The sequence below is a fragment of the Streptomyces sp. NPDC088707 genome, assembly GCF_044752725.1.
Lineage (GTDB): Bacteria > Actinomycetota > Actinomycetes > Streptomycetales > Streptomycetaceae > Streptomyces.
The window spans coordinates 1-111,167 of record NZ_JBIVLV010000010.1 but is presented as its reverse complement, the minus strand read 5'-3'; the positions used below and the strand labels follow the sequence as shown (position 1 = coordinate 111,167).

The 111,167-nt window shown below is 71.7% G+C and carries 106 protein-coding genes (1 of these 106 running past the window's edge); 43 read left to right on the top strand and 63 right to left on the bottom strand.

All coding sequences use genetic code 11. The features are described 5' to 3' along the window. Both ACIP84_RS27980 and ACIP84_RS27975 read left to right on the top strand, forming a co-directional pair. On the top strand, positions 1 to 114 hold the end of the coding sequence (locus ACIP84_RS27980; RefSeq protein WP_401801330.1) for an SDR family oxidoreductase. The gene continues 669 nt to the left of window position 1, outside the view; 114 of the gene's 783 nt are visible here — the last part of the coding sequence; its start codon lies off the left edge, out of view; its stop codon occupies positions 112 to 114. Between the two features lie 185 nt (positions 115 to 299). Then, positions 300 to 1,844 (top strand): sodium:solute symporter family protein, encoded by a 1,545-nt coding sequence (locus ACIP84_RS27975; RefSeq protein WP_355964115.1) that lies wholly within the window; start codon positions 300 to 302, stop codon positions 1,842 to 1,844. A gap of 47 nt (positions 1,845 to 1,891) precedes the next feature. On the opposite strand, the gene ACIP84_RS27970 is transcribed toward ACIP84_RS27975, so the two are convergent. The 3 genes from ACIP84_RS27970 to ACIP84_RS27960 all read right to left on the bottom strand — a co-directional run bounded on the left by ACIP84_RS27970 (position 1,892) and on the right by ACIP84_RS27960 (position 7,005). After that, positions 1,892 to 3,010, bottom strand: a complete 1,119-nt coding sequence (locus ACIP84_RS27970) for an ADP-ribosylglycohydrolase family protein (RefSeq protein WP_355964116.1) — start codon at positions 3,008 to 3,010, stop codon at positions 1,892 to 1,894. A gap of 255 nt (positions 3,011 to 3,265) precedes the next feature. Then, positions 3,266 to 5,851: a bifunctional FO biosynthesis protein CofGH gene (locus tag ACIP84_RS27965; protein ID WP_401801327.1), complete on the bottom strand. Its 2,586-nt coding sequence runs from the start codon at positions 5,849 to 5,851 to the stop codon at positions 3,266 to 3,268. Between the two features lie 323 nt (positions 5,852 to 6,174). Then, entirely contained in the window at positions 6,175 to 7,005 is an 831-nt protein-coding gene (locus ACIP84_RS27960; protein ID WP_401801324.1) for an LLM class F420-dependent oxidoreductase, read from the bottom strand. Between the two features lie 156 nt (positions 7,006 to 7,161). On the opposite strand from ACIP84_RS27960, the gene ACIP84_RS27955 reads away from it, so the two are divergent. Both ACIP84_RS27955 and ACIP84_RS27950 read left to right on the top strand, forming a co-directional pair. Next, a complete protein-coding gene (locus ACIP84_RS27955; RefSeq protein WP_401801321.1) occupies positions 7,162 to 7,920 on the top strand; it encodes a GNAT family N-acetyltransferase in 759 nt (252 codons plus the stop codon). A 99-nt stretch (positions 7,921 to 8,019) separates the two neighbouring features. Then, a complete protein-coding gene (locus ACIP84_RS27950) occupies positions 8,020 to 8,487 on the top strand; it encodes a carboxymuconolactone decarboxylase family protein (protein ID WP_355969863.1) in 468 nt (155 codons plus the stop codon). Positions 8,488 to 8,506: 19 nt separating this feature from the next. Here ACIP84_RS27950 and ACIP84_RS27945 read toward each other — a convergent pair whose 3' ends face one another. Further along, positions 8,507 to 8,980: a GNAT family N-acetyltransferase gene (locus tag ACIP84_RS27945; RefSeq protein ID WP_401801318.1), complete on the bottom strand. Its 474-nt coding sequence runs from the start codon at positions 8,978 to 8,980 to the stop codon at positions 8,507 to 8,509. Positions 8,981 to 9,062: 82 nt separating this feature from the next. Between ACIP84_RS27945 and ACIP84_RS27940 the strand changes: the two genes are divergently transcribed. Then, entirely contained in the window at positions 9,063 to 9,278 is a 216-nt protein-coding gene (locus tag ACIP84_RS27940; RefSeq protein WP_355969858.1) for a hypothetical protein, read from the top strand. A gap of 92 nt (positions 9,279 to 9,370) precedes the next feature. On the opposite strand, the gene ACIP84_RS27935 is transcribed toward ACIP84_RS27940, so the two are convergent. From ACIP84_RS27935 to ACIP84_RS27900, 8 genes are all read right to left on the bottom strand, one after another. After that, on the bottom strand, positions 9,371 to 10,954 hold the full coding sequence (locus ACIP84_RS27935) for an APC family permease (RefSeq protein ID WP_355969856.1): 1,584 nt from the start codon (positions 10,952 to 10,954) through the stop codon (positions 9,371 to 9,373). A 238-nt stretch (positions 10,955 to 11,192) separates the two neighbouring features. After that, entirely contained in the window at positions 11,193 to 12,644 is a 1,452-nt protein-coding gene (locus tag ACIP84_RS27930; protein WP_355969854.1) for an aldehyde dehydrogenase family protein, read from the bottom strand. Continuing rightward, positions 12,641 to 14,380 (bottom strand): D-aminoacylase, encoded by a 1,740-nt coding sequence (locus tag ACIP84_RS27925; RefSeq protein WP_355969851.1) that lies wholly within the window; start codon positions 14,378 to 14,380, stop codon positions 12,641 to 12,643. The genes ACIP84_RS27930 and ACIP84_RS27925 overlap by 4 nt, the downstream gene beginning before the upstream one ends. 145 nt (positions 14,381 to 14,525) lie before the next feature. After that, positions 14,526 to 15,650, bottom strand: coding sequence for an LLM class flavin-dependent oxidoreductase (locus ACIP84_RS27920; RefSeq protein ID WP_355969849.1), 1,125 nt, complete (start codon positions 15,648 to 15,650; stop codon positions 14,526 to 14,528). Positions 15,651 to 15,759: 109 nt separating this feature from the next. Beyond that, positions 15,760 to 16,521: an SDR family NAD(P)-dependent oxidoreductase gene (locus ACIP84_RS27915; RefSeq protein ID WP_401801313.1), complete on the bottom strand. Its 762-nt coding sequence runs from the start codon at positions 16,519 to 16,521 to the stop codon at positions 15,760 to 15,762. A gap of 11 nt (positions 16,522 to 16,532) precedes the next feature. Further along, positions 16,533 to 17,450: an LLM class F420-dependent oxidoreductase gene (locus tag ACIP84_RS27910; protein WP_401801310.1), complete on the bottom strand. Its 918-nt coding sequence runs from the start codon at positions 17,448 to 17,450 to the stop codon at positions 16,533 to 16,535. Between the two features lie 238 nt (positions 17,451 to 17,688). Further along, complete coding sequence (locus ACIP84_RS27905) at positions 17,689 to 18,987, bottom strand: hypothetical protein (protein ID WP_401801308.1); 1,299 nt, start codon at positions 18,985 to 18,987, stop codon at positions 17,689 to 17,691. A gap of 193 nt (positions 18,988 to 19,180) precedes the next feature. Further along, complete coding sequence (locus ACIP84_RS27900; protein WP_401801305.1) at positions 19,181 to 20,398, bottom strand: amidohydrolase family protein; 1,218 nt, start codon at positions 20,396 to 20,398, stop codon at positions 19,181 to 19,183. A gap of 184 nt (positions 20,399 to 20,582) precedes the next feature. Between ACIP84_RS27900 and ACIP84_RS27895 the strand changes: the two genes are divergently transcribed. Together ACIP84_RS27895 and ACIP84_RS27890 are read left to right on the top strand one after the other, a co-directional pair. Further along, entirely contained in the window at positions 20,583 to 23,615 is a 3,033-nt protein-coding gene (locus ACIP84_RS27895) for a BTAD domain-containing putative transcriptional regulator (protein ID WP_401801302.1), read from the top strand. A 284-nt stretch (positions 23,616 to 23,899) separates the two neighbouring features. Further along, complete coding sequence (locus ACIP84_RS27890; protein WP_355970094.1) at positions 23,900 to 24,142, top strand: hypothetical protein; 243 nt, start codon at positions 23,900 to 23,902, stop codon at positions 24,140 to 24,142. Between the two features lie 217 nt (positions 24,143 to 24,359). Here the strand turns inward: ACIP84_RS27890 and ACIP84_RS27885 are convergent, their stop codons facing one another. After that, complete coding sequence (locus ACIP84_RS27885) at positions 24,360 to 25,028, bottom strand: hypothetical protein (RefSeq protein ID WP_401801299.1); 669 nt, start codon at positions 25,026 to 25,028, stop codon at positions 24,360 to 24,362. A gap of 127 nt (positions 25,029 to 25,155) precedes the next feature. Further along, complete coding sequence (locus tag ACIP84_RS27880) at positions 25,156 to 26,712, bottom strand: FadD3 family acyl-CoA ligase (protein ID WP_401801689.1); 1,557 nt, start codon at positions 26,710 to 26,712, stop codon at positions 25,156 to 25,158. An 89-nt stretch (positions 26,713 to 26,801) separates the two neighbouring features. On the opposite strand from ACIP84_RS27880, the gene ACIP84_RS27875 reads away from it, so the two are divergent. The 3 genes from ACIP84_RS27875 to ACIP84_RS27865 are packed head-to-tail and all read left to right on the top strand — an operon-like array spanning position 26,802 to position 29,165. Beyond that, positions 26,802 to 27,944, top strand: coding sequence for a lipid-transfer protein (locus ACIP84_RS27875; protein WP_209495320.1), 1,143 nt, complete (start codon positions 26,802 to 26,804; stop codon positions 27,942 to 27,944). 13 nt (positions 27,945 to 27,957) lie between these two features. Continuing rightward, entirely contained in the window at positions 27,958 to 28,383 is a 426-nt protein-coding gene (locus ACIP84_RS27870) for a Zn-ribbon domain-containing OB-fold protein (protein ID WP_401801296.1), read from the top strand. After that, positions 28,380 to 29,165, top strand: a complete 786-nt coding sequence (locus ACIP84_RS27865) for an enoyl-CoA hydratase/isomerase family protein (RefSeq protein WP_401801293.1) — start codon at positions 28,380 to 28,382, stop codon at positions 29,163 to 29,165. The genes ACIP84_RS27870 and ACIP84_RS27865 overlap by 4 nt, the downstream gene beginning before the upstream one ends. An 18-nt stretch (positions 29,166 to 29,183) precedes the next feature. Here the strand turns inward: ACIP84_RS27865 and ACIP84_RS27860 are convergent, their stop codons facing one another. Next, positions 29,184 to 29,741, bottom strand: coding sequence for a hypothetical protein (locus ACIP84_RS27860; RefSeq protein ID WP_401801291.1), 558 nt, complete (start codon positions 29,739 to 29,741; stop codon positions 29,184 to 29,186). A gap of 125 nt (positions 29,742 to 29,866) precedes the next feature. Here ACIP84_RS27860 and ACIP84_RS27855 point away from each other — a divergent pair, with 125 nt between their 5' ends. After that, entirely contained in the window at positions 29,867 to 30,520 is a 654-nt protein-coding gene (locus ACIP84_RS27855) for a hypothetical protein (RefSeq protein WP_401801289.1), read from the top strand. Positions 30,521 to 30,574: 54 nt separating this feature from the next. On the opposite strand, the gene ACIP84_RS27850 is transcribed toward ACIP84_RS27855, so the two are convergent. Both ACIP84_RS27850 and ACIP84_RS27845 read right to left on the bottom strand, forming a co-directional pair. Continuing rightward, positions 30,575 to 33,043: a PQQ-binding-like beta-propeller repeat protein gene (locus ACIP84_RS27850; RefSeq protein ID WP_401801287.1), complete on the bottom strand. Its 2,469-nt coding sequence runs from the start codon at positions 33,041 to 33,043 to the stop codon at positions 30,575 to 30,577. A gap of 137 nt (positions 33,044 to 33,180) precedes the next feature. After that, the gene (locus tag ACIP84_RS27845; RefSeq protein ID WP_355970112.1) at positions 33,181 to 33,966 is read right to left on the bottom strand and encodes a VOC family protein; all 786 of its coding nucleotides are present in this window, start codon (positions 33,964 to 33,966) and stop codon (positions 33,181 to 33,183) included. Positions 33,967 to 34,329: 363 nt separating this feature from the next. On the opposite strand from ACIP84_RS27845, the gene ACIP84_RS27840 reads away from it, so the two are divergent. Further along, positions 34,330 to 34,977 (top strand): TetR family transcriptional regulator, encoded by a 648-nt coding sequence (locus tag ACIP84_RS27840; RefSeq protein ID WP_319319436.1) that lies wholly within the window; start codon positions 34,330 to 34,332, stop codon positions 34,975 to 34,977. 169 nt (positions 34,978 to 35,146) lie between these two features. Here the strand turns inward: ACIP84_RS27840 and ACIP84_RS27835 are convergent, their stop codons facing one another. Together ACIP84_RS27835 and ACIP84_RS27830 are read right to left on the bottom strand one after the other, a co-directional pair. After that, on the bottom strand, positions 35,147 to 35,617 hold the full coding sequence (locus ACIP84_RS27835) for a nitroreductase family deazaflavin-dependent oxidoreductase (RefSeq protein ID WP_355967741.1): 471 nt from the start codon (positions 35,615 to 35,617) through the stop codon (positions 35,147 to 35,149). Beyond that, on the bottom strand, positions 35,618 to 36,820 hold the full coding sequence (locus tag ACIP84_RS27830; RefSeq protein ID WP_401801283.1) for an acyl-CoA dehydrogenase family protein: 1,203 nt from the start codon (positions 36,818 to 36,820) through the stop codon (positions 35,618 to 35,620). 105 nt (positions 36,821 to 36,925) lie between these two features. Here ACIP84_RS27830 and ACIP84_RS27825 point away from each other — a divergent pair, with 105 nt between their 5' ends. The 3 genes from ACIP84_RS27825 to ACIP84_RS27815 all read left to right on the top strand — a co-directional run bounded on the left by ACIP84_RS27825 (position 36,926) and on the right by ACIP84_RS27815 (position 40,255). Continuing rightward, positions 36,926 to 38,191 (top strand): thiolase C-terminal domain-containing protein, encoded by a 1,266-nt coding sequence (locus tag ACIP84_RS27825; RefSeq protein ID WP_401801280.1) that lies wholly within the window; start codon positions 36,926 to 36,928, stop codon positions 38,189 to 38,191. A gap of 109 nt (positions 38,192 to 38,300) precedes the next feature. Further along, complete coding sequence (locus tag ACIP84_RS27820) at positions 38,301 to 39,605, top strand: FAD-dependent monooxygenase (protein ID WP_401801277.1); 1,305 nt, start codon at positions 38,301 to 38,303, stop codon at positions 39,603 to 39,605. Then, on the top strand, positions 39,602 to 40,255 hold the full coding sequence (locus ACIP84_RS27815; RefSeq protein WP_355967750.1) for a pyridoxal 5'-phosphate synthase: 654 nt from the start codon (positions 39,602 to 39,604) through the stop codon (positions 40,253 to 40,255). The genes ACIP84_RS27820 and ACIP84_RS27815 overlap by 4 nt, the downstream gene beginning before the upstream one ends. A 3-nt stretch (positions 40,256 to 40,258) precedes the next feature. Here the strand turns inward: ACIP84_RS27815 and ACIP84_RS27810 are convergent, their stop codons facing one another. The 4 genes from ACIP84_RS27810 to ACIP84_RS27795 all read right to left on the bottom strand — a co-directional run bounded on the left by ACIP84_RS27810 (position 40,259) and on the right by ACIP84_RS27795 (position 44,968). Then, on the bottom strand, positions 40,259 to 42,142 hold the full coding sequence (locus ACIP84_RS27810; RefSeq protein ID WP_401801274.1) for an AMP-dependent synthetase/ligase: 1,884 nt from the start codon (positions 42,140 to 42,142) through the stop codon (positions 40,259 to 40,261). Positions 42,143 to 42,241: 99 nt separating this feature from the next. Beyond that, a complete protein-coding gene (locus ACIP84_RS27805) occupies positions 42,242 to 42,886 on the bottom strand; it encodes a TetR/AcrR family transcriptional regulator (RefSeq protein WP_401801272.1) in 645 nt (214 codons plus the stop codon). A 106-nt stretch (positions 42,887 to 42,992) separates the two neighbouring features. Then, entirely contained in the window at positions 42,993 to 44,333 is a 1,341-nt protein-coding gene (locus ACIP84_RS27800; RefSeq protein WP_401801269.1) for a dicarboxylate/amino acid:cation symporter, read from the bottom strand. A 374-nt stretch (positions 44,334 to 44,707) separates the two neighbouring features. Further along, positions 44,708 to 44,968, bottom strand: coding sequence for a DUF4229 domain-containing protein (locus tag ACIP84_RS27795; RefSeq protein ID WP_073916323.1), 261 nt, complete (start codon positions 44,966 to 44,968; stop codon positions 44,708 to 44,710). 166 nt (positions 44,969 to 45,134) lie between these two features. Between ACIP84_RS27795 and ACIP84_RS27790 the strand changes: the two genes are divergently transcribed. Together ACIP84_RS27790 and ACIP84_RS27785 are read left to right on the top strand one after the other, a co-directional pair. Then, entirely contained in the window at positions 45,135 to 45,668 is a 534-nt protein-coding gene (locus ACIP84_RS27790; RefSeq protein ID WP_401801266.1) for a GNAT family N-acetyltransferase, read from the top strand. A gap of 127 nt (positions 45,669 to 45,795) precedes the next feature. Further along, positions 45,796 to 46,680: a GyrI-like domain-containing protein gene (locus ACIP84_RS27785; RefSeq protein WP_401801263.1), complete on the top strand. Its 885-nt coding sequence runs from the start codon at positions 45,796 to 45,798 to the stop codon at positions 46,678 to 46,680. An 80-nt stretch (positions 46,681 to 46,760) separates the two neighbouring features. Here ACIP84_RS27785 and mqnE read toward each other — a convergent pair whose 3' ends face one another. Together mqnE and ACIP84_RS27775 are read right to left on the bottom strand one after the other, a co-directional pair. After that, a complete protein-coding gene (mqnE, locus tag ACIP84_RS27780; protein ID WP_030324380.1) occupies positions 46,761 to 47,924 on the bottom strand; it encodes an aminofutalosine synthase MqnE in 1,164 nt (387 codons plus the stop codon). Positions 47,925 to 47,972: 48 nt separating this feature from the next. Next, positions 47,973 to 48,428 carry an Lrp/AsnC family transcriptional regulator gene (locus tag ACIP84_RS27775; RefSeq protein WP_030324379.1) on the bottom strand — a complete coding sequence of 152 codons (456 nt, stop codon included), beginning with the start codon at positions 48,426 to 48,428 and terminating at the stop codon, positions 47,973 to 47,975. Between the two features lie 113 nt (positions 48,429 to 48,541). Here ACIP84_RS27775 and ACIP84_RS27770 point away from each other — a divergent pair, with 113 nt between their 5' ends. Beyond that, positions 48,542 to 48,679, top strand: coding sequence for a hypothetical protein (locus ACIP84_RS27770; RefSeq protein ID WP_167537137.1), 138 nt, complete (start codon positions 48,542 to 48,544; stop codon positions 48,677 to 48,679). On the opposite strand, the gene ACIP84_RS27765 is transcribed toward ACIP84_RS27770, so the two are convergent. The 3 genes from ACIP84_RS27765 to ACIP84_RS27755 all read right to left on the bottom strand — a co-directional run bounded on the left by ACIP84_RS27765 (position 48,676) and on the right by ACIP84_RS27755 (position 51,788). Continuing rightward, positions 48,676 to 49,347, bottom strand: a complete 672-nt coding sequence (locus ACIP84_RS27765; RefSeq protein ID WP_355967869.1) for a UbiX family flavin prenyltransferase — start codon at positions 49,345 to 49,347, stop codon at positions 48,676 to 48,678. The genes ACIP84_RS27770 and ACIP84_RS27765 overlap by 4 nt on opposite strands. A gap of 84 nt (positions 49,348 to 49,431) precedes the next feature. Next, on the bottom strand, positions 49,432 to 50,334 hold the full coding sequence (mqnP, locus tag ACIP84_RS27760) for a menaquinone biosynthesis prenyltransferase MqnP (protein ID WP_355967775.1): 903 nt from the start codon (positions 50,332 to 50,334) through the stop codon (positions 49,432 to 49,434). Beyond that, positions 50,331 to 51,788 (bottom strand): menaquinone biosynthesis decarboxylase, encoded by a 1,458-nt coding sequence (locus ACIP84_RS27755; RefSeq protein ID WP_355967778.1) that lies wholly within the window; start codon positions 51,786 to 51,788, stop codon positions 50,331 to 50,333. The genes mqnP and ACIP84_RS27755 overlap by 4 nt, the downstream gene beginning before the upstream one ends. Positions 51,789 to 51,877: 89 nt before the next feature. On the opposite strand from ACIP84_RS27755, the gene ACIP84_RS27750 reads away from it, so the two are divergent. Beyond that, complete coding sequence (locus ACIP84_RS27750; protein WP_401801258.1) at positions 51,878 to 52,270, top strand: PLD nuclease N-terminal domain-containing protein; 393 nt, start codon at positions 51,878 to 51,880, stop codon at positions 52,268 to 52,270. Further along, entirely contained in the window at positions 52,270 to 53,154 is an 885-nt protein-coding gene (locus ACIP84_RS27745; RefSeq protein WP_401801256.1) for a LysR family transcriptional regulator, read from the top strand. Before ACIP84_RS27750 ends, ACIP84_RS27745 begins: the two co-directional genes overlap by 1 nt. On the opposite strand, the gene ACIP84_RS27740 is transcribed toward ACIP84_RS27745, so the two are convergent. Together ACIP84_RS27740 and ACIP84_RS27735 are read right to left on the bottom strand one after the other, a co-directional pair. Beyond that, complete coding sequence (locus ACIP84_RS27740; RefSeq protein WP_401801253.1) at positions 53,057 to 53,986, bottom strand: DMT family transporter; 930 nt, start codon at positions 53,984 to 53,986, stop codon at positions 53,057 to 53,059. The two genes, ACIP84_RS27745 and ACIP84_RS27740, sit on opposite strands and share 98 nt — an antisense overlap. A gap of 135 nt (positions 53,987 to 54,121) precedes the next feature. After that, the gene (locus tag ACIP84_RS27735; RefSeq protein WP_355967786.1) at positions 54,122 to 54,313 is read right to left on the bottom strand and encodes a hypothetical protein; all 192 of its coding nucleotides are present in this window, start codon (positions 54,311 to 54,313) and stop codon (positions 54,122 to 54,124) included. 253 nt (positions 54,314 to 54,566) lie between these two features. Here ACIP84_RS27735 and ACIP84_RS27730 point away from each other — a divergent pair, with 253 nt between their 5' ends. Continuing rightward, the gene (locus tag ACIP84_RS27730; RefSeq protein WP_355967788.1) at positions 54,567 to 55,166 is read left to right on the top strand and encodes a hypothetical protein; all 600 of its coding nucleotides are present in this window, start codon (positions 54,567 to 54,569) and stop codon (positions 55,164 to 55,166) included. Between the two features lie 98 nt (positions 55,167 to 55,264). Here ACIP84_RS27730 and ACIP84_RS27725 read toward each other — a convergent pair whose 3' ends face one another. Then, the gene (locus tag ACIP84_RS27725) at positions 55,265 to 55,612 is read right to left on the bottom strand and encodes a hypothetical protein (protein ID WP_319319475.1); all 348 of its coding nucleotides are present in this window, start codon (positions 55,610 to 55,612) and stop codon (positions 55,265 to 55,267) included. 390 nt (positions 55,613 to 56,002) lie between these two features. On the opposite strand from ACIP84_RS27725, the gene ACIP84_RS27720 reads away from it, so the two are divergent. The 5 genes from ACIP84_RS27720 to ACIP84_RS27700 all read left to right on the top strand — a co-directional run bounded on the left by ACIP84_RS27720 (position 56,003) and on the right by ACIP84_RS27700 (position 61,449). Then, positions 56,003 to 56,263: a GntR family transcriptional regulator gene (locus tag ACIP84_RS27720; protein ID WP_401801249.1), complete on the top strand. Its 261-nt coding sequence runs from the start codon at positions 56,003 to 56,005 to the stop codon at positions 56,261 to 56,263. Positions 56,264 to 56,315: 52 nt separating this feature from the next. Then, a complete protein-coding gene (locus tag ACIP84_RS27715; RefSeq protein ID WP_401801246.1) occupies positions 56,316 to 56,768 on the top strand; it encodes a nucleoside deaminase in 453 nt (150 codons plus the stop codon). Next, positions 56,761 to 57,693: an isopenicillin N synthase family dioxygenase gene (locus tag ACIP84_RS27710; RefSeq protein WP_401801244.1), complete on the top strand. Its 933-nt coding sequence runs from the start codon at positions 56,761 to 56,763 to the stop codon at positions 57,691 to 57,693. The genes ACIP84_RS27715 and ACIP84_RS27710 overlap by 8 nt, the downstream gene beginning before the upstream one ends. A gap of 89 nt (positions 57,694 to 57,782) precedes the next feature. Then, on the top strand, positions 57,783 to 59,873 hold the full coding sequence (locus ACIP84_RS27705; RefSeq protein ID WP_401801241.1) for a hypothetical protein: 2,091 nt from the start codon (positions 57,783 to 57,785) through the stop codon (positions 59,871 to 59,873). A gap of 4 nt (positions 59,874 to 59,877) precedes the next feature. Further along, positions 59,878 to 61,449 (top strand): ABC transporter substrate-binding protein, encoded by a 1,572-nt coding sequence (locus ACIP84_RS27700; RefSeq protein WP_401801238.1) that lies wholly within the window; start codon positions 59,878 to 59,880, stop codon positions 61,447 to 61,449. A 6-nt stretch (positions 61,450 to 61,455) separates the two neighbouring features. Here ACIP84_RS27700 and ACIP84_RS27695 read toward each other — a convergent pair whose 3' ends face one another. From ACIP84_RS27695 to hemL, 8 genes are all read right to left on the bottom strand, one after another. After that, complete coding sequence (locus tag ACIP84_RS27695; RefSeq protein WP_401801235.1) at positions 61,456 to 61,989, bottom strand: SRPBCC domain-containing protein; 534 nt, start codon at positions 61,987 to 61,989, stop codon at positions 61,456 to 61,458. 46 nt (positions 61,990 to 62,035) lie between these two features. Beyond that, the gene (gene ccsB, locus ACIP84_RS27690) at positions 62,036 to 63,121 is read right to left on the bottom strand and encodes a c-type cytochrome biogenesis protein CcsB (RefSeq protein WP_401801232.1); all 1,086 of its coding nucleotides are present in this window, start codon (positions 63,119 to 63,121) and stop codon (positions 62,036 to 62,038) included. Continuing rightward, a complete protein-coding gene (locus ACIP84_RS27685; protein ID WP_401801229.1) occupies positions 63,118 to 64,896 on the bottom strand; it encodes a cytochrome c biogenesis protein ResB in 1,779 nt (592 codons plus the stop codon). The genes ccsB and ACIP84_RS27685 overlap by 4 nt, the downstream gene beginning before the upstream one ends. A 5-nt stretch (positions 64,897 to 64,901) precedes the next feature. Next, positions 64,902 to 65,639, bottom strand: coding sequence for a cytochrome c biogenesis protein CcdA (locus ACIP84_RS27680; RefSeq protein ID WP_317875780.1), 738 nt, complete (start codon positions 65,637 to 65,639; stop codon positions 64,902 to 64,904). Between the two features lie 4 nt (positions 65,640 to 65,643). Next, on the bottom strand, positions 65,644 to 66,249 hold the full coding sequence (locus ACIP84_RS27675) for a TlpA family protein disulfide reductase (protein WP_401801226.1): 606 nt from the start codon (positions 66,247 to 66,249) through the stop codon (positions 65,644 to 65,646). Between the two features lie 133 nt (positions 66,250 to 66,382). After that, positions 66,383 to 67,678, bottom strand: coding sequence for a hypothetical protein (locus ACIP84_RS27670; RefSeq protein WP_401801223.1), 1,296 nt, complete (start codon positions 67,676 to 67,678; stop codon positions 66,383 to 66,385). Positions 67,679 to 67,953: 275 nt separating this feature from the next. Further along, positions 67,954 to 68,661, bottom strand: a complete 708-nt coding sequence (locus ACIP84_RS27665; protein ID WP_355967821.1) for a histidine phosphatase family protein — start codon at positions 68,659 to 68,661, stop codon at positions 67,954 to 67,956. After that, on the bottom strand, positions 68,658 to 70,004 hold the full coding sequence (gene hemL, locus ACIP84_RS27660; RefSeq protein WP_355967823.1) for a glutamate-1-semialdehyde 2,1-aminomutase: 1,347 nt from the start codon (positions 70,002 to 70,004) through the stop codon (positions 68,658 to 68,660). The genes ACIP84_RS27665 and hemL overlap by 4 nt, the downstream gene beginning before the upstream one ends. Positions 70,005 to 70,234: 230 nt before the next feature. On the opposite strand from hemL, the gene ACIP84_RS27655 reads away from it, so the two are divergent. After that, on the top strand, positions 70,235 to 70,876 hold the full coding sequence (locus ACIP84_RS27655; RefSeq protein WP_355967826.1) for a hypothetical protein: 642 nt from the start codon (positions 70,235 to 70,237) through the stop codon (positions 70,874 to 70,876). Positions 70,877 to 70,959: 83 nt separating this feature from the next. Here the strand turns inward: ACIP84_RS27655 and ACIP84_RS27650 are convergent, their stop codons facing one another. Beyond that, the gene (locus ACIP84_RS27650) at positions 70,960 to 72,948 is read right to left on the bottom strand and encodes an APC family permease (RefSeq protein ID WP_401801219.1); all 1,989 of its coding nucleotides are present in this window, start codon (positions 72,946 to 72,948) and stop codon (positions 70,960 to 70,962) included. A gap of 125 nt (positions 72,949 to 73,073) precedes the next feature. Here ACIP84_RS27650 and ACIP84_RS27645 point away from each other — a divergent pair, with 125 nt between their 5' ends. Then, positions 73,074 to 73,493 carry a MerR family transcriptional regulator gene (locus ACIP84_RS27645; protein ID WP_355967872.1) on the top strand — a complete coding sequence of 140 codons (420 nt, stop codon included), beginning with the start codon at positions 73,074 to 73,076 and terminating at the stop codon, positions 73,491 to 73,493. Between the two features lie 233 nt (positions 73,494 to 73,726). Here ACIP84_RS27645 and ACIP84_RS27640 read toward each other — a convergent pair whose 3' ends face one another. Further along, complete coding sequence (locus tag ACIP84_RS27640) at positions 73,727 to 74,575, bottom strand: ABC transporter substrate-binding protein (RefSeq protein ID WP_355967830.1); 849 nt, start codon at positions 74,573 to 74,575, stop codon at positions 73,727 to 73,729. A 267-nt stretch (positions 74,576 to 74,842) separates the two neighbouring features. On the opposite strand from ACIP84_RS27640, the gene ACIP84_RS27635 reads away from it, so the two are divergent. After that, positions 74,843 to 75,091: a hypothetical protein gene (locus ACIP84_RS27635; RefSeq protein ID WP_401801216.1), complete on the top strand. Its 249-nt coding sequence runs from the start codon at positions 74,843 to 74,845 to the stop codon at positions 75,089 to 75,091. Between the two features lie 55 nt (positions 75,092 to 75,146). Here ACIP84_RS27635 and ACIP84_RS27630 read toward each other — a convergent pair whose 3' ends face one another. Then, a complete protein-coding gene (locus ACIP84_RS27630) occupies positions 75,147 to 75,749 on the bottom strand; it encodes a TIGR03086 family metal-binding protein (RefSeq protein WP_401801213.1) in 603 nt (200 codons plus the stop codon). An 84-nt stretch (positions 75,750 to 75,833) separates the two neighbouring features. Here ACIP84_RS27630 and ACIP84_RS27625 point away from each other — a divergent pair, with 84 nt between their 5' ends. Together ACIP84_RS27625 and ACIP84_RS27620 are read left to right on the top strand one after the other, a co-directional pair. Continuing rightward, on the top strand, positions 75,834 to 76,805 hold the full coding sequence (locus tag ACIP84_RS27625) for a DUF6597 domain-containing transcriptional factor (protein WP_401801210.1): 972 nt from the start codon (positions 75,834 to 75,836) through the stop codon (positions 76,803 to 76,805). A 14-nt stretch (positions 76,806 to 76,819) separates the two neighbouring features. Continuing rightward, the gene (locus tag ACIP84_RS27620) at positions 76,820 to 77,392 is read left to right on the top strand and encodes a GNAT family N-acetyltransferase (protein ID WP_401801207.1); all 573 of its coding nucleotides are present in this window, start codon (positions 76,820 to 76,822) and stop codon (positions 77,390 to 77,392) included. Here the strand turns inward: ACIP84_RS27620 and ACIP84_RS27615 are convergent. Further along, complete coding sequence (locus ACIP84_RS27615) at positions 77,389 to 77,838, bottom strand: GNAT family N-acetyltransferase (RefSeq protein WP_401801204.1); 450 nt, start codon at positions 77,836 to 77,838, stop codon at positions 77,389 to 77,391. The two genes, ACIP84_RS27620 and ACIP84_RS27615, sit on opposite strands and share 4 nt — an antisense overlap. A gap of 123 nt (positions 77,839 to 77,961) precedes the next feature. Between ACIP84_RS27615 and ACIP84_RS27610 the strand changes: the two genes are divergently transcribed. Beyond that, positions 77,962 to 78,813, top strand: a complete 852-nt coding sequence (locus ACIP84_RS27610) for an NAD(P)H-binding protein (protein WP_401801201.1) — start codon at positions 77,962 to 77,964, stop codon at positions 78,811 to 78,813. Positions 78,814 to 78,864: 51 nt separating this feature from the next. Then, the gene (locus ACIP84_RS27605) at positions 78,865 to 79,608 is read left to right on the top strand and encodes a Mut7-C RNAse domain-containing protein (RefSeq protein WP_401801198.1); all 744 of its coding nucleotides are present in this window, start codon (positions 78,865 to 78,867) and stop codon (positions 79,606 to 79,608) included. A 92-nt stretch (positions 79,609 to 79,700) separates the two neighbouring features. On the opposite strand, the gene ACIP84_RS27600 is transcribed toward ACIP84_RS27605, so the two are convergent. Together ACIP84_RS27600 and ACIP84_RS27595 are read right to left on the bottom strand one after the other, a co-directional pair. Further along, positions 79,701 to 80,189: a MarR family winged helix-turn-helix transcriptional regulator gene (locus ACIP84_RS27600; protein WP_401801195.1), complete on the bottom strand. Its 489-nt coding sequence runs from the start codon at positions 80,187 to 80,189 to the stop codon at positions 79,701 to 79,703. Between the two features lie 28 nt (positions 80,190 to 80,217). Then, a complete protein-coding gene (locus ACIP84_RS27595; RefSeq protein ID WP_355967854.1) occupies positions 80,218 to 80,778 on the bottom strand; it encodes a TetR family transcriptional regulator in 561 nt (186 codons plus the stop codon). Positions 80,779 to 80,893: 115 nt separating this feature from the next. Here ACIP84_RS27595 and ACIP84_RS27590 point away from each other — a divergent pair, with 115 nt between their 5' ends. Next, entirely contained in the window at positions 80,894 to 82,381 is a 1,488-nt protein-coding gene (locus ACIP84_RS27590) for an FAD-dependent monooxygenase (RefSeq protein ID WP_401801191.1), read from the top strand. On the opposite strand, the gene ACIP84_RS27585 is transcribed toward ACIP84_RS27590, so the two are convergent. Then, complete coding sequence (locus ACIP84_RS27585; protein WP_401801188.1) at positions 82,369 to 82,686, bottom strand: hypothetical protein; 318 nt, start codon at positions 82,684 to 82,686, stop codon at positions 82,369 to 82,371. The two genes, ACIP84_RS27590 and ACIP84_RS27585, sit on opposite strands and share 13 nt — an antisense overlap. A 331-nt stretch (positions 82,687 to 83,017) precedes the next feature. On the opposite strand from ACIP84_RS27585, the gene ACIP84_RS27580 reads away from it, so the two are divergent. Then, positions 83,018 to 83,782 carry an SDR family NAD(P)-dependent oxidoreductase gene (locus ACIP84_RS27580; protein WP_355967863.1) on the top strand — a complete coding sequence of 255 codons (765 nt, stop codon included), beginning with the start codon at positions 83,018 to 83,020 and terminating at the stop codon, positions 83,780 to 83,782. Positions 83,783 to 83,868: 86 nt separating this feature from the next. Here ACIP84_RS27580 and ACIP84_RS27575 read toward each other — a convergent pair whose 3' ends face one another. Continuing rightward, a complete protein-coding gene (locus ACIP84_RS27575) occupies positions 83,869 to 85,062 on the bottom strand; it encodes an RtcB family protein (RefSeq protein WP_401801185.1) in 1,194 nt (397 codons plus the stop codon). Positions 85,063 to 85,236: 174 nt separating this feature from the next. Here ACIP84_RS27575 and ACIP84_RS27570 point away from each other — a divergent pair, with 174 nt between their 5' ends. The 3 genes from ACIP84_RS27570 to ACIP84_RS27560 all read left to right on the top strand — a co-directional run bounded on the left by ACIP84_RS27570 (position 85,237) and on the right by ACIP84_RS27560 (position 88,417). Then, positions 85,237 to 86,202: a DUF3558 domain-containing protein gene (locus ACIP84_RS27570; RefSeq protein ID WP_355969294.1), complete on the top strand. Its 966-nt coding sequence runs from the start codon at positions 85,237 to 85,239 to the stop codon at positions 86,200 to 86,202. Between the two features lie 87 nt (positions 86,203 to 86,289). Then, positions 86,290 to 87,027, top strand: a complete 738-nt coding sequence (locus ACIP84_RS27565; protein ID WP_401801182.1) for a DUF3558 domain-containing protein — start codon at positions 86,290 to 86,292, stop codon at positions 87,025 to 87,027. A gap of 154 nt (positions 87,028 to 87,181) precedes the next feature. Beyond that, a complete protein-coding gene (locus ACIP84_RS27560; protein WP_401801180.1) occupies positions 87,182 to 88,417 on the top strand; it encodes a DUF2637 domain-containing protein in 1,236 nt (411 codons plus the stop codon). Between the two features lie 167 nt (positions 88,418 to 88,584). Here the strand turns inward: ACIP84_RS27560 and lysS are convergent, their stop codons facing one another. Further along, positions 88,585 to 90,366 carry a lysine--tRNA ligase gene (gene lysS / locus ACIP84_RS27555; protein WP_401801177.1) on the bottom strand — a complete coding sequence of 594 codons (1,782 nt, stop codon included), beginning with the start codon at positions 90,364 to 90,366 and terminating at the stop codon, positions 88,585 to 88,587. Positions 90,367 to 90,527: 161 nt separating this feature from the next. Here lysS and argS point away from each other — a divergent pair, with 161 nt between their 5' ends. Further along, positions 90,528 to 92,324 carry an arginine--tRNA ligase gene (argS, locus tag ACIP84_RS27550; protein WP_401801174.1) on the top strand — a complete coding sequence of 599 codons (1,797 nt, stop codon included), beginning with the start codon at positions 90,528 to 90,530 and terminating at the stop codon, positions 92,322 to 92,324. Positions 92,325 to 92,389: 65 nt separating this feature from the next. Here the strand turns inward: argS and ACIP84_RS27545 are convergent, their stop codons facing one another. Beyond that, on the bottom strand, positions 92,390 to 92,659 hold the full coding sequence (locus tag ACIP84_RS27545) for a DUF1876 domain-containing protein (RefSeq protein ID WP_355969342.1): 270 nt from the start codon (positions 92,657 to 92,659) through the stop codon (positions 92,390 to 92,392). 110 nt (positions 92,660 to 92,769) lie between these two features. Between ACIP84_RS27545 and ACIP84_RS27540 the strand changes: the two genes are divergently transcribed. Further along, positions 92,770 to 93,546, top strand: coding sequence for a DUF4253 domain-containing protein (locus ACIP84_RS27540; protein ID WP_401801171.1), 777 nt, complete (start codon positions 92,770 to 92,772; stop codon positions 93,544 to 93,546). A gap of 11 nt (positions 93,547 to 93,557) precedes the next feature. On the opposite strand, the gene hemB is transcribed toward ACIP84_RS27540, so the two are convergent. From hemB to ACIP84_RS27510, 6 genes are all read right to left on the bottom strand, one after another. Continuing rightward, positions 93,558 to 94,562, bottom strand: a complete 1,005-nt coding sequence (gene hemB, locus ACIP84_RS27535) for a porphobilinogen synthase (protein WP_401801169.1) — start codon at positions 94,560 to 94,562, stop codon at positions 93,558 to 93,560. Positions 94,563 to 94,797: 235 nt separating this feature from the next. Further along, entirely contained in the window at positions 94,798 to 96,468 is a 1,671-nt protein-coding gene (locus ACIP84_RS27530; RefSeq protein WP_030324274.1) for a uroporphyrinogen-III synthase, read from the bottom strand. Next, positions 96,465 to 97,451, bottom strand: a complete 987-nt coding sequence (gene hemC / locus ACIP84_RS27525; protein WP_355969313.1) for a hydroxymethylbilane synthase — start codon at positions 97,449 to 97,451, stop codon at positions 96,465 to 96,467. The genes ACIP84_RS27530 and hemC overlap by 4 nt, the downstream gene beginning before the upstream one ends. Further along, positions 97,448 to 98,812: a glutamyl-tRNA reductase gene (locus ACIP84_RS27520; RefSeq protein ID WP_355969315.1), complete on the bottom strand. Its 1,365-nt coding sequence runs from the start codon at positions 98,810 to 98,812 to the stop codon at positions 97,448 to 97,450. Before ACIP84_RS27520 ends, hemC begins: the two co-directional genes overlap by 4 nt. Continuing rightward, the gene (locus ACIP84_RS27515) at positions 98,809 to 99,603 is read right to left on the bottom strand and encodes a redox-sensing transcriptional repressor Rex (RefSeq protein ID WP_355969318.1); all 795 of its coding nucleotides are present in this window, start codon (positions 99,601 to 99,603) and stop codon (positions 98,809 to 98,811) included. Before ACIP84_RS27515 ends, ACIP84_RS27520 begins: the two co-directional genes overlap by 4 nt. 272 nt (positions 99,604 to 99,875) lie before the next feature. Then, on the bottom strand, positions 99,876 to 100,157 hold the full coding sequence (locus ACIP84_RS27510; RefSeq protein ID WP_401801164.1) for a glutaredoxin family protein: 282 nt from the start codon (positions 100,155 to 100,157) through the stop codon (positions 99,876 to 99,878). Between the two features lie 93 nt (positions 100,158 to 100,250). Between ACIP84_RS27510 and ACIP84_RS27505 the strand changes: the two genes are divergently transcribed. The 3 genes from ACIP84_RS27505 (at position 100,251) to ACIP84_RS27495 (ending at position 104,075) form a co-directional block, all read left to right on the top strand. Beyond that, positions 100,251 to 101,210 carry an HAD-IB family hydrolase gene (locus tag ACIP84_RS27505; RefSeq protein WP_355969321.1) on the top strand — a complete coding sequence of 320 codons (960 nt, stop codon included), beginning with the start codon at positions 100,251 to 100,253 and terminating at the stop codon, positions 101,208 to 101,210. A 536-nt stretch (positions 101,211 to 101,746) separates the two neighbouring features. Beyond that, the gene (locus tag ACIP84_RS27500; protein WP_073916477.1) at positions 101,747 to 102,532 is read left to right on the top strand and encodes an ECF subfamily RNA polymerase sigma factor, BldN family; all 786 of its coding nucleotides are present in this window, start codon (positions 101,747 to 101,749) and stop codon (positions 102,530 to 102,532) included. A 298-nt stretch (positions 102,533 to 102,830) separates the two neighbouring features. Further along, positions 102,831 to 104,075 carry a DUF5667 domain-containing protein gene (locus ACIP84_RS27495; RefSeq protein WP_355969324.1) on the top strand — a complete coding sequence of 415 codons (1,245 nt, stop codon included), beginning with the start codon at positions 102,831 to 102,833 and terminating at the stop codon, positions 104,073 to 104,075. Positions 104,076 to 104,130: 55 nt separating this feature from the next. Here ACIP84_RS27495 and ACIP84_RS27490 read toward each other — a convergent pair whose 3' ends face one another. The 8 genes from ACIP84_RS27490 to ACIP84_RS27455 all read right to left on the bottom strand — a co-directional run bounded on the left by ACIP84_RS27490 (position 104,131) and on the right by ACIP84_RS27455 (position 111,029). Continuing rightward, positions 104,131 to 105,210 (bottom strand): lysophospholipid acyltransferase family protein, encoded by a 1,080-nt coding sequence (locus ACIP84_RS27490; protein ID WP_355969327.1) that lies wholly within the window; start codon positions 105,208 to 105,210, stop codon positions 104,131 to 104,133. A gap of 15 nt (positions 105,211 to 105,225) precedes the next feature. Beyond that, positions 105,226 to 106,338, bottom strand: a complete 1,113-nt coding sequence (locus ACIP84_RS27485) for an NAD-dependent epimerase/dehydratase family protein (RefSeq protein WP_401801159.1) — start codon at positions 106,336 to 106,338, stop codon at positions 105,226 to 105,228. Positions 106,339 to 106,476: 138 nt separating this feature from the next. Continuing rightward, complete coding sequence (locus tag ACIP84_RS27480; RefSeq protein ID WP_003948845.1) at positions 106,477 to 106,575, bottom strand: 30S ribosomal protein bS22; 99 nt, start codon at positions 106,573 to 106,575, stop codon at positions 106,477 to 106,479. A 164-nt stretch (positions 106,576 to 106,739) separates the two neighbouring features. After that, positions 106,740 to 106,949: a helix-turn-helix domain-containing protein gene (locus ACIP84_RS27475; RefSeq protein ID WP_015034391.1), complete on the bottom strand. Its 210-nt coding sequence runs from the start codon at positions 106,947 to 106,949 to the stop codon at positions 106,740 to 106,742. A 127-nt stretch (positions 106,950 to 107,076) separates the two neighbouring features. Next, a complete protein-coding gene (locus ACIP84_RS27470) occupies positions 107,077 to 107,892 on the bottom strand; it encodes a phosphatase (RefSeq protein ID WP_401801156.1) in 816 nt (271 codons plus the stop codon). 96 nt (positions 107,893 to 107,988) lie between these two features. Then, positions 107,989 to 109,164 (bottom strand): acetoin utilization protein AcuC, encoded by a 1,176-nt coding sequence (locus ACIP84_RS27465; RefSeq protein ID WP_401801154.1) that lies wholly within the window; start codon positions 109,162 to 109,164, stop codon positions 107,989 to 107,991. Next, positions 109,133 to 110,338, bottom strand: a complete 1,206-nt coding sequence (locus tag ACIP84_RS27460; RefSeq protein ID WP_401801151.1) for an MFS transporter — start codon at positions 110,336 to 110,338, stop codon at positions 109,133 to 109,135. The genes ACIP84_RS27465 and ACIP84_RS27460 overlap by 32 nt, the downstream gene beginning before the upstream one ends. A 43-nt stretch (positions 110,339 to 110,381) precedes the next feature. Next, positions 110,382 to 111,029: an HAD family hydrolase gene (locus tag ACIP84_RS27455; RefSeq protein WP_401801148.1), complete on the bottom strand. Its 648-nt coding sequence runs from the start codon at positions 111,027 to 111,029 to the stop codon at positions 110,382 to 110,384. Positions 111,030 to 111,167: the final 138 nt, after the last annotated feature.

The window sequence follows — 111,167 nt, the reverse complement described above, 5'->3', positions numbered from 1 at the left end:
GAGCTCGCGACGGACGGGGACGTGGCGGAGGCGGCAGCCTTCCTCGCCTCGGACCGGGCGCGGGCTATCACGGGTCAGTCCCTCCTGGTCAACGCCGGGGAGCTGATGCGCTGATACCCGCAGGAACCTTCTGATTCCGCGCCGATTTCACGCGGGACTGGTTCATGGACATGAACAAGGGTCAGTAAACAGAACGATTTTACTGTCCCTTGACCCTCCATTGCATTGTCCCTGCCTTGCAACTCGCCACACCATGAACGGCGTTCACAAGGCGGACCAGAACCCCTGGAGGGGGCTCCATGAACAGTCTCGACTGGGCCGTGCTCATCGGCTACTTCGGCGTGATGGTCGCGATCGGTGTCTGGTCCCACAAGCGGGTGGACACCGTCTCCGACTTCTTCACGGCCGGCGGCCGGATGCCCTGGTGGCTCTCCGGTATCTCCCACCACATGTCGGGCTACAGCGCGGTGATGTTCACCGGGTACGCGGGCATCGCCTTCACCTACGGCGTCACGTCCTACGTCACCTGGTCCTTCCCCATCGCGATCGGTATCGCCATCGGCGCGAGCCTCTTCGCGCCCCGGCTCAACCGGCTGCGCTCCCGCCTGAAGGTGGCCTCCCCGCTCGAATACCTCAAGGACCGCTACAACCTTCCCACCCAGCAGGCCCTCGCCTGGTCCGGCGTCCTGCTGAAGATCGTCGACGTCGGCGCCAAGTGGGCCGCCATCGCCACCCTGCTCTCCGTCTTCACCGGCATCTCCCTCAACCAGGGCATCCTCATCACCGGCGTGGTCACCGGCATCTACTGCACCGTCGGCGGACTCTGGGCCGACGCCCTCACCGAACTCGGCCAGTTCGTCATCCAGCTCCTCGCCGGCGTCGCCATGCTCGTCGCCGTCCTCGGCAAGCTCGGCGGCTTCAGCGCGCTGTGGACCGTGTGGGACCGGCCCGAGCTCCAGGGCCACACCGCGCCGACGGCCGGCCCGTACACGCTGACCTTCCTCCTCGCGTACCTCTTCATCAAGACCTTCGAGTACAGCGGCGGCATGTGGAACCAGGCCCAGCGCTACATGGCCACCCCCAACGCCCGCGAGGCCACCCGCTCCGGCCGGCTCTCCGCGGTGCTCTGGTTCATCTGGCCGCTGGTCCTCTTCTTCCCCATGTGGGTCGCGCCGCTACTCGTCGACCCGAAGAAGCCCGACGCCTCCGACTCGTACGCCCTGATGACCGAGCAGCTGCTGCCGCACGGCCTCCTCGGCCTCGTCGTCGTCGGCTTCTTCTCGCACACCATGGCCATGTGCTCCTCCGACGCCAACGCCATCGCCGCCGTCTTCACCCGTGACATCGCCCCCGCCGTCAGCAAGGCCGCCCGCGGCTGGAGCCAGAAGGCCGGGCTGCTCGCCGCGCGGTGGTCGACGATCGCCTTCCTCGCGCTGTCGATGGCCATCGCCACCCAGGTCAACTCCCCCACGTTCAAGGACATCATCACCGTCGTCATCAAGTGGGTCGCCGGACTCATGGGGCCGATCGCGATCCCCTTCATGCTCGGCCTGCTCCGCACCTTCCGGAAGTCCGGACCGACCGCGGCCCTCGTCTCCTGGGCCGCCGGACTCTTCGTCTTCTGGCTCACCAACTACGGCCTCGACGGCATCGAGCTCCAGATCCAGATCGTCTCGCCGCTCGCCACGTCCCTCGTCCTGTACGTGCTCATCGGCTTCCTCAAGCCCGAGGACACCCCGGAACGGGACGCGCTGCTCGCCCGGATCGGCACCGACCCGGAAGACGAGGGCGGCGCCGCGATCCCCGCACAGGGCGGCGAGCGCGCGGACCAGCCCCTCGGGTGACCCCCTGACGGTCGACTCCTCGGGTGACCCCCGGTGAGGCCTTCTGATCAGGCCCTCGGGTAGCGCGCCAGCCAGCCCGGCGACGACTCCGTCGGGCTGTGCAGGGCCGCCCCCTGCGTCATCTCCATCGAGAAGTCGTCCGCGAGCTCCAGGACCGTCGCACGGCCCTCCAGTTCGGCCAGCCAGGCCGGCGGGAGGGCCGTCTCGCCGTGCAGGGCGCCCAGCAGCGCGCCCGTGAGCGCCCCGGTCACCGCCGACGGCCCGTCGTGGTTCACCGCGAGCCGCAGCCCGTGCCGTACGTCCTCGCCGACCAGGGCGCAGTACACGGCCGCCGCCAGCTGCCCCTCCGCCCGGTCCTCGGTCGCCCCCAGGGCGGCCACCCGCTCCGGATCCGGAACCCCTTCCCGTACGGCTCCGACGGCGCGGCCCAGCGCCTCGGTGACCGGCTCGTGGCCGGGGCGCGCCGCCAGCTGCCCGAGGGCCCGGTCGACGGCCGCCTCCACGGAGCCGCCGCGCGCGAGGCCGTGGACGACGACCGCGAACGCGCCGGCGGCGAGGCCGGCGGCCGGGGCGCCGTGGGTCTGGGCGGCGCACTCCACGGCGAGCTGGCAGACGAGCTGCGGCTCCCAGCCGACGAGCAGCCCGAAGGGGGCGGAGCGGACGAGGGCGCCGGAGTCGGCGGCCTCCGGGTTCTTGGGCCTGTCGAGGGTGCCGAGGATCTCGTCGCCGAGACCGGTGAGGCAGGCGCGGGACGGGTTGCGGCGGGCGTAGAGCCATTCCTCGCGGGCGAGCCAGCCGTTGTCCTTGCGGCGCTCGTCGGGGCCCCAGTCGCGCTGGGTGGCGGCCCACCGCAGATGCGCCCGGTGGACGTCGGTGGGCGGGTGCCAGGCGCCCGTGTCGCGGCGGACCTGGGCGCGGATCAGGCCGTCGACGGTGAAGAGCCCCATCTGGGTGGCGGCGGTGACGGCGCCGCGGCGGCCGAACGCGGGCGCGGGCTCGCCGAGTCCGTCAGGTCCGTGGGCGTCCTTGATCTCGGCGAGGGTCAGCCCTTCGACGCCGGCGCCCAGGGCGTCACCGAGGGCTCCGCCGAGCAGACAGCCCCGTACGCGGGCGCGGAAGTCCTGCTGTTCGGCGCGGCCCCACACGGCCGCGGCTGTCGTGGCCACGACGTGCCCTCCCCCCGTAGACCGGTCTGCGCAGCACTGTAATGGACCGGGTACGTCCGTTCGGGGGCCGGAACGTTATGTGATCTGAAGCCCTTCAGTTCACTTTTGACCGCAGTTCGCCCGAGGCTTGGGCATGACGTGAACGATCCGCGTCATGAACCCCCTGACACGAGTCACGCACGCCCCTCTCCACCGCGGCCACGGAACGGCGCCCGCTGCTCCTGGCCCGTCCTGGCTACTCCTGGCTACTCCTGGCTACTCCTGCGGAAGGACCGGCAGCAGCTCCGGGAGGTGTCCGTCCGACGCCCTCGCCGTGCGCTGTCGTTCCTCCGGCACGTGGCCGTAGAGGGTGGTCCGGGGTTTGGCCGGGCGGCCTGCTGTGGCCGCGATGGCTTCGAGGTCGCGGATGGACCGGTAGGAGCCGTAGCTCGATCCGGCCATGCGGGAGATGGTCTCCTCCATGAGGGTGCCGCCGAGGTCGTTGGCGCCGGAGCGGAGCATCTCGGCGGCGCCTTCGGTGCCGAGTTTGACCCAGCTGGTCTGGATGTTGGGGATGTGGGGGTGCAGGAGGAGGCGGGCCATGGCGATGACGGCGCGGTTGTCGCGGTGGGTGGGGCCGGGGCGGGCGATGCCGGCGAGGTAGACGGGTGCGTTGGTGTGGATGAAGGGGAGGGTGACGAACTCGGTGAATCCTCCGGTCTCCTGCTGGATGCGCGAGAGGGTGCGGAGGTGGCCGAGCCAGTGGCGGGGCTGGTCGACATGCCCGTACATCATCGTGGAGGAGGAGCGGATGCCGAGTTCGTGGGCGGTGGTGACGACCTCGATCCAGGTGGCGGTGGGGAGTTTGCCCTTGGTCAGGACCCAGCGGACTTCGTCGTCGAGGATCTCGGCGGCGGTGCCGGGGATGGAGTCGAGTCCGGCTTCCTTGGCGGCGGTGAGCCATTCGCGGATGGACAGGCCCGTCCTCGTGGCGCCGTTGACGACTTCCATGGGGGAGAAGGCGTGGACGTGCATGCCGGGGACACGCTGTTTGACGGCGCGGGCGATGTCGAAGTAGGCGGTGCCGGGCAGGTCGGGGTGGATGCCGCCCTGCATGCAGACCTCGACGGCGCCGACGTTCCAGGCCTGTTCGGCTCGGTCGGCGACCTGGTCGAGGGAGAGGGTGTAGGCGTCGGCGTCGGTGCGGCGCTGGGCGAAGGCGCAGAAGCGGCAGCCGGTGTAGCAGACGTTGGTGAAGTTGATGTTCCTGGTGACGATGTACGTCACATCGTCACCGGAGACGGACTTCCGCACGTCGTCGGCGATACGGGTCAGCGCGTCGAGCGCCGGCCCGTCGGCGTGGAGCAGCGCCAGCGCCTGGGCGTCGGTGAGCTTGGTGGGGTCGTCGGCGGCGACGGCGAGGGCCTCGCGGACGTCGGAGTCGACACGCTCGGGCACCATCCCGGGGGCGGCTGCCTCCCGGAGGGCGTCCCAGTCGCCGTAGACGTCGTCGAAGTCGTCACGGCGGTCACGGGTGCGGCCGGTGGTGTCGATGGTGGCGTGCAGATCGGTCCGGCCGGACGCGGTGAACGCCTCGTCCGGCTCCTGCCAGGGCAGACCGCGCACCGGGGCGTCGGGGTTCGCCAGCCCCGTTTCGGGGTCGGCGAGCGCGCGGACGTGCGGGAGGAGACGCGGATCGAGCCACGGCTCACCCCGGGTGATGAACTCCGGATACACGCAGAGCCGTTCCCGCAGTTCGAACCCTGCCGTCCTCGACCTTTCGGCGAGTTCCTCGATCCGCGGCCAGGGGCGTTCGGGGTTGACGTGGTCGATGGTGAGGGGGGAGACGCCGCCCCAGTCGTCGATGCCGGCGGCGATGAGGCGCTCGTAGGCGGAGTCGACGAGGTTGGGCGGGGCCTGCAGGCAGGCGGAGGGGCCCATGATGTGCCGGGCGACGGCGACGGTCGCGACCAGGTCGTCGAGCTCGGCGTCCGGCATCCCGCGCATGGCCGTGTCCGGCTTGGCACGGAAGTTCTGGATGATCAGCTCCTGGACGGAGTGATACGCCCGCGAGACCCGCCGCAGCGCGAACAGCGACTCCGCCCGCTCCTCCAGCGTCTCCCCGATCCCAAGGAGCAGTCCGGAGGTGAAGGGGACCGAGGACCGCCCCGCGTCTTCAAGGACACGGAGGCGGACGGCGGGCTCCTTGTCCGGGGAGCCGTGGTGGGGGCCGCCGGGCTCCGACCACAGGCGGGTCGCGGTCGTCTCCAGCATCATCCCCATCGACGGCGCGACGGGCTTGAGCCGCTGGAAGTCCGTCCACGACATCACCCCGGGGTTCAGGTGCGGCAGCAGCCCCGTCTCCTCCAGGATGCGGATGGCCATCGCCCGGACATAGGCGATGGTGTCGTCGTATCCGTGCGCGTCGAGCCATTCACGGGCCTCGGGCCAGCGGTCCTCGGGCTTGTCCCCGAGGGTGATCAGCGCCTCCTTGCAGCCCAGCTCCGCGCCGCGCCGGGCGACGTCGAGGACCTCGTCCGGCGACATGAACATCCCGTGCCCGTCCCGGCGGAGCCTGCCAGGGACGGTGACGAAGGTGCAGTAGTGGCACTTGTCCCGGCACAGCCGGGTCAGCGGTATGAACACACTCTTCGAGTACGTGATGACACCCGGCCGCCCGGCCGCCGCGAGCCCGGCATCCCGCACCCGCCCCGCGGACGCGACCAGATCCGCCAGATCCTCCCCCCGCGCCCGCAACAGCACGGCCGCCTCACCGACATCGAGCGCGACCCCGTCCCTGGCCCGCTTCAGAGCACGGCGCATGGCATTCGCGGTGGGGCGAGCTTCCTGGTCATCCGTCATGAACCGAGCATACGAGCGGGCACCACGAGCAGGCTTCGGGTCCCCGCAGGAAGCGGCGAATCCGGCCAAGCGGTCAGTCGGTGTCCTTCGGGCGCCGAGGCGCCGCGTAGCCCTCGGCCGCCTCGTTCGTCGCGAAGCGGGTGCCACTCCTCGCCGACCGAGGGCGGAGCCATGTCGTCGCCGCGCTTCGGCCTCACGGGGGGACACCCGCCCCGTCGTCCGCGGCGGCGACCCGCTTCGAGTTCTTGGAGAGCTCGGAGAAGGGGACACTCTGGGTCAGCATGGGTCGACGCCACTTCGGAACGTATCCCGAAGTCAAGGGATCAGAGGTACTCGGCGTACGCGTCCAGGACGCGCAGGACCTCCGGTTCGGCGGCCGGGGGGAGCTGGAGGACGACCTCCTCGCAGCCCAGTTCCGCGTAGTGCGCGAGCTTGCCGCGGGTCGGGAGGACGGCGTACGGGACGATCTCCAGGGTCTTCGGGTCCCGACCCGCCTTCTCCCAGGCCTCCTTCAGGACCGGGAGCGACTCCGTCAGGCCGCGGCCGCCGATCGGCATCCAGCCGTCCGCCTGCGCGGCGATCTGGGCGAAGAGCTTCGGGCCCGCCGCGCCGCCCAGGAGGATGCGGGGCGCGCCGCCGATGGGCTTCGGCCAGGCCTCCGAGGCGCGGACCGAGTGGCCGAACTCACCTTCGTAGGAGGTGGGTTCGGGAGACCAGAGCGCTCGCATCAGGTTCAGTCGGTCGCGGCCGAGCTCCCGGCGGGTGCGCCACTCCACGCCGTGGTCGGCTGCCTCCTCGCGGTTCCAGCCGAAGCCGAGGCCGAGGGTGAAGCGGCCGCCGGAGACATGGTCGAGGGTCGCGATCTGCTTGGCGAGGGCGATCGGGTCGTGTTCGGTGATCAGGGTGACGCCGGTGCCGAGCGCGAGGCGTTCGGTGACGGCGGCGGCCTGGCCGAGGGCGACGAAGGGGTCGAGGGTGCGGCCGTACTCGCGGGGCAGCTCCCCGCCCGCCGGGTAGTCCGTGTCCCGGGCGACGGGGATGTGGGTGTGCTCGGGGAGGTAGAGCCCGCCGAACCCACGCTGTTCGAGTTCACGCGCGAGCCGCACGGGGCTGATGGTCTCGTCGGTCAGGAAGATCGTGGTCGAGATCCGCATAGCGGCACGGTAGGGCGTGCGGCCCGGATTGCCGAGGGGTGCGACACGAGTGCGTTCCGCGTCGGCCGGGCGTTCACGGGTACGCGCCAGGGTCACGAACGCCGGGGGCGGGGAAATACGCGGGCGGCCTGCCGCTTCGGCGCCTAGCGTGGGCGCGTGCTGAAGAGAATCGAGTCGTACTACGACGCCGTGCCCCGTTCCGCCGCCCGCGCCGAGGCGTTCGGGCCGTTGACCCTGTTCGTGCGGGAGGGCGCGGGCTGGCCGTACTACGCGCGGCCCGCGCTCGGATACGACGGGGAGGTGACGGTCGCCGACGTGGACCGGGTGCGGGCGCGGCAGCGGGAGCTGGGGGTGCCCGAGGCGTTCGAGTGGGTGGCGGAGACGACGCCGGGGCTGCGGGCCGCAGTGGAGGCGAGCGGGCTCACCGTCCACGAGCATCCGCTGATGGTCCTCGAGGGCGACGGGCTCCCGGTGGCCGGGCCCGAGGGCGTCACCGTACGGATGGTCGGCGCGCGCGATCCGTTCCTGGCGAGCGCGGTCGCCGCTCCGTACGCGGCCTTCGGCGCCGAGCCGACGCCGGATGCCGTCGCCCAGGTCGCCGGTCGGATCGCGGCGGGTCTCACCCATCTCTCGGCCGCCCTCGACGACGCCGGCACGGCGCTCTCTGCGGGGCAGCACCAGCCCGTCGGGGCGGTGACCGAGGTCGTCGGCGTCGGTACGGTCCCGGCGGCCCGGCGCCGGGGCCTCGGTCTCGCGGTGACGGCCGCGCTGGTGGCCGACGCCCGGTCGCGCGGTGTGGAGCTGGTGTTCCTGTCGGCGTCGGACGCGGACGTGGCCCGGCTGTACGGGCGCCTCGGTTTCCGCACCGTCGCCACCGCCCTCATCGCCGAGGCATCGGAGGCTTCGGAGGCGTAGAGAACGGGAGCCCGGGGGGTGTCACATCTTTCGCGTCCGCTTCGTCAGTGCGGTGAAGGCAACCGAAACCGCACACCGAGACGCTGAGGAGCGATCACCATGGCGCACGCGACCACCCCCCGGATGACCAACCCCGCCTACGTCCTCCCCGGAGCCGGCCCGGCGATCCAGGAGCTGGTGAAGGCGACCCGCGCGGGCGGTGTCCCGGAGTCGACCCTGGAGCTGGTGCACCTGCGGGCCAGCCAGATCAACAGCTGCGGGTTCTGCGTCGACTACGGCGCGAAGAGCGCCCGGAAGAACGGCGTGAGCGACGAGAAGCTGTTCGCCGTCGCCGCCTGGCGCGAGGCCCCGTACTTCTCCGACGAGGAGCGCGCGGCCCTCGCCCTGGCCGAGGCGGCGACCCGGCTCGCCGACGCCTCGGACGCCGTGCCGGACGAGGTCTGGGACGCCGCGGCCGACCACTACGACGAGAAGCAGCTGGCGGCGATCGTCCTGATGGTGGCGGTCACCAACCTGTTCAACCGGATCAACGTGACCGTCCGCCAGCCGGCCGGAGTCGCCCTCTGACGAGGGCGCGGCCGGCCGGTCAGGCGGGGGCGGCGGCGACCCGTGGCTCGCGTACGAGCAGCACGTCCACCGGGTCCTCGGACTCGTACGTGAAGCCCTCCCGCTCGTAGAGGCGGCGGGCGGCGCTGCCCTGGAGCACGACCAGGCGGACCGGGGCGGCGGCCTGGTCCGCCCGGGCGAGGAGCTCTCGCAGCACCGCCGTCCCGAGGCCCCGCCCCTGGGCCCCGGGGGCCAGGTAGAAGTGCTCCAGGTGGAAGCCGGCACCGCCTTCGTACGGGCGCAGGGTCACGCAGCCCGCGAAGCCGCCGTCCACCTCGACGACCGAGGTGTGCTGCGGCGAGAAGCCGTCGCGCAGCCGCTGTCGCACCCGGTGCTCGTCGTAGCGTCCGAGGCGCTCCAGGTCGTCCCGCATGACGACGGCCCGCAGCTCCGCGATCGCCTCGATGTCGTCCGCCCGAGCGGGGCGGAGCGACCAGTTCGTCTCCCCGTGCATGGACGCATCCTAGGGACGCGCCCGAGGGAGGCTCCGGGAGCGCCCTCGTAACCGGATCCATGCCGTCCGCGTTGGTGCGGGCATGAAGAAGATGCTCACCGCAGTCGCCCTGACCTGTTTCGCCGCGACCGGCGGCCTCGCCGCCGCCGGAAGCGCCGCCGCCGACGCGGGCGGGGTGAACCTGCCGTCGGTCGTGCCGCTCAGCGGCGTCCTGACCCCGAAGGCCAAGCCGGCCGGTACGCCGGAGCTGCCGCCCGCGAACACGGCGGTGGAGCGCCTGCTCCCCGGACACCACTGACCGTCCGCGGGCGACGAAGGACGAAGGTGGCGGGACCCCCCACGGGCCCGCCACCTTCGTGTTCTCGAAGACTCAGGAACGCTCCGCCGGACTCAGTCGGCGACCACCAGTGACGGCGTCTCCTTCGTCAGGACCTCGCCGCGGAAGAACGCGGGGCTCCGGCGCTGCATGACCAGCATGATGACCACGCCGACGAGCAGCAGTCCGACGCCGATCACGAAGACCGAGCCGACGCCGAAGACCGCGGAGCCGGAGCCGTACGCCGGGTCCCACATGTCGTACAGCGTCTTGCCGAAGACGGCCGTCAGCATCAGTCCGCCGAGCAGCGGCATCAGGCCCTTGTAGGCGAAGTCCCGGCCGGTGCGGAAGAGCTCTCCGCGGAAGTACCAGACGCAGGCGAAGGCCGTGAGCGCGTAGTAGAAGCAGATCATCAGGCCGAGCGCGTAGATGGTGTCGACCAGGACGTTCTCGCTGAGCAGGGTCATCACGGTGTAGAAGACGCCGGTGGCGACACCGGCCACGATCGTGGCCTTGCCGGGGGTCTTGAAGACCGGGTGGACCTTGGTGAAGGACTTCGGCAGGGCCTCGTACGTGGACATCGCGAGCACCGTGCGGGCGACCGGGATGAACGTGGTCTGGAGGCTGGCGGCAGCCGAGGCGAGGACCGCGACGAAGAGCAGGATGCCGAGCGTGGGGCCCATGACCGGGCCGGCGAGGGCGGCGAAGACGTTGTCGGAGGTCTCCGGGTTGGCGAGGCCGAGGCCCTTCTCGCCGGAGCCGACGACCATCTGGGCGGCGATGCCGGTGGCCAGGTAGGAGCCGACCAGGACGACCATCGCGATGAGCGCGGCGCGGCCGGGGGTCTTGGCGCTGCCGGTGGTCTCCTCGTTGGTCGCCATGCAGGCGTCCCAGCCCCAGTACATGAAGATCGAGAGCGAGAGGCCGGCGGTGAAGGCGGCGAAGGACTGGACCGCGAAGGGGTTCATCCAGGACCAGGAGAAGTCGACCGAGGTCTCGAAGGAGCCGGCCTTCGTCAGGGCCATGCCCACGAAGACGGCGAGGACGACGAGCTGGAGGCCGACGAGGGTGTACTGGACGCCCTTGGTGGCGGTCATGCCGCGGTAGCTGATCGCGGTGGCCGCGGCGATGAGGGTCAGGCAGGTGACGATGTGGACGGCTTTGTTGTCGTCCAGGGCGGCGATGGCCTCGCTGCCGCTGATCTCACCGGCGAGGAGCCAGAAGTAGGAGGTCGCGACGCCCGCCAGGTTGGAGAGGACGATGATCGTCGCGATGACGAGGCCCCAGCCGCACATCCAGCCGATGCGGGGCCCGAAGGCCTTCACGGTCCAGGTGAACGAGGTGCCGCAGTCGGGCATGACCTTGTTGAGCTCCCGGTACGCGAAGGCGACGAGGAGCATCGGGAGGAAGCCGGCGAGGAAGATCGCGGGCATCTGCAGTCCGACCTCGCCGGCAGTGGAGCCGAGTGTCGAAGTCAGACAGTAGACGGGGGCGACGGTCGAGATGCCGATGACGGCACTGCCGAGGAGGCCGACGGAGTTCCCGCCGAGGCCTTTGGTGCGCACGCCGTGCGTACCGGCCGCGCCGTCGGTGTCACCCGGGGCGTTGACGCCCCTTACCGTGTCTCCGGCCTGGGGCCGCGCTTCCACCTGAGTCATGAACAGGACGTTAAATGCTGCGGTTTCCATATCCGGAGGATCAAAATCCGCTCATCTGATCGATCGCCGCCTTGCATTGCACGGGTCGAAGCGGACACGCACCAATGATTGAAAGATCGACCAACGGCACGGGCCGACCAACTGGTAGGTCGGTCGACCCCTGTCCGGTATGCGGGAACCGCAGCGTGGCCCGAAATGTCCGTTTCGAAATTTTCCCGAGGAATTTTCGGGGACGTCGTCAGCCCGGCCACACCACCGCTTGCAGCTCGCTGTAGGCGTGCAGCGCGTACGAGCCCACGTCCCGTCCGACCCCGCTCCGCTTGAATCCGCCGAACGGCGCCTCCATGTTCCGTCCGATCGTGTTCACGCCCACCCCGCCGGCCCGCAGCCGGGCCGCGATCCGGAAGGCGCGGGCCACGTCGCCCGACCACACGTAGTCGAGGAGCCCGTAGTCGCTGTCGTTGGCGAGCGCGATCCCCTCCTCCTCGTCGTCGAAGGGGACCACCACGACGACCGGCCCGAAGATCTCCTCCCGCACCACCCGCATCTCGTTGGTGCAGTCGGCGAGCAGCGTCGGCGCCACGTAGAAGCCCTTCGGGAGGTCCGGCCGCTCACCGCCGGCGACCACCCGCGCCCCCTCCTTCCGGCCGAGCTCGACGTACGACTCCACCCGGTCGCGGTGGGCCGCCGAGATCACCGGGCCGACGATCGTGCCCTGCTCCGCCGGGTCCCCCACCTTCATGAAGGCCAGATAGCCGGTGAGCTTCTCGATCAGCCGCTCATAGATCCCGCGCTGGGCGAGCACCCGGGTCGGGGCCGTGCAGATCTGTCCGCTGTAGAAGGAGAACGTCGTCCCGATCCCCATCACCGCCGAATCCAGGTCGGCGTCGTCGAGGACGAGCGCCGCCCCCTTGCCGCCCAGCTCCATCAGCTGCCGCTTGAGCGTGCGGCCGCAGACCTCGCCGATCGCCTGCCCGACCGCCGTGGAGCCGGTGAACGACACCATGTCGACGTCCGGGGAGTCCACGGCCGCCTGCCCCGACTCCACCGAGGAGCCGGTGACCACGTTGACGACGCCCGGCGGAACGCCGGCCTCCTCCAGGGCGCGGGTCATCGCGTACACGGAGAGCGGGTCCTGCGGGGCGGGCTTCACGAGGACCGTGTTGCCCATCGCGAGCGCGGGGGCGATCTTGCCGGCCGGGTTGGCCCAGGGGTTGTTGTACGAGGTGATGCAGGTGACCACGCCGACCGGGCGGCGGACCGCCACCGCGCCGAACACCCCGGCCCTCCCCATCGGGCCCGCCTCGTTGATCTGCGGGGGCAGCGCCTGCTCGACCGGTTCCATGGCCCCGCGCGCGTACCGCCGGAAGCGGGCCGAGCCGACGGCGACCTGCATGCCGCGCGCCGTGCCGGTGGTGGCGCCGGTCTCGGCGCGGGCGAGGAGGGTGTTCGCCTCGGCGTCCCTGGCCATCAGGTCGGCGGCCCGGTCCAGGATCGCGGCCCGCTCCTCCGGTCGCGTCCGGGACCAGGAGCCGAAGGCCTCGCGGGCCGCGGCCGCCGCGTCGTACACCTGGGCGCGGGAGGCCTCCGGGGCGAGGCCGACGACCTCCTCGGTGGCCGGGTCGATCACCTCGTAGTGACCGCCGTCGGGCTCGACCCACTCGCCGCCGATGAAGAGCTTCTGGTTCACCTGGTCGCCACCGTCCTCGTGTCACGGCCGGAGCGCAGTACCTTCCCCGGGACCGCCCCGGTCACCTCGTCGTCCCGTACCGTCTCCACGCCGTTGACCCGCACCGACACGATCCCGACCGCCCGCGAGTCCAGTCGCGGGCTGTCCCCCGGCAGGTCGTGCACGAGGGTCGCCGGGCCGGCGTCGATCCGCTCCGGGTCGAAGAGGACGAGGTCGGCGTGGAAGCCCTCGGTGATCCGGCCGCGCTCCCGGAGTCCGAAGAGCCGGGCCGGGTCGTCGGTCAGCATCCGCACCGCCCGCTCCAGGGGTACGAGTCTCCGGCCGCGCAGGCAGTCGCCGAGGAACCGGGTCGTGTACGGCGCCCCGCACATCCGGTCCAGGTGGGCGCCCGCGTCGGAGCCGCCGAGCAGCACGTCCTCGTGGTCCCAGGTCTCGCGGCGCAGCGCCCAGGACGCCGGGTCGTTGTCGCTGGGCATCGGCCACAGGATCGTCCGGAGGTCGTCGTTGGCGCAGATCTCGACGAGGCACTGGAAGGCGTCCTGGCCGCGCTCGGCCGCGATGTCGTCGACGACGCGGCCGGTGAGGCCCTTGTTCTCGGGGCTGTACGTGTCCCCGATGACGTACCGCCCGAAGTGGGCGAGGCGCCGGAAGACCCCTGCCTCCCTGGAGTCGGCGCGCCGCAGCATCTCGGCCCGCACGTCCGGGTCGCGGAGCCTCGCGATCCGCTCGGGGACGGGAAGTCCGAGGATGTCGCCCCACCCCGGGATGAGGTTGAGGGCGCAGAAGGTCCCGAGCGACATGTTCATCGGGGTCAGGATCGGCATGGTGAGGGCGACGATCCGGCCGCCGGACTTCCGGGCCCGCTCGGAGGCGGTGAGCTGGCGCGGGACGCGTTCGGGGACGGCGGCGTCGATGGTGAGGACGTTCCAGTTGAGCGGGCGTCCGGCGGCGGCGGTCATCTCGACGAACAGCTCGATCTCGTCGTCGGAGAACTGGTCGAGGCAGCCCGCCAGGATCGCTTCGAGCTGGGTGCCCTCGTGCTCGCCGACGGCGCGGGAGAGCGCGATGAGCTCCTCAGGGCCGGCGTGCCGGGAGGCGACGGGGGCGCCGTCGCCGTCGGAGTGGGTGGACGACTGGGTGGTGGAGAGCCCCCACGCACCGGCCTCCATGGCCTCCTTGAGCAGGGCGACCATGTGCGCCAGCTGCTCGGGGGTGGGCTGTCCGCCGACGGCGTCGGTGCCCATCACGTACCTGCGCAGGGCGCAGTGGCCCACCATGAAGCCGGCGTTGACGGCGATGCGGCCGTCGAGGGCGTCGAGGTACTCGGCGAACGACGACCAGGACCAGTCGACGCCCTCCTCCAGGGCCTTCAGGGCCATCCCCTCGACCTTGGACATCATGCGACGGGTGTAGTCGGCGTCCTCGGGCCGGTCCGGGTGGAGCGGGGCGAGGGTGAAACCGCAGTTGCCGCCGGCGACGGTGGTGACGCCGTGGTTCATGGACGGGGTGGCGTAGGGGTCCCAGAACAGCTGGGCGTCGTAGTGGGTGTGCGGGTCGACGAAGCCGGGCGCGAGGACGAGACCGGTGGCGTCCTCGGTGCTCCGGGCCTCCTCGCGTACGGTGCCGGGCTCGGCGACGACGGCGATCCGGCCGTCGCGGATGCCGACGTCGGCGGTGAAGGCGGGGGCGCCGGTGCCGTCCACGACGGTGGCGCCCGTGATGAGGTGGTCGAGCATGACGGTCCCTTTCTGGACGTGGACACGGGTGTGCCCCGGACCGGGGGCCGCCGCGGAACGGCCTCCGGCCGGGGCCGGTACGGGGCGGCGGTCCGGGAAGACACCACCCCGCGCTCGTCGTGCACCGCCCGCCGGCGTGGGGCCCTCAGGCGCCGGCGGACTGCCGGAAGCGGGTCGTGCGGTGGACCGGGTCCGTGTCGATCTTCGGGATCACGTGCTCACCGATCAGCTTGATCGAGTTCATCGTGTCCTCGTACGAGATCCCGATCGGCAGCCCGAAGGACAGCTGGTCGGCCCCCGCCTGCTCCCACCGCTTGCACTGCGCCAGGACCTCCGACGGATCGCCGCAGATCATCAGCTCCTCCTGGATGAGGAGTTCGATGATCTCGGCCGAGTACTCGGGCAGGAGCTCCGGCCACTCGGGGATGCCCTCGGGCCGCGGGAAGGTGTCGTGGTAGCGGAAGAGGAGGGACTGGAGGTAGTTCAGCCCGCCGCCGACCGCGATCTCGACCGCCTTGTCGTGCGTCTCGGCGCAGATCGCCGTCGAGGTCACCATGACGTTGTCGTTGACGAAGTCGCCGATCGCCTTGGCCTCCTTGATCGCGGTCTTGTACGACTCGACGACCCACTCCATGTCGGAGACCTTCTGCACGCTGAAGCCGAGGACCCCGAGGCCCTTCCTGCCGGCCATCGCGTACGAGGAGGGGGACCCGGCGGCGTACCACATGGCGGGGTGGGACTTCCCGTACGGCTTCGGGAGGACCTTGCGCGGCGGCAGCGACCAGTGCTTGCCCTGGAAGCCGACGTACTCGTCCTGGAGCCACATCTTGGGGAACTCGGCGATCGTCTCCTCCCACAGCTCCTTGGTGTGGTTCATGTCGGTGATGCCCGGCATGAACCCGAGGATCTCGTGGGAGCCCGCGCCGCGGCCGGAGCCGAACTCGAAGCGTCCGCCGGAGAGGTGGTCGAGCATGGCGACCTTCTCGGCGACCTTCACCGGGTGGTTGACGGGGGCGAGGGGGTTGAAGATGCCGGAGCCGAGGTGGATCCGGTCGGTGGCGTGGGCGAGGTAGCCCAGGTAGACGTCGTTGGCGGAGAGGTGCGAGTACTCCTCCAGGAAGTGGTGCTCCGAGGCCCAGGCGTACTTGAAGCCGGACCTGTCCGCCTGGATGACGTACTCGGTCTCCTCCATGAGCGCCTTGTGCTCGGCTTCGGGATCGGTCTCGGCGCGCTTGCCGACGTATCCCTGTACGAAGATCCCGAATTCCAAGGGGGTTCACCGTCCTCGTGAGTTTCTGACGTGCCGTCAGATTCGTGATGTGCCCGACTGTCGCACCGCGGGGTGGACCCGTCAATACCTGACGAGTCGTCAGGTAGGTCTAGAAGAGGCTGACTCCCGCCAGCCAGCCGCCGTCGATCACGAACGGCTGCCCCGTGATGTACGCCGAGTCCTCCCCGGTCAGGAACAGCGCGAGGGCCGCCACCTCGTCCGGGCGCCCGATCCGCCCGAGCGGCACGAGCTTGCGGTACAGCTCGGCCGTGGCGGCCGGGTCCACGCCCTCCGGGTTGCTCATCGGGGTGTCGATGGCGCCCGGGCAGACGGCGTTCACCCGTATCCCCTTCGCCGCCAGCTCCAGGGCGGCCACCCGGGTCAGCCCGAGGACCGCGTGCTTCGAGGCGGCGTACGCGCCGACCCCGGCCATCCCGGTCAGGCCCGTGTAGGAGGCCGTGTTGACGATCGTCCCGCCGCCGGCCGCCGCGATCTCGGGCGCGACGGTACGGATGCCGAGGAAGCAGCCGGTCTGGTTGACGGAGACGATCGCCTGGAACTCCTCCAAGGGCGTGGAGAGCAGCTCGTTGAAGCGGAGGATGCCGGCGTTGTTGACCAGTCCGTCGATCTTCCCGAACCGCTCCTTGGCGAGGGCCACGGCGGCGGTCCAGTCGTCCTCCCTGGTCACGTCCAGACGGACGTAGACGGCCCGCCCCTCCCCCAGCTCCTTGGCCAGCGCGGCGCCGGCGTCGTCGAGGACGTCCGCGAGGACGACCCTCGCGCCCTCCGCGGCGAACAGCCGGGCCTCCTGCTCGCCCTGCCCGCGCGCCGCGCCGGTGACGAGGACGACCCGCCCGTCGAGTGTGCCCATGTCCGTGCTCCCTAGAGGTGAGGGGCGACCTCCGTGCCGAAGGCCGCCATCTGGTCGATGAGTTCGGCACGGCTCCGAGAGCGGAACCGGACCTGGATCTGGTGCACGCCCATCTCCCCGTACGCGCGCAGGGAGGCGGCGATCTCCTCCGGGCGGCCGCTGAGGGTGCGCCGGCCGACGGGCCAGTCGGGCGTGCCGACGTACAGCGGCCCGGCGATCGCGCCGACGGTGATCGGATCCGCGATCCCGGCCTCGGCGCGCAGCCGCAGCAGCTTCTGGATCTGCGCGGCGAGCCGCTCGCGCGGGTCGCCCTGCGGGAGCCAGCCGTCGCCCTTGAGCGCGGCGCGGCGCACGGCGGCCGGGGAGGAGCCGCCGACCCAGAGCGGGACGCGCTCCTGGGCGGGCCTGGGCAGCTGCCCGAGATCCTTGAAGGCGAACCGCTCCCCGAGGTGCTCCGGGTACTCCTCGGGCCCGAGCGCGGCCCGCAGCGCGTCCATGGTCTCGTCGAGCACGGCGCCCCGGCGCGCGAAGTCCACGCCGAGCGCCTCGAACTCCTCCTGGACGTGCCCGGCGCCGACCCCGAGGACGAGCCGGCCGCCGGAGAGGTGGTCGAGCGTCGCGTACGCCTTGGCGGTGACGAGAGGATGGCGCAGCCCGACGACGGCGACGTGCGAGAGCAGCCGGACGCGCTCGGTGGCGGCGGCGAGGAAGGAGAGCGTGGCGACCGGGTCGTACCAGACGGTGCTCATGGCCTCGGCGAGCCGGCGCGGGATGGCGACGTGGTCGCAGCTCGCGAGGTAGTCGAATCCGTGGTCCTCGGCGGCGCGGGCTACGGCGAGCAGATCGGCCGCCCCTGCGGCCGCCTCCCAGGGCTCGGCGTAGATCGCGCTCTGCGACTGGACCGGCAGCTGCATCCCGTAGACCACCATGAGGAACCCCCTTGAGCCCGGGCCGCCCGGCGGCCGCGCATCTGACGAACCGTCACTTTCACGAGCGGGGCCATGTTCGTACCTGACGATCCATCAGGCAAGGGGTAGGCGCACCCGGGAACGTGACGCCCGGCGCACCCGGGACGTGGCGCCGCCCCCGCCCGGCAGCGGGGAGAGCTGCCGGGCGGGGGCGGACCTTCCTCTTCGTTCTCCCGATGCGCCGGGCGGGTCAGGAGCGTCAGGCGCCGTCCGTCGCGCCGGACGCCTTCGCGTGGCGCACCAGGGCCGAGGCGGCCAGGCAGACGATGCCCACGGCACTGAGGAGCCCCAGCGCCTTCGCCCAGGCGAACGTGGTGCCGAGGCTGCCGCTCAGCAGCTCGACGGTGCGCGCGCCCGCGACTCCGTGGACCGCGATGACGAAGACGGCGGCACCCGCGGCGGCCGCCCAGGCGATCAGGGTGTCCCTGGCCGCCAGCCACGCCGCGCACGCCAGGCAGAGCACCGTGACGACCATGGAGAGCGCCTGCGCGTCGCCGCCCGAGCGCAGGCCCGGGAGGTCGGTCGGCAGATGGACCACGCCGCAGACGAACAGCGCGAGCGCGGCGGGCCAGCGCAGTACCGACCTCAGCGCGGGAGAGGCGACGTGGCTGCCGGGGCCCGCCGCCAGCGCGCCGTCCAGGGTGGACCTCCGCGCCTTGGCGGCGCCCCGGTCACGCCTCTTCGGAGCGGTGGCGGCCGTCGCGGCGGCCCCGTCGACGCGCGCGTGGCCCTGCCCGCCGGGTTCGGCGTTCCGCTCCGCCGCGGTGTTCCCGCCGGCGGTGGTGCGCCAGTCGCTGCTGTCGGCGCCGAGGATGCCCACGAGCCGGACCACGTCCTCGACCGGCCGGCCCACCGCCGCGGCGCGCAGGGTGGTCTCGGCCTGGTGGAGGTCGTATCCGGACGCGTTCAGCAGCGCGAGCAGTTGGCGTACCTCGTCCAGGGGACGGGTGACGGCCGCCGCGCGGAGGGCCACGTCGGCGGGGCTGGAGAGTTCGCCGGTCTCCTGGAGGCGGGCCACCAGGGCGGCGACCTCCTCCACCGGACGCTCGGTCGCCGCGGTGCGCAGGAGGGTGTGGACCGCTTCGTCGCCGGACTCCTCGGAAGCCTGCGCCTCGGCGCCGGGCCGGGGCCGCGAGACGGCGTCCGGGGTCTTCGGGGCGGAGGCCGCGGAGGACGTGGAGGACGTGGAGGACGCAGAGGCCGCGGGCCCGCGGCCGATGGTCTGCGCCCTCCGGTCGGCGGACGCCGCCGTCACGGGCTGAACCGCCGCCGCGCCGGGGGACGCGGATGCGGCGGGGGACGCCGACACGACCGGGGACTCCGGCTCCACCGGGGGCGCCGCGGGCCGGTGGGGGAGGGGGGACACGTCGGGCGTCGGGGGCGAGGAGACAACCGGCTCGCGGGAGGGGCCCGGGCGGGGCTCTGCAGTCGGTTCTATGGTGTCGGGTTCCATGTCGTCGTCCGCGGGATGCAGGTGCGGGAGGGGGTGGGGGGTCATGTCACAGGCTCCGTTCGTGGGCATCCCGGAGGACACCCACTGGCTGTCTCGTGATGTGCAGAAAGCGCACACTTGATTACGATTTGCGCGCACTCGGCGACACTCCGCCATCAGAGGGCCCTCCCGCTGGGCCATCCGGGCGACGGAACGGCCGGGCTCCCCCCGCCGCGGAGGGGCCCGGCCGTTCGCGGGACTACGCCCGCCAGAGTCCTTCCGGTGTCAGGCCCAGCAGGTCGATCGCGTTGCCGCGGACGATGCGGTCGACGACGTCCAGGGCCAGGTGCCCCATCTGCGCCTCGCCGACCTCCCTGGACTTGGGCCAGGTGGAGTCCGAGTGCGGGTAGTCCGTCTCGTACAGGACGTTCCCGACCCCGATCGCGTCGAGGTTCCTCAGGCCGAACGCGTCGTCGAAGAAGCAGCCGAAGACGTGCTCGGCGAAGAGCTCCGACGGCGGGCGCAGCACCTTGTCCGCCACGCCGCCCCAGCCGCGGTTCTCCTCCCACACGACGTCGGCGCGCTCCAGGATGTACGGGATCCAGCCGATCTGCCCCTCCGCGTACATGATCCTGAGGTGGGGGAAGCGCTCGAACTTGCCGCTCATCAGCCAGTCGACCATCGAGAAGCAGCAGTTGGCGAAGGTGATGGTCGAGCCGACGGCCGGCGGGGCGTCGGCGGAGGTCGACGGCATCCGGCTGGACGAGCCGATGTGCATCGCGATGACCGTGCCGGTCTCGTCGCACGCACGGAAGAGGGGGTCCCAGTGGTCCGTGTGCACCGAGGGAAGCCCGAGGTGCGGCGGGATCTCCGAGAACGCGACCGCCCGCACTCCGCGCGCGGCGTTCCGGCGGACCTCGGCGGCGGCCAGCTCCGGGTCCCAGAGCGGGATGAGGGTGAGCGGGATGAGCCGCCCGTGCGCCTCGGGCCCGCACCACTCCTCCACCATCCAGTCGTTGTACGCCCGGACGCAGAGCAGCCCGAGCTCGCGGTCGCTCGCCTCGGTGAACGTCTGGCCGCAGAAGCGGGGGAAGGTCGGGAAGCAGAGCGCGGACTGGACGTGGTTGACGTCCATGTCGGCGAGCCGCTCGGGCACCGAGTGGGAGCCGGGCCGCATCTGCTCGTAGGTGATGACTTCGAGCCGTATCTCGTCGCGGTCGTAGCCGACGGCGGTGTCGAGGCGGGTGAGGGGCCGGTGCAGGTCCTCGTAGACCCACCAGTCGCCGATCGGTCCCTCGTCCCCCTTGGCCCCCATCACGGGGGCGAACTTCCCGCCGAGGAAGGTCATTTCCCTGAGCGGGGCGCGGACGATCCGGGGTCCGGTGTCGTGGTACCGGGACGGGAGCCGGTCCCGCCAGACGTGCGGGGGCTCCACGGTGTGGTCGTCCACCGAGATGATCTTCGGGAAGGTCTCCATGTCCTTCACGGTAGCGTCGATCTGACGACCCGTCAGCTATCGTGCGGGGAATCGACGGTGTGACGGGGTCACTACGGCCGTATCACGGCCCGGACTACGGCCGACCCGATGCTGACGGACTCCCTCCGGACAAGGCAGACTGTCCAGGGCGAAACAAGCGTGGGCGGTACGGGCAGGGGGAGCTATGGACCGTGAGAACGGGCCGCGAGTCCCGGTGCAACGGGCTCCGAAGACGGGCGCGGACGCCGGCACGGGCCTGAACCCCGACGAGGGCGGTCGCGGACGGGCGGACACGGAGGCGCAGGCCGTCACGCCCCCCTCCGGACTGCTCCGGTTCGCCGTGCTCGGGCCCGTCCGGGCCTGGCGGGACGGGGAGCCCGTGCCCACCGGGTCGCCGCAGCAGCGGGCCCTGCTCGCCGCACTGCTCCTCCGCGGCGGCCGCACCGCCACCGCCTCCGAGCTGATCGACGCCCTCTGGGGCGAGGAGTCCCCCTCGCAGGCCCTCGCGGCCGTACGGACGTACGCCTCCCGGCTCCGCAAGGCACTCGGCCCACAGGTCCTCGTCAGCGAGTCCGGCGGCTACGCCCTGCGCACCTCCGCCGCCGCGCTCGACGTCGCCACCGCGCAGGAACTCGGCGCGGAGGCCGAGAAGCTGCGGGCCGCCGGGGACCGGGCGGGTGCCCGCGACCGGCTCGCGGAGGCGCTGGACCTGTGGGACGGCGAGGTGCTGGCCTCCGTACCGGGGCCGTACGCCGAGACGCAGCGGACCCGTCTGGAGGAGTGGCGGCTCACGCTCCTGGAGAACCGCCTCGACATCGACCTGGAGGTCGGCGCGCACGCGGAGGCCGTGTCCGAGCTGACCGCGCTCACCGCCGCGCATCCGCTCCGGGAACGGCTGCGCGAGCTGCTGATGCTCGCCCTCTACCGCAGCGGACGGCAGGCCGAGGCGCTCGCCGTGTACGCGGACACGCGCCGGCTGCTCGCCGACGAGCTGGGCGTCGACCCCACCCCCGAACTCTCCCGGCTCCAGCAGCGCATCCTGCAGGCCGACGCCGAACTCGCCCGCCCGGTGGAGGAGGACGCCCCGGCGGCCGCGCCGGTCGCCCGTCCCGCGCAGCTCCCGGCGACGGTCCCGGACTTCACGGGCCGGGCGCCGTTCGTACGGGAGCTGAGCGCCCGGCTCGCCACGGCCGAGGGCCACGTCATGGCGGTGTCGGCACTGGCCGGCATCGGCGGGGTCGGCAAGACGACGCTGGCCGTGCACGTCGCGCACGAGGCGCGGCCGCACTTCCCGGACGGGCAGCTGTACGTGGACCTCCAGGGGGCGGGCTCCCGCGCGGCCGCGCCGGAGACGGTCCTCGGCTCCTTCCTCCGGGCCCTCGGCACCCCGGACTCGGCCATTCCGGACTCGCTCGACGACCGGGCGGCGCTGTACCGCTCGACGCTGGACGGACGCCGGGTCCTGGTCCTCCTGGACAACGCGCGGGACGCGGCGCAGATCCGCCCGCTGCTGCCGGGGACGGCGGGCTGCGCGGCGCTGGTGACGAGCCGGATCCGGATGGTCGACCTGGCCGGAGCGCACCTGGTGGACCTGGACGTGATGTCCCCCGAGGAGGCGCTCCAGCTGTTCACCCGGATCGTGGGCGCGGAGCGGGTCCGGTCGGAGCGCGAGGCGGCCCTCGACGTGGTGGCGGCCTGCGGTTTCCTGCCCCTGGCGATCCGGATCGCCGCCTCGCGCCTGGCGGCCCGCCGGACGTGGACGGTGTCGGTCCTGGCGGCGAAGCTGGCGGACGAGCGGCGCCGCCTGGACGAACTGCAGGCGGGCGACCTGGCGGTGAAGGCCACCTTCGAACTCGGCTACGGGCAGCTGGAGCCGGCGCAGGCGCGCGCCTTCCGGCTGCTGGGCCTGGCGGACGGCCCGGACATCTCGCTCGCGGCGGCCGCGGCGGTCCTGGACCTGCCGCTCTGGGACACGGAGGACCTCCTGGAGGCGCTGGTCGACACGTCCCTCCTGGAATCGGCGGCACCGGGCCGCTACCGCTACCACGACCTGGTGCGGCTCTACGCGCGTGCGTGCGCGGACCGCGACGAACAGCCCCCGACGGAGAAGGAGGCGGCCCTGTCCCGCCTCCTGGACTTCTACCTGTCGACGGCGGCGCGGGTGTACGCGATCGAGCGCCCCGGCGACCGCCTGGTGGACCACCTGGAGCCGACCTCGTACGAGGGACTGACCTTCACCGACCGCCACGGGGCCCAGGACTGGCTCTACGCGGAGGCGAACTGCCTCCTGGCGTGCGTCCGCCAGTCGGCCTCGTCCCCGGCCACCCTGCGCCGCGCGGTGGACCTGCTGTGGGCGTCGCTGGACCTCGGAGAGTCGGGAGCGAACTCCCGGGAGTTCGAGGCGACCGGCGTCGTCGTCCGTGATGCCGCGCGCAGCCACGCCGACGCCAGGGCCGAGGGCCGCGCACTCATGGTCCTCGCGGGTGTCCATCACACGGCGGGCCGCTTCAAGGAGGCGGACCGGGACGCCGAACTCGCCCTGCCGCACGCGGATCGGGCCGGGGATCCGTTGCCCGCCTGCTGGTCCGCCAACGCCCGGGGCATCATCGCGCTGTACCAGAACCGCTTCGTGGAGGGGGAGCAGTACCTCACCGAGGCGATCGAACGGTTCCGTCACATCGGGGACGAGCCGGGAGAGGCGAGCGCCCTCTGCAATCTGTCGCGCATCCACCTGGCCATGGGCCGTACGCCGAGCGCCATAGCTCTCGCCCGCCAGGGAACCGAGATCTACGACTCGATGGGACACGCGCTCCGGGGGGCCAACGGACGGTACGCCCTCGGACTCGCCCTCACCCAGGACGACCAGCTCGCCGCAGCGGCCGAACAGCTCCGCGAGGCGCTGGCGGTCTTCGCCGACAGCAGGCAGCGACTGTGGGAGGGCATGACGCTCTTCCGGCTGTCCGAAGTGGACATCGCCGCCCGCCGGCATGCCCAGGCGGCAGCGAACGCCGAGATGGCCCTCACGGTGCTGCGCGGTATCGGGGGCGAGTGGCGGCGGGGCAACGTCCTCACCGTCCTGGGCCGTGCCCTCTTCGGCATCGGCCAGAGCGGCCGGGCGCTGGTCTGCTGGCAGGAGGCACTCGGCATCTTCGACGCCCTCGGGGCCCCGGAGGCGGCCGAGGTGCGTGCGCTGCTGACGCCCGCAACCGCTGCCTAGGCCGTGTCGTCCACCTCCCGTCTGCCCCGCCCTTCGGGCGACGACGGGAGTTTGACGACAGGGCCTAGACCCCTCCGGCCAGTACGTTCATCGTTCGTTTATCGCCACCCGGCATGCTCTTCCCCATGACGATCCGCCGCGTCGGGGGGCAGACGGGTCGCCGATGAGGGCCACTGCCTCTGAGCACTAGGGTGATCGGCCCCGGAGATTCGCCCAGCTGTCCACGGGGGAACGGCTGGGCGAATCTCCCCCATCTCGGACATCACACGCAGGAGTTGACGAGCATGACCGACCCGATCAAGCAGGAACCGATCATCACCACCAAGGACATGCACGCCACCTCCGAGCCGGCGGTCGACGCGATCACCGGCAAGATCACGGGTGGCCGCGACGAGTCCATCGCCACCAAGGACATGCACGCCACGTCCGAGCCGGCCATCGACGCGATCACCGAGAAGATCACCGGTGGTCACGACGCGTCCATCGCCACCAAGGACATGCACGCCACCTCGGAGCCGGCCAAGTAGACCACTCCCGACGGGGATAGGCCGCGGCGGCGACTTCGGGGGAGCCGCCGGGGCCGACGAGGGAGGTCCGGTCGACGGGGGAGCACACGGGCTTGGGGGACACCTGGCGGAACCAGGGGGGATCCGTCCGGACAGGACCCGTGCGCAACGCGATCGGACCACCGCAAGGAAGAGGGGCCGGGCAGCTGCCCGGCCCCTCCGGCGTGTCCGGCCGGTGTCAGCGGGCGTACGAGCCGAGGCCGATCAGGCAGTAGACGTACTGGCTGACGACCGCGCCGTTCATCGTGTAGCGGTGCGAGAAGGCGTACTGGGTCCTGGGGTTGGCGTTGCAGCGGTTCATGTCGGAGGTGAACGGGAACGTCTGGATCACCTTGTAGTGCGCGTCGGACGCCGAGCACGGGACCTCGTCGACGCCGCTCACGGACTGCGCGGTCGTCGAGTCCGGGAGCGAGCCGTTGAGGCAGGTGCCCTTCTCGTACGGGTCGGGCTCCTCCTCCGTCGGGGTGGCGCCGGCGGTGGGGGTGCCGTCCACGTCGAAGGTGGGCGGGGGCGGGTAGGAGAACGTCGGGATCGGGCCGGGGCCCGTCGAGCCCGCGCTGTCGTCCTTGTCGTCGTTCAGGGCGTACGAGCCCGCGATGATCACGCCGAGCACGGCGAGCGGGATCAGGCAGCCGAGGACGCCGCCCTTCTTCTGTCCGCCCGCGACGGTGATACGCAGGTACACCGTGCTCTCGCCCAGCCGCGCGGCGACGAGTTCGCCGTGGCGGCAGGGGCGGACGCTGAGGTGGGCGGGGCCGGTGGGCAGCGTGACGGTGATGATCACGCCCTGGGCCGCCTGCTGCGGGGTCAGGGTGAGGGGGATCTCGGAAGGCGCTGGCGAGGACACGGGCTGCTCCAGGGGAGGGGGACTGCGGTTCGCCGAGGACTGCCCCTATGACGTGTACACGGCGGCGGACGGTTGCACTCCCTTCAGCGGCGCGCCCACTCAGGCCGCGCCCCGGCGCCCCGCCCACTCAGGCCGCGCCCGCGCGCCTCGCCCTCAGCTCCCCCTTCACCACCTTCCCGCTCGCGTTCCTCGGCAGTTCCGTCACGAACTCGACCTCCCTCGGCACCTTGAAGTTCGCCATCTCCCGCCGCGACCAGGCGATCAGGTCGTCCGCCGTGACCCGCGCACCCGGCCTCCGGACCGCGAACGCCTTGCCCACCTCCCCCAGCCTCGGATCCGGGACGCCGATGACCGCCACGTCCGCGATGTCCGGGTGGAGGCCGAGGAGTTGCTCGATCTCGGCCGGGTAGGCGTTGAAGCCGCCCACGATGAACATGTCCTTGAGCCGGTCGGTGATGCGCAGGTTCCCCTGCTCGTCGAGGACGCCGATGTCTCCCGTGTGGAGCCAGCCGTCCTCGTCGATCGCCGCCGCCGTCTCGGCCTCGTCCTCGAAGTAGCCGGTCATCACGTGGTGGCCGCGGACCAGGACCTCGCCCGTCGGCGAGACGCGGACCTCCGTGCCGGGGATCGCGCGGCCCGACGTGGTGGCCACGGTCTCGGCCGGGTCCTCGCGGTGGCACATGGTGACGATGCCGCTCGCCTCGGAGAGGCCGTACGCGGTGAGGACCGTGCCGACGCCGAGTTCGGAGCGGAGGCGTTCGACCAGGCGGAGGGGGACGACCGCCGCGCCCGTGACGACGAGGCGGAGGGTGGAGAGGTCGTGTCCCCCGCGGGCCGGGTGGTCCAGGAGGGACTGGTGGAGGGTGGGCGGGCCGGGGAGGACCGTGATGCGTTCGGCGGCGATGTTGGCGAGGACCGTGTCGACCGTGAAGACCGGCTGCGGGACGATCACCGCGCCCCGCATCAGGCAGGCGAGGATCCCGGCCTTGTAGCCGAAGGTGTGGAAGAACGGGTTGACCACGAGATAGCGGTCGCCCTCGCGCAGGCCCGCCAGCTCGGACCAGATCGCGTAGCAGCGCAGGCTCTGGGCGTGGCTGATGACGGCGCCCTTCGGACGGCCGGTGGTGCCGGAGGTGTAGATGATGTCCGAGGGGGCCGCGGGGTCGATGGCGGCGGCCCGCGCGTGGACCTGGGCCGCCGGGACGGTGTCGCCCGCCGCCAGGAACTCCTTCCAGGTCGTCCACTCCTCGGGCGCGCTGTCGCCGAGGACCACGACCCTCTCCAGGTCCGGGAGGGCGACCCCGGAGCGGCGCAGCGAGGCCACGTACGAGGTGCCGAGGAAGGTGCCGGTGACGAAGAGCAGCCGGGCACGGGAGCGCTGGAGGACGTACGCCGCCTCGGTGCCCTTGAAGCGGGTGTTCAGCGGGACGAGGACGGCGCCGGCGGTGACGGCGCCGAGCGCGGAGACGATCCAGTCGAGGGTGTTGGGGGCCCAGATCGCGACCCGGTCCCCCACCCGCATGCCGGTGGCGAGGCAGGCCGCCGCGGCCCGTTCGACGCGTTCGCCGAGTTCGGCGTAGCTGACGCGGTTGCGGCCGTCGACGACGGCCTCCCGCGCGCCGTACCGCTCGGCGGCCGCTCGTACGAGACCGGGGATCGTGCCCCACTCCAGGTCGCCGCGCATGTCCATACCCAACCTCCTGTAGCTGACTATCCGTCAGATTAGTTGTAGCCTGACGCGCTGTCAGCAGTGCTGCCCCATGAGGAGGTTCGGTGCTCAAGGACGCCACGGCGATCGTCGGCATAGGTCAGACCGCCTTCGCGAAACAGCTCCCCGAGACCGAGAGGACACTCGCCTGCCGAGCGATCCTCGCCGCCCTCGACGACGCCGGGATAGAACCCTCCGAGGTCGACGGCTTCGCCTCGTACACGATGGAGGAGACCGACGAGGTCGAGGTCGCCAAGGCCATCGGCGCGGGCGACGTCACCTTCTTCTCCAAGGTCGGCTACGGCGGCGGCGGTTCCTGCGCCACCGTCGGCCATCTCGCCGCCGCCGTCGCCACCGGACAGGCGAGCGTCGGCGTCGCCTGGCGGTCCCGGAAGCGGGGCAGCGGCCCCCGCCCCTGGAAGAACACCGCCGTGCAGCTGCCCACCCCCGGCCAGTGGACCCGCCCCTTCGGCCTGCTCCGCCCCGCCGACGAGATCGGCATGCTCGCCCGCCGCTACATGCACGAGTACGGCGCGACCCGCGACCACCTCTTCAACGTGGCCCTGGCCTGCCGCAACCGCGCCAACCAGAACCCCGCCGCGATCATGTACGAACGCCCGCTGACCCGCGAGATGTACATGACCTCCCGCTGGATCAGCGAACCGCTCTGCCTCTTCGACAACTGCCTGGAGACCGACGGGGCGCTGGCCTGCGTCATCGTCTCCGCCGAGCGGGCCCGCGACTGCCGCCGCAAGCCCGTGTACGTCCACTCCGCCGCCCAGGGCCTGCCCGCCCAGCACCACGGCATGGTCAACTACTGGAACGACGACCCGCTCTCGGGACCCGCCTGGACCGCCGCCCGCCATCTGTGGAAGCAGGCCGACTTCGGCCCCCAGGACGTCGACGTCGCCCAGATCTACGACGCCTTCACCCCGCTCGTCCCGCTCTCCCTGGAGGGCTACGGCTTCTGCGGCCGCGGCGAGGGCGGCGCCTTCACCGAGGGCGGCGCGCTGGAGATCGGCGGCCGGCTGCCCCTCAACACCGGCGGCGGAGGACTCAGCGAGGCCTACGTCCACGGCTTCAACCTCATCAACGAGGGCGTGAAGCAACTCCGCGGCACCTCCACCGCCCAAGTGCCCGACGCCGCCACCTGCCTCGTCACGGCGGGCGAGGGCGTCCCCACCTCCGCCATCCTGCTGCGCGCCTGAGGAGCTGATCCGCATGCTGACCCCCGTCACCGACGAGGACGGCGCCCCCTTCTGGGAGTACGCCGCCCAGGGCGAACTGCGCGTCCAGAGCTGCGCCGACTGCGGCGAGCTGCGCTTCCCGCCCCGCCCCTGCTGCCCGCACTGCCAGTCGTTCGCGAGCGAGTGGCGCCTGATGTCCGGCCGCGGCCGGATCTGGTCGTACGTGCTCCCCCACCCGCCCCTGCTGCCCGAGTACGCCGCCCAGGCCCCGTACAACGCGGTGATCGTCGAACTCGCCGACGCCCCCCGCATCCGCCTCGTCGGCAACGTCGTCGCCGCCCCGGACGCGCCCCTGAACTCGGTCGACCCGAGCCGGCTCCGCATCGGCGCCCCGGTACGGGTGGCCTTCGCCGAGATCGACGGCGTCGTCGTCCCGCGCTGGCTCCTGGAACGCGGATGAGCGGCCCGGGCGTCACGGTCGAGCGGGACAAGGAGACCGGGGTCGCCGTCGTCACCCTCGACCGGCCGGAGAAGCACAACTCGATCACCCTGGAGATGGCCCGCGAGCTCTGCGCCGTCTGGCGGGGTTTCCGGTACGAGGACGAGATCCGCGCGATCGTGGTCACCGGCGCCGGCGGGCGGGCGTTCTGCACCGGCATCGACCGGGCCGCCGTCGGGAACGTGCCGCAGCCCTCGTCCCCGTACGCGATCGACGACCCGCTCCTCACGATCGGCCCCAAGGCGAACGACCTGTGGAAACCGGTCGTCTGCGCCGTCGAGGGGATGGCCTGCGGCGGGGCGTTCTACCTGCTCGGCGAGTCGGAGTTCCTGGTCGCCGGCGAGGACGCCGCCTTCTTCGACCCGCACACCACCTACGGGATGGTCAGCGCGTTCGAGACCGTCCTCATGGCTCAGCGCATGCCGTACGGGGAGATCGCCCGGATGGCCCTGATGGGCGGCGCCGAACGCATCTCGGCCCGGCGCGCGTACGAGACGGGCCTCGTCTCCGAGCTGACCCCGCCCGGCGGCGCACTGGCCGCCGCGCGCGAGGCCGCCGCGGTCATCGCCGGCCATCCGACGGAGGCGGTGCAGGGCACGGTCCGGGCGCTGTGGTCGGTGAAGGAGGCCGCCAGGGCCCAGGCGCTGGCGCACGCGCCGCACCTGGTCGCCCTGGGCAACCTCACGGCCGACCGTCAGGCGGAGCTGTTCGGGAGGCGGAGGGGCGGTCACCGCCTCAGGTGACCCGCGGAGGGGGTGCGCCTACTCGACCCGTACGTCGTACACCCAGCAGTTCTTCACCTGGCCGACGGCCTTCGGGTGCTTCATCGCGACCTCGAACTTCTTCGTCTTCCCGCCCTCGACGGTGACGAGGCCCTCGGCCGAGTCCACCGCCGAGCCCGTGGAGCCCTTGAACTCCAGGGTCACCCGGAACGTCTCGGTGTCCCAGCTCTTCGAGGTGATCTCCAGGGTCGCCGTCGTGTCCGCCCCACGGGCCGGCCTGCCCTTGCGCTTCTTCTGCGCGGGCTTCACGCAGTCCACGACCACGACCTCGGCCGTCGCGCGGGAGGCGGTCGGGGTGGGCGCCGTCGTCTGCGTGCCCGAGCCGCCCGAGCCGCTGTAGTCGTCGTTGCTCTTCTCGTCGCTGGAGCAGCCGCCGCCCGAGTCGTCGTCGTCCGAGTCGCTGCGGCTCTTGCTCTTGCCGCTCTTGCTCTTGCCGCTGCCCCCACCGCTGCTGCTGCCGTGGCCGGTGTGGAATCCGGTCAGCGCCAGCACCACCACCGTCAGTGTCGCCGCGAGCTTCAGGCGTGTGCGTACCATCGCCGCCCCCCGTCCTCCCTGTCGTGTCCGCGCCACTTTAGCGGCGCCGTCCGGCCGCGTGGCGGGCCCCCCGCAGCGGGCGTAGCGTCGGGAGCGAGAGCCGGACCCTCAAGGAGGCCGCATCGATGATCCGCAACGTCGCCGGCTCGGTCCTGGCTCTCGTCGGAGCGACGGCCGCCGTCTGGAGTCCCTTCCGTGCCTGGTACGACGGCCGTCACGGACGCGACTACGCGATCGACGAGCTGTTCACCGGCATCACCGACGCCAAGGGCGAACTGCTCGGCTCGATGCTCGCGCCGTTCCTCTTCGCCGCCCTCCTGACCCTCCTCGGAGTGGTGCTCCGCTCCCGGCTGCTCGTCGCGTTCGCCGGGCTCGTCGTCCTCGGCTTCACCGTCCTGTGGATGGTGCGGGTGGGACAGGCGGAGGGCGGCCTCACGGTCGGCGGCGACGGTACGGGGCTCGGCGACGGGGTCGCGAACGCCTTCGGCGGCGGGATCCTGCTGCTGCTCGGCGCGCTCGTCATGTCGGGCAGGTCCCGCCCGCCGCACCACGTGGACCGGCCGCCGCGGCCCACCCACCCCACGCTCGACGGGCCGCCACCGGACGACGCGTCCACCACCCGGGAGGCGCCGGGCGCGCACCCGCGGGCCTCGGCGCCGTACGCGGCGACCCAGACGTACGGCGTACCGGTCCGGGACGACGTACCGGTGGGGGACGACGTCCCGGACCGGGACCCGGAGCAGGGGCGGGAACGGGGAAACCCGCCGCCTCAGCGCTGAACGAAGCGCTGCGGAGCGGGTTCCCGTCCGTGCGTCGTACGACCTGCCGGCCTGCTACCGCCCGGCGGCCCCCCGGCCCGTGGCCGTGCCCTTGACCGCGTCGAGCGCGTACACGCAGCGGTCCTTGCTGCAGGCGTACACGACCCCGTTCCTGACCACCGGCGAACCGGTGATCTCGCCGCCGGTCGCGAGCTTCCAGCGGAGCTGCCCGCCGGTCGCGTCCAGGGTGTACAGGACGTGGTCGGCGGAGCCGAAGTGGACCCGGCCGTCGGCGACGACGGGCGAGCCGACCAGTTCGCCGCCCGCCGCGAACCGCCACCGGGGCGTGCCGGTGACCGCGTCGAGCGTGTAGAGCGCGCTGCCGCTGCCGACGTGGATGTTGCCGTCGGCGACGAGGACCGGCTCGGTCGACTGGCGCGGCTCGGTCGCGATCCGCCAGCGGTCCTGACCGGTGGTGGCGTCGAGGGCGTACACCGTGCCGAGGTGGTCCGAGAGGTACACCCCGCCGCCGGTGACCGCCGGGCCCGGCGCGAACGCCGGCGGGGACGTGAAGACGGCCGGCGCCTCGAAGTGCCAGCGGACGTGGCCCGCGGCGATGTCGATCGACAGGACCCGGGTCCCGGCGGAGACGTACACACAGCCGTCCTCGGCCGGGGCCACCCGGACGGGCACGTTGGCACAGGAGGCGGCGTCCCCGATGGGGTACGACCAGCGCTCCACGCCGGTGCGGGCGTCGAGGGCCTGGAGCCGGGCTTCCCGCCACACGTACACCGTGTCGCCGTGCACGGCGGGCCCCGCCTCCGGGGTCTCGAAGTCCGTCTGGGCGCCGGTGATCTCCCACAGCTTGGCGCCGTTGGAGGCCTCCCAGCCCTGCACGCCGCCGCCGCGCGTACCGGTGACGACGGTGCCCCGGTCGACCTGGAGCGAGTACACCCAGGCGTCCGTCCGCAGCCGCCAGCGCTCGGCGCCGTCGGTCGCGTCGAGGGCGTAGAGCGTGGGCCCGTCGGAGGCGTGGATACGGCCCGCGGCGACGGCCATGGACCAGGCCACGTCCCGGGTCTTGAACTGGCGCCGGCCGCTCCCGGTGTCCAGGGCGTGTACCTCGAAAGAGGTCACGTACAGCAGGTCGCCGTCCACGACCGGGGTACCCCAGACGTCGTTCGACATCCGGAAGCGCCACGGCCGCCAGGGGCCGGGTTCGGCCGGCGCGGCCTGGTCGGAGCCCTGCGGCGGCACGTTGACCGGGCGGGAGCCGGGCGGCGGGCCGGGCTCCCCGGCGTGGGAACCGGCGTACGAGCCGTGGTCCACGCCGTGCGGGCCGCCGCCGGGCGGACGGATCCAGCCGGTCGCCGGGCCCGCGTCGGCGCCCCGGCCGACGGCGAGCGCCGCCCGCGTGTCGGCGACCCGGGGGCCGGGGCCGATCGGGACGGTCGTGCCCCCGAGGCGTACGGGGCCGCCCGAGCTCTCGGCGGGCCCCGCGTGCCGGCCACCGCCGACGGGCGCGGGCTCGGCGTGCCGGCCACCGCCTCCGACGGGTGCGGGCTCCGGGAAGCGCGGGTCGCCACCCCGCTCGGCGGGACCCCGGGGCGGGCGCGGCGGCATCGGCGGCGCGGTCGACGCCGGAGCCGGGCGGCCACCGCGGCGGGTCTCGATCATGTCGGTGGCGCTGCGCGGCAGCCAGGCCGAGGCCGTGCCGCTGTCGTCGCTGCCGGGACCGAAGAGGTGCGGGGCCAGCTGGGCCTGGAGGTCGGCCGGGGTGGGCCGGCGGGTGACGTCCATCTGCATGCAGGCGTCGATGAGGGGGCGCAGCTCGTCGGGCAGGCCCTCCAGGTCGGGGCCCTCGCGCAGCAGCATGAAGACGGTCTCGACCGGGTTGGCGCCGTGGAACGGCGCGTGACCGGTGGCGGCGAAGACCAGCATCGAGCCCAGCGAGAAGACATCGCTCGCGCCGGTGACGCTGCGCGAGTCGCGGGCCTGCTCGGGCGACATGTAGGCCGGGGTGCCGACGGCGACGTTGGTCATGGTCAGGCGCGTGTTGGAGACGCCCGACGCGATGCCGAAGTCGATCACCCGGGGGCCGTCCTCGACGACGAGGACGTTGGAGGGCTTGAGGTCGCGGTGGACCAGGCCCGCGCCGTGGATGGACTGCAGGGCCTCGGCGACGCCGGCGGCCAGCCAGCGCACGGCCTGGGCCGGGAGCGGTCCGCACTCGTTCACTATTTCCTCGAGCGAGGGCGCGGGGACGTACGCGGTCGCCAGCCAGGGCACGGCGGCCCGCGGGTCGGCGTCCACGACGGCGGCCGTGTAGAAGCCGGAGACCGCCCGCGCGGCCTCCACCTCACGGGTGAAGCGGACCCGGAACAGCTGGTCCTCAGCGAGCTCCGTGCGCACGGTCTTGATCGCCACGCGCCGGCCCGAGGCCGAGCGCGCGAGATAGACCAGGCCCATTCCGCCCGCGCCGAGCCGGCCCAGCACCTCGAAGGGCCCGATACGTCTCGGGTCGTGCTGCGTCAGCTGTTCCACTTGCCTGCCACCTCCCCGTACGGGCCATGAGGGTACGGCCCCGTGGCCCTGATTCTTCCTGTCCGAGGGCCCGGTTGCGAACCCGGGGGCGGATCGGGGTGTCTCAGGTCATATGGAAGCCATCCGGAAGGGAAGCCTCACATCGTGCCGGACGGCTCCGAGAGGACCGCGAAGCGCGCGCCCTGGTTGTCGTGGAGGACGGCGATGCGGCCGTGCGGGGTGTCGAAGGCGGGGGTGGCGACCCGGCCGCCGAGCCGGACGGTGGTCTCGCAGGCCTCGTCGCAGTCGGGGACGGCGAAGTAGACGAGGACGTGTCCCGGCATCTCGGCGGGGAAGTCGTCGCTGATGACGGCCCGTCCGCCGAAGGCGCTGTCGTCGCCGGTCCGGGAGCCGGGGGGCGACCAGACGCGGTAGTCGAAGCCGGCGTCCCTGCCCTCCTCGTCGGCGTCGGCCTGGCGGCCGAGGTAGCCGAAGACGGTGGCGTAGAAGGTGTCGACGGCGCCGGGGCGGCGCGTGTACACCTCCATCCAGCAGAAGGAGCCCGGTTCGCCGGTCACCTCGAAGCCGTCGTCGTCGCCGGACTGGCGGAGACCGAAGACGGCGCCGCCGGGGTCGGCGGCGAGCGCGAGGACGCCGAAGGGGCCGACGGGGTAGGGCTCCATGACCATCTGGCCGCCGGCGGCCTTGATCCGGGCGGCGAGGGTGCCGGCGTTCTCGGTCGCGAGGTAGACGGTCCAGGTGGTGGGCATGCGGCCGTCGCGCTTGGGGAGGAGGCCGGCGACGCGGCGTCCGCGGAGGAGGGCCTCGTCGCGGTCGGGGTCGAAGGTCCAGCCGAAGAGCTCGCCGTAGAAGCGCTTGCCCGCCTCGAGGTCGGGGAGCTGCGCGTCCACCCAGCAGGGGGTGCCCTCAGTGCGTACGGCCATGTCCACACGCTAGGTCGGCGGAAACCGTCCCGCAGCGCCGCGCAGCGCCCAGACATACGAACAAAGTGGCGATTTGTCGCCCCAGAACCCTTGGGGCACCTGAGTTGTCCACCGAAGTTGTCCACAGGCTGTTCATAAGCCTATTCGGGTACGGGAACCCCCCGGTCCTGGCGCGAGGATCCCGCCCGCCGCCCGCCCGACGCCTGCCCGGCCGTCACGAGTGGCGCGATCACGCCCCTCCCCCGCGCTGCCCCGCCCACGGAGACACGCGTGCCGACCTCGGAGAACACGGGTGGCAGAGGGGTGCACCCCATTTGCAGTCGGCCGAATCGCGCGCCGACACCCCCTCGGTAAGCTGACGGCATGACAGGACAAGTACGCACCGTCGACGGCCGCGTGGCCGGACGACGCGGTCAGGCGACGCGGCAGAAGCTGCTCGACTGCCTCGGTGAGATGCTCAGCTCCTCGCCCTACCGGGACGTCAAGGTCATCGATGTGGCCCGGAAGGCGGGTACTTCACCCGCGACGTTCTATCAGTACTTCCCGGACGTCGAGGGAGCGGTTCTCGAGATCGCGGAGGAAATGGCCAAGGAGGGCGCCGGGTTGACCGAGCTGGTCTCCGGCCGTTCCTGGGTCGGCAAGGCCGGCTGGCAGACCTCGGAGGAACTCGTCGAAGGCTTCCTGGACTTCTGGCGGAAGCACGACGCCATCCTCCGGGTCGTGGACCTCGGCGCCGCGGAGGGCGACAAGCGGTTCTACAAGATCCGCATGAAGATCCTGAACTCGGTCACCAACTCCCTCACGGACGCGGTGAAGGAGCTCCAGGCCAAGGGCAAGGTCGACAAGGAGGTCAGCCCCGCCGCGATGGCGGGCTCGCTCGTGGCGATGCTGGCCGCGGTCGCCGGACACCAGAAGGGCTTCACGACCTGGGGTGTGAAGCAGTCCGAACTCAAGCCCAACCTCGCCCTGTTGGTGCATCTGGGCATCACCGGCAAGAAGCCGACCCGATAGCCCACCCCACCCTCCTCCACCCGTCCTGTCGTCGACGCCGACGGCGGCCCGCCCCCACGGACCGCCGTCGGCGTCGCCGTGTCGGGGCGCGGGCGGCGAGCGGCGGGCGGCGGGCGGCGGGCGGCGGGCGGCGGGCGGCGGGCGGCGGGCGGCGGGCGAGCATGTCGTCTCAGCGCCTGCTCAGCCGGAAGAGTCTGATCTCGCGCTCGATCCGCGCCTGGTACGTGGCGTACGGCGGCCAGAACACCAGCGCCGCCCGCCATGCCTCCGCGCGCTCCTCCCCCGCGAGCAGCCGCGCCCGTACGGGGATGTCCTCACCCTTCCAGTTCACCTGGACGTCCGGATGGGCGAGCAGGTTCGCGGTCCAGGCCGGGTGTCCGGGGCGCCCGAAGTTGGAGCCGACGAGCAGCCAGCCGCCGTCCGGCTCCGGCATGCAGGCGAGCGGGGTGACCCGGGGCAGCCCGCTCTTCGCGCCCCGGGCGGTGAGCACCACACCGGGCAGCATCTGGGCGCTGAGCAGTACCTTTCCCCTGGTCAGCCGGTGCACGGCCTTGTCCATGGCGGGCACGACGTGCGGGCCGATCCGGGCGAAGGTCCTGGTCGAGGACATCTTCTGCATCAGTGTGCGTCCGACGGGCATCTACGCCGCCACCTCTCCGAAGAGTCCGGTCCGTTCCGCCGCGCGGGCGCGCAGCCGCCGCACGGGCCCGAAGAGCAGTTCGTCGGAGGCGGCCCGCTTGAAGAAGAGGTGCGCCTCGTGTTCCCAGGTGAAGCCGATGCCGCCGTGGAGCTGGATGGACTCGCCCGCGGTGGCGCGGAGCGCCTCCAGGGCGTGGGCGAGGGCGAGCGGCCCGCTGTCGGGTCCGGGTCCGGCTTCCCTGGCCGCGCAGGAGGTGAGGGAGCCGGCGGCCTCGACCTGGACGTAGAGGTCGGCGAGCCGGTGCTTGACCGCCTGGAAGGAGCCGACGGGCCGGCCGAACTGTTCGCGCGTGCCGACGTGGGCGACGGTCCGGTCGAGGGCCTCCCGGGCCGCGCCGACGGCCTCGGCGGCCAGCATGACGGCGGCGGCCCGGCCGGTGACGGCGAGCGCGCCGAGGACGTCGGCCGGTTCCTCGCCGAGGAGTTCGGCCTCGGTGTCCCTGAACTGCACGGTGGCCTGGGTCCGGGTGGAGTCCAGGGTGGTCTGCCGGGTGCGGACCAGGCCGGTGGCCTCCGGTGCCCCCGCCCGCACGAGGAAGAGCAGGGTGCGGCTGCGGGCGAACCCTCCGGCGTGGGCGGCGACGAGCAGCAGTCCGGCGCTGTGCCCGTCGAGGACCTGAGCGGCCTCGCCGTACAGCCGCCAGCCTCCGTCGGCGGCACGGGCCTGGACGCCGCCCGCGCGGCCGCCGCCGGACCAGCCCTCGGCGGTGTTGTCGCCGGTGAGGCCGAGGGCGAGCGCGAGTGAGCCGCCGGGGACGGCGAGGGCGCAGGTCAGGCTGCCGTCGGCGAGCCTGGGGAGGAATGCGGCGCGCTGCCCGGGGGTGCCGAGGGCGGCGAGGAGCGGGGCGGCGAGGACGCTGGTCGCGAGGAGCGGGGAGGGGGTGAGGGCGCGGCCTGCCTCCTCGCAGGCGAGGGCGAGTTCGGCGGGCCCGCAGCCGACTCCGCCGTACTCCTCGGGGAGGGCGAGCCCGGCGACGCCGAGGGTGCCGGACATCCGGGCCCAGAGGTCGGGGTCGTAGCCCTGGGGGGTGGCGGTGGCCGCGCGGTTCTCCTGCGGTCCGGCCCGTTCGGCGAGCAGGTCGCGCAGGGTGCGGCGGATCTCCTGCTGCTCCTCGGTGAGCGGGACGGCGAGCGAGGCGTCCATGAGGCTCCCTCCGTTTCTGACGGTGCGTCATGCTAGGCCCGAGCCGGGCCGGTTGCCAGAGCCGCGCCGGTTCCGTTCAGATGAATCTGATGTACCGTCAGATTCATGCCGACCACTGTGCCGCCCACCGGGCCGACCATCGGGCCGACCATCGCGCGGCCCGACGCGCCCGCCACCGCGCCGACCACCGCCGACGCCACCGCACACACCACCGTCCGCGACCCCCGCCCCCGCCGCGTCGCCGTCGCGGGCGTCGCCCTCGCCGACTGCGGCCGGGTCGACGAGGCCACCCCCTACGCCCTGCACGCCCAGGCCGCCCGGCGCGCGCTGGCGGACAGCGGCCTGGACCGCTCGCTGATCGACGGCCTCGCCTCGGCGGGCCTCGGCACCCTCGCCCCGGTCGAGGTCGCCGAGTACCTCGGACTCCGGCCCCGCTGGGTGGACTCGACCGCCGTCGGCGGCGCCACCTGGGAGGTCATGGCCGCGCACGCCGCCGACGCGATCGCCGCGGGCCACGCGAACGCGGTCCTCCTCGTGTACGGCTCCACCGCGCGCGCCGACATCCGCGCCCGGCGCCGCACCGCGAACCTGTCGTTCGGCTCGCGCGGCCCGCTCCAGTTCGAGGTGCCGTACGGACACACCCTGATCGCCAAGTACGCGATGGCCGCCCGCCGCCACATGCACGAGTACGGGACGACCCTGGAGCAGCTCGCCGAGGTGGCCGTCCGGGCGCGGGCGCACGCGGCGCTCAACCCGGAGGCGATGTTCCGCGACCCGATCACCGTGGACGACGTCCTGGCCGGGCCGATGATCGCGGACCCGTTCACCAGACTGCACTGCTGCCTGCGGTCCGACGGCGGCTGCGCGGTGCTGCTGGTCGCCGAGGAGTACGTCCAGGACTGCCGCAAGGCTCCGGTCTGGGTGCTCGGCACGGGCGAGCACGTCTCGCACACCACGATGTCGGAGTGGGAGGACTTCACGGTCTCCCCGGCGGCGGTCAGCGGCCGGCTCGCCTTCGAGCGGGCGGGCGTGACCCCGGCGGACGTGGACCTCGCCGAGGTCTACGACGCCTTCACCTACATGACCCTGGTGACCCTGGAGGACCTGGGCTTCTGCGCGAAGGGCGAGGGAGGGGCGTTCGTCCAGGAGAAGGACCGGCTGCCGGTGAACACGGACGGCGGCGGGCTCTCGGCCTGCCACCCGGGGATGCGCGGGCTCTTCCTGCTGGTCGAGGCGGTACGGCAGTTGCGCGGGGAGGCGCCGGGACTCCAGGTGCGGCGGCCGGACGGAAGCCTGCCGGAGGTGGCGGTGGCGTCGGGTACGGGGGGCTGGTTCTGCTCGTCGGGAACGGTGGTCCTGGGCCGCTCGTGACTCACGGCCAGGAATCTATACAAGCGTCATAGGCAACCGTGTAGGACGTCCGTATAGTCATGTCCGCGGGCAGGGGAACGGCCCGCAGCCACCGACAAGGAGTCCTGCCGTGCACAGCACCGCGAACAGCACCCCGAACACCGCCGCCCACACCTCCGCGAAGACCGTCCTCATCTCGGGCGCCTCGGTCGCCGGCCCCGCCCTCGCCCTCTGGCTGCACCGCTACGGCTTCACCCCCACCGTCGTCGAGCGCGCCCCCGAACTCCGCACCGGCGGCTACAAGGTGGACATCCGCGGCACCGCGATCGAGGTCTGCCGACGGATGGGGATCCTCGACGAGATCCGCGCCAACTCCACGGACATGCGCGGTGGTTCCTACGTCGACGAGCGCGGCCGCACCATCGGCGAACTGTCCGCCGACATCTTCGGCGGACGCGTCGAAGGGGACGACGAGATCATGCGCGGCGAGCTGGCCCGCATCCTCCACGAGCGGACCCGCGACGACGTCGAGTACCTCTTCGACGACTCGATCGCCACCCTCGACGAGGACGCCGACGGCGTCACCGTCACCTTCGAGAGCGGCACCGTCCGCCGCTTCGACCTGGTCGTCGGCGCCGACGGACTGCACTCCCGCACCCGGCGCCTGGTCTTCGGCGAGGAGAAGCGCTTCAAGCGCCACCTCGGCGCGTACGTCTCCATCTTCACCGCCCCCAACCACCTGGGACTCGACCGCTGGGAGACGTACCACGCGCTCCCCGGAAAGCTGGTCTGCGTCTACAGCTCGGCCGGCGAGACCGACGCGAAGAACCTCTTCATCTTCTCCTCGCCCGAGGAACTCCCCTACCACCACCGGGACATCACCGCCCAGCGGCGGCACCTCACCGAGGCCTTCACCGGCGACGGCTGGGAGATCCCCCGGCTCCTCGGCCACGCCGCCGACGCCGACGACCTCTACTTCGACTCGATCTCCCTCGTCGAGATGGACCGCTGGTCGAAGGGGCGCGTCGTCCTCCTCGGCGACGCCGCCCACTGCTCCTCCCCCGCCTCCGGCCAGGGCACCGGACTCGCGCTCACCGGCGCGTACGTCCTGGCGGGAGAACTGGCCCGGGCCGGCGGCGACCACCGCGTCGCCTTCGAGCGCTACGAGACGCACATGCGGCCCGGCGTGGAGCGGAACCACCGCATGGCCGAAGGCTTCGTCAAGGAGATGACCGTCGACTCCCGGTGGAAGATCGCACTGCGGATGTTCATGGTGCGCACCCTGCCGAAGACCCCGTGGAGGAACCTCATCGCGAAGAAGATCCGCGACGAGATCCAGGCGGCGGCGAACGCGGTCCCACTGGTGGACTACCGGATGCCGAGCACCGCGGGCACCCCCGCCGCCACCGCCGCGCGCTCTACCGTGGCCTCATGACCGACTTCCACCACGCCCTGCGCTCCCTGAAGGTCTGGGACACCGAGCTGCCCGCCTTCGACCCGGCGGGCGCCCCGCCCGAGCCGCTCCCCCTCTTCCACGACTGGTTCACGGCGGCGGTCGCGGCCGGTCAGACCGAGCCGCACACCCTCTCCCTGGCCACCGTGGACGAGGACGGCAGGCCCGACGTCCGTACGGTGATGCTGCACGACGCCGACGCGCGCGGCTGGCACTTCGCCTCCCACGCCACCAGCGCCAAGGGCCGCCAGCTCGCCGCCCGCCCCGAGGCCGCCCTCGGCTTCTACTGGCCGGTCCAGGGCCGCCAGGTCCGGATCCGGGGCCACGTCACCACCGGAACGCCGGAAGAGGCGTACGAGGACCTCCACGCCCGCTCCACCGGTGCCCTCGCCTCGGCCCTGGTCGGACGGCAGAGCGAGCACCTCGACTCCCCCGAGGCCCTCGCCGCGGCGAGCGCCGAGGCCTGGCGCCGGGCCGAGGCGGAACCGGACGCCCCTGCCCCCACCTGGACGCTCTACCTCGTCGAGCCGGCCGAGGTCGAGTTCTTCCAGGGCGACGCACGACGTCGCCACCTCCGGCTCCGCTACCGGCGCACGGACGAGGGCTGGACCCGCGAACTCCTCTGGCCGTGACCGCTATTCGACCGCCCCGGAGTCGTACATCTCCTCGATCTCCCGGGCGAAGTCCCGCAGCACCGCCCGCCGCCTGAGCTTGAGGGACGGGGTCAGATGGCCCGAGGTCTCCGAGAACTCGGCGTTCAGGACCCGGAAGTCACGGATCGACTCCGCCCGCGAGACGAGCCGGTTGGCATCGTCCACGGCACGGCCGAGGGCGGCGAGCAGCTCCTCGTCCCGGGCCAGCTCCCAGAGCGCCAGGTGGTCCTTGTGCCGCATCCGCCGCCAGTGCGTCAGGCCCTCGTGGTCGAGGGTGATCAGGGCCGTGACGTACGGACGGTTGTCGCCGAGGACCACGCACTGGGCGACCAGCGGATGGGCGCGCAGCCAGTCCTCCAGCGGGGCCGGGGCCACGTTCTTCCCCGCCGAGGTGATGAGGATGTCCTTCTTCCGGCCGGTGATCCGCAGGTAGCCGTCGGCGTCGAGGGAGCCCAGGTCCCCGGTGGGGAACCAGCCGTCGTCGGTGTACGGCACGGCCGCCCCGCGCTGGGCGTCCCAGTACCCGGCGAAGACATGACCGCCCTTGAGCCAGACCTCGCCGTCGCCGGCGATCCGGACCGAGGTACCGGGCAGCGGCCAGCCGACCGTGCCGGTGCGGGGCCGCCGGGGCGGGGTCACCGTCGACGCGGCCGTGGTCTCCGTCAGGCCGTACCCCTCGAAGACCTCCACGCCCGCCCCGGCGAAGAACTCGGCCAGCCGCGCGCCGAGCGGGGAGCCGCCGGAGATCACGTACTTCACCCGGCCGCCGAGCGCCGCCCGGATGCGCCGGTAGACGAGCGGGTCGTAGAGCGCCCGCGCGGCCCGCAGCGGGAGCGAGGGGGCGGCCTCCTGGCCGTACCGGCGGGCGATCCGGGCGGCGCGGTCGAAGGAGGCGGCCTTGCCGCCGCGCTCGGCGGTGGCCCGGGCGGAGTTGAAGACCTTCTCCAGGACGTACGGGATGGCGAGGAGGAAGGTGGGGCGGAACCCGGCGAGATCGTCGAGGAGTTCCCGGCCCTCCACCGAGGGGGCGTGGCCGACGCGGACCCGGGCCCGCATGCAGCCGATGGCCACCATCCGCCCGAAGACATGGGAGAGCGGCAGGAAGAGCAGGGTCGCGGCCGGGTCCTTGTGCTCGGAGACGAAGACCGGGTGGAGGAGCCGGACGGCGTTGTCGACCTCGGCGAAGAAGTTGGCGTGGGTGAGGGCGCAGCCCTTGGGGCGGCCGGTGGTGCCCGAGGTGTAGATGAGGGTGGCGAGGGTCTCCGGGGTGAGGAGTCCGCGCCGGGCGGTGACGGCCTCGTCGGCGACCCGGGCGCCCGCCGCACGGAGCTGGTCGACGGCCCCGGCGTCCAGGACCCAGAGGTGGGCGAGGCCGGGCAGCTGCCGCCGCTCGGCGGAGACGAGCCGGGCCTGGGCCGGGTCCTCGACGACACAGGCGGCGGCGCCGGAGTCCTGGAGGATCCAGCGGGTCTGGAACGCGGAGGAGGTCGGGTAGACGGGGACGGTGACGAGCCCGGCGGCCCAGGCGGCGAAGTCGAGCAGCGTCCACTCGTAGGTGGTCCGCGCCATGAGGGCGAGCCGGTCACCGGGCCGCAGGCCGTGGGCGATGAGGCCCTTGGCGACGGAGTGGACCTGGGCGGCGAACGCGGAGGCGGTGACGTCGGCCCACCCGCCGTCCGGCCCCTTGCGGGAGAAGAGCACCGCCTCGGGGTCCTGACGGGCGTTGTCGTACGGCAGGTCGGCGAGCGAGCCCCGGCGGATCGCGGGGACGAGTGCGGGTACGGAGACCTCGCGGACGACCCCGTCCACCAGGGTCTTCTGCGGCTCGACCGGTTCGCTCCCGGACAGGGCGGTGACGACGGACACGTGCGGCTCCTCGGTCTGCGCGATGAACTGAGGTCGTGCGGGGGCGTGTTGGCCACTCACATGCCGTAACTAGCCGGTAACCTTACTGCGAGGTAAGCGTCAACGGGGAGACCAGCGCTCGCTTTTCATGAGGTTCCCCAGACCCGACCACGCGAAGTTCATCAGCGTCGCCGCCGCCTCCTTCGCCGTCACCCCCGGAGTCTCGTTGGCCCAGCTCGCCAGCGACTCGGCGGACCCGACCAGCGCCTGCGCGAGCGCGTCGACGTCCCGCCCGGTGATCCCGGCGCCGCCCGGCGCCTCCCGCGCCGCCTCACCGATCAGCCCCGCGACGAACGCCGTGATCTCGTCCCGCATCCGCGCCGCCTCCCCGGCGAACGGCTCCCCGTGCGTCCGCGCCTGCCGGCTGAGCACCGTCCAGGAGTCCGGATGGTCGGCGGCGAAGGTGAAGAAGGCCATCAGCCCGGCCCACAACCGCTCGTCGGGCGGCGCGGTCCGGTCGACGAGCGCCTCGGCCACGACCCCGAGCAGGGCCTGCGCCTCCCGCCGGATCACCGCGGTGAAGAGCTCCTCCTTGGAGTGCAGATAGAGGTACACGAGCGGCTTCGACACCCCGGCCGACTCGGCGATCTCGTCCATGGAAGCCGCCTGGTACCCGTTCCGCGCGAAGCACCGCACGGCCGCGTCCACCATCTGCCGCTCCCGCACGGCCCGCGGCAACCGCCGCGCCCTAGCACCACCGGCCATGGCGGCCCACCCCTGCTCCCAAGATCCACCGGCTGCCCCGCGGAAAGCCTACGTGCCCCCTGCCCGACGGGGGCAGGGGGCACGGAAGGGGTGTGTGCGACGAGGGTCAGGCCGCGACCGCGACCTTCTCCTGGGTCTCGCGGGTCTCGACCAGGTCGTCGATCGGGGACGCCGAGGCGTTCCCGTACGCCGTGTGGTCGAGGATCTTCTCGCGGGCCGAGACGATCACCGGGACGAGCGCCTGACCGGCCACGTTCGTGGCCGTGCGCATCATGTCCAGGATCGGGTCGATCGCCATCAGGAGGCCGACGCCCTCCAGGGGGAGGCCCAGGGTGGAGAGGGTCAGGGTCAGCATGACCGTCGCGCCCGTCAGGCCGGCGGTGGCCGCCGAGCCGATGACCGAGACGAAGGCGATCAGCAGGTAGTCACCGATGCCGAGCTGCACGTCGAAGATCTGCGCGATGAAGATCGCGGCGAGCGCCGGGTAGATCGCGGCGCAGCCGTCCATCTTGGTCGTCGCGCCGAACGGGACGGCGAAGGAGGCGTACTCCTTCGGGACGCCGAGGCGCTCGGTGACCTTCTGGGTGACCGGCATCGTGCCGACCGAGGAGCGGGAGACGAAGGCCAGCTGGATGGCCGGCCAGGCGCCCTTGTAGAACTGGATCGGGTTGACCTTGGCGACCGTGGCGAGCAGCAGCGGGTAGACGCCGAACATGACCAGGGCGCAGCCGATGTAGACGTCGGCGGTGAAGGTCGCGTACTTGCCGATCAGGTCCCAGCCGTAGTCGGCGATGGCGAAGCCGATGAGGCCGACGGTGCCGAGCGGGGCGAGGCGGATGACCCACCACAGGGCCTTCTGGAGGAGTTCCAGGACCGACTCGGAGAGCGTGAGGATCGGCTTGGCCCTGTCGCCGAGCTTGAGGGCGGCGATGCCGGCGACTGCGGCCATGAAGACGATCTGAAGGACGTTCAGCTCGGTGAACGGCGTGATGACGTCCGTCGGGATGATGCCGGTCAGGAAGTCGATCCAGGAGCCCTCGCGCTTCGGCAGCTTGCCGTCCTGGGGGGTGAGGCCGGTGCCGGCGCCCGGGTTGGTGATCAGGCCGATGGCGAGGCCGATGGCCACCGCGATCAGCGAGGTGATCATGAACCAGAGCAGGGTGCGGGTGGCGAGCCTGGCGGCGTTGTTCACCTTCCGCAGGTTGGTGATCGAGACCAGGATCGCGAAGAAGACGAGCGGGGCGACGGCCAGCTTCAGGAGCTGGACGAAGATGTCGCCGACCTGGCCGAGGGTCTCCTTCAGCCAGGAGACGTCCTGGCTGCGGGCGATCCAGCCGAGCAGGGCACCGAGGACCAGACCGGCGATGATCTGGGCCCAGAAGGGGATCTTCGGTATGCGCGAGGAAGCGGGGGACTGCTTCTCGGGTGCGGTCGCGGACGCGGACACAGACACACTCCACAGGTGCGTATCGGGCAATACGGGACGGGGGTGCGGCACACACGCGCTTTCACGCGGGCCGCTGCATGATGCCGGGTCAGACCCCGCGGCAACAGACCGCGGACATACAGCGGCACAGATCGACGTGCAGGCGCGCCACGAGCGGGGTGCTCGCGGCATGGGAGGGGCGCACAACGGTCGTCATGTCGAACACGTTAACACTTGAACTTTGAGAACCTCAAAGCCCTTCTTTGAGGTAGTGGAGCCCGCCTTTCGCCTCCGAAACGCAGAACGCCCCAGGCGGGAGCCTTGGAAGCTCCCGCCCGGGGCGGATGATCTGTGAGGAAGCTTACGCAGCCCTTACGGGCGGCGGGCGGAGTGGACTAGTCCTCCTGGGACCGGTTCGCCGCCAGTCGGCCCTTCGCGCGGTCGACCTTCGCCACGACCTCGGCGCTCGCCTCGTCGCGCACCTTCCGCAGCAGGACGAAGCTCAGCGGGGCGGAGATGACGATGGCGAGGACGAGGACCCAGAGCAGGTTCGAGTCGCCGAGGCCGCGCGGCAGCACCTCGATGTAGACGAGACCCCACAGGGCGAGGAAGCATCCGGCGAAGATGCCGAGACGCATCAGCGTGTAGCGGAGCATGTCAGCCCACTCTTCCGTTCCGACGTTCCGAAAAGTTCCCAAGATCCCATACGGGACAAGAGCCCCTCCAGTGAAGCACGACCCCGGGGGCACCCCGGGGCCGGGCCTCGCGAGCACCCCGGAGGTCTCTCTTGAGCACCTCGCAAGTAATGGCTAAGCTCACTTCATGACCCTTACGTTTGAGGTGGATCCGGCGATCGACCCCGCCCTGCGCGACGGCGTGCTCTCCCTCTGGGCCGACGTCTCCAACGCCGGCGGCGCGGTCGGCTTCGTCCCGCCCGTCACCCCCGTCGAGATCCGCCCCTCGCTGCTCAAGCACCTCGTCGCGATGAGCGAGGGCGGTACGCGGCTGCTCGTCGGCCGCGACGAGACCGGCGCGGTCGCCGCCACCGCGTTCTTCACCTTCAACACCCACCCCCTGATGAAGCACTGGGTGTGGCTCTACACGGTGATGGTCGACCCCCGGCACCAGGGCAGGGGATACGGCCGCGACCTCATGGCGGCGGTCGAGCACACCGCCCGTACCGCCGAAGGCTTCGAGGACATCGAGGCGATCCGGCTGACCTGCCGGGGCGGCACCGGCGTCGACGGCTTCTACGCCAAGTGCGGCTACAAGGAGGTCGGCCGCGTCCCCGACGCGATCCGGGTCGCCCCCGGGGACGACCGCGACGACATCATCATGCTGCTGCCGCTCACCTGAGAGCACCGGAGACCCGACCGGACCGAACACGACCCGACCGGACCCGACCGGACCGGGCACAGGATGTCGGGTCCGGGCTCCTGACCTCTTCCTACGGTGAGGACAAGGAAAGGGAAGGACGGACCACGTGCTGGAGCGGCTCAACCAGGCACTCGACCACATCGAGGAGCACCTCGTCACCGAGTCCCGCGGCGACCTCGACGCGGCCGGACTCGCACGGATCGCGACGACCTCGGAGCACCACTTCCGGCGCATGTTCTCGGCGCTCGCCGGCATGCCCCTGTCGGAGTACGTACGGCGCCGGCGGCTCACCGTCGCGGGTGCCGAGGTGCTCGCCGGGGACCGGACGCTCCTGGAGATCGCGGTGCGCCACGGCTACGGCTCCGGGGAGGCCTTCGCCCGCGCGTTCCGCGCGGTGCACGGGGTCGGCCCCGGCGAGGCCCGCCGCACGGGGGCCGCGCTGAACGCCCAGCCGCGGATGTCCTTCCGGCTCGTCGTCGAAGGGAACAGCAGCATGCGGTACAGGGTCGTGGAGAAGAAGGACCTCCGGGTCGTCGGGCGGAAGGCCCGGGTCCCCCTGGTCCACGAGGGGGAGAACCCGGCGATCGCCGCGCACATCAGGTCCCTCGGCCAGGGGGCGATCGAGCGGCTCGCGCGGCTCTCGGACCAGGAGCCCCGGGGGGTCGTCTCGGCGGTCGTGCACCTCACCGACAGCCGGGAGGAGGGCGCCCAGCTCGACTACTGGCACGGGGTGGTGAGCGACGCCGGGGTCCCGGCGGAGTTCGAGGTGCTCGACGTGCCGGCCGGCACCTGGGCGGTCTTCGCGAACGAGGGCCCGCTGCCGGAGGCCGTGCAGTACCTGTGGCGGGACGTCTTCACCCAGTGGTTCCCGTCCAACCCGTACGCGATCAGGCCGGGCCCCGAGATCATGAGCCTCCGCCCGTCGGAGGACTGGAAGACGGCAGCGGCGGAGCTGTGGATCCCGGTGGAGCACACGGCGGAACAGAAGTAGGGCAAGAGAAGGGCCGGTGGGAGTACCCACCGGCCCTTCGTCCTCGTCCGTCCGTCCTCAGAACCGCTTCGCCCGCGGACTCAGAACCGCATCGCCTGCGGCGTCTCGCGCCGCTCCGCGTCCGGCCCCGGGTACTCGCGGATGATCTCGTACCGGGTGTTCCGCTCGACCGGGCGGAAGCCGGCGTCCCGGATCAGCTCCAGGAGGTCCTCGCGGCCCAGCTTGTTCGGCGTGCCGTAGTTGTCGGCGTCGTGCGTGATCTTGTACTCGACGACCGAGCCGTCCATGTCGTCGGCGCCGTGCTGCAGCGCGAGCTGCGCCGTCTGGACGCCGTGCATGACCCAGAAGACCTTGACGTGCGGCACGTTGTCGAAGAGGAGCCGGGAGACCGCGAAGGTCTTCAGGGCCTCGGCGCCGGTCGCCATGGTGGTGCGCGCCTGGAGCTTGTTGCGGACCTTGCCGTCCTGCATGTCGACGAAGTCGTGCTGGTAGCGCAGCGGGATGAAGACCTGGAAGCCGCCGGTCTCGTCCTGGAGCTCACGCAGCCGCAGCACGTGGTCCACGCGGTGACGGGGCTCCTCGATGTGCCCGTACAGCATGGTGCTGGGGGTCTTGAGCCCCTTCTCGTGCGCGAGGCGGTGGATCCGGGACCAGTCCTCCCAGTGGGTGCGGTGGTCCACGATGTGCTGCCGGACCTCCCAGTCGAAGATCTCGGCGCCGCCGCCGGTCAGGGACTCCAGACCGGCCTCGATGAGCTCGTCGAGGATGTCGGACGCGGACATGCCCGAGATGGTCTCGAAGTGGTGGATCTCGGTGGCGGTGAAGGCCTTGAGCGAGACGTTCGGCAGGGCCTTCTTGAGCTCGGAGAGGGAGCGCGGGTAGTACCGCCAGGGCAGGTTGGGGTGCAGCCCGTTGACGATGTGCAGCTCGGTGAGGTTCTCGTTCTCCATCGCCTTCGCGAGGCGCACGGCCTCCTCGATGCGCATGGTGTACGCGTCCTTCTCGCCCGGCTTGCGCTGGAACGAGCAGTAGGCGCAGGAGGCGGTGCAGACGTTGGTCATGTTCAGATGCCGGTTGACATTGAAATGGACCACGTCGCCGTTCTTGCGGGTCCGGACCTCGTGGGCCAGACCGCCGAGCCAGGCGAGGTCGTCGGACTCGTACAGGGCGATGCCGTCCTCGCGGCTCAGCCGCTCACCGTCCCGGACCTTCTGCTCAAGTTCGCGCTTGAGGCCCACATCCATGTACGGCCGCCTCCCTTTTCTCCGAATTACGCCGTGCCAACCGTACTCTCAGCCCTCTTCGGGCAGCTCCCCGACCCGGTTCTCCCACTTCGTGGAGAGCACGATCGTCGTACGGGTGCGGGAGACGCCCTTGGTGCCGCTGAGGCGGCGGATGGTCTTCTCCAGGCCGTCGACGTCGCTGACGCGCACCTTGAGCATGAACGAGTCGTCGCCGGCGATGAACCAGCAGTCCTCGATCTCGGCGAGGTCCTTCAGCCGGCGGGCCACGTCCTCGTGGTCGGCGGCGTCGGAGAGGGAGATGCCGATGAGGGCCGTGACGCCGAGGCCGAGCGAGGCGGCGTCGACGGTGGCGCGGTAGCCGGTGATGACTCCGGCCGCCTCAAGGCGGTTGATGCGGTCGGTGACAGAGGGGCCGGAGAGCCCGACGAGCCGGCCGAGCTCGGCGTACGAGGCACGACCGTTCTCGCGCAGAGCCTGGATGAGCTGCCTGTCCACGGCGTCCATAGGTATGAAGCCTTCCATTGTCCAGCGATACCGCGAGTTTAGGTATAGAATCTAAGGTACACAGGGGAGACGCCCTGTGAATCTTTCAACTGATCAAAGACGATCTTTCAGGAGTGGTGTTCACCGTGTACACGATCGAGATGGCCTACGCACGCATGCGCGAGCTGCAGGACCTGGCCAACCGCTCGCGTGCCCACCAGCCGACCGCCGCGTCGAAGCGTGCCGAGAAGAAGCACGCCAAGAAGCGCTAATCAGACCGGGGGGTCGCTCCACCGAGCTCTCCCTCCCACCGGCGGTACAGCCGGTGCGGCACCCCTGCCGCGTCGAGCACCCGCCCGGCGACGAAGTCCACCAGATCCTGGATGTGCGTCGCCCCCGCGTAGAACGCCGGAGAGGCGGGCAGCACCACGGCTCCCGCCTCGTCCAGCGCCACCATGTGCTTGAGCGTCTGTCCGTTCAGCGGGGTCTCCCGCACGGCGACGACCAGCGGCCGCCGCTCCTTCAGCGTCACGCTCGCGGTCCGCTGCAGCAGGTCCTTCGAAAGCCCCAGTGCCACTCCCGCCACCGCCGCGGTCGAGGCCGGCACGACCAGCATCCCCTTCGCCGGATACGACCCCGAGGACGGCCCCGCGGCCAGATCCCCGGCCGCCCAGTACCGCACGTCGTCGAGGGCGCCCGACACGTCGAAGGCGTCCGGCTTCCCGTCCGCGCCCCGCGCCAGCCAGGCCGCCAGGTCCTCGCGCCAGTGCGCGTCGCGGAAGGAGATGCCCGTCTCGTCGAGCAGCGTGAGCCGCGAGGCCCGCGACACGACCAGGTCGACGCTCTCCCCGGCGGCGAGGAGACCCCTCAGTACGGCGGCGGCGTACGGCGTACCCGACGCCCCGGAAACCCCCACCACCCAGGGCCGACGACTCTTCATCTCCTGCGACTCCACGACAGAGAGCCTATCCGGCCGGGAAAAGCCAGGCCCGGGCGCGGCTCACCGCTGCGCCCCGGGCCAGGGTCACGGGGTGAGCCCGCGGACCAGCAGGTCGAGGAGGGCGCACACGAACAGCGCCATGCCGATGAAGCCGTTCACCGTGAAGAACGCCCGGTTCAGACGTGACAGGTCGTGCGGCTTCACGATCGAGTGCTCGTAGCAGAAGGCGGCCGCCACGATCACGAGGCCGGCCCAGAAGAAGACACCGGCGTCGGTCGCGAGGGCGTACCAGACGAGCAGGCCCGTGGTGACGACCGCAGAGGCGCGGGCGCCCCACAGCGCGGCCGGGATCCCGAAACGCGCCGGTACGGACATGACGCCGTGGGCCCGGTCCGCCTGCACGTCCTGGCAGGCGAAGATCAGGTCGAAGCCGCCGATCCACACGCCCACCGCGAGGCCGAGGACGACCGCGTCCCAGGACCACTCGCCGGTCACCGCGAGCCAGGCGCCGATGGGTCCGATGGCCTGGGCGAGGCCCAGGATGGCGTGCGGGAAGTTGGTGAACCGCTTGCCGTACGGATAGACGACCATCGGGATCACGGCGAGCGGTGCGAGGGCCAGGCAGAGCGGGTTGAGCAGGGCGGCGGCGCCGAGGAAGACGACGACCGCGATCCCGGCCCCGGTCCACGCCGAGCGCACGGACACGGCACCGGTCACCAGCTCGCGGTTGGCGGTGCGCGGATTACGGGCGTCGATCTCGCGGTCGATGATCCGGTTGCAGGCCATGGCGAAGGTCCGCAGCCCGACCATGCAGACGGTGACGAGGAACAGCGTCCACCAGTGGATCTCCTTGTCCACCTGGTACATCGCGGTGAGCGCGGCGGTGTACGCGAAGGGCAGCGCGAACACCGAGTGCTCGATCATCACGAGGCGCAGGAACGCCTTCGTACGCCCCGGCTGGGCGCCGGGCACGGCGGCCGTGGTCACAGCCCGTACTCCTTCCAGCGGCGGTCCACGAGAGCGGCCGTCGCCGGGTCCGACTCGACCATGTCCGGCCAGCCGCCGTCGCGGGTGTAGCCCTCCTCGGGCAGCTTCTTCGTGGCGTCGATGCCCGCCTTGCCGCCCCAGAACTGCTGGTAGGAGGCGTGGTCGAGGTGGTCGACCGGCCCCTCGACGACCGTGAGGTCACGGGAGTAGTCGGTGTTGCCGAGGGCCCGCCAGGACACCTCGTGCAGGTCGTGGACGTCGCAGTCCTTGTCGACCACGATGATCAGCTTGGTCAGCGACATCATGTGCGCGCCCCAGATGGCGTGCATGACCTTCTGCGCGTGCTTCGGGTACTTCTTGTCGATCGAGACGATCGCGCAGTTGTGGAAGCCGCCCGACTCCGGCAGGTGGTAGTCGACGATGTCCGGCACGATGATCTTGAGGAGCGGCAGGAAGAAACGCTCCGTCGCGCGGCCGAGCGGTCCGTCCTCGGTCGGCGGCCGGCCGACGACGATCGACTGGAGCAGCGGACGCTTCCGCATCGTGATGCAGTCGATCTTCAGCGCGGGGAAGGGCTCCTGCGGCGTGTAGAAACCGGTGTGGTCGCCGAAGGGCCCCTCCGGCAGCATCTCGCCCGGCTCCAGCCAGCCCTCGACGACGACCTCGGCCTGCGCCGGGACCTGGAGCGGGACGGTCTTGCAGTCGACCATCTCGATCCGCTTGCCCTGCACGAAGCCGGCGAAGAGGTACTCGTCGATGTCGCCGGGCAGCGGGGCGGTGGAGGCGTACGTGACGGCGGGCGGGCAGCCGAAGGCGATCGCGACCGGCAGCCGCTCACCCTTCGCCGCCGCGACCGCGTAGTGGTTGCGGCTGTCCTTGTGGATCTGCCAGTGCATGCCGATGGTGCGCTTGTCGTGCCGCTGGAGCCGGTAGAGCCCGAGGTTCCGGACCCCGGTCTCCGGGTGCTTCGTGTGCGTGAGGCCCAGGTTGAAGAAGGAGCCGCCGTCCTTGGGCCAGGTGAAGAGCGCGGGAAGGAGGTCGAGGTCGACGTCGTCCCCGGTGAGCACGACCTCCTGCACGGGCGCGGCGTCCGACTTCACCTTCTTCGGCGGCACGTGGACCATCGAGCCGAGCTTGCCGAAGGCCTCGCGGACGCCGACGAAACCCTGCGGGAGCTCGGGCTTGAGCAGCCCGCCGATCTTCTCGCTGATCTCGCCGTACGACTTCAGGCCGAGGGCCTTGAGGAGTCGGCGGTCGGTCCCGAAGACGTTCATCGCGAGCGGCATCGAGGAGCCCTTGACGTTCTCGAAGAGAAGCGCCGGTCCCCCCGCCTTGTTCACCCGGTCGACGATCTCCCCGACCTCCAGGTACGGGTCGACTTCGGCCTTGATGCGCTTGAGGTCGCCTTCGCGCTCGAGGGCCCTGAGCAGCGAGCGGAGATCGTCGTAAGCCATAGGGGCCAGTATCCGCCACGGGCTACGCTGGATCTGTCACCGGGGCGGTCGAAACGAGCCCCTTCTCTGCTTCCAGGGGGCTGTCCCACATGCTCAGGGCGCTGCTGTTCATCATCCCGCTGGCGCTGATGATCTACGCCTTCATCGACTGCCTGAACACCCCGGAAGAAGAGGTCAAGCACCTTCCGAAGCCGGTCTGGGCCATCGTCGTCCTGCTGTTCTCCGTGGTCGGCGCGATCGGCTGGATCGTCGCGGGCAAGGACCGGCGGCCGCGGACCCGGGGCGGCGCGGGCGGCTGGGTCGCCCCCGACGACAACCCCGAATTCCTGAAGTCCCTCAAGGACGAGGGGAAGACCGGACGGCCGGACGAGGGGCACACCGGGCGCGCGGACGACGAGGACCTCAGGGCCCGGGAGGCGGACCTCCGCCGCCGCGAGGAGGAACTGAGGCGGCGCGAGCGCGGCGAGGACACCGAGAGCTGATGGAGCTCCGGCTCCTGGCCACCTTCGAGAAGGTCGCCACCGTCCTCTCCTTCACCCGGGCCGCCGCCGAACTCGGTTACGCGCAGTCCAGCGTCACCGGTCAGATCCGGTCCCTGGAGTCCTCGCTCGGCGTGGAGCTCTTCGAGCGGCTCGGCAGCCGCATCCGGCTGACCGAGGCCGGGGAGCGGCTCCTGCCGTACGCCCGCCGCATGGGCGAGCTGGCCGAGGAGGCCCGTACCGCCGTCGCCGTCGCGGCCGAACCGGCCGGGACGATCGCCATCGGCACCATGGAGTCCCTCACCTCCTACCGGCTGCCGCCGCTCCTGGAGTACTTCCACCACCGCTACCCGGGTGTACGCCTCACCCTGCGGCCCACCCTCGGCGACGAGACCCGGCAGGCGCTGCGGCAGGGCACGTACGACGTGGGCTTCCTGATGGAGCCCGACACCGAGCACGAGGGCCTGGAGTCGGAGGTCCTCGCGCCCGAGCCCCTGGTCCTGGTGGCGGGTCCCGGCCATCCCCTGGTGGGGCGTACGGGGCTGACCGCAGCGGATCTGGCCGGGGCGCAGCTGGTGGGCACCGAGCCGGGCTGCCCGTACCGCGACCTCTTCGAGGCGGAGCTGCGGGAGTGGGCACCGCCGTTCATGGAGTTCGGCACGATCGAGGCGACCAAGCGCGGGGTGGCCGCGGGCCTCGGAGTGGCGCTGCTGCCCCGGGTGGCCGTCGCGGCGGAACTGTCGAACGGAACCCTGGTCCCGCTGGCCTGGGAGGCGCCGTTCACCCTCTTCACCCAGCTCGCGTGGCGACGGGGGAAGCGGCTTCCGGCGCACGTCCGTCTGTTCGTGGAGCAGGCGCGGCGACTGGTGTCCGAGCAGCGAGGGTGACCTTGAGGCCCGCGAGGACGATCAGCGGCACGCCGAGGGCCTGCACCAGCCCGATGTGATGCCCGTACGCCACCCAGTCGGCGCCCATGGCGACGGCGGGGTAGGTGAAGGCCAGCACGGCGATCTTGGCGGTGGGCAGCTTGGTGTACGCGGCGTACATGAGGACGTACATCAGCCCGGTGTGGATGATCCCGAGCCCGACGAGCCAGCCCCAGCCGACGCCGAGCTCCGACGCGGCGCCGAAGTCGGCGAAGGGGAGCAGCAGCGGGATGCCGACCAGGACCTGGACGAGGGCGATCAGGTGCGGCCGTACGCCGGTGATCCGCTTGGTGACGATCGTCGACAGGGCGTAGAGGACGGCGGCGCCGAGCGCGAGCCCGAGGCCCTTGAGGGAGGCGGTGTCGCCGGGCCGTATCCCGGAGACGAGCACGAGCCCGGCGAACGCGACGGCGAGCCAGCCGAACTTCGCGGCGGTGATCCGCTCCCGGAACAGCACGGCGCCGAACACCACCAGGAAGAACGGCTGCGTGTGGTAGACGACGGTGGCGAACGAGATCGAGGTGGCCTCGTACGCCTCGAAGAGCAGCACCCAGTTGAAGACGATGAACACCCCGCCGAGCGCGGCGAGTCCGAACTTCCCCGGGGTGAGGCCGTGGCCGGTGAAGTAACCGCGGACCAGGCTGTACGCGCCGAGGGCGGCGGCCCCGAAGAGGCACCGGAAGAACACCACGTTGAAGGGGGACGCCCCCGACTCCACGACGAAGATGCCGAGGGTGCCGGAGAGCACCATGGCGAGGGTGAGTTCGATGGTTCCCCTGGTCTCGTTTCTCATGACGATGACGCTACGAGCGGCCGGGATCCGGGTCCACGAGCCAGTGGGGGGAGCTGCCGATGGGGGCGATCGGCGGAGCCGATGGGGGTCCCGGACCGCCGCCGCGCGCGCGGCGGGCGACGGCCCGGCGGAGGCTCAGTTGTCGGAGCCGACGGTGTTGTCGTGACCGGCGTTGAAGACGTCGTCGTGCGCGAACTGGAGCCAGTCGCCGAAGACGACGGTGTGCGAGGTCTCCGGCTCGTATTCGACGTACACGTCGGCGCTGGCGGCGCCGGCGGCGCCGAGGACGAGGGCACCGGTGGCGAGGGCGGCAAGCAGGGAACGCATGGAGGACCTCTCGGTAGAGCGGCGGAACACCCCGCCGATCGGCGGAGCACCCCGCAGGCTAAGGCCACGGACCGTCCCGCCTCCGGGCGCCGGGCCGGTGGGGCCCCGGCCCTCAGCCGATCGGCGGAGGGTCCGGCACGCCACCGCGAGGCGGCCGACCGGCCCCGGCGGAGACGGTGATCGCCCCGACGAAACCTCGCACACGCGTTCTCGCGTGTACACAGGAAGAAGATCCGGACTCAGGGGGCGGACAGTGGGCAGAAGACGCGAGCGGAAGATGCTGCGGCGGCTGGCGGACGGGGGGCCCGTCGAGTTCTACGCGAGCATGATCTCCTTCAGAGGGCTCACCCGACTCGCCTTCCTCGCCGAGCAGTTCGGCTACGCGTACACGGACCTGCGACAGGGGGAGCAGGGCTTCACCCTGTACCTCGTGCCGGACTCCCGGCCGCGGGCGCGGGAGCTGGCCGCGGAGAACCGGGACAGATACCCGCGGGCGGCCGAGAAAGGACCGCTGCCGGTGCCCGACCCCGCGGCGCTCGCGCTCCTCAAGGCCAGGATGCTGTCCGACCTGAACCGGAGGTACTCCCTGAAGCAGCTCCTCTGGATGATCGGCGTGTCCCTCGTCCTCGCCGCCCTGGACGTCGGGATGGAGTTCGGTGACGGACGGGACTCCGTCCTCACGATCGCCAGTGCCGTCTGGGCGGGGGTCGTCGTCCTCCTGGTGCCCATGCACCTGTGGAGCCGACGGGTGGCCCGCACGAACGCGGCCTTCCTGCAGGCGGCCGGATTCACCCTGGTGCCGGACGAGCGCGGACGGCTCCGCCACGTACCTCCGGACGAAGCGACCACCTGATGCGGGACGCCCCGGAGGGGCAGGGTTCACGGAGGTGACGGCCGGAGTGATCCCGCCCCCGGCCGGCAGGCGCACCGGAACCCTGCCCGTCTGGGGCGTCAGGGCGCCGTAGGCGGCGCCGGATGGCAGGGGCACGCGCACACGAGATGGCGGACCCCCTGCACGCCGCTGTCGCGGGGCACGTGGTCCCGGCAGCGGTCGTGGCGGCCGACGACGCAGCGCGGTGAGGTGAACTCCGGCGGCTCGGGCACGGCCCCGAGCGCGTGGGTCAGCAGCGACAGACTCACGGCGTCGGCGATCTCCGGCGTCACCCACCAGCCGTCACCGGCCCGGTCGCGGTGGTGGCCGTCGTGCCCCACCGTGAGCACACAGACCGAACCACCCCACACCGCCCGCACCACGTCCGCGACTGCGAACACCGAGCGCCGCGCCCCGCAGCGGCTCATCGGGCGCTCCCGGCGTGGATGTTACGGCGATCGACGTCGACCCCGACCGTCGCGAGCCACAGCGCCCGCCGTCGGCCGCGCTGCGCCGCTCGACGGGTCGGGATGCGGTGGCGGGGGCCCGGTGGGCGGGTGCGGTGCCTGCCGGTGGGCGGCAGGGTCAGCATGAGAAGCCAGAGGAGGAGCGGGATCCAGACCCGTCCCAGTACGCGCGCGATAGGGTTCCGCACGTCATCAACTCCGTTGGTAGTTGGTGGCCATGCCCCGGGGCCGGTAGGACGGTCGCCGGGGTCCTTGTTTCACGCTCACCGTAGTGCGTGATGCACCGTGATGCATCACGATGTAGCTAGAGCCACCCAAACGTGCCTTTGTATGACTATCTAGCGTTGGACCATGACCCTTGATCCGCAGTCGGGACGCCCGCTGTACATGCAGCTGGCCGATGTGATCGCCGCGAAGATCGCCACCGGGGAGTACGCGCCTGACCGCGTGATCCCCACGCCCGGCCGCCTCGCCGAGGAGTACGGCATCGCCGTGCTGACGGGCCGCCGGGCCATGCGTGAGCTCCGCGAGCGCGGGCTGATCTACACGGTTCCGGGCAAGGGCTCCTACGTCACACCCGCGGCCGGGGAGAGTGACTCCCCGGCGGAGTGACCCGCCAGTCCCCGGAGTGAGTTCGACGCCTCGCCGGGGAAGAGTCCCGTCCATGGACGAGGAACAGGCAACCCGCTGGCTCGCAACCGCCCTCGCCGAGGCCCGCGCCGGACGGGAAGAGGGCGGGATCCCCATCGGCGCCGCACTGTACGGGGCGGACGGCGCGCTGCTCGGGCGCGGCCGCAACCGCCGCGTGCAGGACGGCGACCCGTCCACGCACGCGGAGACCGCCGCCTTCCGCGCGGCAGGCCGGCAGCGCTCGTACCGGGGCACGACGATGGTGACGACCCTCTCGCCCTGCTGGTACTGCTCCGGTCTGGTGCGGCAGTTCGGGATCTCGCGGGTGGTCGTCGGGGAGGCGGAGACCTTCCACGGCGGGCACGACTGGCTGGCGGAGCACGGGGTCGAGGTCCTCGTGCTCGACGACCCCGAATGCACCGCGCTGATGCGGGAGTTCATCGCCGCGCAGCCGGCGCTCTGGAACGAGGACATCGGCGATGAGTGACGCGACCCGTGCAGCGGGTGGCACGGCGGGCCTCCCCACGATCGATCTGACCCGCGCCGCGGCCCCGCAGCTGCCCGCCGTCGACCGCGCCCTGCGCGAGGCCGGCTTCCTGCTGGTGACCGGGCACGGGGTGGACCCCGGGCTGCGGGCCGCCATCCGCGCGGCCGCCCGCCGCTTCTTCCACCTCCCGCCCGCCGCGAAGGAGCCGTACGCCGTGCGGGTCGGCGGCCGGGGCTGGCTGGGGCCCGGCGCGGAGGCCAACGGGTACGCGGAGGGCACGGCGACGCCGCCCGACCTGAAGGAGTCGCTGTCCTTCGCGGCGGACGAACCGACCGGCGACCCGGCCGTGGACGCCGAATGGTTCCTGCCGAACACCTGGCCCGCCGAGATCCCCGAGCTGAGACCGCTGGTGGAGACGTATCTGGCGCAGATGAAGACGCTCTCGGACCGGGTCCTGGACCTGCTCGGCACGGCCCTCGGCGAGGAGCGGGACTTCTTCACCCGGCACACCGGGCACCCCACCTTCGGCTTCAACATCAACTGGTACCCGGGACGGGAGCGGACGGGCGAGCCGGAGCCGGGCCAGTTCCGGATCGGCCCGCACACGGACTTCGGCACGGTCACCGTCCTGGACCGGGAGGCCGGCAAGGGCGGCCTGCAGGTCTTCACCGACGCGGGCGGCTGGCAGGACGCCCCGTACGACCCGGCCGCCTTCACCGTCAACATCGGTGATCTGATGGCCGGTTGGACCGGTGGCCGCTGGCGTTCGGGACGCCACCGGGTGCTGCCGCCGCCGGCCGACGTCCCCACGGAGGAGCTGATGTCGCTCGTGTACTTCTACGAGTGCACGCCCGGGACGACGATCCACGGCATCGAGTCGCACGGATACCTGCGGGCCCAGCTCGACGCGATCGCCACGGACTGACAACAGGTGCGGAACAGACTCGAAAAGCCGACCGCTTTCCCAACACACCGTCGATATCCTTGAGTTGACTGTGACGGGGGTGGCAGGTCGTGGACAGGGAGCTGTACGGCCGCGAGGCGGCCTTGCACGATGCCGGACTGGTCGCGCGCCTCAGCGGCCTCACGAAGCACGGCGCCTCACGGGTGCCGTTCGAGCACGGTGACGATCCGCCGGTCACCGTCTTCACCGGCGGACGCGGTACGGGCAAGACGGCCCTGCTCAAGGAGGTCCGCAACCGCTACAAGGGGTACACGCCGCTGGCGCTCCTCGACTGCGCCCACATCGAGCCGCCCGCCGACCACGGGCCCGGCTGGACCCCGCTCACCGGGGCCCTCGCCGAGCTCGCCGTACAGCTGTCGCCGAAGGTGCTCGGCGCACGGCCGGTGAAGTTCCCCCGGGTGTCGCTCGGGCTCGTCGCGGTCGCCTCGCTCGGCTGGTCGCAGGAGGACGACGAGCGCGCCCGCCGCGACCTCCAGCGGCTCGGGCCGCTGCTCGCGACCGTCGACCCGACCAGGGGCGCGGCCACCCACTGGGTCGGCAAGGTGCTGGCCAAGCTGGCCGCCACGTTCGCCGAGGCCACCGTCCCGCTCGCCGGGCTGCTCGCCGAGGCGACCGTGGAGACCGTCCTGGAGGAGGTGTTCGGCCGCCTCCAGCGCACCTCGGAGAGCTGGTACGGCACCTATCGCAACGCCGGCGGACGCGGCAAGGCGGGGCTCCAGCAGCTCGCGATCGACTTCGAGCAGGGCGGCCGGCGCCGCGCCGAGGCCGAGGGATTTCTCGTCGGCGCGCTGACCGAGGACCTCCTCCACCCGTACGTGGGGATCCGGCGCGGCGGCCGGATCGGCCGCCCGCTGGTCCTCCTCGACAACGCCCACGAACCGCTCGGCCGCCAGCTCGTCGAACCGATCCTCCGCGCCCGCGCCGAGGGCCGCCGCGACCGGGTCGTCGTCCTCGCCACCTCCCGGGTCCGGGACCACGAGGGACTGCGCAACGCCACCAGGACCCGGCTGCCGGAGACCGCGCACCGGGCGCCCAGCCCGCGCGACGCCCGCGTCGGCTCCGGCATCCTCGCCGTGGAGCTCACACCGCTCTCCCCCGCACAGACCCGCTCCGCCTTCGACCGCCACGACCCAGTCGGCCGGACGCCCACCGAACTCGCCCGCGCCGTGCACCGGTTGACCGGCGGCCGCCCGCTCGGCGTCGCCCTCCTCGGCCGGGCCGCCGGAGAGGCCCCGGCGCATCTGCGGGCCGGACTCACCCCGGGCGGGCTGCTCGACCTGACCGTGGAACTCCGCGAGGACGCCCCGCCGGTGCCCGTCGCCCCCACCCTCCTCGCCGAACTCCTCCCGGTGCGGCGGCCCGGCCCGTACGCCGTGCTCGCCGCCGCCCACGACGAGGAGTCCGCCCGGATGCTCGCCCACGCCCGGCTCCAGGGCGAGTCCCTGGACGGGGACGTGGCGCTGCGCGTCCGCGACCAGCTGCGCTCCGAGGACTGGGCCGCCTCCGAACCGGGCTCGGGCCACTTCGTCGCCGACCCGCTGCTGCGCGCCCTGCTCCTGCACCGCCTCCGCTTCGAGGACGGCGACCATCCCCGGTACGCGGCCTGGCACGCCGTCCACGAGACCCTGCACCGGCACTACGGCCCCGAGCCCGGCCCGTACCGCCTCCATCACGACCTGGCCCTCGGCCGCACCGAGGAGGCCGTCACCCGGCTGCGGCTCACCTTCCCCGAGCGGGACGTCCTCGGCTGGCTGGGGCGACTGCGGTTCATCTGCTCCGCCCCGTACCCCCGCGAGCACGGCAGGACCGGGCCGGACCCGCGCCGGGCGATCGCCCTCGGCCTGCGGCCACCGGAAGGGACGAGAGACACGACCGACGGCATCCCTCCCGGACTCGACCACGACACCACCGAACTCCACCTGTCCGTACGGCGACTGCTGCACGCCGTATGGCTGCTGACCGATCCGCTCGCACTGCCCGACGACGAGGTGGCCGACCGCCTCGCGCACGAACTGCGCCGGCTCTCCGGCCGTCATCTGACGGGCAGCGGTTCGCTCTGGGACGCGGCCACCCACTGGCCGCGCGACATCCGTGCCTGGCGGGAGCTGTCGCTGCCGCCGGGCCGCGAGGACGGAGTCTGACGCCATGCCCGACCGCCCGACCGCCCCGCGCACCGGCCGACCGCTCGACCGGCTGCGGCGCCGCCTCCGCACCCCCCGCCAGAAGCTCGTCGCGTCCGTCGTCACCGCCGCCGCCGTCCTCGGCCTCGGCGGGTACGCGATCGCCCGGCTCACCACCCCGGAGGACCGTTCCTGCGCCGCGGGGGTCGAGAGACCGGAGGGCAGCGGCGAATGCGTCGGCGTCAACGGCGACGGCCACGCCTTCGGCATACCCGAACTCGCCGAGGTCGCCCGCGCCATCGGCGCCGAGAACGCCGCGCTCGAACCCGGCGAGTACGCCACCGTCGCCGTCCTCCTGCCGCTGACCTCCACCGACAGCGGCATGCGGGACAAGGTGCTGCACGAGGTCCAGGGCGCCTACGCCTACCAGTACCGGGCCAACCACGAGTCCAACAGCGAGACCCCGAAGATCCGCCTCGTCCTCGCCAACACCGGCAAGGGCAACGCCCACTGGCGCGGCACCGTCGACCGGCTGATCGCCATGACCGGCGCCCCCGACCGGCTGCGGGCCGTCTCCGGAGTCGCCACCTCCTCCACCGAGGTACGCGAGTCGGTGACCGCCCTCACCGGCGCCGGGATCGCCGTCGTCGGCACCACCATCACCGCCGACGACATCGCCAACGGCCCGGGCCCCGGACACAACCGCTACCCCGGCCTCGCCCGCGTCTCCCCCACCAACAACGACGAGGCCAAGGCCCTCGCGAACTTCGGCCGCGTCGACGCCGCCAAGGCCCTCCTCGTCCAGGACACCCGCAGCGGCGACCACTACACCGACACCCTCAAGTCCGCCTTCGCCGCCTCCCTCAAGGGAGCGCCCTACGAGCCGCAGCTCTTCACCTCGCCGGCCGACCCCACCGACGAGGGCACCACCGCCAACACCTTCCGCCAGATCACCCATCTGATCTGCGACACCCGCGCCGAGACGGTCTTCTTCGCGGGCCGCCACACCCAGCTGCGCCAGTTCATCAACGCGCTCGGCTCGCGCGGCTGCCTCGACCGCGCCTTCACCATCCTGACCGGCGACGAGGGCTCGTACCTGGGCGCGGACAAGAAGCTCGACCGGAACGCCCTGAAGGCGAAGCTGACCGTGCGGTACGCGGCGCTCGCCCACCCGGACGCGTGGAAGCCGGGGACGGGACGGAAGGTCCCGGCGACGGGCGGTTCGGTGGTGGCGTACTCGACCTTCGTGACGGACATCGCCCGCGCCGCGAAGGAGCCGGTGCCGCTCGCGGACGGCCAGGCGATCGTCGCGTACGACGCGATGGCGACGGCGGTGCACGCGATCCGGCAGGCGACCCCGCAGGGCTCGCAGTACCCGGAACTCGCCGACGTGGTCACCCAGTGGCCGCAGGTCAAGGGCTCGCTGCGGGTGCAGGGCGCGAGCGGCTGGATCTGCCTGGACAACTACGGGAACCCGTACAACAAGGCGGTCCCGATCGTGGAGCTGGCCCAGGACGGCACCCAGCGCTTCGTCCAGATCGCCTGGCCGGAGGGCAGGCCTCCGTCGGCCTCCTGCCTGCCGCCGAAGCGGGGGTAGCGGCGCCTACGGAACCCACTTGGGCCAGGTCGCCTCGTCCCGCTCGTACAGGGCACGCAGGTGCTGCCACCGCTCGGGCGACCAGGCGGCCCAGTCGGACGGACGCCCGTCCAGCGCGGCGGCGAGCCGCTCGAAGTGCTCGTGCCACCCCGCGAGGCAGTCCAGCCGGTACTCCCGGTCCGCCCGCAGTTCGTTCGTGAAACGCAGCACGGTCGACCCGCCGCCCCCGGGCGCCCCCGGTTCCAGATGGAACCGGATGCGTCCGTGCGTCGGATCGACCGTGTACTCGGCCACGTACTCGGGGTCCCAGGCGGTCACCCGCCCCGACACCTCGGTGTCACTGTTCAGCCAGCGGAGGGTGACCCGGCCGTCGAGCCGGGGTTCCAGCGGGTCCGCCGCGCAGAGCCAGCCCGCCAGGCCCTCGGGGGTGGCGACGGCCTCCCAGACCTCGGCCGGCGGATGGGGCAGCTCCACGGCGAACCGCAGCAGCTGCGCGTCCCCGTCGCGGGTCTCGCACCTGCCCCGGGGTATCTCGCTCATACCTCAAGCGTCACCCAGGGGCAGGCCCGGTGCCAGCCGGCTCCGCTCAGACGCCCGCGTACGAGTGCTTGCTGTTCACGAAGATGTTCACGCCGTAGTAGTTGAACAGGAAGCAGGCGAAGGCGATGAGCGCGATGTACGCGGCCTTCCGCCCCTTCCAGCCGGCCGTCGCGCGCGCGTGCAGGTACGCGGCGTAACCGACCCAGGTGATGAAGGACCAGACCTCCTTGGCGTCCCAGCCCCAGTAGCGGCCCCACGCGTCGCCGGCCCAGATCGCACCCGCGATGATCGTGAAGGTCCAGAGCGGGAAGACCGCCGCGTTGATCCGGTACGAGAACTTGTCGAGCGAGGCCGCCGAGGGCAGCCGTTCCATGACGGAGCGGGCGAAGGCGCCCGGGTTCCCGCCGGTGGCGAGCTTGTTCTCGTACGAGTCGCGGAAGAGGTACAGCAGGGTGGCGGTGGCCCCCAGGTAGAAGACCGCGCCGCAGAAGATCGCGGTGGAGACGTGGATCCACAGCCAGTACGAGTCGAGCGCGGGGACCAGCTGGTCACTGGGGGTCTTCAGCCAGGTGGTGGCCATGCCCAGGTCGAGCAGGACCGTGGTGACCAGCGGCAGGCCGAGCCAGCGCACGTTCTTCCTGGCGACGAGGAAGCCGAGGTACGCGCCGACCGCCACCGTCGAGAAGGTGGTGGAGAACTCGTACATGTTGCCCCAGGGGGCCCGCTGCACGGAGAGCGCCCGGGTGACCACGCCCGACGCCTCGACCAGGAAGGCGAGGACGGTCAGCGAGACGGCGATACGGCCGTACAGATCGCCCTTGACGGTGCCGCCGGCGGCGCCGGGGCCGTCCGGGACGTCCCGGGTGCCGGCCGCGGAACGGGTGACGACCTTCGGCTTCTCCAGGACGGCCGTGCCGCCGGCCGCCTGCTTGACCTGGACGGTCACGGCGGAGCCGGCGGCCGGGGCGCGGGAGGTGAGCGCGGCGGCGGTGCGGCCGACCTTGCTGCGGCTGCCCAGCACCCACTCGGCGATGTGGGCGAAGAAGGCCAGGGTGTAGACGGCCATCGAGGAGTAGATGAGCAGGTCGCTCATCCGCGCCAGGCTCTCGTTGGTCGTGGCGGCGAGGATCACTTGTCGGCCTCTCCAGAAGGGGCGGGGTCTTCTGCGGGTTCTTCCGCGGGTTCCGGTACGTCTTCCGGATCGGCGTGGGGTGCGGGTTCGGGACCGGCGTCCGGCGCCGGGGGCGCGTCCGCCGTGAGCGCGACCGCGAGGTCGCCCAGCTCCTCCGGCAGCTTCGCGGACTCGCTGCGGCCCAGGCCGGCCATCTCGACGACGGTCACGCCGTCCTCACCGCGCACGGCCCGGACCCAGATCCTGCGCCGCTGGATGAAGAGGGAACCGGTCAGTCCGGCGATCGCGGCGATCGCGCCCGCGAGGGCGAGCCCGTTGCCGGGCTGCTGCGAGATCTGGAAGCTCGCCCACTCCTTGACGTCCTTCTCGAAGGTGATCGAGCCGGCGCCGTCGGGGAGCGTCATGGTCCTGCCGGGCAGCAGCCGCTCGGCGAGCTTGTTGCCGGACGCGTCCGTGAACTGCTTCATCTTGGACTTGTCGAGCTGGTACACGTTCTGCGGAAGCCCGGCGTCGACCCTCAGGTCGCCGTGGAACCCGGTGAGCGCCATGACGGGGAAGTCCAGCGCCGGGAACTGGGAGAACATCGTGCCCTGGCCGGCGCCCGCGAAGGTCGGCACGAAGAAGGCCTGGAAGCCCAGCTGCTCCTTCTTCCCGTCCTTGTCGCGGTAGCCGTCCATCACCTTGATGGCGCCGGTGGACGTGATGTTGTTGTCGATGGGCAGCAGCGGTACGGCGCCCTGGAAGACGACCTTGCCGCGGCCGTCCCTGACGGTGACGACGGGCGCGTAGCCGTGGGCGATCAGATAGACCTTGGAGTCGCCCACCTTGAGCGGCTCGTTGACGCGGATGACGGCCTTCTTGTCCGCACCGCCCTGCGAGTAGGACACCTTCGCCTCGAAGGTGCGGGGCGTGCCGCGCTGGGGGCCGTTCTTCTCGTACGTGCCGTCGAAGGCGTCGAGCCTGAAGTGGAACGGCTCCAGTTCGTCGATGCCGAACTGGGAGCCGGACTTGAAGTCGTCGTACTGGGTGAGCGTGTTGGAGAAGCCGTCGCCCTCGACGATCAGCTTGCCGCCCTCGGACTTGAAGAGCTGGCCCCAGGCGAAGGCGACGAGCATGACGATGAGGGCGACGTGGAAGGCCAGGTTGCCGGCCTCGCGCAGGTAGCCCTTCTCGGCCGCGATCGCGTTCCCGGCCGTATGTGCGCGGAAGCGGCGGCCCTTGAGGAGGGTGAGCGCGGCCGCACGGACCTGCTCGGGCTCGGCCTCGGTGCGCCACGTGGTGGACGCCGGGAGCCGGTCGAGGCGCTTGGGGGCGCCCGGCGGGCGGCTGCGGAGCTGGCCGACGAACTGCCAGCTGCGGGGCACGATGCAGCCGATGAGGGAGACGAACAGCAGGATGTAGATCGCGGAGAACCACACGGAGCTGTAGACGTCGAAGAACTGCAGCTTCTCGTAGATCGGCGTCAGCGACTTGTGGGCGTCCTTGAAGGCCTGCGCCTTCAGCTCGTCCACGCTGGTCTGCGGGATGAGGGAGCCGGGGACCGCGCCGAGGGAGAGCATGAAGAGCAGGATCAGCGCGACCCTCATGGAGGTCAGCTGCCGCCAGAACCAGCGGATCCAGCCGATGACACCGAGGGTGGGGCCGCCGATGACCGGCGTCTCCGCGCGGTCGTCGATGGGCGCGGTGGACAGCTGGGCCCCGGCGTCGCCGAGGTTCTCCTGCTGCTCCGCCGCACCGGAGGTGTCCGTCGTACCGGACGTGTCGGTCGTGCTCATGGAACTCAGATCCCCACCGTGAAACCGCTGGACCAGCCCTGCATCGTGGCGACCATGCTGTCCCACGCGCCTGTGAGGAGCAGGACACCGGTGACGAGCATCATGCCGCCGCCGATCCGCATGACCCACACATAGTGCTTCTTGACCCACCCGAACGCCCCGAGGGCCTTGCGGAAGGCGATGGCGGCGAGCACGAACGGCACGCCGAGGCCGAGGCAGTACGCGAAGGCGAGCAGCGCGCCGCGGCCGGCGCTGGCCTGCTCCAGGGCGAGCGCGTTGACCGAGGCGAGCGTCGGGCCGATGCACGGGGTCCAGCCGATGCCGAAGAGCGCGCCGAGCAGCGGCGCGCCGACGAGACCGGCGACGGGCTTCTTGTGGAAGCGGAACTCGCGCTGGGTGAACCAGGGCATCAGACCGAGGAAGAACACGCCCATGAGGATCATGAGCACGCCGAGAATCGTGGTGAGCGTCTCGCGGTACTCCTGGAGGGTCGACCCGAAGTAGCCGAAGAGCGCTCCGCCGGACACGAACACGGCGGTGAACCCGAGGACGAAGAGGACGGCCCCCGCGGTCATCCGGCCGCGGCGGCTCTCGGCGAGGTCCGTGCCGGTGACCCCGGTGACGTAGCTGAGGTAGCCGGGGACGAGCGGGAGGACGCACGGCGAGAAGAAGGAGACGAGCCCGCCGAGCACCGCGAGGGGCAGGGCGAGCAGCAGGGCTCCGCTGGTGACCGTCTCGTTCACCGGCTCACTTCTCCTTGAGGAGGGGGTCGATCATCGACCTGAGCTTCTCCTCGTTGAGCGCCATGAGGGAGCGGGCGGCGATCTTGCCCTCCTTGTCGAGGACGACGGTGGAGGGGATGCCCTGGAGGCTGAGGGTGCCCTTGGGGAAGCCGAAGAGGATCAGCCTGCCGTCCCGGTCGTAGAGGCTCGGGTAGGGGACCTCGTAGTCCTCTTCGAAGGCGATCGCCTGCTGCTTGTTGGCGTCGCGGGTGTTGAGCCCGACGAACGCGACGTCCTCGTCCTTGAGGTCGGTGGCGACCTTGACGAAGTGCGGCGCCTCGGCGCGGCACGGGGCGCACCAGGAGCCCCAGGCGTTGAGGACGACGACCTTGCCCTTGAGATCGGCGACGTCCAGGTGCTTGCCGTCGAGGGTCTCGCCGGCGATCTCGCTGATCGACGCGCGCTTGCCCTTGGGCGCGGTGGCGATGCCGCCCGTGTTCGTCACGAAGTTGGTGTTGCCACCGCCGCCGGACTTGCCGTTGCTGTCGCCGCCGCAGGCCGAGAGCGCGAGGGCGGCGGACAGCACTCCGACGGCGAGCAGGGTGCGTCGAGGGGCACGGCTAAGGCTCATGTGAAAAGTTTCGCATGGGCGTTTGGGGGATCTTGGGCACCCCCCTACGTGCCCGGAAAGCGCCTTGTCAAGATCGCCTAAGCGAACACGGCGTACGGCGGGGCGGACGGCTGCGCGGCCGACTGTGCGACGCCTACGCGGCCGGCGTCGACGAGGCCGTCGAACCGTTCGTCGCGGGCTTGAGGAAGGTGTTCCAGCCGCCGGCCGGCTTCTGTCCCACCTCCAGCGAGCGCAGCTTCTGAAGGATCTTCGGGTCCTGGACGTCGAGCCAGTCGACGAACTGCCTGAAGGAGACGAGCCGGACGTCCTTCTTGCCGGCCATGCCCTTGAGCGCGTCCTCGACGGCGTCCATGTAGATGCCGCCGTTCCACTGCTCGAAGTGGTTGCCGATGAAGAAGGGCGCGCGGTTCGACTCGTACGCGCGCGTGAACCCGCCGAGGAGCGCCTCGGTGGCCTGCTTGCGCCAGCCCGGGTAGCGCGAGGGCATGCCCTTCGTCGTGTTCTTCGACTGGTTGGCGAGCATGTTGTAGTCCATCGACAGGACCTCGAAGGAGTGCCCCGGGAAGGGCACGGCCTGCAGCGGGAGGTCCCAGACGCCCTGGCGCCTGGTGGGCCACATCTGCCGGCCGCCGGGCGAGCTGGCGTCGTAGCGCCAGTTGAGCCGCTTGGCGGTGGGCAGCAGGTTGTCCTGGCCGAGGAGGCAGGGCGTACGGCCGCCGACGAGCTCCTTGGAGTAGTCGAAGGGCAGCGGGTCGAGGTCGGTCCAGCCGCTGTTCGTCTTCCACTCGGTGACGAACTTCATGGCCTGGTCGATCTCGCTCTGCCACTGGGCCGGGGTCCAGTTGCCCACGGAGCCGGAGCCGCCGCAGAAGTGCCCGTTGAAGTGGGTGCCGATCTCGTGGCCGTCGAGCCAGGCCTGCCGGACGTACTTCAGGGTGTCCTTGATGTGGCCGTCGGTGAGGTAGCCGATGTCCGAGGCGCCGACGCGGTTGTTCGGCGGGCGGTAGAGGTTCTTCTTCGACTCGGGGAGGAGGTAGATCCCGGAGAGGAAGAAGGTCATCGCCGCGTCGTGGTTCTTGGCGAGTTCGAGGAAGCGCGGGAACAGGCCGTTGCCGACCTCGCCGGCACCGTCCCAGGAGAAGATCACGAACTGGGGCGGGGTCTGGCCGGGTTCGAGCGGGACGGGGGCGTCGGGCTGGTGCGGCTGCTTCCCGGTGTCGGCGGTGGAACCGTCGCCGATGAGCTTGACGTCGTCCTTGGTCGGGGTGCTCGTGCTCGGCTCCGCCGAGACGTCGCCCCCCTTGCCGGGTCCGGAACGCCCCGACTTGTCCTGGTTGCCGTTGCTGCACGCGGCGACGCCCATCGCCGCCGCGGCACCAACGCCCGCCCCGAGCAGCCCCCTTCGACTGATCCCACTGAATCCGCGCATGACATCCCCATTCGCGCTGACGTATTAACGAAACGTCATCCAAACCGACAATGAGTGAGATGCCGGGAGGAACACGGAGGTTCCGGGAAATCGCACAAAAATTTCAGGGCGGTCGGTTGGCATGAACACCACCCGACCGCCCTGAACTGTGGACCGCCGACTCCCGCGCTGTCCAGCGGGGCCGTAATCCTTCACCGAAGGACTACACAAGACTCCCTGCGGACGCCCTGCAGAGACCCTGCAGAAGACTCGCTGCGGGAGACTCCGGAGAAGGCCTACGCCCCGAAAGCCTTCGACTTCCCCTTGACCGGCTTCGCGCCGGCGAGCAGATGCGCCGGAACGAGGTCCCGGGCCGGCTCGCTGTACCCGACCGAGACGATCCTGTCGCCCCTGTACGTGAACGAGGTCAGCGAGGCCAGCGTGCACTGGCGCCGCCGCGGATCGTGCCAGAGCCGGCGCTTCTCCACGAAGCTGCGGACGATCCAGATCGGCAGCTGGTGACTGACCAGCACCGCCTCGTGCCCCCGGGCCGCGTCCTTCGCCGCGTCGAGCGCCCCCATCATGCGGACGACCTGCTCGACGTACGGCTCGCCCCAGGACGGCTGGAACGGGTTCGTCAGGTGCTTCCAGTTCGCCGGCTTGCGCAGCGCCCCGTCGCCCACGCCGAACGTCTTCCCCTCGAAGACGTTCGCCGCCTCGATGAGCCGCTCGTCCGTGGCCAGATCCAGACCGTGCGCCTTGGCGACCGGCGTCGCCGTCTCCTGCGCCCGCTCCAGCGGGGAGGCGACGACGTACGTGATGTCCCGGTCGGCCAGGCTCTCCGCGACCCGGTCCGCCATCTGCCGGCCGAGCTCGGAGAGGTGGTAGCCGGCGCGGCGCCCGTAGAGGACGCCGTCGGGGTTGTGCACCTCGCCGTGCCGCATCAGATGGACGACGGTGATGTCCTGACCGGCGCCGTGCGTGCCGTTGCCGCTCTCGCTCATGCCGTCGCCTCCGCGGCGGCGCGGGCGGCGGCCGGCAGGGCGGCGGCGATCCGCTCGATCGCCCGCTCGTCGTGGGCGGCCGACACGAACCAGGACTCGAAGGCGGACGGCGGCAGGTAGACGCCGTCGGCCAGCATCGAGTGGAAGAAGGCGTTGAAGCGGAAGGCCTCCTGCCGCTTCGCCTCGTCGTAGTTCCGCACCTCGTCGGCGGTGAAGAACACCGAGAACATGTTGGACGCGGTCTGCAGCCGGTGCGCCACGCCCTCCTTGGCGAGCGCGTCGGTGACCAGGCCCCGGACCGTCTCCGATACCGCGTTCACCGTGGCGTACGCCGCGTCGTCGAGCAGCCGCAGCTGCGCGAGCCCGGCGGCCGTCGCGATCGGGTTACCGGAGAGGGTGCCCGCCTGGTAGACCGGGCCGGCCGGGGCGAGGTGCCCCATGACGTCGGCGCGGCCACCGAACGCGGCGGCCGGGAACCCGCCGCCCATGACCTTGCCGAAGGTCAGCAGGTCCGCCTTGACGCCGTCGACGCCGTACCAGCCGGCCTTCGACGTACGGAATCCGGTCATCACCTCGTCGGAGATGTACAGCGCGCCGTTCTCCCGGCACAGGTCCGCGAGACCCTGGTTGAAGCCCTCGGCCGGCGGCACGACACCCATGTTGCCGGGCGAGGCCTCGGTGATCACACAGGCGATCTCGCCCGGGTGCGCGGCGAACGCGGCCCGGACGGCCTCCAGGTCGTTGTAGGGGAGCACGATCGTGTCCCCGGCCTGGGCGCCGGTCACACCGGGCGTGTCGGGAAGCCCCAGCGTGGCGACACCGGAACCGGCCGCGGCGAGCAGCGCGTCCACGTGGCCGTGGTAGCAGCCCGCGAACTTGACGACCTTGGCGCGCCCGGTGAACCCGCGGGCGAGCCGGATCGCGGACATCGTGGCCTCGGTGCCCGAGGAGACGAGCCGTACCTGCTCGACGGGCTCGACGCGCGCCACGATCTCCTCGGCGAGCGCGACCTCGCCCTCGCCCGGCGTACCGAAGGAGGTGCCGCGGGCGACGGCCTGCTGCACCGCGGCGGTGACCTCGGGGTGCGCGTGGCCGAGGATCATCGGACCCCACGAGCACACCAGGTCGACGTACTCACGACCGTCCGCGTCGGTGAGGTAGGGACCGGAACCGGACACCATGAACCGGGGCGTTCCGCCCACGGCCCGGAAGGCACGCACCGGTGAGTTCACGCCGCCGGGCGTCACGAGGGAAGCGCGGTCGAAAAGCGTCTGTGAGACTGGGGCTTCGTATGAATACGGCACTGTGATCCTGACCTGCGAGAACGACTTCGGGCACGACATCGGGGACAGAGGGAGGGCGTGAACATCCTGAGTATTACGCCGGGGCGTTCGCCCTCCGCGTCTGCGAAACTGGGGCGTCATAGGGATGGCTCACGGAATCCATGGTGTCAGAGGCCACGGCGTTCTTGCGGACAGGTGTTTCACCGTACGAACGCGGGGGAGGTCACTGACACGATGATCGGGTTGCGCGGCGGGGTCGTGTTGCCGAGAAAAAGCAGTCGGGTGGAGATATGCATCGCGGTGGCGGACCGGGCGAGGGGACGGACGATCTGGGTCCGGAGTCTGCCCGCCGGGGCAGGCACCGGCGCCGGCGGGGCGAGGACTCGACCTCGGGAAACCAGGGCGCTTCGAGCACTCCAGGCATTCCCGGCATCCCCGACACCTCGGGCCCTCCGGGAGATCCGGTCAGCGGAAGCGCGAGCGGGAGTGGCCGGTTGGGGGTGACGTACAAGTACTTCGGCGCGCCCGACGGCGCCACGGCGGCCCGCGTCCCGATCTCGATGCGCCCGGAGGAACTCGGCGGGGACGAGCTCGGCATGGGCGGCATGTTCACCAAGATCAAGCCGGAGACCATAGCGGCCATGGTCCTGACCGGCATCCAGGGCATGCCCCTGAACAAGGTGCCGCCGCTTGAGCTGGTGGTCCTGCACCCGGACTACGCCGTGGTGAAGCTGCCGATGACCGTGGTCGACCCGCTGCGCGCGATCGGCGAGGAGTCGGTCGGCGCCGCCGCGTTCATCTGGTCCACGGTCCCGGACCGCGGCGGACCGCGCGACGCCTTCGACGTCTACCAGCTGCTCCACGAGTGGCAGGACTTCTCGGTCCGCCTCCACGAGGCGGGCCACCAGCCGTACTGCCTGGTGTGGCCGTAGGGGTCCGGCCGGTTCCGGTCCGCCCGGGCTCGGCCTGATCAGGTCGGGTCAGGGCAGGTCAGGCGGGGTCCGGGCAGATCGGGTCAGGTCCCGGCGGGGCCGGTACCGTCCTCGTCCGCTCTCGCGGCGTCCGCCGCCCTCGCGCGCTCGGCGGCCAGCTCGCGGGCGGAGGCGAGCCGGTACGGCACGTCGATGACGACGACGTTCTTCATGAACAGCAGACGGGTCTTGAGGCGCAGCGCGCTCTGGTTGTGGAGCGGCTGCTCCCACCAGTGGCCCACCACGTACTCGGGGATGACCACCGAGATCACCGCGTCCCCCCTCCGCTCGGGCGCCTCCCGGACGTGCCGCAGGACCGGCTGGACGATCGAGCGGTACGGGGAGCCGAGCACCCGCAGCGGTACGTCGATGCCGTGGGCCTCCCAGGTCGCGCGGAGCACCTCCGCCTCGGCCGGGTCCTCCGCGACGGTGACCGCCGTGAGCGAGGCGGGGTGCAGGGTCTTCGCGTACGACAGCGCCCGGAGGCTGGGCGCGTTGACCGAGGCCACCAGGACGAGGACGTGGTTCTCGGCGAGTGCGCTGGGCCGCTGCCCGGGCGCGACGGCCACCTCGGCGGCGACGGCGTCGTAGTGCCGCCGCACCCCCTTCATCCCGGCGAAGAGCACCGGCATCGCGATGACGACGATCCAGGCGCCGTGGGTGAACTTGGTGATCAGGACGATGACGAGGACGACCGCCGTCAGACAGGCGCCGAAGGCGTTGATCGCGAGACGGCGGTGGATGTTGTGACGGTCGGCGGCTCCCGCGGGCGTGGCGAGTTCTCGCCGCCAGTGCTTGACCATGCCGGCCTGGGAAAGGGTGAAGGAGACGAAGACGCCGATGATGTACAGCTGGATGAGGCGGGTCAGCTGCGCGTCGAAGGCGACGATGAGGACGATCGCGGCGAGCGCGAGGAGCACGATGCCGTTGGAGTAGACGAGCCGGTCGCCGCGGTGGAAGAGCTGGCGGGGCGCGTAGCGGTCGCGGCCGAGGACGGAGGCGAGCATCGGGAAGCCGTTGAAGGCGGTGTTGGCCGCCAGGATCAGGACGCCCGCGGTGACGGCCTGGAGCGCGTAGAAGAGGACGTGCCAGTCGCCGAAGGTGGCCCGTCCGATCTGCGCGAGCGCGGTGGACGTCGGGGTGCCGGGCGGGAGCCCGAGTTCGGTGGGGTCCTCGGCGACGTGGACCTCGTACACCATCGCGAGCACGGTGATCCCGAAGAACATGGTCACGGACAGCCCGCCCATGATCGCCAGCGTCATCGCCGCGTTGCGGCTCTTGGGCTTGGCGAACGCCGGCACGCCGTTGCTGACGGCCTCGACGCCGGTCAGCGCGGTGCAGCCGGAGGCGAAGGCGCGCAGCGCGAGCAGCACGAGCGCGATCCCCGAGTAGGTGGAGACCGCCTCGACCGGCAGGTCGGCGGACTCGGCCCGGATCGTCGCACCGGTCGCCGTCCGCACCGCGGCCACCGCGAACATCAGATAGATCACCGCGATGAAGGCGTACGTCGGGAGGGCGAACCAGCGCCCCGACTCCCGCACTCCGCGCAGGTTCAGCCAGGCCAGCACGGCCACGAAGAACACCGACATGGCCACGGCGTGCCCGTCGAGCGAGGGGACGGCCGAGGTGATCGCGGCGACCCCGGAGACGACGGAGACGGCGACCGTCATCACGTAGTCGATCAGCAGCGCGGAGGCCGCGGTGAGCGCGGCGGTCTGCCCGAGGTTCTCGGCGGAGACGACATAGGCCCCGCCGCCGCCCGGGTAGGCGTAGCAGGTCTGCCGGTACGAGGCGACCACGACCAGGAGCAGGATCACGATGCCGACCGCCGCGTACCAGGCCAGATGGAGCACGGCGAGACCGCCGAGGGCCAGGATCAGCAGGATCTCCTCGGTGGCGTACGCGACCGAGGAGAGCGGGTCGCTGCAGAAGATCGGCAGGGCGACCCGCTTCGGCAGCAGGGTCTCCCCGAGCCGGCCGCTGTCCAACGGACGACCTACGAGCAGGCGTTTCGCCGCACTTCCAGCTCTCATAAGTGCTGAAGTTAGGACGAATGGTATGTAATGCGCGGAAGCCGCGCCCTGTGGGGACCCGTACGCCCGGTGGGAGCCCCGTACGAGGAAGGACCTGACGCGTGAGCGGAGTACGAGGAATGCGGATGGCCGGCGAGCCCATGCAGATCGGCGAGGTCGCCGCACGGACCGAACTGTCCCTGCGCACGATCCGGCAGTACGAGGACAACGGCCTGGTCGTCCCGTCCGCGGCCTCGCCCGGCGGATTCCCGCTCTACACGGACGCGGACGTGTCCCGGCTGATGGTCGTCCGCCGGATGAAGCCACTCGGCTTCACCCTCGAAGAGACCCGCGAACTCCTCACGGCCGTGGACCTGCTGGCGGCCGAGCGCGCGGGCACCGACACCGAGCTCGACCCGGACGAGCGGGCCGCACTGGTGGCCCGCGTCCGCGGCTACGAGCAGGCCGCCGCGGAGCGGGTCGCCGAGCTGCGGGCCCAGCTCTCCCGCGCGGAGGAGTTCGCCGACTCCCTCCGCCGGACCCGCCTCACGGCGACCCCGGCCTGAGAGCGACTCCGCACCGGCCCGAGACCGGCGCCGCCACGGCCAGAGGCCGGCACCGGACCTGGCCTGAGGCCCCCGCCCGCGCCGGTTCAGCCGGCGAGTGCTCGGGTTCAGGCCTCAGACGCGCCGGTTCAGCCGGGGAGTGCTCCGGTTCACCCGTCAGGCGCGCCGGTTCAGCCGGGTAGTGCTCCGGTTCAGGCCTCAGACGCGCCGGTTCAGCCGGGGAGCGCTCGGGTTCAGCCGGCGAGCGCTCCGGCCAGGGCGCGGAAGAAGCGCGCGTAGGCCGCCGGGCTGGGCGGAGTCTCCGGGTTCCACGGCGTGAACCGGACTCCGGACAGGGCCGCGTCCGGCGCCGTGGCGTGCGCCCTGCTGTCGAAGAGGACCAGGTCGGGCCGGAGCTCCGCGGCCCGGCGCCAGTCACCGGTGAGCCAGTTGGCCCCGGGCCCCGGCCCCGGGTCGACGAGCCGGACGCCGAGCTCGGCGAGCCTCGCCAGCTCCGGCCAGGCGAGCGGCCGGGCGAGGTGCACCTGGTCGGGACCGGCCCCGGAGAGGGCGAGCACCCCGAGCCCGGTCCGCGCGGCGACCTCCCGGAGCTCGTCCTCGGCGGCCCGGAGACCGGCCGGTGATCCCTCGCCGGTCGTCCCGTCGACCGGCGCCGCCCCCAGACCCACCGCCAGCGCGCCGAACCGGTCGAGGATGGCCGGCAGGCTGAGCTCGTTGCCGACGGAGAGCGCGACGAGCGGCACCCCGAGCCGCTCGGCGACGGCCTCGTCGAGCGCGTAGGGGCTCTTCCCGTCGTACGTCACGTCGACGATCACGTCCGGCCGCAGCTCCCGCAGCAGCCCCTCGTCCAGGACCCGCCCCGGCCCGAGGTAGGTCACCGCGGCCGCCGTCAGCCCGCCCTCCTTCGCCGGGTCGAGGATCTCCCCGTCGTGCCCGGAGCCGTACACCGCGACCGGCGTCACGCCCAGGTCGCACAGGGCGGCCCCGGCCCGCACGTAGGCGACCACCCGCCGCGGCACGCGGGCCGCCCCCAGCTCCGTACCTCTGTCGTCCGTGAATCCCCATGCCTGCGTCCCGGACATACGGCTGCTCCCTCCCCGGCCGGAATGTGCCTCTTCCGAGCACCTTGGAGCGGTTCCGCGGCCCGCACAAGAGGGCCTGTCCGCTGCGCGGGCCACCGGGCGACCGGGTCCGGGACGAAGGTCCCGGTTCCCCCTGCCGAAAGTCCCCCAGGGTGGTGTTAACTGAACGGGTCGGGAGGAAGCAGTAGAAATCGTCGGGCCTTCGTGGCCGCGCGCCACCTGCCGGGGCGCGCGGTGCCGGGCGGCCCTCACGCCCTGGAGTGAGTCATGTCCTTCCCCGGCCAGTTCTCCGATCCCCGTGTGATCACGCTCTTCGGCCTGCTCGCCGTATCGACGGCGGTATGGCTCTCGCTCGGTCTGCGCGCCCGCGCGCGTGACCGCCGCGACCGGGCGCGCACCCCGCTGGAGCGGGTCTGGCATCCGCAGGAGTCGATACCGCTGACGCCCGCGGAGGAGCACGCCTTCGGCCAGGTCGTGTCGCGGCTCTCCCCGGGCTCGGCGGGCCGCCTGCGCTGAGCGCGCGGGCCGGCCTCGACCCCAGGGCTCAGGCCTCGGGCCCCCGGCCTCGACCTCAGGCCCCCCAGGCGCGCGGATCGCGGCCCGTCGTCGCGAGCAGCCGCTCGAAGGCGGTGGTATCACCGGGCAGCTCGACGGCCTCTCCGAAGACGCCCATCTTCCGGGCCATGGGCGCCATCCGCTCCACCTCGTCGACGAGCCCGTCGACCACGCCCGGGTCGGGCGTGAAGCTGCGCCCGGTGGCGCGGGCCAGGTCCCAGACGTGCACGGTGAGGTCGAGCAGCACCATGGACCCCACGGTCCGCGCCGGCATGGCCATGCCCCCGGTGGTGCCCTCCTCGGCGCCGGGCGCCGACCAGGCCTCGACCAGCTTCCCGGTCTCGGCCTCGAAGCGGCCCCGCCAGTCGGCGTCGGCGAGCCAGTCCGTGGTGGCGGAGAGATCTGCGGACTGCTTGGCGGCGAGCGCCTGGAAGTGGACGACGACGCCGAGAAGGTGGTTCACGAGCGCGCGCACGTCGTACTCGGCGCAGGGCGTGGGCGCACCGAGAGAGTCGTCGGCGATGCCCCTGACCAGCGGCGTGGCCTGTGCGGCGGCGGTACGGAGCAGGTCACCGATGCGGGGCGGGGCATCGGTGCGGAGCGGGTCCTCGTTCGTCATGGGAGCGACGTTAGGAGAGGCTGCCCGGCCCCGTCTTGAAGAAACACGCCAGGCCGGGATCCCGTCCCGTCCTAGCATCGGAGCATGTCCGACTCCGCTCCCCGCAGGGACACCCGCGGCATCGTCGACCCCGCCGAGCTGCTCTCCCGCGTCCGCTTCCGCCGCCACACCCCGGCACCGGAGCTGCGGCCCTATCTGGAGCACTACTGGCTGATCGACTGGGAGCTGCCGGAGCCGTACGCGAGCCATGTCGTCCCGCACCCGTCGATGAACGTCGTCTTCCAGCGGTACGGGGCACTCGGCGCCCCGGCCGCGGACGCGCGCGCGTCCGCCGAGGTCTCCGGGATCGGGCTCGGGCTGTTCACCCAGAAACTCACGGAGGCGGGCCGGGTCTGCGGGATCCAGTTCCGCCCCGGCGGCTTCCGCCCCTTCGCGCCCGCGTGGCCCGTGTCGACCTGGACGGGCCGCCGGGTCCCCCTGGCGGGGGTCTTCCCGGACACGGGCACGGACCCCGGTGCCGGGACGGACGCGGGCAGGGATGCCGGAGCCGGGACGGACACGGGCACGGACCCCGGCGCCGGCACGGACGCGGAGGCGGAGGCGGGCCACGCCGGCACGGACCCCGGCCTCCTGTCCGCCGTCCTCTCCCCCGACACCGACCACGCGCGCGTGGCGGCGCTCGACGCCTTCCTGCTCGCCCGCGGCCCCGCGCCCGATCCGGCCGCCGACCGGGCCATGGAGCTGGTGGACCTGATCCGGGGGGACCGCACGGTCCGCAAGGTGGCCCAACTGGTCGCGGCGACCGGCCTGTCGGCGCGCTCGCTCCAGCGCCTCTTCGCGAGCCACGTCGGGGTCGGCCCGAAGTGGGTGATCCTGCGCTACCGCATCCACGAGGCCCTGGAACGCGCCGAGGCCGCGGACGCGGCGGGCGGCCCGGACTGGGCGGCCCTGGCGGCGGAGCTGGGCTACAGCGACCAGGCCCATCTCGTACGGGAGTTCACGGCGACGATCGGGGTGCCGCCGACGGCGTACGCCCGGGGAGTGTCAGCGCCCTGACCTACCGTACGGAGATGGACACCGACACCCCCTCGCCCGTACGGCTCGAACCCTGGTCCGAGGCCGACGCCGGCCTGCTGCGGGCCCTGAACGCGCCGGAGTTGACGGATCACCTCGGCGGGCCGGAGACGGAGGAGCAGCTCGTCCGGCGCCACCGGCGGTACGTGGAGCTGAGCGCCGACGAGCCGGGCGCGGGGCGCATGTACCGGATCGTGCTGCTGCCGGAGGAGGCCGTGGTCGGCAGCATCGGCTTCTGGGTGCGGACCGGCGACGGCGAGCCGGTGTACGAGACCGGGTGGGCCGTGCTGCCGGGCTTCCAGGGCCGCGGCGTGGCGAGCGCCGCCACGCGCGCGGTGGCCGCGGAGGCCCGGGCCGCGGGCCTCCATCGCTTCCTCCACGCGTTCCCCTCGACGGAGAACGCCGCGTCGAACGCGGTGTGCCGCAAGGCCGGGTTCGAGCTGCTCGGCGAGCGGGACTTCGAGTACCCGCCGGGCCACCCGATGCGCTGCAACGACTGGCGCCTCGACCTGGAGCAGCCGGTCACAGCGGCGCCGGCCAGGGAGGCGCTCCAGGGACGGGACGACTAGGAGGCCTCGTCCGGCGCGGTGAGCGGCCGGGCGAAGTGGAAGGCCACGATGTCGAAGCGCTCCCGCAGGTAGAAGCGGTGGGCTCCGGTGCGGTGGGTGCCGGAGTCCAGGTTGAGCTCGTGGCAGCCGGCCGCGCGCGCGTGGCCCTCCAGATGGGTGACGAGCGCGTGGCCGACCCCGGTGGAGCGGCTGGCGGCGGCGGTCACGAGGTCGTCGACGTAGAGGCTCCGCAGGGTGCTGGTGTTGATGACGATCCGCCAGCCGGCCACGCCGACGCAGCGGTCCTCGTCGGTGTAGGCGGCGCTGAAGCGCAGCCCCTGGGAGTGCCCGGTCTCGTACACCTCGCGGAAGAGCTCCGGGGTGAGGTGGGGGCGGAGTTCGGAGAGGACGGGCAGGAGGTCGTTCTCCAGCCGGGGGTCGCCGGGCTGGAGGTCGATGATCTTCATGCCAGGACGGTACCTCAGGGTTTTATCCGGGTTGACGGGCGTGACACGGGGCTGGATATTTATCTGCGTGACGCAGATGATGCGCCACGAAGAGAACAAGCCGCACCTCTGGAAGGAACCCTCATGACCGTTCTGGTCACCGGCAGCCGCGGCCGCGTCGCCTCCACCCTGCTCGGCCTCCTCGACGCCGCCGGCATCAAGGCGAAAGCCGCCTCCAAGAACCCCACGGACCTCTCCCCACCGCCCGGCGTCGACACCGTGCACTGCGATCTCACCGACCCGGCCACCTTCGACACCGCCCTGACCGGCGTCGACTCCGTCTTCCTGTACGCCGAGGCCGGCCACGCCGAGACCTTCGCCGACCGGGCCCGTGCCGCCGGCGTCGAGCACGTCGTCCTGCTCTCCTCCAGCTCCGTCCTCGCCGCGGACGCCGCCGAGAACCCGATCGCCGCCTCCCACCTCGCCGCCGAGCGCGCCCTCTCCGCCGCCGCGGACGCCGGGGCCTTCGAGGCGACCCACCTCCGGCCGGGCGCCTTCGCCACCAACGCCCTGCAGTGGGCCAGAACCCTCCGGGACGGGCGGGGACCCGCCCTGCCCCACCCGCACGCGTACGGCGACCCGATCCATGAGCGCGATGTCGCCGAGGCGGCCTTCGCGGTCCTCACCCAGCCCCGGCTGCGCGGCTCCTCGTACCTCCTGACGGGCCCCGAGTCGCTGACCTTCGTCGAGCAGCTGGCGGTACTCGCCGAGGTGACCGGACGGCCCGCACCGCACACCGTCGTGACCCCGGAGGAGTGGAAGGCGTCGGTCACCGGCTTCATGCCGGAACTCTTCGCCGACGCCCTGCTCTCCCACTGGGCCGCGCACGACGGCCGGCCGACACCGCTGACCCGCACGGTCGAGGACCTGACCGGCCACCCGGCCCGCACCTTCGCCACCTGGGCCGCCGACCACAAGGAGGACTTCCACCCCTGACGACACCGAATTCCCTGGCAGCCCGTCCCGCGCCGATGCGATCCTGTCCCCGTGAACGGACCGGAGATCCACATCAGCTTCGCCCCCGACCTGGGGCTCTTCGTCTCGGCCGACCGCCGCTCGGGCCGCACGCCCGTGACCACGGACGGCGCCTCCTCGCTCGGCCACGTCGTCGAGTCCCTCGGCGTACCGCTCACCGAGGCCGGCCGACTGCTGGTCGACGGACGGCCCGTCGACGTCTCCTACGTCCCCGCGGCGGGCGAGACCGTCGACGTGGAGAGCGTCACCCGCCCGCAGCCGGTGCGCCCCGGCGCGCCCCTCCGGTTCCTGCTCGACGTGCACCTCGGCACGCTGGCCCGGCGGCTTCGGCTGCTCGGCGTGGACGCGGCCTACGAGAGCGAGGACATCGGCGACCCCGCCCTGGCCGCGCTCTCGGCGCGCGAGCGGCGCGTCATGCTCTCGCGGGACCGCGGCCTGCTCCGCCGCCGCGAACTGTGGGCGGGGGCCTACGTCTACAGCGACCGCCCGGACGACCAGCTCCGCGACGTCCTGGAGCGCTTCGCGCCGCCGCTCGCACCCTGGACGCGGTGCACGGCGTGCAACGGGCGGCTGAGCGACGCCGACAAGGACACGGTGCGCGAGCGCCTGGAGCAGGGCACGGAGAAGTCGTACGACGTGTTCGCCGAGTGCGTGGAGTGTGGCCGGGTCTACTGGCGCGGCGCCCACCACGCCCGGCTGGAGGCGATCGTCTCCGACGCGGTACGCGAGTTCGGCGGCGCCGCGACGGCCGGCTGAGCTCCCGAGCCCACCCCCGGCCGACCGGACCAGCGACCAGCACCCCGGCACCCGGCACCCGGCGACGACGGCATCGCGCCGCCGCGCGCCGGTCAGTCCAGGTCGCCGCCGCGCAGCCGCTCGATCTGCGCGGCGCTGATCTCGACGGTGCGCCGCATATGGGCGATGAGCAGGGCGAGCTCGGCATCGCTGTAGACGTCGAACATCGTGCCCCAGGTGCTGTTGAGCTTGCGCCACAGAGCGCCGAGTTCGGGGATGCGCTCGGGCACGAGGGCCACCAGGACCCGGCGCCGGTCCTCGGTGTCCCGTTCACGCGTGACGTAGCCGGACCGCTCCAGGCGGTCGACGAGCCGGGTCGCGGAGCCGGTGGTGAGCCCGGTCAGCTCGGCGACCCGCCCGGTGGTCACCGGGCCCTCCTCCAGGCTGAGAAGGTTCAGGCACTGCACATCGGTCGGGTGGAGCCCCAGGCGGTCGGCGACGGCCTGGTTGAACAGGGCGTACGCCGCCATGTAGCGGCGGGCCTCCCCGTACAGCTCGGTCATCAGCGTCTCGCGTCGCCGACCCGCACTCTTCTGCGTCATGCAGAGATGGTACGAACCAGGCACCGCCTCAGGGCGCCTCGGCGGTCAGATAGCGCTGCACGGTCGGGCCGAGCCAGGCCACGATCTCCTCGGGCGTCATCTCGACGACCGGCGGCAGCCGCAGGACGTAGCGGGTGAGCGCCATGCCGAGGATCTGGGAGGCGACGAGCGCCGCCCGCCGCGGCGCCTCCTCCGGGTCGGGGCAGACCCCCCGGGTGACGGGCCCGAGCTGCTGGGCGAAGACCGCCCGCATCCGCTCCGCCCCCGCCTCGTTGGTGACCCCCACCCGCAGGAGCCCGGTGAGGACGTCGTCCCGCTCCCAGCGCTCCAGGAAGTGGGTGACCAGGACGGCCCCGATGTGCCGCGCGGGCAGGCCGCCCAGCTCGGGCAGGTTCAGCTCGATCTCCGAGGCGGCGGCGAACAGGCCCTCCTTGTTGCCGTAGTAGCGCATGACCATCGACGGATCGATCCCGGCGTCCCGGGCGATGGCCCGGATGGTGGCGCGGTCGTATCCGTCGGAGGCGAAGCGCTCGCGGGCGGCCTCCAGGATGGCGGCTCTGGTGGCGTCGGAACGGCGGGCGGTCGTCATACCAACAACTGTAGGCCAACAGGCGTTGACATTCCATCAGAGCGACTCCTATCGTTGCCCACAAGCGTTGACCAACAGCCGTTGGCAAACGGCCGTGGGCACCCTGGAGGCAGCCATGAGCACCGCGGAGACACCGAAGACCACCCGGACCACCGAGAGCACCGAGAGCACCGACCCGACGGACACCCAGGTCCTCGTCGTCGGCGCCGGCCCCACCGGCCTGCTCCTCGCCGGCGACCTCGCCACCGCCGGCGTCGACGTCACCCTCGTCGAGCGCCGCCCGCACGGTCTCGCCAACATGACCCGCGCCTTCGGCGTCCACGCCCGCACCCTGGAGCAGCTCGACGCCCGCGGCCTCGCGGACGAGCTCGTCGCCACCGGCACGACCCTCGGCACCGCCCGGCTCTTCGGCCGACTGGACCTCGACCTCACCCGACTGCCCAGCCGCTTCAACCACCTGCTCGTCACCCCTCAGTACGAGGTCGAGCGCCTCCTGGAGCGCCGGGCCGTGGCCGCCGGGGTCACCTTCCGGTACGGCACCGAGCTGCGCGGACTGCGCCAGGACACCGACGCGGTGACGGCGGAGCTCACCGACCCGGACGGCGCCCCACTCACCCTCACCGCCCGCCACCTGGTCGGCACGGACGGCGTCCGCAGCGCCGTCCGTGCCGCTCTGGGCCTGCCCTTCCCCGGCGGATCCGTGATCCGCTCCCTCGTCCTCGCCGACGTCCGCCTCTCGGAGGAGCCCACCGACGCCTTCAGCGTCAGCGGCTCCGGCGACACCTTCGCCTTCCTCGCCCCCTTCGGCGACGGCTGGTACCGGGTGATGGGCTGGAGCCGCACCCGCCAGGTCCCCGACACCGAACCCGTCGACCTGGACGAGATCCGCGAGATCGCCCGCCGCGCGCTCGGCACCGACCTCGGCATGCACGACCCCCGCTGGATCTCCCGCTTCCACAGCGACGAGCGCCAGGTCCCCTCGTACCGCGTCGGCCGGGTCTTCCTCGCCGGCGACGCCGCCCACGTCCACTCCCCCGCCGGCGGCCAGGGCATGAACACCGGACTCCAGGACGCCGCCAACCTCTCCTGGAAGCTCGCCGCCGTCCTGCGCGGCGACGCACCCGCCCCCGAAGCCCTCCTCGACAGCTACCAGACCGAGCGCCACCCGGTGGGCGCCGCCGTACTCCGCACCAGCGGCGCGCTCGTGCGCCTCGCGATGGCCCACACCCCGCTCACCCGCGCCGCCCGCTCCCTCGCCGCCCGGCTCCTGAGCGCGCTCCGCCCCGCCTCCGCCCGCGCCATGGGCATGATCAGCGGCCTCGGCATCGCGTACGCGCCCCCGGAGGGCTCCACGCGCCCCGCGGGCCGCCGGGCACCGGACGTACGACTCCGCGAAGGCCGCCTCTACGAGCTGCTGCGGGCGGGCGAGTTCGTCCTGATCACCGGGCAGGGCCCGGCCCCGGCCCTGCCCGGGACCGCCCCGGTCTCCCCCGAGCGCCTCGTGCGGGCCACCTGGACGGACCCGACCCGAAGGACCGCGGTACTGGTCCGCCCCGACGGCTACGTCCACTGGACGAGCAGCAGAACCCTTCAGAAGACGTAGGGATCGCCGGTGGCGAGCACCAGCACCCGATGCCGGTCGTTCCGTGGATTCCGGTCGGCCACCCCGTCCCGCCAGGCGGTGGTGATGTCCACGGTCAGCTCGTCCGGAAGGCCCGCGGTCCGCAGGTCGAGCGCCAGCTCACCGGCACCCCCCGCGGCCGGCAGCTCGCCCGTCCGACAGGAGACCACCCGGTCACTGCTCCACAGACAGGCCTCCGGAAGCTCCTGACCACCCGCCATCGGCACGGAGAACGCCAGCCGGACCGTCGCCTGGGAGAGATCGGTGGGACCGAAGTTCTCACTCACCAGCCATACCCCGACCCGCCCGCCCCACAGAGAGACATGACCGTGATGGGACAGATCCGCCTCGGGCCCCACCACCGGCTCCACGGCACCGGCACTCGTACCCGCACCCGTCACCACCGCGGCCGCGAGAGCGACCCCGAGCACAGCCTTCCGCAATCCACGCATAGGCCCAAAATACCCACACACCATCTGATCTTCTGACAACCTCTCAGTCAGCGTGTCCCCCCGGGCGGACGCCCCCCTCATAACACCGCGCCCCGCCCGATCGACGCCGCCTATCCTTGGCCGGGCGATCGACGTAATCGACCATCTGCGCGAGGAGCACGACGTCATGACTGCCCCCGGGACCCCCATCGCCGTCATCACCGGAGCGAGCAGCGGAATCGGCGCCGCCACGGCCAGGCAGCTCGCCGCCGCCGGCTACCGCGTGGTCCTCACCGCCCGGCGCAAGGACCGCATCGAGGAACTGGCCGCCGAGATCACCGAGGCCGGCCACCAGGCCACCGCCTACGCCCTCGACGTCACCGACCGCGCCGCCGTCGACGAGTTCGCCACGGCCTTCCAGACTCTCGCCGTCCTGATCAACAACGCCGGCGGCGCCCTCGGCGCCGACCCCGTCGCCACCGGCGACCCGGCCGACTGGCGCCAGATGTACGAGGTCAACGTCATCGGCACGCTCAACATGACCCAGGCCCTGCTCCCGGCCCTCACCGCGAGCGGCGACGGCACCGTCGTCGTCCTCTCCTCGACCGCCGGCCACTCCACCTACGAGGGCGGCGCCGGCTACGTCGTCGCGAAGAACGGCGCCCGCGTCCTCGCCGAAACCCTCCGCCTGGAGATCGTCGGCACCCCGGTCCGCGTCATCGAGATCGCCCCCGGCATGGTCAAGACGGACGAGTTCGCCACCACCCGCTTCCGCGGCGACACCGAGAAGGCCGCCAAGGTCTACGCCGGCGTGGCCGAACCCCTCACCGCGGACGACGTGGCCGACACCATCACCTGGGCCTGCACCCGCCCCCCGCACGTCAACATCGACCTCCTGGTCGTCCGCCCCCGCGCCCAGGCCTCCAACACCAAGGTCCACCGCGAGCTCTGACAACCCGAAGAGCCCACGGTCCTCCGATCCACAGAGCAGTGGGGCCTGGTGCGGAGTCCGCACCAGGCCCCACCGACAAGCTCGCCTCAACCCTTCACGCAGATGACCTGCTTCAGCTTGGCGACGACCTCCACCAGGTCCCGCTGCTGCTCGATGACCTTCTCGATCGGCTTGTACGCCCCCGGGATCTCGTCCACGACGCCGGAGTCCTTGCGGCACTCCACACCCCGCGTCTGCTCCTCCAGGTCTCGCGTCGAGAAGCGCCTCTTCGCCGCGCTCCGGCTCATCTTCCGGCCCGCGCCGTGCGAGGCCGAGTTGAAGGACGCCGCGTTGCCCAGGCCCTTCACGATGTACGAACCGGTGCCCATCGAGCCCGGGATGATCCCGAATTCCCCGGAGCCTGCCCGGATCGCGCCCTTCCGGGTGACCAGCAGGTCCATGCCCTCGTACCGCTCCTCCGCCACGTAGTTGTGGTGGCAGGAGATCACCTGGTCGAAGGTCACCCGGGCCTTGCGGAACTCCCGGCGGACAACCTCCTGGAAGAGCGCCATCATGATCGCGCGGTTGTACTTCGCGTACTCCTGGGCCCAGAAGAGGTCGTGCCGGTAGGACGCCATCTGCGGTGTGTCCGCGACGAACACCGCCAGGTCACGATCAACAAGACCCTGATTGTAGGGCAACTTCTGCGCTTCACCAATGTGAAACTCTGCGAGTTCCTTACCGATGTTCCGCGAGCCCGAGTGCAGCATGAGCCATACACAACCCGATGTATCGATGCAGACTTCGATGAAATGGTTGCCCGCGCCAAGTGTTCCCATCTGCAAAGTGGCGCGTTCCCGGCGGAACTTGACCGCATCCGCCACCCCGTCGAACCGCGACCAGAAGTCGTCCCAGCCCGACGTCGGGAACTGGTAGAGCCGCCCCGGGTCCACCTCCGTCCGGTGCAGACCCCGGCCCACCGGAATCGCCTGCTCGATCTTCGAGCGGAGCCTCGACAGGTCGCCCGGCAGGTCGTTCGCCGTCAGTGAGGACTTGACCGCCGACATGCCGCAGCCGATGTCCACCCCGACCGCCGCGGGACAGACCGCCCCCTGCATCGCGATCACCGAACCGACCGTCGCACCCTTGCCGTAGTGCACGTCCGGCATCACGGCGAGGCCCTTGATCCACGGCAGCGTCGCCACGTTCTGCAGCTGCTGCATGGCACCGCCCTCCACCGTGGCGGGGTCGGCCCACATCCGGATGGGAACTTTCGCCCCAGGTACCTCTACGTACGACATACTTCCTCGATTCCCCCGAAAAGTCTGATAACGCAAAAACCGGCGCCAAAGCCCGTACAGGTGACAGCGGACCGGCATCAACAGCTGCGTGTGCGATAGACATTGTGTCCATCGGCCGGGTTCGCGCGGCAAACAGTTTTCGGGAAAGACCTCGGGAGAAGGGAGCCTGGGAGCGTGCAGCGAAAGAGGTACACCCCCGGCCGCACCGGGTCCACGGCTCGCACCGCCGTCGTCCTCACACTCGGCCTCGGCCTCGGAATCGGCCTCACGGGCTGCTCGTCCGGCACCCCGGCCGACGACATCGCCGTCGACGCCAAGGCCGGCCCCGCCGTGCCCGTCGCACCGCCGGGCCGCTACCGCACGCTCTTCGAGCCCTGCGGCGCCGTCCCCCAGGCGACCCTCAAGGACCTTCTCCCGGGCGCCGCCGCCCTCGCCGACGCCGAGCGGGACAAGGCGTACCGCGGTGTCGCGTCCGTGACGTACGACACCGACCGGCGGGTCGGCTGCACCTGGAAGGCCGACACCCCGGACATCTCGCACCGGCTGATGCTCGACATCGAACGGGTCGTCTCGTACGACACCGCCGTCAGCGACGACGACCGGGCGCAGGAGGTGTACGTCCGCAAGCAGCTCGCGGCGGGCATCCCGCTGCCCCCGACCGCACCGCCGACCACCGCGCCGCCGACCACCGCCCCGCCCGCGACGACGACGCCCTCGGCCCCGGTGACACCCGGCAGCCCCACGGCGAGCGGCCGGCCCTCGGGCGGGACACAGGGCGCGACTGCGACGGAGGGTGCCGGCAAGCCCGGCGACGCCGCCGGCGCCCCGTCGGACAAGGCCCCCGCGGGGTCCACCCCGCCCGCCTCCGGAGGCACTCCGTCGGACCCCTCCCCCACCGGGCTCGAACCCCGCGTCCTCGAGGGCCTCGGGAACATCGCGTACATCGACGACGCCCTGAGCACGGTCGGTGCGAACGGCCATCAGCGTGCCGTGAGCGTGGTGTTCCGCACATCCAACGTCATCGTGACCGTCTCCTACCGGGAGCAGACGACCGGTTCGGCCGAGGCCCCGGACAGCACGGAGCTGCAGGAAAAGGCCCGGAACCTGGCCCGGCTGCTCGCCGAACGCCTGGAGGAGTAGCGGTCCGCACCCGCTCCGTGAGCGGACGGACACCACGTAACGTGTCGGCGTACCGGCCGGACCGTACGACAAGCGACTGAAGGAACCATGCAGCGAACAGCCCCGCGACTCACCCGCATACTCGCCTGCGCCGCCGTCCCGGTGATGCTCGTCGTCGCAGGCTGCTCCTCGGACTCCGGCGACAGCGGGTCCGGTGCGACGGGTTCGAAGGACAAGGCGGCCTCGTCGGCCTCCGCCACGCCCTCGCCCTCGCAGACGACGAAGACGGTCGAGCCGGCGAAGTTCGGGAAGCTGCCGGAAGCCTGCAAGGCGATCGCCGCGAAGACGACGTCCTCGCTCGTGCCCAGGGCGAAGACGAAGAACGGCACGCCGGCCGTCTCCAGCGACCTGGGCAGCCGCAGCGGCTGCTCGTGGAACGGCCTGGACGACAAGGGCGTGAAGGGTTCGCAGTACCGCTGGCTGGACGTGTCCTTCTACCGGTACGAGTCGGACGCGGCGCTCGGCAGTGGCCAGGAGCGCGCGCAGGAGAACCTGGCGAAGGAGCTCGCCAAGATCGAGGAGACCGCGGGCGCGAAGAAGCTCCGGACCGCGACGGTCACGGGCATCGGCGACGAGGCGAAGTCCGTGGCGTACCAGCTGCGCAAGACGAACGAGGACTTCGTCTACGGCTCCATCGTGGCGCGTACGGGCAATGTGCTGGTGCTGCTCTCGTACAACGGTGCCGGGTACGCGGGCGCGGACACCCCGTCGGACAAGACGATCATGAGTGGTGCGGTGAAGGCGGCCAAGGAGGCCGTCGCCGCGGTGGCCGCCGCGAACAGGTAGGCGCGAGCGGCGCGGGCGAAGACCGACAACCAGCCGCAAACCCGCTCAGAGTGGCACGTCGATACGGAGCCCGTCCCTCCCCCGGGGGCCGGGCTTCGCGCACATGTGCCAGTCTGTGCGCGCGAGATGTCGATTGACGGGGAGGGGATCGCGGGTGGCCGCGATGCAGCTGACACGCACACACCGGATACTCATCGGCCTCGTCATCGCCGGTGCGCTGATCATCGCGGGGATCGGTTTCGCGGGTTCGTACGCCGCCGTGCGCGAGCTCGCCGTGCAGAAGGGCTTCGGCACCTTCTCGTACTTCTTCCCGATCGGCATCGACGCGGGCATCTGTGTGCTGCTCGCCCTGGATCTGCTGCTGACGTGGCTGCGGATCCCGTTCCCACTGCTGCGGCAGACGGCGTGGGTGCTGACGGCGGCGACGATCGCGTTCAACGGCGCGGCCGCCTGGCCCGACCCGCTGGGTGTCGGGATGCACGCGGTGATCCCGATCCTGTTCGTCGTGGCCGTCGAGGCCGCGCGGCACGCGGTGGGCCGGATCGCGGACATCACCGCGGACAAGCACATGGAGGGTGTCCGGCTGACGCGTTGGCTGCTGTCCCCGGTGCCGACGTTCCGGTTGTGGCGCCGGATGAAGCTGTGGGAGCTCCGTTCGTACGAGCAGGTGATCAAGCTGGAGCAGGAGCGGCTGATCTACCAGGCGCGGCTTCAGGCCCGTTTCGGCCGGAGTTGGCGTCGCAAGGCGCCGGTGGAGGCGCTGATGCCGCTGCGTCTGGCGCGGTACGGGGTGCCGCTCGCGGAGACGGCGGCGGCGGGCCTCGCGGCGGCGGGTATCGAGCCGGCCGTGCTGCCGCCGCAGCCGCAGGGCGCGTCGCCGCTGTTGCCCCAGGCGCCCCAGCCGGCCCAACCGCTTCAGTCGGCTCAGCAGCCCCAGCCGGTGCAGCTCGCGGCCGCGCCGCAGCCGCTTCCCGATGGGCCGGAGGACGCCGAGGGCAGCCCCTGGTTCGCGGGCCAGGCGCGGCCGGACGGCTACCAGGGTTCGTACAACCCCCAGATCGTCGACGGACTGGAGCCGATCCCGGTGCCGGTGCCGCTCGGCCCGGAGGACGTTCCGCCGCCGGGGCCGGAGGAGTTCGTCGAGTACCCCGAGTACGTCGAGGAGCAGCCGGAGCCGCAGGAGGTGGAGGAGTTCCGCGAGGTCGTCTACAAGCAGACGTGGGCGTACGCCGTGGAGAACGACCGCTTCCCTGAGGCCCAGGAGCTCGAACGGCTGGTGGCCGATCACTACGGCGTCGAGCAGCTCCGCAACCCCGAGCTGCTCCACCAGGTGATCCCCGAGGTCCAGCAGCGGATCCAGCAGGACATGCAGGAGTACCGCACTCCCTGACCCGACGGGAGCGACTCGCAGGAATGCGGTCGCACGGGAGCGACGCGCGGGGAAGCGACGCGCAGGGGAGCAACCCTCGCGGGAGCAACCAGCACGGGAGTACGCGAAGGGGCCGCCGCCCGGCATCCGGGCGGCGGCCCTCTCTCGTGCTCAGCTCATCCGCGCGCTCACGCGCCGAGCAGCTTCCTCACCCGGTCCGCGCCGACGGCGAGCAGCAGCGTGGGCAGTCGCGGCCCGGTCTCGCGGCTGACGAGGAGCTTGTAGAGCAGGGCGAAGAACGCGCGCTGCGCGAGCTTCAGCTCGGGCGTCGGCTTGGCTTCGGCGTCGAGTCCGGCCATGACCTTCGGGACGCCGTAGACGAGGGTGGTGAGCCCGTCGAGCGACCAGTGGCTGTCGAGGCCCTCCAGCAGCAGGCGGAGCGACTCCCGGCCCTCGTCGTCCAGGGAGCCGAGGAGCTCGGTGTCGGGCTCCTCGCGGACGATGGTGCGCTGGTCGGCCGGGACCTGGCTGGTGATCCAGTTCTCGGCGCGGTCGAGGCGGGGCCGGACCTCGTCGAGGGACGCGACCGGGTTCTCGGGGTCGAGCTCGGTCAGGATCCGCAGGGTCTGCTCGTCGTGGCCGGCCGTGATGTCCATGACCGAGGCGAGCGTGCGGTACGGGAGCGGGCGCGGGGTGCGCGGAAGCTCACCGGCGGCCGTGCGGGCGGCGCGGCTGTGGGCGGCGGCGTCGGCGGGCAGCACGCTGCCGTCGGCGACCTTGGCCTCCAGCTTGTCCCACTCGTCGTAGAGCCGCTGGATCTCCTGGTCGAAGGCGATCTTGAAGGACTGGTTGGGGCGGCGGCGCGCGTACAGCCAGCGCAGCAGCGGTGCTTCCATGATCTTCAGGGCATCGGCGGCGGTCGGGACGCCACCGCGCGAGGAGGACATCTTGGCCATGCCGCTGATGCCGACGAAGGCGTACATCGGGCCGATCGGCTGGACGCCGTCGAAGATCTCGCGGACGATCTGGCCGCCGACGACGAAGGAGGAGCCGGGCGAGGAGTGGTCGACGCCGGAGGGCTCGAAGATGACGCCCTCGTAGGCCCAGCGCATCGGCCAGTCGACCTTCCAGACCAGCTTGCCGCGGTTGAACTCGCTCAGCTTCACGGTCTCGGAGAAGCCGCAGTCGGCGCAGGTGTAGGCCAGCTCGGTGGTGTCGTCGTCGTACGAGGTGACCGTGGTCAGGTCCTTCTCGCACTGCCCGCAGTACGGCTTGTACGGGAAGTAGCCCGAGGAGCCGCCGGAGCCGTCGTCCTCGCTCGCCGCGCCGGAGCCCTCCTCAGCCTCCAGCTCGGCCTCGTCGAGGGGCTTCTGCGACTGCTTCTTCGGCGCCTTCTTCGTCCGGTACTGGTCGAGGATGGCGTCGATGTCGCCGCGGTGCTTCATCGCGTGCAGGATCTGCTCGCGGTAGGTGCCCGCGGTGTACTGCTCGGTCTGGCTGATCGGGTCGTACTCGACACCGAGCTCGGCCAGCGACTCGACCATGGCGGCCTTGAAGTGCTCGGCCCAGTTGGGGTGGGGCGAGCCGGCGGGGGCGGGGACCGAGGTCAGCGGCTTGCCGATGTGCTCGGCCCAGGACTCGTCGATGCCCTCGATGCCGTTCGGCACCTTGCGGTAGCGGTCGTAGTCGTCCCAGGAGATCAGGTGCCTGACCTCGTGTCCGCGGCGGCGGATCTCGTCGGCGACCAGGTGCGGGGTCATGACCTCGCGGAGGTTGCCGAGGTGGATCGGGCCGGACGGGGAGAGGCCGGAGGCGACGACGACCGGTTTGCCAGGCGCACGTCGCTCCGACTCGGCGATGACCTCGTCCGCGAAACGGGAGACCCAGTCGGTCTCGGTGCTGCTCTGAGCCACGGTCGGTACGTCCTTCTTCCTGGGTGGGGTGCTGCCTGAGGGCCCTACGTGAGCCATTCTCCCAGACGGAAGAGTGCTCCCCGAGGTTGTCCACAGGCGGAGATCGCCCGCGTCCCCCGGTTGTCCACAGGCGGGGAAATCACGTTGCGCTCCCATGGGACACTTGACAAGCGATTTAGACGCACAGAACTCCCCGAACTCAACAGGAACGGAAGCTCATGGCCTCGGTCCCTTCCCTCGCTTCGACCGTGCAGCAGCGCCTCGCGGACGGCCTCTCGGCGGCTCTGCCGGACGCCGCGTCCGCCGACCCGCTGCTCCGACGAAGCGACCGGGCCGACTTCCAGGCCAACGGCATCCTGGCGCTCGCCAAGCAGCTCAAGGGCAACCCGCGTGAGCTGGCCACCCAGGTCGTCGCCGCGATCCCGGAGAACGACGTCCTGAAGGAGATCGAGGTCTCGGGCCCCGGCTTCCTGAACATCACGGTGACGGACGCGGCGATCGTGCGGACCCTCGCGGCCCGCGCCGCCGACGCCCGGCTCGGCGTGCCGTTCAACGAGTCGGCCGGCACGACGGTCATCGACTACGCCCAGCCGAACGTGGCGAAGGAGATGCACGTCGGGCACCTGCGCTCCGCCGTGATCGGCGCCGCGATGGTCGAGATCCTGGAGTTCACCGGCGAGACCGTGGTCCGCCGCCACCACATCGGCGACTGGGGCACCCAGTTCGGCATGCTCATCCAGTACCTGATCGAGCACCCGCACGAGCTGGACCACAAGGCGCAGGACGGCGCCGAGGTCTCCGGTGAGGAGGCCATGTCGAACCTGAACCGGCTCTACAAGGCCTCGCGCGCGCTGTTCGACTCCGACGAGGAGTTCAAGACGCGGGCCCGCGCGCGCGTCGTCGACCTGCAGGCCGGCGACGAGCAGACCCTCGCCCTGTGGCAGCGGTTCGTCGACGAGTCGAAGATCTACTTCTACTCGGTGTTCGACAAGCTCGACATGGACATCCGGGACGGCGACGTCGTCGGCGAGTCCGGCTACAACGACATGCTGGTGGAGACCTGCCGCATCCTCGAGGAGTCGGGCGTCGCCGTCCGCTCCGAGGGCGCGCTGTGCGTCTTCTTCGACGACGTGAAGGGCCCGGACGGCAATCCGACCCCGCTGATCGTCCAGAAGTCCGACGGCGGTTTCGGCTACGCGGCGACGGACCTGTCCGCGATCCGCGACCGCGTGCAGAACCTGAAGGCGACGTCCCTGCTGTACGTGGTCGACGCCCGTCAGTCGCTGCACTTCAAGATGGTCTTCGAGACCGCTCGCCGGGCCGGATGGCTGAACGAGGACGTGAAGGCGGTCCAGCTGGCCTTCGGCACGGTCCTGGGCAAGGACGGCAAGCCGTTCAAGACCCGTGAGGGCGAGACGGTCAGGCTGGTGGACCTCCTGGACGAGGCGGTGGACCGGGCGACGTCGGTCGTGCGCGAGAAGGCCGAGGACTACGTCGCGAAGACCGGCGAAACGCTCCTGACGGAGTCGGAGATCGTCGAGAACGGCCAGTACGTGGGCATCGGCGCCGTGAAGTACGCCGACCTGTCGACGTCCGCCGCGCGCGACTACAAGTTCGACCTCGACCAGATGGTCTCGCTGAACGGCGACACCTCGGTGTACCTGCAGTACGCGTACGCGCGGGTCAGGTCGATCTTCGGGAAGGCCGGCGACCGCACGCCGCTCGCCCACCCGGAGCTGGAGCTGGCCCCCGCCGAGCGCGCGCTCGGTCTGCACCTGGACCAGTTCGGTGAGGTGATCTCCGAGACCGCCGCGGAGTACGCCCCGCACAAGCTCGCGGCGTACCTGTACCAGCTGGCGTCGCTGTTCACGACGTTCTACTCGGAGTGCCCGGTCATCAAGCCCGCGCCGGCGCAGGACGTCGCGGAGAACCGCCTCTTCCTCTCCGACCTGACCGCCCGCACCCTGCACCAGGGCATGGCTCTCCTGGGCATCAGGACGCCCGAGCGCCTCTGACGGTCCCGGAGCGACATCCGAAGGCGAGGCCCCCGGCGCGGATCACCGTGCCGGGGGCCTCGTCGTCAACGGAGGGTGTGCGAGGTCCGCCCGGAGACCTCGTCGATCTCCGTATGGGCCTTCTGGAGCAGCTGGGAGGCGAGGTCCATCAGCGCGCGTGCGCCGGCGATCTCCTCGCCCACCTTCAGCTGGTCCGGGTCGGAGGGGTGACGGTTGGCCGTGCCGTGGGCCCGGAACTCGGTGCCGTCGGAAAGCCGCACCATGGCCGCGGCCCGCGTCCGGTCGCCCTCCTCCTGGAACTCCATCTCCACATGCCATCCGACAAGCGTGTGCATCATGAGGACCACCTCCAGCGAGGTACCTGTCGGCTACCTCTCCAGGGTGCGCCGACGCGTGCCGCACCACCACTCGCTGCGTTGTCAGTGGCGCCCCGTACGTTCTCGCCATGGCGATGATCCCGAACCAGCTGCCCCGGCTCGCAGCCGATCCGACCGGCCGTTCCCTCGGCCTCGACCTGCCGCCCGGCGCCCTCACCGGCCCGGCGGACGCCCCGTACATCTGGTCGGGGCACGGCGCGGCGGGCCCCTCGGCGTGGAGCGCGCTGCGCCCGGCGGCCCGCACGGCGGGGCTGCTGCCGGTGCTGCTGGGCGGTGACTGGAGCCTGGACCGGTGGGAGCTGATGCCGGAGCGGATGAGCGACCCGGCGGACCACGCCGCGGACGAGGTCCTCGCCGAGTTCTGGCGTGCGAACGCGCCCGAGGAGATACCGGGAGGTGCCGACTGGCCGGGCCTTGCCCCGGCGCGGGAGTGCGACACGGACCCCGACAGGACGGCGGCAGCCGTCGCCGAGATGCTGACGGAGCCGGGCTTCTGGCTGGAGGACGCCCGCCCGGCCCTGGTTCCGGCGCGGCGCAGCGCGGACATACCGGCGGTGATCGGCTGGACGGGGCCGCTGAACCACGAGAACGACGTGGCGCGGCTGTGCGCGGTGCTGCGGTCCTGGGAGGACCGCTTCGGGGCGCGTGTGGTGGCGCTGACCTTCGACCAGCTGGTGGTGTCGGTCGCGGCGCCGCCCGCGACCGAGGAGGAGGCCGAGGCGCTGGCGGCGGAGCACTTCGCGTTCTGCCCGGACAACGTCGACCAGGGCGGCCACGGCGGCCTGCGCGCCTACGCGAGGACGGGGCTGCTGGACAGCCCCGTCTGGACCTTCTGGTGGGACTAGGCCCTGTCGGCCTAGCCGCGCGCGTCGGCCAGCTTCTGGGCGACCTCGGTGGCCCAGTAGGTGAGGATCATCTGCGCGCCGGCCCGGCGGATGCCGGTCAGGGTCTCGAAGATCGCCCTGTCGCGGTCGATCCAGCCCTTCTCGGCGGCGGCCTCGACCATCGCGTACTCACCACTGATCTGGTACGCGGCGACAGGCACGTCGACAGCGGCGGCGACCTTCGCGAGCACGTCCAGGTAGGGTCCGGCGGGCTTCACCATCACCATGTCCGCGCCCTCCTCCAGGTCCAGCGCCAGCTCGCGCATCGACTCACGGAGGTTGGCGGGGTCCTGCTGGTAGGTCTTGCGGTCGCCCTTGAGGGAGGAGCCGACGGCCTCGCGGAAGGGGCCGTAGAAGGCGGAGGAGTACTTCGCGGTGTACGCGAGGATCGACACGTCCTCCTTGCCGATGGTGTCCAGGGCGTCCCGGACGACGCCGACCTGGCCGTCCATCATCCCGGACGGGCCCACCGCGTGGACGCCGGCGTCGGCCTGCACCTGGGCCATCTCGGCGTAACGTTCCAGCGTGGCGTCGTTGTCGACGCGGCCGTCGGCGTCGAGGACGCCGCAGTGGCCGTGGTCGGTGTACTCGTCGAGGCAGAGATCGGACATGATCACGAGCTCGTCGCCGATCTCGGCGCGGACGTCCCGGATGGCGACCTGGAGGATGCCGTCGGGGTCGGTCCCGGCCGTCCCCACCGCGTCCTTCTTCTCGTCCGCGGGGACACCGAAGAGCATGATCCCGGAGACCCCGGCCTCCACCGCCTCGGCCGCGGCCTTCCGCAGCGTGTCGCGGGTGTGCTGGACGACGCCGGGCATGGCCTGGATCGGCAGGGGCTCGGTGATGCCCTCGCGCACGAACGCGGGAAGGATCAGATCGGCGGGATGCAGTCGCGTCTCGGCCACCATCCGCCGCATGGCAGGCGTCGTCCGCAGCCGCCGCGGCCGCGCCCCGGGAAAGGATCCGTACGAGTTCATAGCCCCGAGGCTACGCCCGCCCAAAGAGTGCTTTTACCGACCACTTGTGGGCATGCCCGCCCCCAGCCGGAACAGCCACACACAAACCGCCACGCACCCTCCCGTGGCCGCACCCCGCCGAACCGTGCCCTGTCCCACACAGCGCCCTCAGGGACGCCGGCCCACAACAGGGGCGGCACAGCAGAGTGCGGGCCCCCTCGAAGAGGACCCGCACCCCGACAGAACCCGCGACGCGCTACGTCGTCCGACGCCTCCGCGCCCCCGGCCGCCGCTCACTGGGCCGGGTGACGGGATCCCCCGCCTCCAGCGCGGCCTCCCGCCGCCGCAGCCCGAAGTCCGCGAGCGCCTCCGCCAGCTTGTGCACCGACGGCTCGGGCGACAGCACGTCCACCCGCAGCCCGTGCTCCTCGGCGGTCTTCGCCGTGGCGGGACCGATGCACGCGATGACGGTCACGTTGTGCGGCTTCCCGGCGATGCCGACCAGGTTCCGCACGGTGGAGGACGACGTGAACAGAACCGCGTCGAACCCGCCGCCCTTGATCGCCTCACGCGTGTCCGCCGGCGGCGGCGAAGCCCGTACGGTCCGGTAGGCGGTGACGTCGTCGACCTCCCACCCGAGCTCGATCAGGCCCGCGACCAGCGTCTCCGTCGCGATGTCGGCCCGCGGCAGGAAGACACGGTCGATCGGGTCGAAGACCGGGTCGTAGGGCGGCCAGTCCTCGAGAAGACCCGCCGCGGACTGCTCCCCGCTCGGCACCAGATCCGGCTTCACACCGAAGTCGACGAGCGCCGCGGCGGTCTGCTCGCCCACCGCCGCGACCTTGATCCCGGCGAAGGCACGCGCGTCGAGCCCGTACTCCTCGAACTTCTCCCGTACGGCCTTCACCGCGTTGACCGAGGTGAAGGCGATCCACTCGTAGCGCCCGGTGACGAGCCCCTTGACCGCACGCTCCATCTGCTGGGGCGTGCGCGGCGGCTCGACGGCGATGGTCGGCACCTCGTGCGGCACCGCGCCGTACGAGCGCAGCTGGTCGGAGAGCGACGCGGCCTGCTCCTTGGTGCGCGGTACGAGCACCCGCCAGCCGAAGAGCGGCTTCGACTCGAACCACGACAGCTGGTCCCGCTGCGCCGGGGCGCTGCGCTCGCCGACCACGGCTATGACCGGCCGGTGGCCCTCGGGCGAGGGGAGGACCTTGCCCTGCTTGAAGACCTGGGCGATGGTGCCGAGCGTGGCGTTCCAGGTCCGCTGCCGGGTGGTGGTGCCGGCGATGGTGACGGTGAGCGGGGTGTCCGGCTTACGGCCTGCCGCCACCAGTTCACCGGCGGCCGCGGCCACCGAGTCGAGCGAGGTGGACACGACGACGGTTCCGTCGGAGGCACCGACCTCGGTCCAGCACCGCTCGTCGGCGGTGCGGGCGTCGACGAAGCGGACGTCGGTGCCCTGGGCGTCGCGGAGCGGGACACCGGCGTACGCGGGTACGCCGACGGCCGTGGCGACGCCGGGGACGACCTCGAAGGGGATGCCCTCGGCGGCGCAGACGAGCATCTCGGCTCCCGCGTTCCCGTCGAGGCCGGGGTCGCCGGTCACCGCGCGGACGACCCGCCTGCCGCCCCTCGCTGCCTCCATGACAAGATTGGCCGCGTCCCTCAACACGGGGACACCGGCGGTTGTTGACGCCTCGTCAACAACCGTCAGCTCCGGCGTGCTCACCCCCGCGCGCGCGTGGCCGCGAACGACCTCGAGCACCTCCGGCTCGGCGATCAGGACATCCGCTCCGGCGAGGGCCTCCACGGCCCTGAGGGTCAGGAGTCCGGGGTCACCGGGGCCTGCGCCGAGGAATGTGACGTGTCCATGGCCCGCGAAGGCCGGGGACAGCGGGCTGGTGGTCGGGCTGGTGGGGTTCAAAGTGCTCGCTCCCCCATAAGACCGGCCGCACCCTTGGCGAGCATCTCGTCCGCGAGTTCGCGTCCGAGCGCCATGGCCTCGTCGTGCGAGGTGGGTACGGGTCCGGTGGTGGACAGCTGCACCAGCGTCGAGCCGTCGGTGGTGCCGACGACGCCGCGCAGGCGCATTTCGGTGACAACCTGCCCGTGACCGGGGTCGTCGGCCGGCAGGTCGGCCAGCGCACCCACGGGTGCGGAGCAGCCGGCCTCCAGGGCGGCGAGCAGGGATCGCTCGGCGGTCACGGCGACCCGGGTGAGCGGGTCGTCGAGCTCGGCGAGCGCGGTGACGAGTTCGGCGTTCGACGCCGGACACTCGATCGCCAGGGCCCCCTGGCCGGGGGCGGGCAGGACGGAGTCGACCGACAGGTGGTCGAGCGACAGGGAGCCGGTGAGCTCCTCCGTCCCGCCGATGCGGTTGAGGCCGGCCGCGGCGAGGACCACCGCGTCCAGTTCCCCGCTGCGCACGTAGCCGACCCGGGTGTCGATGTTGCCCCGGATCGGGACGCACGTGATCTCCAGGCCGTGGTTGCGCGCGTACGCGTGGAGCTGGGCCATGCGCCGCGGCGAGCCGGTGCCGACCCGGGCGCCCTTGGGCAGCCGGTCCAGCGTCAGTCCGTCGCGGGCGATCAGCACGTCGCGCGGGTCCTCGCGCTCCGGGATCGCGGCCAGCACCAGGTCCGGATGCTGCGCGGTCGGCAGGTCCTTCAGGGAGTGGACGGCGAAGTCCACCTCGTCCGCCAGCAGCGCGTCACGCAGGGCGGCGACGAAGACGCCGGTGCCGCCGATCTGCGCGAGGTGCTCCCGGGAGGTGTCCCCGTACGTCGTGATCTCCACGAGCTCGACGGGCCGGCCGGTCAGCTGCCGGACGGCATCGGCCACGTGCCCGGACTGGGCCATGGCGAGCTTGCTGCGCCTGGTCCCGAGCCTCAGTGCCCTCTCGGTCATACTCGCCCTCGGTTCTTGACGTCGGCGTCATTCAGGTCGGCCCGGCTGACAGAAGCCACCGTCTCCGGGTCGAGGTCGAAGAGTGTCCGCAGCGCGTCCGCGTACCCGGCACCGCCGGGCTCGCTCGCCAGCTGCTTGACCCGCACGGTCGGCGCGTGCAGGAGCTTGTCGACCACGCGGCGCACGGTCTGGGTGATCTCGGCGCGCTGCTTGTCGTCGAGGCCGGGCAGCCGGCCCTCGAGCCGGGCGACCTCGCCGGCCACCACGTCGGCGGCCATGGTGCGCAGGGCGACGACGGTGGGGGTGATGTGGGCGGCGCGCTGGGCGGCGCCGAAGGCCGCGACCTCGTCGGAGACGATGCCGCGCACCTGGTCGACGTCGGCGGCCATCGGCGCGTCGGCGGAGGCCTCGGCGAGCGACTCGATGTCGACGAGCCGGACACCGGGGATGCGGTGGGCGGCGGCGTCGATGTCGCGGGGCATGGCGAGGTCGAGCAGGGCGAGCGGGGTGCGGCGGCCCTGGACGGCGGTCTCGATGTCGTCCCCGGTGAGGACGAGTCCGGTGGCGCCGGTGCAGGAGACGACGACGTCGGCACGTGTCAGTTCGTCGCCGACGGCAACCATCTCGACCGCGTGTGCGGCCACTCCCATGCCCCCGGGCTCGTTCAGGATCTGCGCGAGTCGCTCGGCACGGGCCAGGGTGCGGTTGGCGACGACGATCTCGGAGACGCCGGAACGCGCGAGCGTGGCGGCGGCGAGCGAGGACATCGAGCCGGCGCCGATGACGAGCGCCTTCTTGCCCTTGGCCCAGGTGTCGACGTCGGTGCCGTCCGTGCCGTCGACGAGTCGCTCCAGGCCGAAGGTGACGAGCGACTGCCCGGCCCGGTCGATCCCGGTCTCGCTGTGGGCGCGCTTGCCGACCCTCAGGGCCTGCTGGAACAGGTCGTTGAGGAGGCGGCCGGCGGTGTGCAGCTCCTGGCCGAGGGCGAGGGCGTCCTTGATCTGGCCGAGGATCTGGCCCTCGCCGACGACCATCGAGTCGAGCCCGCAGGCCACCGAGAAGAGGTGGTGGACGGCCCGGTCCTCGTAGTGCACGTAGAGATAGGGGGTGAGCTCGTCCAGGCCGACGCCGCTGTGCTGCGCGAGCAGCGTGGACAGCTCGGCGACACCGGCGTGGAACTTGTCCACGTCGGCGTAGAGCTCGATGCGGTTGCAGGTGGCCAGGACGGTGCCCTCGGCGGCCGGTTCGGCGGCGAGGGTGTCCTGGAGGAGCTTGGCCTGGGTGTCCGCCGCGAGTGCCGCCCGCTCCAGGATGGAGACGGGGGCGCTGCGGTGGCTGAGACCGACGACGAGGAGGCTCATGCCGGCATCACGGCGGGGACGTCCCCGTCGGGTCCCTTGCGGCTGCCGCCCGTCGCGCCACGGGGGGCCGGCGGTGCGACGGCCGTGGCGGTCTCCGCGTCGGCGGCGTCGGCCTCGGCGTTCGACTCCTCGCCGGCCTTGCGCTGCTCGTGGAAGGCGAGGATCTGCAGCTCGATGGAGAGGTCGACCTTGCGTACGTCCACGCCGTCGGGCACGGAGAGCACGGTCGGGGCGAAGTTCAGGATGGAGGTGACTCCGGCGGCCACGAGCCGGTCGCAGACCTGCTGGGCGACGCCGGCCGGGGTCGCGATGACGCCGATGGAGACGCCGTCCTCCTCGATGATCTTCTCGAGGTCGTCGCTGTGCTGGACGGGGATCCCGGCGACCGGCTTGCCGGTCATGGCGGGGTCGGCGTCGATCAGCGCGGCGACGCGGAAGCCGCGGGAGGCGAAACCGCCGTAGCCGGCGAGCGCGGCACCGAGGTTACCGATACCGACGATGACGACCGGCCAGTCCTGGGTGAGGCCCAGCTCGCGGGAGATCTGGTAGACGAGGTACTCGACGTCGTAACCGACTCCGCGGGTGCCGTAGGAACCCAGGTAGCTGAAGTCCTTGCGCAGCTTCGCGGAGTTGACTCCCGCCGCGGCGGCGAGCTCTTCGGAGGAGACCGTGGGTACGGAGCGCTCCGAGAGCGCGGTGAGTGCGCGCAGATACAGCGGAAGCCGGGCGACGGTGGCCTCGGGAATTCCTCGGCTACGGGTCGCCGGTCGGTGAGTTCGGCCAGTTGCCACGGTGCTCCTGCGGGATGAGCGGGGCTGCAGGCGGCCATATGTCCCAAGACCGCCCCGTCGAATGCAGGCTATGTCTTTGTGAACGCGTGCACAAAGATGGTGTCCGTTTTGTCTGCCCAAAGTGACCGGGGTCACGCGGCTGGTTCGTATCGTCACGGAACCGCGCGACGTGTCAGCGCGTTGAGAACCCGAAGGGGGCAAAACCGCACACACTCCTCACGACACCGCCCCCGAAGCCCAACAAAACGTCCACGATGGTAGCCGTCTTTCGGTCACGCACCCAGTTCGCGCTGGAGCCGCCCGGCGTCGACACGCCAGAAGGTGTGCTGCTCGCCGTCGACCAGGACGACGGGGATCTGCTCCCAGTACGCCCGGTGAAGCTCCTCGTCCTGGGTGATGTCCTTCTCCTCCCAGCGGGCCCCCGTCTCCGCGCACACGGCCTCGATCACCGCGCGGGCGTCGTCGCAGAGATGACAGCCCGGCTTGCCGATCAGCGTCACGGTGCGCGACCCGGCGTCCGTCTTCTTCTTCGTCCGTCCGAACATGACGTCCATTCTGTCCCTGATTAACGGGGGAGCCCCGCAGTGTTCACGCCGCGGCATCGTCACAAGTCGGGAAGTACCGAACAGACTGGCTATGCTCACGGCATGGCCGCTCTGGGATGGCTCACCCCCCGTAGGCGCTCCGCCACCGCGCGCAGCGTGCTCGCAGGCGAGGCCGCTGCCGAGGCAGCGCGCAAGTCCTCGCTCCAGCTGGAACGGGAGCGGGAGGAGGCGGCGGCCCAGGAACCCGCGGAGGCCGAGACCCCGGTCGAACCCGAGTTCCCGGTCGTCGGCGACGTACGGGCGGCCGCGTTCTTCGATCTCGACAACACCGTGATGCAGGGCGCGTCGATCTTCCACTTCGGCCGCGGCCTGTACAAGCGGAAGTTCTTCCAGCGCCGCGAGCTCGCCCGCTTCGCCTGGGCGCAGGCCTGGTTCCGGATCGCCGGCGTCGAGGACCCCGAGCACATCCAGGAGGCCCGCGAAAGCGCCCTGTCGATCGTCAAGGGCCACCGCGTCTCCGAACTGATGTCGATCGGCGAGGAGATCTACGACGAGTACATGGCCGACCGCATCTGGCCGGGCACCCGCGACCTCGCCCAGGCGCACCTGGACGCGGGGCAGAAGGTCTGGCTGGTCACGGCCGCCCCGGTCGAGACGGCCACGATCATCGCCCGCAGGCTCGGCCTGACCGGCGCGCTCGGCACGGTCGCCGAGTCCGTCGACGGCGTCTACACGGGCAGGCTGGTCGGCGAGCCCCTGCACGGCCCGGCGAAGGCCGAGGCGGTACGGGCCCTCGCCGCCGCCGAGGGCCTCGACCTGGGCCGCTGCGCCGCCTACAGCGACTCGCACAACGACATCCCGATGCTCTCGCTCGTCGGCCACCCGTACGCGATCAACCCGGACACCAAGCTCCGCAAGCACGCGAAGGCCCGGGACTGGCGACTGCGCGACTACCGGACCGGCCGCAAGGCCGCCAAGGTCGGCATCCCCGCCGCCGCGGGCCTGGGCGCCCTGGCCGGCGGCACGGCGGCCGCGGTCGCCCTGCACCGCCGCCGCCACTGAAGCCCGGGTCCACCCCCGAGACCCGGCTCCGCCCCTGAGGCCCGCCACCACCGAGGCGAGACCCGGCTCCGCCCCTGAGGCCCGCCACCACCGAGGCGAGGCCCGGCTCCGCCCTGTCCCCCGGTACGCCGGGGCGCTCTGCCGATACGTTTCGGCTGCGATCATCTGCGACAACCCGGGACCAGGCGTCCTCACCCGTCCGTGGTCGAACACCTCCGCACAGGTCGACTCCCAGGCATTCGGGGCTCCTTACCCCGCAGCGGCCCCGATCACTCACCGGTCCCGCACTTGAGCACAACGCAACGTGCGCGCAGTCACACTCGGAAGCAAACCGATCAACAATCGGTCACCAAACACACCTCGATCCGACTGCAAGCAGTAACAGAACCGACGGAACCGGTGATTTGAGCAACTGGGTGTAGCGCTGCCTGTACGAAGCGTTATTCTCCTGGGACGCACAAAGGACCCCTCACGTCGCCACGACGGGTGAACGGTCCCGCACTGCACGTGATGGAAGCTCTGCCTCTGGGAGTCCCGTGTACCCACACGTCGGGGTTGACACCTCGGGCCTGGCTACGCTGCGCGCAACGGTCCTCGACCGTTTGCGCGGCTTCGTCCCCACCGCGTACGCCGGCCCTGTCCCCGCCTTCGCCTTCGCCGCACCGGCACCCGCCGGCCCTTGCTATGCCCTGGCCGACGGTGGCGCCGCCGTGGGCAGACGCGGTGCCCGGTCCGGAACCTCGACCACCCCCCGCCGCCCCACCGCCGACAGCGACAGCGCCCGCATGATGGACCTGGTCGAGCGCGCCCAGGCGGGCGAGGCCGAGGCCTTCGGCCGGCTGTACGACCAGTACAGCGACACCGTGTACCGCTACATCTACTACCGCGTCGGCGGGAAGGCGACGGCGGAGGACCTCACAAGTGAGACGTTCCTGCGCGCCCTGCGCCGGATCTCCACCTTCACCTGGCAGGGCCGCGACTTCGGCGCCTGGCTCGTCACCATCGCCAGGAACCTGGTCGCCGACCACTTCAAGTCCAGCCGCTTCCGCCTGGAAGTGACCACCGGCGAGATGCTCGACGCCAACGAGGTCGAGCGCAGCCCCGAGGACTCCGTCCTGGAGTCGCTCTCCAACGCCGCACTCCTCGACGCGGTCCGCCGCCTCAACCCCCAGCAGCAGGAGTGCGTCACCCTGCGCTTCCTCCAGGGCCTCTCGGTCGCCGAGACCGCCCGCGTCATGGGGAAGAACGAGGGAGCGATCAAGACCCTCCAGTACCGGGCCGTCCGCACCCTGGCCCGCCTCCTCCCGGACGACGCCCGCTGACCGGTCCGCGCCCCCCACACGCGCCCTCGCGGACCGGACCGCGCCCCGACCCCCGCGTCTCCCCCCACATCCCCACGACCCCCGCCCAACTCACAGTCGGTGACGCCTCGATGACGCACTGGTCCGATCATCTTTCGCGCGTAACCCAAGTGCCGCGCCGCTCGTTGTGCGGGATGCAGGCTCCCTGTGGACACGCCATGTCCGCAACCACTCACTCTTTCGTGTGGATGCGCTCAAGGTGTGCAACCTTCCGGACACCCCGGGGAGTCGACCGTCATGACGAGAGGAGGTGCCGCCAGTGATCGCGAACGTATCGGCGCACCGGCGGGCGAACGCCTTCGCCCAGGCCCTGGAGGACCGGGAGTCCGAGGGCGCGGCGGCCGATCAGCCGGAGACTCCGGCAGAACCGGCCGAACAGGGGCGGCTGTTGGCCGTGGCGAACGGCCTCGGCGAACTGCCGAAGCCACAGCTGGATCCCGAGGTCAAGGTGGTGCAGCGAGCCCAGCTCGTCGCCGCCATGGAAGCGATGCTCATGGAAGGGAGCGCGGCCGGAGCCCCCACGGTTCCCGAGCAGCGCGCCGCCGGCGGCAAGGGCGCCCACCGGGCGTCCCCGCTGCGGAAGCTGCGGCCCCGCTCCCGCTGGTCCAAGGGCCTCGCCGCCGGAGGCCTCACGGTCGGCGTGGCTGCGGGCGCCTTCGGCGGCGTCGCGGCTGCCAGCTCCGACGCGCTCCCCGGTGACTCGCTCTACGGGCTCAAGCGAGGCATGGAGGACATCAAACTGGGCATGGCGGACGACGACGCGGACCGCGGCGGCATCTACCTCGACCAGGCGTCCACCCGGCTCAGCGAGGCCCGCAGACTCATGGAGCGCGGCCGCGTCGGCGACCTCGACCACGAGTCGCTGACCGAGATCCGCCGGGTCCTGGGCGGGATGAAGCACGACGCCTCCGAGGGCCACCGGCTCCTCCGCCAGGCGTACGAGCGGGACGGCGAGATCGCCCCCATGGCCCGGCTCAACTCCTTCGCCCAGGCCCACCGGGACACCTGGAACGGCCTCCGCGAGCGACTCCCCGTCCAGTTGTCGGACGTGGGCAGCGAGGTCACGCACGTCTTCGAGGCCATGGACGAGGAGGTCGAACCCCTCCAGTCGGTGCTCCCCCGCACCCCCGAGAAGGGCGCGATCGGCACGGAGAGCCCCAGCGGCCGCCCGAGCACTCCGCAGACCTCCCAGGGCACGGACACCCAGCGTCCGCCGTCCACCCACGAGGCCCCGCCCTCGGGCAGCCACTCCGCACCGCCCCGCACGTCGGGCCCCAGCACGGGCACCAGCCCGAGCGCGGACAACGGCACCGAATCGCCGGAGGACGACGGTCTCCTCGGCGGCAGCACCGGCGGGCTGCTCAAGCCCCCCGCCTCCCCGACCGGCACACCGACCGCCCCCACGGACGGTCAGGCGCCGACCGAGATGCCGGACGTCACCATTCCGCCCATCCTGCCGGGCCTGCTACCAGGCCTCGGCATCGACAGCGAGGACGCTCGCTAGCAGGAAGGAGGGGCGCCCCCACGGACGGGGGGCGCCCCTTCTTCCTGCTCCGTGGTCAGAAGAAGACCGACCGCCGCTGCACCAGCAACTTGTAGAGCGTGTGCTGGATCTGCTCCCGCACCTGATCCGTCAGGTTGAACATCAGCATCGGGTCCTCCGCCGCCTCCGGCGCGTACGAGTCCGTCGGGATCGGCTCACCGAACTGGATCGTCCACTTCGTCGGCAGCGGCAGCGCACCGACCGGCCCCAGCCAGGGGAACGTCGGGGTCAGCGGGAAGTACGGGAAGCCGAGCACCCGCGCCAGCGTCTTGGCGTTCCCGATCATCGGGTATATCTCCTCGGCCCCGACGATCGAGCAGGGCACGATCGGCACCCCGGCCCGCAGCGCCGTCGACACGAAGCCGCCCCGCCCGAACCGCTGGAGCTTGTACCGCTCCCCGAAGGGCTTCCCGATCCCCTTGAATCCCTCCGGCATCACGCCGACGATCTCGCCGGAGCGCAGCAGCCGCTCCGCGTCCTCCGCACAGGCCAGGGTGTGCCCCGCCTTGCGGGCCAGCTCGTTGACGACCGGCAGCACGAAGACCAGATCGGCCGCGAGCAGCCGCAGATGCCGCCCGGCCGGATGGTGGTCGTGGACGGCGACCTGCATCATCAGCCCGTCCAGCGGCAGGGTCCCCGAGTGGTTGGCGACGATGAGCGCCCCGCCCTCCGCCGGGATGTTCTCGACGCCCTTCACCTCGACCCGGAAGTACTTCTCGTACAGCGGGCGGAGCAGGGACATCAGGACCTGGTCGGTGAGCTCCTCGTCGTACCCGAACTCGTCGACCTCGTAGTCGCCGGTGATCCGGCGCCGCAGGAACGCGAGCCCGCCCGCGAGCCGCCGTTCCCAGCCGGCGGCCCCCGCCTCGGCTCCCGCTCCGGCCCCGGTCTCGCCGCCGGCTCCCACATCGGCACCAGGGGCCTCCCCGGCCGTACCGGCAGCCGGGCCCTCCCGGCCCCCCTCCGGCTCCTGGGGGCCCTGCTGAGGGCCCGGCAGGGCCCGTACGGCCGCCGCCTCGCCGTCGGCGCGGCCGCCGGGCCGTCGCCGGGCCCGCGACCGGTCGTCGTCGAACGGAATGACCTTGGCGTCCGCCATCGCTGTCCGGTCTCCTCAGGCGCCGTCGTGAACAGAGTGAACAGAGCGCATCTCGTGCGCAGGGGGTACGGCCGGCCCGGGGTCGCCGGGCCGAGCGGTCGAGGAGCCCAGCCGCCCCGCGATCCGGTCCACCGCCCCCGCCAGCGTCTCCGGCGGCAGCAGCCCCGGCCCCCGGCCCCGTGCGAAGTCCGCGAGGGCCTCCGCCGTGGTGTAGCGCGGCGCGAAGCCGAGCACCTCGCGGGTCTGCACCGTCGACACGACCCGGCCGTGGGTGAGCAGCCGGATCTGCTCGGGGGCGAAGTCGGTGATCCCGACGGTCCGCAGTGCCGTCCCCACCCAGGTGACGGCCGGCAGCAGCACCGGCACGGTGGGCCGCCCGAGCCGCCGCGCGCACTGCGAGAGCAGAAGCACGCCGTCACCGGCGATGTTGAAGGTGCCGCTGTTCAGGGTGGCCCTGCGGGGCTCGTGCGCCGTCAGGCGCAGCACGTCGATGACATCGTCCTCGTGGACGAACTGCAGCCGCGGGTCGTAGCCGAGGACGGTCGGCAGCACCGGCAGCGCGAGGTACTCGGCGAGCGGCGAGTCGATCCGGGGCCCGAGGATGTTCGCGAACCGCAGCACGCACACGGCGACGTCCGGGCGGCGCCGGGCGAACCCCCGCACGTACCCCTCGACCTCGACGGCGTCCTTCGCGAAGCCCCCGCTGGGCAGCGACTTCGCGGCCGTCGTCTCGGTGAAGACGGCCGGGTCGCGAGGAGCGGAGCCGTAGACGCTGGTACTGGACTTGATCACGAGCCGGCTGATCCGCGGCGACTTCTGGCAGGCGCCGAGCAGCTGCAGCGTGCCGATGACGTTGGTCTCCTTGACCGACGTACGGCCACCGCCGCCGAGCGCCGTGCCGGTGACGTCCAGATGGACCACCGTGTCGACGTCGTGCTCGGCGAGCACCTTCGCGATCTCCGGCCGGCGGATGTCCGCCCGCACGAACTCGGCCGCGCCGAGCTGGTGCGCCGGGTCGACCGCGTCCACCGCGATCACCCGGTCCACCTCCGGATCCCGCTGGATCCGCCGCACGAAGCGGCCCCCGAGATGCCGGGCGGCACCGGTGACGAGCACGACCTTGCCCAAGATCAGCGCCTTCCGTCCGTCTTCCGTTGGTCGCCACCGTAGCGCCTCCGGATTTCCGCGCACATAAGACGTGGCCCTTCACCGCGAACGGTGAAGGGCCACGTCTGACGCACAGAACGCTGCGGAGCAGCTGTCGCCTTACTTCTTGTTGCGACGCTGAACGCGCGTGCGCTTGAGCAGCTTGCGGTGCTTCTTCTTGGCCATCCGCTTACGCCGCTTCTTGATAACAGAGCCCACGACTACCCTCGCTCACTTCTCGGAACATCCCCGCCTCCCGGCGGGGATCGGTGCGGGGCGTCTGGGCCCACACGACCTACGTCGGCCTAGCCTACCGTCCCGAGCACCGCGCTTGTAATCCGAGGGACATACGGAGCTTTCCCGGCGTTGTCGCCGCGCTCGCGCTACGCGGTCCCCACCCCCACGAAGGACTCCCGCAGGTACTCGTGAACCGCCTGTTCCGGCACCCGGAAGGACCTGCCCACCCGGATCGCCGGCAGATGACCGCTGTGCACCAAGCGGTACACGGTCATCTTGGACACGCGCATCACCGAGGCGACTTCCGCCACGGTCAGAAACTTGACCTCGTTGAGAGGTCGTTCGCCAGCAGCCATGACCCACCTGTACCTTCCGCCGCGACGCCCACCGGCTTCCCCTCCGGTGACTCTTCGTCGCCGAGCGCTCACGCTCCAGACTAGGGGCGGGTGGTACGAGTGGGGAAGAGGAGCTACCACCTGCCGTTTACCGTGACAGACGCGCTCGATTGAGTACATAGCGCGTGAGCGGACGGTAGTAGTCGGAGCGCACGCCGTCATCAAGCGGGACGGCCACCGACACCTGCCCCTCCGCCTCACCGACGAACAGCGCCGGATCATCCGTGTCGGCGAGACCGATGGCCTCAATACCCAGCTGACCAGCCCCGCAGACCCAGCCGTGGTCGCCGACGACCAGCTCGGGCAGCGGCCCGCCGGCCTCGGCGGCGCTCTCCAGAGCCGCCCTGACGGGCAGCGGAGAGTGGGAGTGCGCCCCCGGCTCGCGCCCGCCCCCCGACGGCCCCGGCTCTCGCACCAGTGCGACTCCCCGTACGTAGTCGAGAAGGTACGTGCGTACGCCGAACCGGGTCGTTATGTCGACACATCGCCCCTGCGCCGGTGTGAGAACAAGACATCCCGCCGCCGACAACGCGTCTGCAAGAGCGACGTAGAAACCAAGCAGCCGGTGCGGATGACCCGTCCCGAGGAGCACCGGAACCCGCCGCGCGGCCGCCGCACCCAACCGCGCGGCGAAGGCGTCGAGCCCCCTCAGCGTCCGCTCGGGATCGATGACGTCGGGCCCCGACCGATGCCCCGGGTCGTCCGACACCCCGCACTTGTCGGCCATCAGCCGCAGCAGCTCGGCCTCACCCCACCCCCAGGCGGGATCCAGGCCGAGCAGCACCCGGGGATCCCGCGCCGCGAAGAGCCGATAGCTCCGCAGGCTCTCCTCCCGCGACGTCGCCACCGTGCCCGCCAACCCCGCCGCCAACAGATGCGCCCGCAGCGCCCCGGTACTCAACACCCTCCCGATGCTGCCGGAACACCCCCTCCCCGGAGCCGAAACCCCCGGGACACCCCACAGTCGGCGTAACGCCCGCCAGAACGTTCCGGCGGATGCCTACGCGAGCATCCCCCGCAGCGGAAAAGCCGCCTTCCGCGTCGCGAGCACCGCCTGGTCCAGCCGGTCCGCCGGGTCGTAACCCCCGGACCAGTCCCGGAAGCCCACCGGCCACAGCCCGTCCGTCATCCGCCCGGGCCCCAGCTGCCGGGTCCGCGCGTACACCTCGTCCCGCCAGGACGACGGGATCACCGACTCCGGATCCACCGGGGCGTGCGCAGCGATCCCCACCAGATGCGTCCACGACCGCGGTACGACGTCGACCACCGCGTATCCGCCACCGCCCAGGGCCAGCCAGCGCCCCTCGGCGTGCTCGTGCGCCAGCTCGTGACAGGCCTCCTGCACCGCCCGCTGCGCGTCGAGCGACACCGCGAGATGGGCCAGCGGATCCTCGAAGTGCGTGTCCGCCCCGTGCTGCGTGACGAGGACCTGCGGCCGGAAGTCCGCGAGCAGCTCCGGCACGACCGCGTGGAACGCCCGCAGCCACCCCGCGTCCCCCGTGCCGGCCGGCAGCGCCACGTTCACGGCACCGCCCTCACCGGGCCCCGCCGCCCCGGTCTCCTCCGGCCAGCCCGTCTGCGGGAACAGCGTCCGGGGATGCTCGTGCAGCGACACCGTCAGCACCCGGGGATCCTCCCAGAACGCCGCCTGCACCCCGTCCCCGTGATGCACGTCCACATCCACGTACGCGACCCGCTCCGCGCCCAGCTCGAGTAGCCGCGCGATCGCCAGGGACGCGTCGTTGTAGATACAGAACCCCGACGCGGCCCCGGGCATCGCGTGATGCAGACCGCCCGCGAAGTTCACCGCGTGCGCGGCCTCCCCGCGCCACACCGCCTCCGCCGCGCCCACCGACTGCCCGGCGATCAGCGCCGACGCCTCGTGCATCCCGGCGAACGCCGGATCGTCGACCGTCCCGAGCCCGTACGACTGGTCGGCGTGCCGCGGATCGGCCGACGCCGCCCGCACCGCCGCCACGTAGTCCTCACGGTGGACGAGACGCAGCGTCGAGTCCCCGGCCGGCTTCGCCGCGACCACGTCCACGGCCCGGTCGAGCCCGTACGCCCGCACCAACGACATCGTCAGCGCGAGCCGTACCGGGTCCATCGGATGCTCGGACCCGAAGTCGTACTGCGTGACAGCTTCATCCCACATCAACAGTGCGCGGCCGCTCATGCCCGCCACCGTATCGGGCCGGTCGCGAACCGAACGACGTGGCATACACCACCGTCACCAGGACAAGCACCATCGGCACCAGCATGGCCCCCCGGTAGCTCCACGCGTCGCCCAGCGCCCCCACCAGGGGGGAGCCGATCAGGAACCCGACGTAGTTGAAGACGTTGAGCCGTGCCACCGCCGCGTCACTGGCCCCGGGGAACAGCCGCCCGGCCGCCGCGAAGGTCTGCGGCACGATCACACTCAGCCCGAGCCCCAGCACCGTGAACCCGGCGATCCCCGCCCAGGCGCCCGGCGACACCGCCACCACCGCGAACCCCAGCGCCCCCAGCACGGCGCCGGCCCGCACGACCGCCGCGGCACCGAACCGCCGGACCCCGAAGTCCCCCACGGCCCGCCCGAGAAGGGTCGTCACCATGTACGCGTTGTACGGCACGGTCGCCAGCTCCTCCGAGCTGCCCAGCACGTCCTGGAGGTACTTGGCACTCCAGTTGGAGACGGTCGAGTCCCCGATGTACGCGAAGGTCATCACCAGACAGAGCGGCAGCAGCAGCTTGAAGGCGACGCCGCTCCCCTTGCCGTCCCCCGCCTCCGCCACGGCCTCGACCCCGTCGCCGCCGGCCACGTACCACCGGCTCCCGACGAAGGCGAGGGGCAGCAGCACCGCCACCACCGGCAGGTAGGACACGAAGAGCGACAGATGCCAGTGCGCCCCCACCCAGGCCAGCGAGGCTCCCGCGATCCCACCGAGGCTGTACGAGGCGTGGAAGCCGAGCATGATGCTCCGCCCGTACGCCCGCTGGAGGCTGACCCCCAGCATGTTCATGGAGGCGTCGAGCGCCCCGACCGCGAGCCCGAACAGTCCCAGCGCCAGGGCCGCGTGCCACAGCCGGTCCCCCACTCCCACGGCAAGCAGCGCCAGGAGCACGAACGGCTGGGCCCAGCGCAGCACCACCGCGGGACCCACCCGGGCGACGACCTTCTCGGTCGTCACACTCGCCACACCGGCCAGGATCGGCACGGCGGCGAGGAAGGCCGGCAGCAGCGCGTCCGAGATCCCGTACCGGTCCTGCATCGCCGGTATCCGGGTCACGAGCAGGGCGAAGGTCACCCCCTGCACGAAAAAGCTGACCGCCAGGGATCCCCGCCCACGCCGCAACCGCGCATCCGTCATGGCGGCACAGCGTACGGCCGGAACCTACCCGGGGGTAGATGGATCACAGTCCCAATATCGCCGGCAGCTCGTCCATGGCCCCGAAGAACCCCTTGGCGCCCGCGAGCTTCTCCTCGGGCGTCATCGCGGTGAACCCGTACACGTCCATCCCGGCCGACACCGCCGCCTGCACCCCGAGCCAGCTGTCCTCGACCACCACACACCGCTCGGGCGCCACGCCCATCCGCGCGGCGGCGTGGAGGAACAGGTCGGGCGCCGGCTTCCCCCGGCCGACGTCCTCGGCGCTGAAGACGAGCTCGTCCGGGAACCAGACGTCGAGACCGGTCTTCCGGTGCCCCACCCGGATCCGCTCATGACTCCCCGAGGAGGCCACACAGTACGGAACCCCCGCCTCGGCCAGCTGCTTGAGCACCTCAGCGGCCCCGGTCACAGCCTCCAGCTCGGCCTGGAAGGCAGCGAAGACCCTCGCGTGGAACGACTCGTCGAACCCGGCCGGCAAGCGCTGCCCACTCCGCTCCTCGACGAGCTCGTGAATGCGGTGCATGGCCGACCCCATGTAGTCGCGCACGGATTCCTCGTACGTGGTCGGATGCCCGAGCTCCGTCAGGTAGCCGGCCAACAGCGTGTTGGAAATCGGCTCGCTGTCCACGAGCACACCGTCGTTGTCGAAGATCACCAGGTCGTAGCGCATGCGCCCAGCTTAGAACGCAAAAATGCCTCAACCCCCGGACAATGTCCGGGGGTTGAGGCTAAAGATTGTTCGGCGGCGTCCTACTCTCCCACAGGGTCCCCCCTGCAGTACCATCGGCGCTGAAAGGCTTAGCTTCCG

Excerpts from the sequence above, each read along its gene's own strand:
- ACIP84_RS27600 (WP_401801195.1), bottom strand. The coding sequence starts at position 80,189 with ATGACGCAGAAGAGTGCGGGTCGGCGACGCGAGACGCTGATGACCGAG.
- ACIP84_RS27625 (WP_401801210.1), top strand. The coding sequence starts at position 75,834 with ATGTCCGACTCCGCTCCCCGCAGGGACACCCGCGGCATCGTCGACCCC.
- ACIP84_RS27945 (WP_401801318.1), bottom strand. The coding sequence starts at position 8,980 with ATGCACGGGGAGACGAACTGGTCGCTCCGCCCCGCTCGGGCGGACGAC.
- ACIP84_RS27740 (WP_401801253.1), bottom strand. The coding sequence starts at position 53,986 with ATGAGAAACGAGACCAGGGGAACCATCGAACTCACCCTCGCCATGGTG.
- ACIP84_RS27635 (WP_401801216.1), top strand. The coding sequence starts at position 74,843 with ATGTCCTTCCCCGGCCAGTTCTCCGATCCCCGTGTGATCACGCTCTTC.
- mqnE (WP_030324380.1), bottom strand. The coding sequence starts at position 47,924 with ATGGATGTGGGCCTCAAGCGCGAACTTGAGCAGAAGGTCCGGGACGGT.
- ACIP84_RS27520 (WP_355969315.1), bottom strand. The coding sequence starts at position 98,812 with ATGAGCCTCCTCGTCGTCGGTCTCAGCCACCGCAGCGCCCCCGTCTCC.
- hemB (WP_401801169.1), bottom strand. The coding sequence starts at position 94,562 with ATGAACTCGTACGGATCCTTTCCCGGGGCGCGGCCGCGGCGGCTGCGG.
- ACIP84_RS27745 (WP_401801256.1), top strand. The coding sequence starts at position 52,270 with ATGGAGCTCCGGCTCCTGGCCACCTTCGAGAAGGTCGCCACCGTCCTC.
- ACIP84_RS27790 (WP_401801266.1), top strand. The coding sequence starts at position 45,135 with ATGACCCTTACGTTTGAGGTGGATCCGGCGATCGACCCCGCCCTGCGC.
- ACIP84_RS27490 (WP_355969327.1), bottom strand. The coding sequence starts at position 105,210 with ATGGCGGACGCCAAGGTCATTCCGTTCGACGACGACCGGTCGCGGGCC.
- ACIP84_RS27805 (WP_401801272.1), bottom strand. The coding sequence starts at position 42,886 with ATGGCCGGTGGTGCTAGGGCGCGGCGGTTGCCGCGGGCCGTGCGGGAG.
- ACIP84_RS27755 (WP_355967778.1), bottom strand. The coding sequence starts at position 51,788 with ATGGCTTACGACGATCTCCGCTCGCTGCTCAGGGCCCTCGAGCGCGAA.
- ACIP84_RS27575 (WP_401801185.1), bottom strand. The coding sequence starts at position 85,062 with ATGTCGTACGTAGAGGTACCTGGGGCGAAAGTTCCCATCCGGATGTGG.
- ACIP84_RS27865 (WP_401801293.1), top strand. The coding sequence starts at position 28,380 with ATGAGCGGCCCGGGCGTCACGGTCGAGCGGGACAAGGAGACCGGGGTC.
- ACIP84_RS27830 (WP_401801283.1), bottom strand. The coding sequence starts at position 36,820 with ATGGACGCCTCGCTCGCCGTCCCGCTCACCGAGGAGCAGCAGGAGATC.
- ACIP84_RS27565 (WP_401801182.1), top strand. The coding sequence starts at position 86,290 with ATGCAGCGAACAGCCCCGCGACTCACCCGCATACTCGCCTGCGCCGCC.
- ACIP84_RS27665 (WP_355967821.1), bottom strand. The coding sequence starts at position 68,661 with ATGAGCGAGAGCGGCAACGGCACGCACGGCGCCGGTCAGGACATCACC.
- ACIP84_RS27595 (WP_355967854.1), bottom strand. The coding sequence starts at position 80,778 with ATGACGACCGCCCGCCGTTCCGACGCCACCAGAGCCGCCATCCTGGAG.
- ACIP84_RS27670 (WP_401801223.1), bottom strand. The coding sequence starts at position 67,678 with ATGCGCGGATTCAGTGGGATCAGTCGAAGGGGGCTGCTCGGGGCGGGC.
- ACIP84_RS27905 (WP_401801308.1), bottom strand. The coding sequence starts at position 18,987 with ATGACCCCCCACCCCCTCCCGCACCTGCATCCCGCGGACGACGACATG.
- hemC (WP_355969313.1), bottom strand. The coding sequence starts at position 97,451 with ATGACCGAGAGGGCACTGAGGCTCGGGACCAGGCGCAGCAAGCTCGCC.
- ACIP84_RS27505 (WP_355969321.1), top strand. The coding sequence starts at position 100,251 with ATGGCCGCTCTGGGATGGCTCACCCCCCGTAGGCGCTCCGCCACCGCG.
- ACIP84_RS27630 (WP_401801213.1), bottom strand. The coding sequence starts at position 75,749 with ATGACGAACGAGGACCCGCTCCGCACCGATGCCCCGCCCCGCATCGGT.
- ACIP84_RS27775 (WP_030324379.1), bottom strand. The coding sequence starts at position 48,428 with ATGGACGCCGTGGACAGGCAGCTCATCCAGGCTCTGCGCGAGAACGGT.
- ACIP84_RS27510 (WP_401801164.1), bottom strand. The coding sequence starts at position 100,157 with ATGGACGTCATGTTCGGACGGACGAAGAAGAAGACGGACGCCGGGTCG.
- ACIP84_RS27915 (WP_401801313.1), bottom strand. The coding sequence starts at position 16,521 with ATGGGCACACTCGACGGGCGGGTCGTCCTCGTCACCGGCGCGGCGCGC.
- ACIP84_RS27475 (WP_015034391.1), bottom strand. The coding sequence starts at position 106,949 with ATGGCTGCTGGCGAACGACCTCTCAACGAGGTCAAGTTTCTGACCGTG.
- ACIP84_RS27880 (WP_401801689.1), bottom strand. The coding sequence starts at position 26,712 with ATGCGCGGCGACCTGGAGTGGGGCACGATCCCCGGTCTCGTACGAGCG.
- ACIP84_RS27720 (WP_401801249.1), top strand. The coding sequence starts at position 56,003 with ATGACCCTTGATCCGCAGTCGGGACGCCCGCTGTACATGCAGCTGGCC.
- ACIP84_RS27615 (WP_401801204.1), bottom strand. The coding sequence starts at position 77,838 with ATGAAGATCATCGACCTCCAGCCCGGCGACCCCCGGCTGGAGAACGAC.
- ACIP84_RS27645 (WP_355967872.1), top strand. The coding sequence starts at position 73,074 with ATGGCCGGCGAGCCCATGCAGATCGGCGAGGTCGCCGCACGGACCGAA.
- ACIP84_RS27465 (WP_401801154.1), bottom strand. The coding sequence starts at position 109,164 with ATGAGCGGCCGCGCACTGTTGATGTGGGATGAAGCTGTCACGCAGTAC.
- ACIP84_RS27640 (WP_355967830.1), bottom strand. The coding sequence starts at position 74,575 with ATGTCCGGGACGCAGGCATGGGGATTCACGGACGACAGAGGTACGGAG.
- ACIP84_RS27900 (WP_401801305.1), bottom strand. The coding sequence starts at position 20,398 with ATGGAGACCTTCCCGAAGATCATCTCGGTGGACGACCACACCGTGGAG.
- ACIP84_RS27695 (WP_401801235.1), bottom strand. The coding sequence starts at position 61,989 with ATGAGCGAGATACCCCGGGGCAGGTGCGAGACCCGCGACGGGGACGCG.
- ACIP84_RS27715 (WP_401801246.1), top strand. The coding sequence starts at position 56,316 with ATGGACGAGGAACAGGCAACCCGCTGGCTCGCAACCGCCCTCGCCGAG.
- ACIP84_RS27950 (WP_355969863.1), top strand. The coding sequence starts at position 8,020 with ATGGCGCACGCGACCACCCCCCGGATGACCAACCCCGCCTACGTCCTC.
- ACIP84_RS27965 (WP_401801327.1), bottom strand. The coding sequence starts at position 5,851 with ATGACGGATGACCAGGAAGCTCGCCCCACCGCGAATGCCATGCGCCGT.
- ACIP84_RS27975 (WP_355964115.1), top strand. The coding sequence starts at position 300 with ATGAACAGTCTCGACTGGGCCGTGCTCATCGGCTACTTCGGCGTGATG.
- ACIP84_RS27835 (WP_355967741.1), bottom strand. The coding sequence starts at position 35,617 with ATGCCCGTCGGACGCACACTGATGCAGAAGATGTCCTCGACCAGGACC.
- argS (WP_401801174.1), top strand. The coding sequence starts at position 90,528 with ATGGCCTCGGTCCCTTCCCTCGCTTCGACCGTGCAGCAGCGCCTCGCG.
- ACIP84_RS27910 (WP_401801310.1), bottom strand. The coding sequence starts at position 17,450 with ATGGTGGTCTACGGGATGCAGCTGCCGGTCCAGTCGCAGAGCGCGATC.
- ACIP84_RS27925 (WP_355969851.1), bottom strand. The coding sequence starts at position 14,380 with ATGCTCGACCACCTCATCACGGGCGCCACCGTCGTGGACGGCACCGGC.
- ACIP84_RS27725 (WP_319319475.1), bottom strand. The coding sequence starts at position 55,612 with ATGAGCCGCTGCGGGGCGCGGCGCTCGGTGTTCGCAGTCGCGGACGTG.
- ACIP84_RS27675 (WP_401801226.1), bottom strand. The coding sequence starts at position 66,249 with ATGAGCCTTAGCCGTGCCCCTCGACGCACCCTGCTCGCCGTCGGAGTG.
- ACIP84_RS27455 (WP_401801148.1), bottom strand. The coding sequence starts at position 111,029 with ATGCGCTACGACCTGGTGATCTTCGACAACGACGGTGTGCTCGTGGAC.
- ACIP84_RS27890 (WP_355970094.1), top strand. The coding sequence starts at position 23,900 with ATGACCGACCCGATCAAGCAGGAACCGATCATCACCACCAAGGACATG.
- ACIP84_RS27545 (WP_355969342.1), bottom strand. The coding sequence starts at position 92,659 with ATGCACACGCTTGTCGGATGGCATGTGGAGATGGAGTTCCAGGAGGAG.
- ACIP84_RS27895 (WP_401801302.1), top strand. The coding sequence starts at position 20,583 with ATGGACCGTGAGAACGGGCCGCGAGTCCCGGTGCAACGGGCTCCGAAG.
- ACIP84_RS27815 (WP_355967750.1), top strand. The coding sequence starts at position 39,602 with ATGACCGACTTCCACCACGCCCTGCGCTCCCTGAAGGTCTGGGACACC.
- ACIP84_RS27590 (WP_401801191.1), top strand. The coding sequence starts at position 80,894 with ATGAGCACCGCGGAGACACCGAAGACCACCCGGACCACCGAGAGCACC.
- ACIP84_RS27610 (WP_401801201.1), top strand. The coding sequence starts at position 77,962 with ATGACCGTTCTGGTCACCGGCAGCCGCGGCCGCGTCGCCTCCACCCTG.
- ACIP84_RS27650 (WP_401801219.1), bottom strand. The coding sequence starts at position 72,948 with ATGAGAGCTGGAAGTGCGGCGAAACGCCTGCTCGTAGGTCGTCCGTTG.
- ACIP84_RS27765 (WP_355967869.1), bottom strand. The coding sequence starts at position 49,347 with ATGAAGAGTCGTCGGCCCTGGGTGGTGGGGGTTTCCGGGGCGTCGGGT.
- ACIP84_RS27700 (WP_401801238.1), top strand. The coding sequence starts at position 59,878 with ATGCCCGACCGCCCGACCGCCCCGCGCACCGGCCGACCGCTCGACCGG.
- ACIP84_RS27620 (WP_401801207.1), top strand. The coding sequence starts at position 76,820 with ATGGACACCGACACCCCCTCGCCCGTACGGCTCGAACCCTGGTCCGAG.
- hemL (WP_355967823.1), bottom strand. The coding sequence starts at position 70,004 with ATGTCGTGCCCGAAGTCGTTCTCGCAGGTCAGGATCACAGTGCCGTAT.
- ACIP84_RS27710 (WP_401801244.1), top strand. The coding sequence starts at position 56,761 with ATGAGTGACGCGACCCGTGCAGCGGGTGGCACGGCGGGCCTCCCCACG.
- ACIP84_RS27735 (WP_355967786.1), bottom strand. The coding sequence starts at position 54,313 with ATGCGTTCCCTGCTTGCCGCCCTCGCCACCGGTGCCCTCGTCCTCGGC.
- ACIP84_RS27940 (WP_355969858.1), top strand. The coding sequence starts at position 9,063 with ATGAAGAAGATGCTCACCGCAGTCGCCCTGACCTGTTTCGCCGCGACC.
- ACIP84_RS27825 (WP_401801280.1), top strand. The coding sequence starts at position 36,926 with ATGCCGACCACTGTGCCGCCCACCGGGCCGACCATCGGGCCGACCATC.
- ACIP84_RS27855 (WP_401801289.1), top strand. The coding sequence starts at position 29,867 with ATGATCCGCAACGTCGCCGGCTCGGTCCTGGCTCTCGTCGGAGCGACG.
- ACIP84_RS27655 (WP_355967826.1), top strand. The coding sequence starts at position 70,235 with ATGCATCGCGGTGGCGGACCGGGCGAGGGGACGGACGATCTGGGTCCG.
- ACIP84_RS27540 (WP_401801171.1), top strand. The coding sequence starts at position 92,770 with ATGGCGATGATCCCGAACCAGCTGCCCCGGCTCGCAGCCGATCCGACC.
- ACIP84_RS27795 (WP_073916323.1), bottom strand. The coding sequence starts at position 44,968 with ATGCTCCGCTACACGCTGATGCGTCTCGGCATCTTCGCCGGATGCTTC.
- ACIP84_RS27750 (WP_401801258.1), top strand. The coding sequence starts at position 51,878 with ATGCTCAGGGCGCTGCTGTTCATCATCCCGCTGGCGCTGATGATCTAC.
- ACIP84_RS27685 (WP_401801229.1), bottom strand. The coding sequence starts at position 64,896 with ATGAGCACGACCGACACGTCCGGTACGACGGACACCTCCGGTGCGGCG.
- ACIP84_RS27580 (WP_355967863.1), top strand. The coding sequence starts at position 83,018 with ATGACTGCCCCCGGGACCCCCATCGCCGTCATCACCGGAGCGAGCAGC.
- ACIP84_RS27935 (WP_355969856.1), bottom strand. The coding sequence starts at position 10,954 with ATGACTCAGGTGGAAGCGCGGCCCCAGGCCGGAGACACGGTAAGGGGC.
- lysS (WP_401801177.1), bottom strand. The coding sequence starts at position 90,366 with ATGGCTCACGTAGGGCCCTCAGGCAGCACCCCACCCAGGAAGAAGGAC.
- ACIP84_RS27460 (WP_401801151.1), bottom strand. The coding sequence starts at position 110,338 with ATGACGGATGCGCGGTTGCGGCGTGGGCGGGGATCCCTGGCGGTCAGC.
- ACIP84_RS27860 (WP_401801291.1), bottom strand. The coding sequence starts at position 29,741 with ATGGTACGCACACGCCTGAAGCTCGCGGCGACACTGACGGTGGTGGTG.
- ACIP84_RS27960 (WP_401801324.1), bottom strand. The coding sequence starts at position 7,005 with ATGCGGATCTCGACCACGATCTTCCTGACCGACGAGACCATCAGCCCC.
- ACIP84_RS27840 (WP_319319436.1), top strand. The coding sequence starts at position 34,330 with ATGACAGGACAAGTACGCACCGTCGACGGCCGCGTGGCCGGACGACGC.
- ACIP84_RS27870 (WP_401801296.1), top strand. The coding sequence starts at position 27,958 with ATGCTGACCCCCGTCACCGACGAGGACGGCGCCCCCTTCTGGGAGTAC.
- ACIP84_RS27845 (WP_355970112.1), bottom strand. The coding sequence starts at position 33,966 with ATGGCCGTACGCACTGAGGGCACCCCCTGCTGGGTGGACGCGCAGCTC.